Here is a 115343-nt window from a genome sequence, read left to right as displayed (position 1 = left end):
GCATAAGCTGACTTCGCCGCAACAATTTCGGCGAACCACTAAAAAGGGGCGGCGGGCAGGATCACGTAGCGTGATAGCGCATTGCTATCAACACCAGGGATCAGAGACACTCGTTGTTTCTGGTCCCCGTTTTGGTCTTATCGTCTCGAAAAGCGTCGGTAATGCCGTCGTCCGCCACCGCACCGCCCGCCAATTGCGGCATATTTGTCGGGAGTTGTGTGCAGAACTCGATCCCAGCGTCGACGTCGTGCTGCGTGCCTTGCCCGCGCTTGTCGACGCCGAGCCGGAGCAGCTGCGTAAAGACGTGCGCAGTGCGGTTTTCCGTGCGCTACACAAGCTCGAGAAAAGATCCAAACGATCGGAAACGGCCCCACGGTGACGTATTACAACACTGATGGGCAAGCGATCCCGGATGCGCGCGGCCCCGCCCGCTGGTGCGTGGCGGCCGTGCGTTTTTATCAGAAGAAACTTTCCTCACAAAAACCAGTGTCGTCGTGCCGTTTTGAGCCCACGTGCAGCGCTTATGCCCTGGAAGTTTTCGCGCGTCATGGGGTTTTCAAAGGGCTTGTTTATGCTATCGTGAGAATTTCTAAATGCGGCCCTTGGCACCCAGGCGGCTACGATCCTGCAAGTCCGTCTGCACACCCGGCGGAAGCGCCGTCAGATTACGTTCAGACCAAGTCAGAATAAGGATTATTTGTGCTTAATTTCATTTATTATCCGATTTCGTGGATCCTCGGCTTTTGGCGTGACGTCTTAAGCCTGGTGATGGATCCGCACTCCGGATATACCTGGGTCTTGTCCATCATCTTGCTGACCATGACCATCAAGGCATTATTGGTCAAGCCAATGATTACGCAGTTGCGCTCTTCCCGGAAGATGCAAGAGCTGCAGCCGAAGATGAAAGAGATCCGGGATAAGTACAAAAACGATAAAACCAGGCAGAGCCAAGAGCTGCAGAAGTTTTATAAAGAATCCGGGATGAACCCCCTGGCTGGGTGCCTACCGATGTTGGCACAGATTCCAGTCTTCATTGGTCTGTTCCACGTGCTGCGCATGTTCAACCGCACCGAGGAGCGCTTCGGTTCACCAGGACTTACGGTCGAAGAAAACCGCAACATCCCGAACTACTCCTTCTCTGTGGAAGATGTCCAGTCATTCTTGGATGCGGACGTTTTCGGTGTTCCGCTTTCGGCATTTATCTCGATGTCCGAAGATGCCATGCAGACCTTCGGCGCTGACTTCACGCGTTTCAACATCATCGTGGTTGCCGTCCCGCTGGTGCTGACCATCGCGACGCTGACGCACCTGAACGCCCGGTTTACCGTCGGACGTCAGGAGGCTCGTCGTGCTGCGGGCAAGACCCCGCAGCCAACCGGCGACAACGCCGAGATGATGCAGATGCAGATGGGCATGATGAACAAGATGATGCTCTGGGTCATGCCAGCCATCACCTTGGCCACCGGCTTTATCTGGACCATTGGTCTGTTGTTCTACATGCTGACCAACACCATCTGGACATTCGTTCAGACTCGCATTATTTACGGCAAGATGGACCGGGAAGAAGAAGCCGAGGAAGAGGCAAAGCGGGAAGCCAAGCGCTCATCCGCACCGGCACCAGCAGCTCGGAAGCTGAACAAGCAAACCAAGAAGCAGCGCAAGAATCAGGCGCAAAACCAATCCCAGAACCCAGGCCAGAACAATTCTCAAAGCCAGGCCCAGAGCAAGCAACACAACAAGGGCAAGAAGAAGTAATGCTCGCTCGCATTTTTGGAGATCGGCAGGATCTCGCAGTTGCGTATCACGAATCCCTCGCCACCGACGCCACTACTCGTGGGTTTATTGGGCCGCGTGAGAAACCACGTTTGTGGGACCGACACATCTACAACTGTGCGGTGATCGGCGAAGCCATCCCAGAAGGCGCCCGCGTCATCGATATTGGATCCGGTGCAGGCCTGCCGGGCATCCCGCTGGCAATCGCACGACCAGACCTTCAGGTGACACTGCTGGAACCATTGCTGAAGCGGTCCAACTACCTTGCCGAGATCACCGAGAAACTCGGACTCGACAATGTCACCGTGATTCGCGACCGTGCCGAAAATCTCGGCAAAGATGCGAAATTTGATGTGGTGACTTCCCGCGCGGTGGCCCCACTAGCAAAGCTGGCGCGCTGGTCACTGCCGCTGTGTAAACCCGGCGGAATGATGCTGGCGATGAAGGGGGCGTCGGCAAGCGAAGAAATCGAGCGGGATAAATCCGCGATCAAGCGCGCACAAGGCGAACGCGCCGAAATCATCACTGTGGGTGCTGAGCTGGAAGAATCCACCACCCTGATACGTGTTCACCGCGTAAAGTAAGCTCATTGGCATGACACAGCAGCCCCGCTTGATCACGATCGCCAATCAGAAAGGCGGCGTTGGCAAAACCACCAGCGCCGTGAACCTAGCCGCTGCCCTGGCCCACCAAGGCCACACCGTTCTGGTCATCGACCTCGACCCACAGGGCAACGCCTCAACAGCGCTGGGTGTGGAGCACCGCACGGGAACAAACTCGAGTTACGAGGTGCTGCTCGGGAACGCCACCGCGAAACAAGCCGTGCAGCAATCCCCCAACCGTGACAACCTGTGGTGCATCCCAGCCACCATTGACCTGGCGGGCGCGGAGATCGAATTGGTGAGCTTGGTGCGGCGCGAATACCGGCTTTCCGACGCTCTCAAGAATGGATTTTTAGACGAATACGGGTTCGATTACGTGTTTATCGATTGCCCGCCTTCGCTCGGGCTGTTGACGATCAACGCGATGACTGCGGTGCAAGAAGTCATCATCCCGATCCAGTGCGAGTACTACGCGCTGGAAGGTGTGGGCCAGCTGCTGAACAACATCACCATGATCCGCGAGCACCTCAACGCGGACCTGCATATCTCTGGTGTGCTGCTGACGATGTACGACGGGCGCACCAAGCTTGCAGAGCAAGTCGTTGACGAAGTTCGCGGGCAGTTTGGTGCCGTGGTTCTGGGCAACGTCATTCCACGCTCTGTGCGCGTTTCAGAGGCACCAGGCTACGGGCAGACGGTCATTGATTATTCGCCAAGCTCACACGGTGCCTACGCTTATGGGGCGGCGGCCAAAGAATTGGATGAGCGCGGCGACTACGTACCCCACAGCTCTACCGGGCCGATTGGGGTGAGCCCGGAAATCTACGAGCAACTCTCGCAGCAAGCTGGCGATGATGCAGCTGACAACGTTGCGGCAGTCGATAATGCCGCAGATAACGATGCCGTAGCAAGCAACTCAGCAGACAATCCAGCGGATGAAGCATAAGGAGTAGGAGTTTTCATGGCGGAGAAAAAACCGAACCACAAACAAGGTGGCTTGGGCCGGGGCCTAGCTGCACTGATTCCTTCTGCTCAGGATGAAGACCAATCTGCACGTCCGCGCCTGGGTAATTCAGCAGCGGATGTGATCTTAGGTTCTGCGCTTGGTGACCGCGGCGCTGCTGCCGGGAAGAATGGCAAGAACGGCTCCCGCAAAGCCGTCCAGGGCGCGGAAACCGACACCGAAGATCGCGCTGATAACGGTGCCGACAAAGGCGCAAGTAAAGGAACCGACAAAGGCGCAGGCAAAGGCGCAGAGGGCAAAAAAACATCCGGAAAATCGACGGTTCCCGGTGCCCCTACGATCGCTTCGTCGTCGTCCAGCGCTGCTCGTTCGCGTGGAGGAAGCCTGGGCCCGCAATTCGGCGCTACCTACCGCGAAGTGCCCGTCGGCCAGATCAGCCCGAACCCGAAACAGCCCCGCACGGTATTCGATGCCGACGACCTGGCTGAGCTGGTGCATTCGATCAAAGAATTCGGGCTGCTGCAGCCCATCGTGGTGCGCCCGTCGGAAGATGGCTTCGAACTCATCATGGGTGAACGCCGCTGGCGCGCTGCATCCCAGGCGGGCTTGTCGACGATCCCCGCGATTGTCCGCCAAACCACTGACGATGCCCTGCTACGCGATGCGCTGCTGGAAAATATCCACCGCGTGCAGCTCAACCCGCTGGAAGAAGCACATGCCTACCAGCAGTTGCTGGAAGAATTCGGAGTGACGCAAGAACAGCTGGCTGACCGCCTAGGACGTTCGCGTCCGGTAATCACCAATACGCTGCGCCTGCTGCGCCTGCCAGTTGATGTGCAACGCCGAGTGGATGCCGGAGTGCTCTCGTCCGGGCATGCCCGCGCGTTGTTGGGCTTGCAGGAAAAAGAACACATGTCGCAGCTTGCCGAACGCATTGTTGCGGAAGGCTTGTCCGTGCGTGGCACGGAAGAAGCCGTCGTATTGCTGAATAAGGGACAAAAGCCTGCGGCGAAGAAGAAAAATGCACCGGCGCCACAGCCGGAATTCTTCACGAACACCGCCGAGCGCCTCGCCGACAAGTGGGACACCAAAGTGACAGTGTCCATGGGTAAGCGCAAAGGCAAAATGGTGGTGGAATTCGGCGACCAAGAAGATTTCCAGCGCATCATGGAACTGATCGAAGGTGCGCACGGAACGCACGGCACCGAAGAATCTTAAGGTTCTCCTGTGCCTAGGGTCGTGGGCCTAGTGGCCTGCGTAGGTGTTGGGTGTTGCCGATGTGCGGTGCTTGGTTAAAGACCAGAGCACTAGGACTGTTCTGCGCGCAGTAACTCCGCGAAATCATACGTGCCTGTCTGCATATCATCCTGATCCAACAGGTACAGGCGCTTGACCCCAACCACGATGGCTTCGGCGATGGCGTCGCGGTGTTGTGGCTGGGTCAAGATGTTGACGTCCTGCGGGTTCGTCAAATACCCCAACACCACGTCAATAGTTGGCATCTGCGGCAAACGCAGTACTTCCCAGGTACGTGCGTGATTGCGACAATCCTGCAGATCAGTACGAGCAACGATTTCCCGCTGCACAAAACCAGAAAGCTTCTCGCCGATCAACGACGACGAACCATAATTTGAACCGAAATAAAACGTCGCAGCGCCATGCGCCTTCTCGTTCTGGTAGTGATCGCAGTGCAGACTAATCACGAGGTCCGCACCAAAAGCATTCGCGATATCGGCACGTTCCCGCTCGCTGGGATCATCCATGCGCGGACGCGAAATAATCGTTTCCACACCAGCAGCAATCATGCGCCCTTCGATGCGGGAGGAAAGATCCCACAGGATTTCTTCCTCAGTGATTTCACCAAAACGCCCACGCACCGTAGCACCCTTGTGTGCCCCGCCCAGGGCAGGGTTAATGACCACCCGCTTATCCGCGAGTTTCGGTCCCGCACGGCGGACCCATTCGCGTTCCCGGATAGCTTGGGTGGAACCGCCCGTCGAAATGCGGCGCCCCAACAGCGACAATGAATGGACCGTGTTGGGCCCGCAGATGCCGTCGTCCTGCAAGCCAGAGTTGAGCTGGTAATTACTCAACGCTTCGTGGGTATTGGGCCCAAAGTGACCGTCGAGGTTGTGGCTGTAAAAACCTAGTTCCTGCAACTGGCGTTGCAGCTGGGCGACGTCGTCGCCAAACAATTCCTGTCCGGGTTGGAAGGACAACACGCGTGCACCCAAGGTGTACGAGGCATGGCGCAACTCCCGGAGAGTGATCTCGTCGATCGTGCCCGAGGGGATGATCCCACGTGACTGCTGAAATGCCTTCAGCGCGTGGGCTAATTCGGCAGTGAAGTACTTGTCTTCCTCGCTGAATTTCTGGGTTTTCCAGTCGGCCACGTCACCATCGAAATGGGCAAGCATGCCCAGCCTGGCTAGGGTGGCGCGTGCTTCGGCTACGCGAGCGGACGAATCGCCGACCTTCAATACTTCCGTCACAACGCTCCCTCGTGCAGCGTGATCGCCATGGATGTGATGTTCATAGTTCGTTGCTGAAATCGCATCAGATACAGACTGTGTTACCTACGGTGCTGCCGGGTTTACAGAACTGCATCGATCTTGCTGACGATCTGCTTTTTCGGCAGATTGCCAGTGAACTCATCCACCTTGGAACCGCCCGAATAGATCATCACCGAAGGAATCGACATCACCTGGAACATTGCAGCCAGGGTGCGTTCTGCATCAACATCGACTTTGGCTACCTTGATCTTGCCGTCGTACTCCTCGGCGAGTTCTTCCAGAACTGGGCCCAATTTCTTGCACGGCCCACACCATTGCGCCCAGAAATCAACGATGACTGGGACGTCAGATTCCACAACTTCAGACTTAAACGTCTGGGACGTGATATCAATTGTGTTGCTCATGTGGTTTGTCACCTCGTGACTTTCTATAAAGAATTACTGCGCACTCTAGTGTAGTCACAACTGAGTACTGCCACAGCGCGCGAAAACGCGCGCCGCGGCGATTAGCCCAACATTGCGAAAAATCTTATTGAGCAGCCAGGTATTCGCCAGCATCGATGGCTGCGCGGCAACCAGAACCAGCGGCGGTAATTGCCTGCTGATAGTGATCATCGACCAAGTCACCGCACGCAAACACGCCTGCAATATTGGTGTGCGTGTGAGGGTGATTAACCTTGACGTAGCCGGATTCTTCAAGATCAACCTGGCCTTTTACCAGGTCTGTGCGTGGATCGGAACCAATGGCGACAAACAATGCCGTGACATCCAGCTGGCTGGTTTCGCCGGTCTGAGTATCGCGCAAAGTTAAACCAGAGACCTTGCCAGCAGATTCGTGAATAGCGTCCACGGTCTTGTTGAGCTCCCAAGAAATCTTCTCATTGTCCTTGGCGCGCTCCAGCATGATCGGCGAGGCAGAAAAGCCTTCGCGACGGTGAATGATCGTCACCGAACGGGCGAATTTGGTGAGGAAAGTAGCTTCCTCCATTGCGGAATCGCCACCACCGACGACCGCGATATCGTGATCCCGGAAGAAAAAGCCATCGCAGGTAGCGCAGGTGGACACTCCACGACCGGTTAGTGCCTTCTCGCCTTCGACGCCGAGGTGGCGCGGTGCCGATCCCGTCGCCAAGATCACACTGCGGGCGGCAAATTCTTCATCACCCACGATGATCTTTTTGATCTCACCGTCGAGTTCAACGCGGTCTACTAACTCCATGCGCAGATCCGCGCCGAACCGTTGCGCCTGGGCACGCATTTCTTCCATCAGCTCAGGGCCCATGATGCCCTTCTGGAAACCAGGGAAGTTTTCCACCTCGGTGGTGTTCATCAACTCGCCGCCGTACTCATAACCTTCAAAAACAATGGGTTTGAGTTCAGCGCGGGCGGCATAAAGCGCAGCTGTGTAACCTGCGGGGCCAGAACCAATGATGGCGACATCGTGAACGATCATTATTTTCCTCCGTTGCTGTGCATGTGTGTCCGATATTCTACGCGCATTCACGGGCACAGCTTGGTGTTGAACCGGGTGCACACGCTTGTCGACGGTGTGTCCTTGGCCTCATTGGTTGTCGTGGCAACTAACCGGAGGAATTATGAGCTAGCTTGCGCGTTTTCCACGGCTTCGCGAACCGCCTGACGCGCCCGCCAACGCCGCGACTTCACAGTCCCCGGCGCTACCCCTTGGTGCTTGGCCACCTCGAAGATGCTGTAACCGGCAATATCTGTCAGTGTTAATGCCTCGCGTTGCTCCGGACTGAGCTGCTCGAGGGCGTCGTTGAGATAGATCCGCGCATCCACGCTCCCGGCTGGATCATACGCCAGCGCCGGATTGCGGTCATGCGGCACGACGTCCGCGTCGATCGTGGGGGTTTCCCTGCGGTGTTTGTGATTCAGATGGTCATAGCCGGCATTCATCACCAGCCGGTGCAGCCAGGTTGTCAGCGCGGATTCTGCGCGGTAGGTATCCAATTTTGTGCTGGCCTTCAGCATCGCATCCTGCACGATGTCATCAATATCGTGATCATTACCCGCATAGCGACGCGCCACTCCACGCAGCCGTCGCCGGTGCTTGGTGAAAATCGCGCTAAATGCACTGGCGTCGCCGCTACAGAAATCGTCGACAAGCTGCTGATCCGAAATCTCGTGGACTGCTGTGTCGTCGGTATGGACGCTGTGGTCTGTGTGGTGTTTGTTGTCGCTCTGCTTTCCGTTGCTGGCGTGCGTGGTCTCCGCCATGATCCCCCGATCGTTGTGGCCTTGCAGGTTTGTCCCCCTTGTGTTCCCCATTACACCGCAGACACGACAACAGCGCCGCCCGGAATTGCACAGAATACTGTGCAACAAAGACCGGACGGCGCTGAAGTTTTCTGCTACAGAGGCTTTTATCGGTGGAGCTTTGATCGGTGAGGCTGTGGAGTGTGGGCTATGGCCTAAGCACTAGGGGCGCACCTGCACATCGTCAACACTATTGAGGCCGGTCACCAGAACATCGCGCACCCGCAGCTCGCCTTCCACGCCGCTGAATTGGATGAGCACACCGCCAGAAAAGTCGTTGCGGCCATTCAGCGAAACATTATTGCGCCCCTCCATCAACGTGCCGGTGGCAATGCGCGGCAGAGAATCGCGGTCGACGCTGGCAGGATCCACCGGCGTCACGCTGGTAGTGCCGTCGTCGCCAGTGATGTCATTGACGGCGAAAACCGAGAACTTGCCGCCTGCGGTTTCGGAACGGATCACCAGATCTTTCAAGATCACCGGATCCTGGGTGGTAACCAACAACGCTGGATCAGGTTGGTGCGATTCCCACACCGTCTGCGGATCACCGTCAATGACCTCTGGAGCCTGCGGCCCATCTGGGAACGAGCGTGCGTCGTGCAGAATCTGGACCACCGGTAGTTCAATCACCGGGGCCGACGGGGTGTTGGTGGCATGAATCGCATCCGATGAGACCGGGCTGGTGTCCTCATTCGTATTAAACAGCGAGAAGACATAGGCAGCCAGGGCGGCTACGGCGATGATCAGCAAGAAGGCGAACGTGGCAATCACGATTGCACCACCACTGGAATAGCCACGGGCACCGAAACCAGCGCGCTCTTCCACATCGGGGGTGGCTTCGTCTTTGACCGGCAAAGCCTCGACGGCACCTGGATCTTCTTCCTCCTCATTGCGGATGAATCGCTGCAATCGATCAGCGATTTCGCGAGGGGTTGGGTCCAGTGGCTCTGCGGCCTGGGCTGCTGCTTGCGCGGCTGCGGTGCCACTGGTGACACTCGGCGTGTGAACCTGCGCCGGCTGATTCGACTCTGCAGATTGATTCGATTGTGCAGATTGTCCGGATTGCTCTGCCCGGGCACCCCGTTCAGCTTGGGAATCCTGCTCAGCTTGCGTATCGCGTTCAGTTTGGGAATCCTGCTGTTCCGGGTGTGCGGTTTTGCGCGGCTCGGTAATCGTCGACAATTCTTCCGGTGTCGGCGAGGTCGATTCCACCAATTGGGAAATCGCAGAATTCAGCGAGGAACGATCCCGCTCGATCGTGTTGTCGTCGAGAACCGCTGGGAACGCCAACATCGCGGTGCCCTGGGTGGAAATGCGCACCCGGTTGCGGTTGTCCAAACCGACGGTCTGGCCATTTTCGTGTGCAGTGGCGATGGTATCGGCAAACGGGGCCAACGCTTCGGCAACGGCAGCCGGGTCCAATCCATCGGATTCGGCTACCGTCTTCAGATCACTACCCGGGATCCAGTCCGCTACCACCAAACAACCGGAGCGGTAGGACAACACCCGGATATTCGGTGCGATGCCCGGCAGGTTCAACTGCGCTAGACGACGCGTGCGACGCGAGACTTCTGCTGCTGCGCGAGCGGATTCCGCCGGGGACATCGCCGCCATCGGTGCGTTACCGGTGGTGGTAACAAACGTCAGCGCGACTTCTTTTCCGGTGGCATTTTCTTTTGCCTGCCAGAACTGTGCGCCGGCGACGCTGCCGTGATCGCGCAGCAATCGGAAACGCCCATCGGAAACCGGTGCACCCGGGGTGAGGCGAGCGCCCCGGACGACACCGGCCGACATCGGTGGTGGCACAGGGCTGGAGTTGAAAGTGTCCTGTGCCAAAAAGCGGGAGGAAATGTCTTGCAGGTCGATCTCGCCGCCCGTGACATCGTCGTCGGAATCGCTGACCTTGATGAACTTCGACAGGCCCGGCAAACGACGAACCACCCGGCCCAACGACTGGATTTCCGGGATTCCGGAAAAGGACAGCACGATACCGGTGATGGTTAAAAACACCACTCCGGCGATCATGGTCGAGATCAGTGTGGCCGCAGACCGTAGTGCCGACTGCAGCACATCCGGAGCCAGATCGACAATCGCCAGACCCCAAGAATCCGGCAGGAAACGCAGCAGGAACAACACCGCGTAGGCACCCGCTAGGCCCGCCACACCAGCACCCAGCGACCAGCCGGAGGCACCAAGCACCTCGCGAGCACGCAGGGAACCGAGCTTCCGGCGCAACAGGAAGACACCGATGATGGCACCGGTGATGAAGCCGAAACCATTGGCTGCACCCAAGAGGATGACCACGGTTTCTGGGCGGGCGGCAATAACGGGAGCCAACAAGGACAGGGCAATTTTCGTCGCCGTAATACCGGCGATGATAAACGTCGGCGTCCAGGCTTCTTCTCGCGCATAAAACACGCGTAGGTGCAGCAGTACCAATGCGTAGGGGATCAGCGTGAAAGCAGAAAAACTCAGCGTCCACCCCAGCAACACCGCGCTTTCTTCCCCGAACAGGCCGTATTGGAACAAACCTTGCGCGATCGGGGTACCAAAGGCAGTAAAGAATACGACGATGGGAATCAGCGCGATAAACGTCAGCTTGGTAGCCACCGTCAGGTCACGCACTACGCCTTTATCGTCGCCGTCAGCAGCGTTGCGCGACAAGCGCGGCATAATTGCCGTCAGCAGGGTGACACCGATGACGCCATACGGCACCTGAATCAACAGCCACGCCTGCTGGTAAATGATCGGTGCTTGGGCGTCGGCAAGCGCACCGATGCGGGTAGTAATGACATAGCCCAACTGGGAAATTGCCACATAAACGATAATCGCGGCGGCCATGCCACCGAATTGCTTCAAGCGTGCATCTACGCCCCACAGCGGCTTCAGGTTTACCTTCGCCCGCCGCAAATACGGCACCAAGATCAGGCACTGGATGACGACACCGGCGGTGGTACCCAGGCCCAACAACACGACGTGGATATCGGTGATTGGTGACGGTGCAGCCGGGTTCAGTGAGCCCGGAACCGTCCAGTACAACAACAGCACGCCGATGGAGATGATGTTGTTCGCCACCGGCGCCCACGCCCCGGGCGCGAAAATGCCCTTGGTGTTCAACACCGCTTGGAACAGGGCAAAGAGCCCATAAAACACGATCTGCGGGAGCAGCAAGAATGCGAACGACGTCGCCTGGACCTCATTGACCTGCCCAGATTCGGGCAGCATCAGCCTGGTAATCCACGGGGCTGTCAGCAGTGATAACAGCGTGATCGCGCCGAGGACGGTGATTGCCAGGGTGAATAATCGCCGGACGAAGGCCTCTCCCCTATCGGGATCTTCCTTCTCCGCGCGCACCAGCACCGGCACCACCAGCGAAGTCAGCACCGCACCGAGGACGATCTCGGTAATCAGGTTGGGCAGCGTGTTCGCCGTATTGAACGCCGAAGCCACCGCGGCACCCAGGGTGGCGGTGATTAAGACGTTGCGCAGAAAGCCCGTGATGCGGGAAATCAGCGTGGCGATCGCCATTGAGCTTGTTGCGCGCACGACATCGGCATCGCTGGCCTTCTCGTCGGTGCGGCCGCCACGCAGATCGGATTTATCTTCTGTTTCTGCTACCGCGACGGGTTGCGGGCGTTTTTTCGGAACTGGTGCCGGCGGGGTTGGTTCGACGATGCGCCCGCGAGTAGATCGAACCGAACCAGTTTCAGTTTCTGTCAACGACACACCAATCTGTTTATGCTAATTCCTTCTGCGACGCCGTACCCGCAACGCCACTGCGGTGGCCAACACTAGGGTTAGCCCCGCTGCGACGCTGTATAAGATCACCGAATCGCTCCTGGTATTCACCGTGATTTCTACTGGTTGTGAAATTCCGGAGCCGGTTGGCGTGGCAAGCCATAGCCGGATATCAGTTCTTCCGTGATCTGCGGGAATATCAGCCGTCATTGATACGGTAATCGAGCCGCGAGCGGGAATGCTAACCTGCTCCGGCGTGTTGAGGCGTGTTCCTTCTGGAGAATCGAATGCCATCTGTGTAGTTACTGGCAACGGGAGCTGATTCTTGGCGACGACGAGCAGCGGTGAAGAATCCGAGACGCGGGTGTACACGTTGCCCGGTGGTGCTAGCGACACGGACTCGCGGAGTTCTTTTAATACCGCGCGGTTGGCGTTGATGCGCGTGGCGGTGGCTGCGACGGCGGCATCGTAGCCGTCTAGGGTATTGCGCTGGTGGTGTGAGAGAGCTACCAGCATATCCCGGCGCAGTGCCAGGGTGTATTCGTAGCGCGTCAATGCGATGTCGGAGTCGTTTCTCATGATCGACATCAACTCGTTGATATAGCGCACCTGCTGGCGTACCTGGGTGATCTCGAGGTCGGTAAACACGCTGGGGTCCGGGTACGGGCTTCCCGACGCTGTGCCGGAGGTTTCCGCGACTGTTGCAGCTGCTTCGTGCGCGCGCGCCTGCTCGACGTAGTTGTCACCGACGGCGGCATCTAAGGGTCGTGGGATTACGCCGGGTTCGGCGAGTACGTCGGCTGCCGCGGACAATAGAGTTTCGGCCACGGGCGCTTCTACCAGTGCGGGCAGCAGCGCGATGGTGGTGGCTGCATCAGGGGCAGGTTGTGCGGCAGTGCGCAGCATGCTGGCTGCCGTGATGTCCCGGGCATGCTCGGAAGCTTGAGCTGTGCCGGTGCGGTATTCCACCGGCGTGTAGGGCGCGGTGACTGGGCTGGCGCCGGTGTCGCTGAGTATTGCGGCGAGCGCGCCGTCGTAGGTGGAGGCGCGGAGGTTGGTTTCCGTGTCGGCGATGGCAGCGGCGGCGCTCGGCACGGCGTCGTCGGCAAGCAAAGCATGCGCACCCTCGGGAAGGTTTCCTAGGGCATAGGATGTTTCCCGTGAAACATAGCCATTTCCCGGTAGCAGCACAGGCCGAGACTCCAGTCCCAGCACTCGCTGCAGTAATTCGGGCCCGCGGTCGGTGGCTTCATGCAACATCCACCCGTCGTGGGTTCCCTGCACCGCGTTGAGGTCCGTGTTCGCCCACGGCATAGCCAGGACGCAATCGACGTCGCGGATCATATCCAGCCACTCGCGGGCGGCGTCTGCTCCCCTGCCCTCGTCGCCAAGATCCGGCTCACGGTCCGCACCCCACGAATCCCGCAGGCGCACCGGCTCATTATTAATCTCCGGGCGCTGTTCATTGACGTAATAACCCTCGGTCATCCGTGCGGCCATGTTCACCACCGCAGGGTCGAGTGCCATGCACGCTGCGCCATCGAGATCATGGTTGCGGTATGCCTCGACGAGTTCATATAAACGCCCACCGGCGGAAATCTGTGTGGTGAAATCCTCCGAGCGCACGATCAGCGGATCATCACCCGTGGCGCCCGGCACCGGGTCGATCTGGGCGGAGACCGGGACGATGACAGAAAACCCGCGCTCGGAGTTTTCTGCGGTATTTTCAGCGCTGTTGTTAGCCACGGTGTCTTCCACCGTGAAGTCGTCTGCCGTGAAATCGTCCGCCGTGAAATCGTTCGCTGCGAACCCCTCGTCAGCCGGCCCTTCCACACGCAACACCAGTCTCTCGCTGGCTAAATGCACCGGGTCCCCATCCTGAAAGCCGGTGAGCGTGAACAATACCGGATACGCGCCCGGTTGCGTGATGCTTAACGACGGCGAATCCGCCAACGCCGTAGAAATATCCATCGACGCGCTAGTGGAACTATTCGGCGCCACCGAAGCCAGATTCACAGCATTGCCCCAATACGGGAAATCACTGTGCGCCAGGGCAGCCTGCGCCTCGTCTGCAGAATTCACAGCATCAGCCCGGCGCACTGTCACCTGGACGTCGCTGAGCTCCGATGCCGAGCGATTATCAATCCGGAATTGAGCCTGCAGCTGCTCGCCCACACCCACCGGCGTGGTAGCGGAAGCACCAGAGGCGATTTCTTCCAGGGAGGACAAAGACAAACTGACGTCGTCGTCGGCAAGCGGGTCATGCGGCAAGCCCCACAACTCGGATTTCTCCGGTGAGACCGGCACTGGCTCGGGTGCGGCGATCGCGGCCGGGGCAGCAATGACACCAGGCAGAGCAGCTACCAGCAACAACGCCGAGAAAGCAGCAGGCCGGCTCATCGCGGGGTGATCCTTCCCGCCTCTTTTTCTGCTCGCGCCAACTCCGGCAGCAAATCGTGTGCCCTGCGGGCTAATTTCCGCTCGTCGGCATACGCGAGACGCTCCATCAGCTCGGAAGCCGGAATCCACGCCACCTCCGTGACCTCCGGGTCTTCGTCGTTCAGCCAACCGTCGACGAAGCGCAACAGGTGATGGTGCACCGTTTTGTGGATGCGCACGCCGTCGGAGACGAACCAGTAATCAATCACACCTAAGTTCTCGAATACCTCGCCGTGGATTCCTGTTTCCTCCCACACTTCCCGCTCGGCGGTCAGCGTATGCTCCTCATCCGGTTCGACGTGGCCCTTCGGCATGGACCACAACAGACGGCCCCGCCGGTCCAGACGGCCAATCAAGGCCACATAAATGCTGGAGAGATCAACCGTGCCGTTCTCCGCGACCGCCTCTGCAAGCCCGGATAGCACCAAACCACCCGCGGACGTTTCCGTGCGGGTTTCCATGACAGAACGCTGGGAACTGTGGCCCCTGCGCGGATGGGCGTTCTTGTTGGCGTGTTTGGGGTGTTGTTGTGACGCTTGCTTGGATGTTCGCTGCTTCGACGAGTGTTGCTTCGACGACTGCTGCTTGGAACTTTGCTGCTTGGACGAGTGTTGCTTGCCCTGTTTGCGTGCGTGGTGTTTCTGCGCAGGTTGTGCGCGTTTTTTCCCGGAGTTCTCGTCCGTGTTTTGTGCAGCATCAGTATTGCCGCCGGCGGGATTGTGACCTCCCTTCTGTGCGGCCGGGCGACGCCGGCGTCGGCGTCGACTTTTGTGGCTTTTTTCCTCGTTAGTCATTACAGATGATCGTAGTAGACTAACGGGGGTGAATTCTTCAGACACCCAGCAGATTGCTTTGTTAGCACGTGCCACCGAAGCCGTCCGCGAGCTTTCCCCGCTCTTAGCAGGATTGGTGCAGCGTTTTGATGCTGCCGGTTATCAGCTGTTTTTGGTTGGCGGTTCGGTCCGCGATGCCATGCTGTCACGTCTGGGCCATGATCTCGATTTCACTACCGATGCCCGCCCGGAGGTTGTGAAGCCAATCTTGGATGAGTGGGCTGAGACCGTCTGGGACACCGGCATCGCGTTTGGCACGGTTTCTGCTGTGAAAAAGGGCGAACAGATTGAGCTGACGACGTTTCGTTCCGATGCCTACGATGGTGATTCCCGTAATCCCGTCGTGGAGTTTGGTGACACCCTCGATGGTGATCTGATCCGCCGCGATTTCAAGGTCAATGCCATGGCCGTGGAATTAACTCTTGCCGACGACGACCCGAACGTGATCACTGGCCGGTTCCATGACCCGGTGGGTGGTTTCGCCGACATGGTCGCTGGGGTGTTGGACACGCCGGATTCCCCGGAGATTTCTTTCCGCGATGATCCGCTGCGCATGTTGCGTGCTGCGCGGTTTGTGTCCCAGTTGGAACTGCGCATTGCCGACCGGGTGCGCGCGGCGATGCGGGACATGGCCGGTGAGATTAAGCGTATTACTGCCGAGCGCGTGCAGGTGGAACTAGACAAGCTGATGGCGGGGGCCAACCCGGTGGCTGGCATCGAAGTGCTGGTGGAGACAGGATTGGCCGAGCACATTCTGCCGGAGATCCCCGCGCTGGCGATGGAACCAGACGAGCACCTGCAACACAAAGATGTGTACAAGCACTCGTTGACCGTGTTGCAGCAGGCAATTGATCTCGAGGATGACGAGCATTCGCCGGATCTGGTGCTGCGTTGGGCGGCGTTGCTCCATGACATCGGCAAGCCAGCCACGCGCGCGAAAAAGCCGGGCGGTGGGGTGAGTTTCCATCACCACGAGGTGGTCGGCGCGAAAATGACGCGGAAGCGGTTGCGGAAGCTGAAGTATCCGAAGGCCGTGATTGAAGACATCGCGAATTTGGTGTTTTTGCATATGCGTTTCCACGGCTTCAGCGAGGGTGAGTGGACTGATTCCGCGGTGCGTCGTTACGTGACTGATGCTGGTGCACTACTGCCCCGCTTGCATAAGTTGGTGCGGGCGGATTGCACCACGCGGAACCAGAAGAAGGCTCGTCGGTTGGGCCGCGCCTATGACAATTTGCTGGAGCGTATCGACGAGATTCAGGAAAAAGAAGACCTAGCTCGCGTGCGCCCGGATCTAGACGGCAACGAAATCATGGAAATCTTGGGGCTGGAACCAGGCCCAGAGGTCGGTAAGGCGTGGGCGTACCTGAAGGAATTGCGCTTGGAGCACGGCCCGTTGGGCAAAGAAGAAGCCATCGCGAAGCTGCGGGAAAAGTGGGGCGTTGCCTAAATGCCTCACTCACCTAGCAGCAAGGGGAATCCTGCGTCACACACTCGGCGGGAATCCGTGCGGGCTGGGTTGCAGGAGGCCGCCCCGGTTTTTCTTGGTTTGGTGCCGCTCGGTTTGGCTTTCGGCGTGTTTATCACGCAGTTGGGGTTCGCCTGGTGGTGGGCCCCGATTTTCTCGGTCGTCATTTATGCCGGGTCCATGGAGTTTCTCGCCCCTGGGCTGATCGGGGCGGGCGTCGGACCGTTTTCTGCTGCACTCACCGGTTTTATGGTGAATTTCCGCCATATTTTCTATGGCTTGAGTTTTCCGCGCGAGAAAATTGCGTCGGTTCCAGGAAAAATATATTCCACGTATGCGCTCACGGATGAGGCTTATGCGATTTCAGCAGCGCGGCCACACGATTCACGTGCCGACGGCACGCAGGTGCTGACCACACAAATTGCCTTGCAAGCCTCGTGGGTGGGTTCTGGCACGCTGGCTGCGCTGACCAGCGCCATGGTGCCGGAAAATATTGCGGGTATGGAGTTCGCCCTGACGTCGTTGTTTATTGTGCTCGGTTGGGAGGCTTTTGCCCAGCATCCGGATTTCTCGTTGGTGTTTGCTGCCGGGCTGTGTGCGGTGGTTGCCGGGGTCTTGGTTAACGCGCAGATGCTGGTGGTGTCCCTGTGCGCTTATTTTTGTTTCGTGTTGCTGCGGCATTTTTCGCCAGCGTTTGATTCTTGGGTGGAATTGCGGGTGCGTCGCTGATGGATAATTACGGATTGCCGGAGGGCATCAGCCTTTCTCAGGTGCTTGCTGTGCTGATTCCCGTGGGTATCGTGACCGTGGTGCTGCGCCAATTGCCGTTTTCGTTTATCAAGGTGATGCGTGGCAGCCCGCTGGTGGCTACGTTGGCTACGTTGATGCCGGTGGGTGTGATGGTCGCGCTGGTGATTTATACGATTTTCCAGCGCCCATTCAGTACTGCGGTGGTGGCCTCTACTGCCGTCGGAATTGCCGCGACCGTCGGTCTGCATATTTGGCACCGCTCACCGGCACTGTCGATTATCGGTGGAACTGCCGCCTACGTTGGCTGTATCAACGTAGTGTTTTAATTTTCCCGCTCGTGAATTTGTTAGGCCAGTTCTGGGAACCGCTGCTGTACTTCGACCCACCAAGCCGCAAAGGCGTCGTGAGAGAGATGCTGGGTGGTGATGTCCGGATAATCGCCGTAGGTATCTGGATGCGGGACGGTGGTTTTGGGTACGTCGATCTGTCCTGCGCGGTGCATCTCTTCTGCGCTGGTTCCCGGCTTGTCGACGCGCGCTGCCCCAGCGATGACTTCATCTGGTGTCAGCGCGATCATGCGGTGCACTAGGCAACCGGATCCGTTTTCTTCCAAATCCGCGAGGTGAATCGCTTTTCCCGCACCAGGGATGGTCATCGTCAGTCGCGTATATAGATGTTTCACGTGAAACACTCCCCTATTTTTGTGTATTTAACTGTGGACGTTGAGCGCGTTGCCCGCGTCATCGATGGACGCTGGTTCCAAAGGGTCACGGGCCGGGCCTGAGACCACGGAGCCGTCGGCGATCTTGAATACCGAGTTATGCGCCGTGCAGCGTACTTCATCGCCTTCGACTTTGGTGATTAGATTCCGCTGGTGTGGGCATTGTTGGGAGTATGCGACATACTTCCCCTCTTCCGGCTGCGCGATGATGTAGCCGTCGGCAATAATGGCCGATCCCACTGGTACTTCTGCCTTGGCGACTTCCAGCGGGGGTTCTTCACCGCATGCGGCCAGGAATGCACCTGCGACGGTGGTGGCGGTTCCGAGAAGGAATAGGCGGCGGGAACAATTCTGTGCCATGGTGCTCGCTCCTTGCAGTGCGTGTCAGCGGCGTATTGGGTGGGAATTAGGTGCAGCGTTTAATCGTCACAGTGTCGTTAATGCTGAAGGTTATTGCATTCGTGGTTTCGTCACTGTGATTGTGGGTGATTATTGGTTATCGGCCTGTCGAGCGGCTTGGCGGAGCGCATTCACATCGACGCTCGGCGCCTCGGCGATGTCGTGGGTTTCGGCCCCGCCACCGGAAGAACAACACCCACCGGTGGTATCGGCATTTTTCTTCGCGCTGACGTTTTGGTCATAGAGCACTGCGGTACGCGCACCGAGGTTAGCTCCGTAGGATAGTGCGATGATGCCGACGACCGTCGTCACGGCAGGAATCACCCACATGAAACCGCTGGCCTGCAGCGAGACCAATGCACCGAAGGTGAGGCTCGCCCCGGCAACCAGCCAGACTGGGCCAGCGACCGCGTGCGCGGTGATCCATGCTTCTGGTGATTTCCGTGCTTCATGTACCCGTAAACCAAAAACGCTGTTGCCAGGTAACTTCTTTAACGTGGCCAGCCCTCCCACAACGATGACGACGGCGGCCAGGGCGAACAGCAAAATGGGAACGACGATCATGCCCCCAGTCTAGCCCTGCCTGCGAGAATGACGAAAATACTTCGCTATGCTTAATGAGTCCTGAACACCACCATCCATAGTTAAGAGTTTCCTATGAGCGTTCGTAAAGTCGGCTCCTCGCTGCTGTTTCGCGTCGTGGTGGCGATCATCCTCGGTGTTATTACCGGATTATTCTTCCCGGAATGGCTAGCCCGAGTTTTCGTCACCTTTAACGGCTTGTTTAGCCAATTCCTCGGTTTCTTTGTGCCAGTGCTGATTTTCGCATTGATTACTCCGGCGATCGCCGGACTGGGTAAGGGTGCCGGAAAGTGGTTGGGTATCACCACCGGTATTGCTTATCTTTCCACCATCGGCGCCGGGTTGCTGGCCTACGCCGTGGCGGTTTTCGGTTACCCGACTTTGTTGGGCGAGCAATCGCTGGATCTCGATGTCAGCGATGTTGAGGAAGGCGCATTGACGCCGTACTTCGAAGTCGAGATGGCTCCCCCATTCGAAATCATGACCGCGTTGCTGCTCGCGTTCGCCGTGGGGCTGGCAATGACGGCGGTTTCCGCACCCGCGCTGTACAAGGGGGTGCGCGAATTCGAGAAGCTCATCATGAAGGTGATTACCGCCTTCGTCATTCCCCTATTGCCACTGTTCATCTACGGTATTTTCCTGAACCTGATGATGAACGACAACCTGGGTGATGTCATCAATTCCTTTGCCCGCGTGCTGGTGCTCTCCGTCGTCATGACCTGGGTGGTCGTCATCCTGCAGTACCTACTCGCCGGTGCACTGTCGGCAAAGAACCCACTGACCGCGCTGAAGAATATGCTTCCTGCCTACTTCACCGCATTGGGTACTTCTTCTTCTGCCGCCACGATTCCGGTGACCTACAAGTCCGTGCTGAAAAACGGTGTGGCACCAAATATCGCGGGATTCGTGGTTCCACTCGGAGCCACCATGCACCTGTCGGGTTCGATGACCAAGCTGATTCTGTATACCTTCGGCATCGTCTACTTGTCTGGCATGGATGTCAGTTTCGGGCTGGCGCTTGGCTTCATGCTGTTGTTGGGCATCATGATGGTGGCCGCTCCTGGCGTTCCGGGTGGTGCGGTGTACGCGGCACTTGGCTTGTTGGGAAGCATGCTGGGCTTTGACGAAGACATGCTTGCGCTGATGATTGCGGCGTATATTGTTGTTGACTCGTTCGGTACCGCAGCCAATATTACTGGCGACGGTGCGATTGCCTTGTTGATCAACAAGTGGACGAAGAACGGCACGGCAGCAGAAGGTGTTGGATTGCCGGACGACTATGATGTTCCTGCCGCGGGTAAAGCACTGGGCCAGGATTCATCTGGTGCCGCAAAACTGGATGAGCAAAATCTGACTTAGGCAACCGCTGCCAGAAACAGAGACTGTCAGAAACGCACTCACACTGTCAGAAACACACACTGAGAACTGCCAGTGAAAATGATTTAAGCGCCAGGGCTGGTTTAGTCCTGGCGCTTAATGCGTTGCAGCTACCGAATTGCACTACCGCGCTGTTGCTACGGCGCTGTTGCTAACGAGTTGCAGCTTTCATGCGCGCGACGTAGCCGGATACCTCGTCGGCAAGTTCTGCGAGAGTGAACTCGTTACCCTGTTCCGTGGAATTCACCCGGCCAGCAATAATACGGGTAATCGCAGAACCGGTGATCGCACCGTCCGCGCCAGCGGCCAATGCTGCGCGCACGTGCTCAGGCTCCGAAATGCCGAAACCTAAGAGCACCGGTGCACCGTCGAAACGCTTAATCGCATCGACGACAGTATCCAATCCCCCGGTCTCGGCTTCCTTATCGGCGCCAGTGACACCATGCCGGGACAGCGCGTAAATATAACCCGAGGAATTGTCACTGACTGCGCGCAAGGTTTCCTCGCTCGCGCGCGCCGGAGCGATAAAAATTTGCGAGATCCCAGCCTGCTTTGCGGCAGCCACGAATGGCGCTCCTTCGCGGGTGGGAACATCCGGGATCAAAATAGAATCTGCTCCAGCCTCGGCGCACGCGTGATAGAACTGCGCGGTTCCCTTGCTTACCGCCAAATTGCAATAAACCAGCAATCCGATTGGAGTGTTCGGGAATTCCTCGCGGATCTGACGCAATTGCTGAAACGACTTTTCCAGGCTGGCACCCGCGCGTAGCGCACGTTGGTGAGATTTCTCGATCTCCGGACCGTCGGCCACCGGGTCGCTAAAAGGAATGCCGATCTCCAATGCGTCTGCCCCAGCATTCACCGCCGCCCGGATGAGCTCTAGTGAAGCCTCATAGCTGGGATCGCCGAGCATAAAAAACGGCACAAACGCACCCTCGCGTTTTTCGCGAAGTTCAGCAAACAGTGTTTCGTAACGTCCCATGATTATGCTTGGCCCTTCTCGTCATTTTCTGCAGCGGAGTTTGTTTGAGCGGCGTTATCATCTGCATAGCGTTCCCACGCGCCGGACTCATCTTCGAGGTCGCCTAAGACGTGGCGCACGTGGTCGATGTCTTTATCGCCGCGGCCGGACAGCGAGACGACGATGGAGATGTCTTCGTCTTTACGCTTCAGGGCATAGGCCAGCGCATGCGAGGACTCTAGCGCCGGAATGATGCCTTCTTTCTGTGCGAGCAACTGGAACGCTTCCAGTGCTTCGGCGTCGGTAATGCCAACGTAGATCGCACGGCCACTGGCATGCAGGTGTGCGTGCTGCGGGCCGACGCCGGGGTAATCCAGCCCGGCTGAAATGGAATAGGACTCATCAACCTGCCCCTCGGCGTTGCGCATCAGGTACGAGCGCGTGCCGTGCAAAATGCCGACGGTCCCCTGCGTGATGGTTGCGCCGTGGCGACCGGAATCCACGCCTTTGCCGCCCGGTTCTGCTCCGATGAGTTCGACGTCTGGCTCGTCGATGAAGTCCGCGAACATACCGATGGCATTTGAACCGCCGCCGACACAGGCCACGACGACGTCGGGAAGCCCGCCAGTGCGTTCAATCATTTGAGCTTTCGCCTCGGTGGAAATCACGCGGTGGAACTCCCGCACGATCGTTGGGAACGGATGCGGGCCCGCCGCGGTGCCGAGCAAATAGTGCGAGTCTTCAAAGGTGGCGGTCCAATCGCGCAAGGCCTCGTTCACGGCATCCTTCAGCGTGCCGGAACCGGTTTCCACGGAGACCACCTTCGCGCCCATGAGTTCCATGCGGAACACATTGGGTGCTTGCCGACGCACATCCTCGGCGCCCATATACACCACGCATTCGAGATCCAGTAGCGCGCATGCCAGGGCTGTCGCGGTGCCGTGCTGGCCCGCGCCGGTTTCGGCAATCACACGCTTTTTGCCCATCCGCTTGGCCAACAGCGCCTGGCCCAGCACCTGGTTAGTTTTGTGCGCGCCGCCGTGGACGAGATCCTCGCGCTTTAAGAAAATGCGCGCTTTACCGCCCAGGCGGGTGGCTTCGGTTAACGGGGTTGGTCGGCCCAGGTAGTCCTTGAGCAGGCGTGCTAATTCATCCTTGAAGGACTGGTCCTCCATCGCGTCGACGAAGGCGCGCTCTAATTGATCCAGTGCGGGAATCAGGGATTCCGGGACGAATTGCCCGCCGAATTCGCCGAAATATGCCGGCAGAATGGTTGCACGGTCATTGCTCATTGGTGTGTCCTAGTCTGCTATTTCTGGTGCGTCTGTTGCGCTAGCTGCGTTGAGTTAGCTGCTTAATGTGTTGTTCGGATTGCCTTGTGAAGTTACAGTCCCAGTTTATCCCTTGGGCCGGGTGCGTTCGCGCGGTTCCGTGTAATCGCGGATCGTGTGAAAGATGCTGCGGATGAGCGCGGCATCTTTGCGGGGTGCAGCCGCAGCTCCCGCAGTATCGGTGTCCGTGGCCGATGAGGGGGCAACCTCTACCCCGGAGTTGAGATCCATACCGAAGCAGCCGAGTTCCAGTGCGCCCCGGATATTTTCTGGGTTGATTCCACCGGCCAGCAGTGCATGGGGCTTGATCTCGTCGGGAATTCTTCGCCAATCGAAGGAGGTGCCGGTTCCTCCTTGGCCCGCATCGAGGACGAGTTTATCGGCTGCGCCCGGGGCGAGGATCTCGCTGAGTGTTCCCGGTTCTACTTCCGGGGTGGTCATGGAGATGGCGCGCCAGATTTCCACGCCGCGCTCTGCCGGATCGATGCCAGCGTCGCGAAGTTCCGCGCGCACGTCTGCAAGCAATTCCTTCTCCCCAGCGAGGGAACCCTGGTATGGGCTGTGGATCTGCAGGGCGTGAATACCTGGTTGTACTAATTCTGCCCAACCGGTGGTCCGCCGTGAGACAGCGACGTAGCGGAGTCCGGGTTCATCGGCGATGATTTTTTTCGATGTTTCACGTGAAACATTGCGTGGCGATGCCTCTTCGAAGATCAATCCGCCATAGACGGCACCAGCGGCGCGGGCGGCTTGGGCGGTGCTCGGCGTCGTCAAGCCGCATACTTTGTTGTGTCCATAGACCAAAGCGCGGGCAGCCCAATCGGTATCCGGCTGCGACGATAACTGCGAGCCAACCAAAAAACCCGATGCGTGCGCACCTAAGGCCTGCACTGCCCTATTGTTACGGATGCCGGACTCAGAGATCGCCAGCGTCCCCTCCGGCAACAACTTCGCCAGCCGGGCAGTGCGCGATAAATCAATGGAAAGATCGTGCAAGTTCCGGTTATTGATACCCACGATCCGCGCACCCAATTGCAGCGCGCGGGCAACCTCGTCCTCATCGATGACTTCCGTAAGCACGTCCAGCCCCAACTCGTCGGCAAGCGCAGAAAGTTGTGCGTACTCGTCGTCGCCCAGCACCGAGAGCATCAACAAGATCGCATCGGCGCCGTAATAGCGCGCGGCATAAAGCTGGACCGGATCGACGATGAAATCCTTGCACAACACCGGAAGGTGCGTCGACATCGACACCGTGGCCAGATGATCATAATCGCCACCGAAATGCTCCGGCTCGCACAACACGGAAATCCCGGAAGCATAACGCGAATACACCCGCGCAAACTCGCCGGGCTGATAATCCGCCCGGATCACACCCAGCGATGGCGAAGAGGATTTACACTCCATGATGAACGCCTGCGGACGCGCCCGCAGTGAGTCATACAAGCTGCGCTGTGAACGCGGAAGTTGTGCGCGGTCCACATGCGCGATGCGTTCAGCGATAGCCGGGAGATGCGTACGCCGCTGGGCGACGATATTTTCCAACACCGTCGGTAATTTAGTGCTCACCGTAATTGGCCTCCTCGTGGGTTGCTAACCACTGCCTTGCGGTACCGTCGTTGATGATCTGGCTAGCCAGCTCTGTGCCGTCCGCGATGGACTCTGCTTTGCCAATGACATACAGCATCGCGCCGGCATTCACCGCGACGGCGTCATGATGCGCTTGCGGGGCGGTGCCATCGAAAATCGCGCGGATCGCAGCGGCATTCGCGGCGCCATCACCGCCTTCCAAGTCTGCTAATTCGTGGCGGGTGATGCCGAAATCTTCCGGAGTGAGCTCATACTGCGCAATCTCGCCGTCGTTGAGTTCCCAGATCGTGGTCGGACCATGCACCGCGAGCTCATCTGTTCCGGAACCGTGCACGACGAGCGCCCGCTTGCGGCCGAGCTCGCGGAAGACCCGCGCAATGGTTTCGCCGATTTCTGGCCGGGCAACACCCATCAATTGAAATTCTGGGCGTGCCGGTGACAGCAGCGGGCCCAAGGTATTAAACAAGGTGGGAACCTTCAGTGCCTTGCGCACGGGCATGACATGTGCGACGGCTGGGTGATACGCCGGTGCGAACAGAAAGGTGAAGCCAGAATTCTCGAATTGCGTCACTGCGCGGTTCACGTCGAGATCCAGGGGGATATTCAGTGCCTCAAGAACATCCGCGGAACCGGAACGCGACGATACCGAACGGTTGCCGCCTTTGACTACTTTCGCTCCCCCAGCGGCGGCCACCAGCGACGCCGCGGTGGAAATGTTGATGGTGTTGGTGCCGTCGCCGCCGGTACCTGCGGTGTCCAACAAACCAGCACCGGTAACCGGGAACGGGCGCGCGGCATCGATGAATGCCTGGGCGGCGCCGGCGATGTCCGCGAAGGTCTCACCGCGGGTGCGGATCGTCGCCAAGAGCGCGGCGATGTGCACGTTTTCGTACTCACCGACGGTCAGCGGTTGGAACACCGCGCGGGCCTGCTCGACTGTGGGGTCATGATTGTCCAGATACGCCAGCAGTAGGTCCAGCGGTGTGGGGTTCGCGCCAGCGTTGTCGGAGCGGTGGCTCACGGTGCTGTGGTCAGTCATCAGCACTCCCCTTTCGTCAAGAAGTTGATGCAGCGATTCAACAAGACTGGCCCCTTCGGGCTCAAGATCGATTCCGGGTGGAACTGCAAGCCCATGCACGAGCCGTCGGGCGCGTATGCCGCCATGGCGACATCACCCAAGTCAGTCTGTGTCGTTGCTAGTACCTGTAGCTGTTCCGGCGGGTTCGCGCATGCCAACGAGTGATAGCGCGCCACCGGCACCAAACGGCCCACATGATCAGGTTTGTCTGGTTCCTCGTCGATCGTGAGCCCGGCAAACAGTGGGTGCTGTGCCCCGGCATCCGTCAGCGTCATCGGCACCGAGCGGCCATGCACCGGCCCGCAGGGTTCCACGCTGCCACCGTAGTGTTCCAGTAGGGCTTGGAATCCCAGGCAAATACCCAATACCGGAATTTCGCCATGGATGGCGTCGAGAAGCTCCATCATGTTCCCGGTTTCCCGTGGGTGCCCCGGCCCGGGCGAGAACAACAGCAAATCCGGCTTGGCGGCCAGGACCGTCTCGACGGATACCGTGTTACGGAAGACCGTGCAGTGGTGCCCGGCGAGCGCGTCGACCAGGTTGTAAATGAACGAATCGCGGTTGTCGATCACCACGACGTGCGGCTGTGCTGTCATGTGCGGTTGTGCAGCCATTATCGTGCCACCTCCACTGGCGCCCCCAGCGCGACGGCATCGAGCACCGCATACGCCTTGTGTACTGTCTCGTCGGCCTCGGCCTGCGGCGTGGAATCGCGGACGACGCCGGCACCGGCCTGAATGATCGCTTCCCCATGACGCACGAAGGCACTGCGAATGACGATGCAGTTATCCATGCGCCCGTCGCCACCGAGATACCCGACTGCGCCGCCGTAGGATCCGCGGCGTTTGCCTTCCACCTCACGCAGCAGGTCCACCGCGCGCAGTTTCGGTGCACCAGTCAGCGTGCCCATGTTCATGCATGCGCGGTAGGCATCGAGGGCGTCGAAATCCTCGTGCAGCGTGGCGGTGACACGGGACACCAGGTGCATCACGCGCGAATAACGGTCCACTTGCAACAGCTCTGCTACCTTGCGCGTGCCAGGGACTGCGACGCGGGCGAGGTCATTGCGCGCCAGATCCACCAACATGGTGTGCTCGGCCAGTTCCTTGTGGTCGGTGCGCATTTCCAGCTCGTTGCGGATATCGAGTTCATGATTGACGCTGCCATCCGGGTTCAGGCCGCGCGGGCGCGTTCCCGCAATCGGATACAGCTGCACTTCCCGAGTATCCGGCGAGAACTTCAGGTTGGATTCCGGCGAGGCGCCAAACAGCTCGTAGTCTTCGCCGCGGAAGTAGAACATATACGGCGACGGGTTCGTCTGGAGTAGGCGTCGGTAAGAAGAAAACGCATCTGCACATGGGGCGCGGAAGGTGCGCGCAGGCACTACCTGATAAATATCGCCCTGATAAATATTGCCTTTGAGCTGTTCGACGTGGCTGCGGAATTGTTGGTCGTCGAAATCTGTGCGCACGTGCAGCGGCTGGTTATTGTCGACGCCCTGCTCCGGCGGAGCCAGTGGTGTGATCTCAGCTTCGGCTTTTGTGGCATAGGCGGCAAGCCGCTTGTCGACGTCGTCCTGGCTGGTGCCGACGCCACACACATACGCAGTCTGGGACAGGTGGTCTACTTTGAGTAGTGTTTCTGCTACGACGAATTCGTAATCTGGGTACGTGTTGTCGCCCTCGCTGACCGCGGGTAGGGTTTCGAAGGTTTCTAAAAAGTCGTAGGCGAAGCCGCCGGCCAATAAGGGCAGGTCCGGTACTTCTGTGGCGGGGTCCTGGGTGATCGGGCCCTGGGTTGCGGAGTTCCGGGTTGCGGAGCCCTGTTGAGCGGAACTGTGTTGGTTGGCGTTGCTGCCATACTGCTTGCTCAATTGCAGCCGACGCAGCACCTCTGCCGGGGAGATCGCCAGCAGGCGTTCGCGTTCGTCGGCGGCCTGGGATACCGGGAATTCGAAGACTGCCACTCCCCGACCGCCGCTATTGCCCGCTACTTCATATTCGGAAAGTTCGGTGCGTAATTTCGCTACAATTTCTTCGCCGGTAGCCGTGAGCGCTTGAGCGGTCACGCGGCTTCCCTGGCAGCGAATGCGCACTGCGGAGTCAAGAACCGCCAAGCAGAGAAGATTTTTCTTCGACTCGATATCCGCTGATTCCAGCAGTACTGTGTCTGTGCGCTCGAGCCCGCCGAGGTGGGCGAAAAGCTGCGCCGCATCCGCGTGGTAGCGCAGATCGCGGCGCGCTGTGGGGAGATGTGCAGCAAAATTCATAGCCCCAACAATACTGTGTGGCAGCCGACATGGGCGGCGTGGCCTAGCCTTAAATTCGCGGCGCGGGTCGGCGCCGTCGGGAATGGCAATGTTTCACGTGAAACATTGCTTATTCCACACCGAAAACGAGCTCGCCGTTTTTATAAGTCCGGTAGGTCGCAGGCATGCCTGGGCGGTAGGCCAGCTCGATTGCGTTGGCGAAGTTGAGCACGTGCAAATCCGCTGCCGCACCCGGGACCAAGCTGCCGCGGCCAGGACGGCCCTGTGCGTCTTCCCCACCTTTGACCGGTTGGCGGCGCAGTGCTTTCGCACCGCCCAAGGTTGCGGCTTCGATAGCCTCATCCAAGCTGAGGTCTTGCTGCAGCACCGCGGTGGTAACGCAGAAATTCATCGACGACGTATACGAGGTGCCTGGGTTCAGGTTCGACGCAATCGCGACGGTGGCACCGGCATCCAACAGCTGGCGTGCCGGAGCGAGATCTTGCTTCGTCGACAAGTCACAGGCAGGCAACACCGTAGCGACGGTGTCGCTGCTCGCGAGCGCCTGGATATCGTCGTCGGAAAGGTAATTGACGTGATCCACCGACGCCGCACCAATTTCCACTGCCAAGCGCACGCCGGGGCCCTGTTGTAGCTGGTTACCGTGCACGCGCGGCAATAAACCGCGCTTCTTGCCCGCCTCGAGAACCTTGCGCGATTGTTCCTCGTTAAACGCGCCGGTCTCGCAGAAAACGTCGATCCAGCCAGCGTGCGGCTCCACGGCATCCAGCATCGTGCCGACGACCTCCTCCAGGTATTCGTCGGCATCTGCCCCCGGCGGCACCAGGTGCGCGCCCAAGAAGGTGACATCGTCGACGCCCGTGCTGGCAACCTCAGCGGCCAGAGCCTCGGATTCTGTGTTCAAGCCGTAACCAGTTTTGGTCTCGATCGTCGTCGTTCCGCCCGCGTGGCAGCCCGCGATGCGCTCTTCTAGCAGCTGTTCCAAGCGCTCACGTCCGGCATTGCGGGTAGCTTCCATGGTGGTGGCGATACCACCGGCGGAATACGACTCGCCTGCCATGCGCGCTTCGAATTCCTCGGCGCGGTTGCCATCGAAAATCATGTGCGTGTGTGAATCCACCCAACCTGGCAGTACTGCACGGCCGCCCAGGTCGATCTTTTTCTCGACGCCCTCGGAAAGGTCCTGTGGCAGGTCATTCAAAGCACCGACCCAGGTGATGATGCCATTACCGTCGACGAGCAGCGCGCCGTCTTTAATGGTGCCCGCGTCCGAGACCGTGCGTAGTTCGCTGATGTTGTGGAAAAGTGTGCTCATGGTGCCTTTCGAATGGTGATATTTCGTGTGTGTGGAGATGTCTGCCGGTGCGCAGGGCTTATGCTCCCCTGCTATCTCCCTAATCCAGCGTGCCGACGACGCCCTCGACGCTGGCTACCAGTGCCCCGCTGGCTACCAGCTGGTGGGCGTAAGCGATTTCCGGTGCCAGGTAACGGTCGGTGGTTGGGCCCTCTACCCCTTCGCGCAACAAGGCGATGGCGGCCTTTGTTCCTGGCGCAGATTCTGCCGCGGCGTCACGGCAGCGCATGGTAATCGCGCGGGCGGCGGTGAGGTACTCGATAGCCAACACGCGCTGCAGGCCGTCGACGGCGGTCCGCAGCTTGCGGCCAGCAGACCATCCCATGGACACGTGATCTTCTTGCATCGCGGACGACGGAATGGAATCTGCCGAAGCTGGGTTGGCGGCCCGTTTGAGTTCCGAGACGATACCGGCCTGGGTGTATTGCGCGATCATGTGGCCGGAGTCGACGCCCGGGTCGTCGGCAAGAAACGCTGGCAAGCCGCGGTTGCGGGCGGTGTCTAAGAAGCGGTCGGTGCGGCGCTCGGAAATCGACGCTAGGTCTGCCGCCACGATGGCCAAAAAGTCCAGTACATAGGCCACAGGAGCGCCGTGGAAATTGCCGTTGGAGCGGACTTCCCCATCAATGACCACCGGGTTATCTACGGCGGCGGCAAGCTCGCGTTCTGCGACAGTGATGGCGTGTGTGATGGTATCGCGGAAACCGCCTGTGACCTGCGGCGAGCAGCGTACGGAATAGGCGTCCTGCACCTGGGTTTGCTTGAAGTCTTCTTGTGCGGCCTCCAGCAACGGTGAGTTTGCTGCAACGGTGCGAATATTGCGTGCCGACGACGCCTGGCCCGGGTGCGGACGCAGTTTTTGCAGTTTATCGTCGAACACGCTCAAGGTGCCGTGCAGGCCTTCGACGGTCATCGCGGTGGAGATATCGGCGACCTTTGCCAGATCCTGCAAGTCGGCGATGGCCAGGCACAGCATGCCGAGCATGCCGTCGGTGCCGTTGATCAGCGCCAGGCCTTCTTTTTCCTCCAGCTCGAGCGGGGTGATGCCGGCGTCGGCAAGCGCAGTTGCGGCCGGTTGTGGCTGGTCCGCACCGTTCACGCGGACTTCGCCCTCCCCCAGCAGCGCCAGCGCGCAGTGTGACAGCGGTGCCAGATCGCCCGAACAACCCAGCGATCCGTACTCGTAAACGACCGGGGTAATGCCCGCATTCAGCACGGCCGCGTAGGTTTCGGCGACGACCGGGCGCACGCCGGTGTGTCCAGTGCACAACGTTGACAGACGCAGCAGCATCAACGCGCGGATGACTTCCCGTTCAACCTCTGGCCCGGAACCTGCCGCATGCGAGCGCACCAGCGAGCGTTGCAATTGTGCGCGCATCTCGGACGGAATATGACGGCGGGCCAAGGCGCCGAAGCCGGTAGACACGCCGTAAACCGGGGTTGGTTCGTTGGCGAGGTCATCAATACGTTTGCGGGTGGTCGCGATTCGGTCCAACGCTTCCTGGCTGATTTCTACCGCTGCCCCACCGCGGGCAACCTTGACGACGTCATCGATGCGCAAAGCGCCGAGACCGACGGTGATGGTCTCTTTCTCGTGTGCCGCTAACTGTTGTGCCTGTGACTGTTGTGCTGCTGTGTGCTGTGTCATTGTTTTGGACCGTTCCTTTCGCCTGTCGCGGATGGTGGATAAGGATGGTTGCTAGCAAGTGTTCTTGTGCCAAGTACTCTTTCGCCCAAGCTTAATAAGACTCAGGTGTTCCTGCCCGAGATCCTGTCTTGGATCCCAGACTTAACATTTGCTGTGGATTGTGGCGAGTGCTGCCCCCGTTGCGGCTTCTGGTTCTCCGGTAATTTTTCCCCGTTGAAGCGCTTTGGCCTGCAGAGGGTACGTAATCTTTCCGTCGTGGCAATTTCATCACAGTGACTAAATGAGCAAGAGTCTTAAGGCTCCCGTGACTGACTTTGCAGAAAAACGTTGCGTCACTTCCCCAGCCCTTCTGAGCGCTAAAAATATCCTGATTACACTCGTGTGCATGAGTGATTTTGAGTGGACTGGACGCGTCGATGGACCCGGATCCGAACATGCCCGTTGGCATTCGGTAATACAGACTGATCTCGCTGTTTCTACTGCGGCCGCACAGGGCGACCGGCCATCGCGGCCTGGTGTGGCGCTGATTGGCTTCGCCTCCGATGAGGGTGTGCGTCGCAATGGCGGCCGACAAGGCGCTGCCGGCGGGCCGGATGCACTGCGCACAGCGCTTGGTGGTCTGGCTATTCATGACGACGTCCCGCGTTACGATACCGGGACCGTCACTTATGAAGGCCGGGATTTGGAAGCCGGACAAGAAGAACTTTCACAACGCGTAGCTGCTACCGTGCGCGCTGGACACCTGCCGGTAATTTTGGGCGGAGGCCATGAAACCGCTTTTGCCTCGCACCGCGGTTTGGTTCGCGGATTAAAAAATGAAAATCCGGATGGGTTGCGAGATTTAGGGATTTTCAATTTGGATGCGCATTTTGATCTTCGTGACGCAGATGAGCCAACCTCTGGTACCCCATTCCGACAAATTTCCGAGATCGACGGTGAAAATTTCAGTTATACCGTCTGGGGAATCTCCAAAGCCAATAACACCCGGGTACTTTTTGAAACCGCAGACCGCCTGGGTGTGAACTATCTTCTCGATGAAGATTTGGCTCGTGCCACGGTCAATGAAGTAACTGAAATTGCACATAAAGCCGTTCAAGATTTTAAAAACATACATCTTAGTATTGACTTAGATGTACTTCCGGCGTCGGTGGCGCCCGGAGTGTCAGCTCCAGCCGCGTTGGGTGTGGAAGCTTTGAAGGTTTACGCGATGGCGTTGGCTTTGGCGCAAACCGGAAAGTTGCGCCTCGTCGACGTGGTTGAGCTGAATCCAAAATATGATGTAGATTCACGCACCGCTAAACTGGCAGCACGCATGATTCACGACATTGTTGCCGCGCACGGCGGAACGCAGAAATGAGTCGAAGCAGGGAACGAGGGGAAATAATGAAAAGCCGTAGTCGTCGAAATAGTATGATAGTCAATGAGTTCCGGTTTGTGTAGAGCACTAAACCGGCGGACGTAATGACAAATCTGGTTAATGGCACGCCCGAAAGTCTTTAAGCAAAACTTTCTGACCTGCAGGCTAAGGAGGTGATAGTGCCCGTCTCATGCTGACGTTCTGATAGAAATTTGTTGTCTACAAATGCTCATCACATTAAAGAATCAAACCATTCGGCGATGCTCGAAATCCACTCTCCGAACTAAGAGAACAAATCAGGAATCTTCGGAGCTTTCACGATGAGCTCGGAGCCATCGTTTGTCTTAAATTGCACAGCTTTATCTCCACCCAGCAATAAAGCTTTTCCTCTCGGGAGGATTCTGTAACCAATACCGCCCCAAGCAGTATATGAGCCGTCTATAAGTTCTACACTGGCAACGTCGCGTAGGTTGACGTAAAAAACTCGCTTGCGGAAAATGGTTGAATGTATTTCTAAGCTGCTGTTGGATTTCTCGACCGTTACAAAAGACAAGAATAAGGTCGCAAGAAAAGAGAATAATAAAGGCCCGACTGATAAAAGTGCAGTGGTAGAAAATGGATCCAATAAAACCAACAGTCCTAAGATTGACAATCCTAGAACTACAGTTAAGCATATAAGGATATTAGAATGGGTGACGAATTTGGTTCGATTCATTTTGGTTAGAAACTCCTTCTCTTTTGAAATTACGTCAGCCTGGTGAGGTGTATGTTGAGAATTATATCTAAGCTAAGCATATGCACTGTTAACAATAGCTCAAAGGATTCGACGATAGGCCCGAGCTCCAGAAAATGGATGCATTACGGTTGGTACGCAGACCGTGTGCGTGGGCGAAAGCATCGATAACGAGTAAGGCACGTATGTGGTCCGCGAGTGCATAACCCCCCATATTTTGTTGAGTGGATATTAATGACCATGTAGGATAAATGTTGTTACCGCAGATGCAGGACAGGTAGATAATTTCGTCGATTTAGGCGCGGTTCGGTCTGTCAGCCGTATGGTTTTTGATGATTTGTGCGACCGCATTATGATTTTCGGGCCGACAACAGTTAGAGAAAATATCCTTATCCTGTGGGATACGCGGGTTCTGATCTATTTCTAAAAAGAAGAATGGGCAAGCTGTTAAACGTGGCACATCCGTGTAAGGCGAATACTCGGTTCGGTAGTTTTAGACAAACTGGAACCAGACCACCAGCGTGTATTGGTGCCAAAATGTTTTGTAACCTTGCCCAGAATGTCTCGTTGTTCACGCAGTTTGGTGTTTTCTTTTTCAGCTGCAGGATGCGTTCGGAATCATTTGCCGGCTGGGCCAATGGGTGAGACTTACTGTGTTGGGGATCAGCGGGTTGCCAAATACGGCACAACCCCAAAATAAACCGTACAACCAGCGATGGCTATTACTATCGAGGGCCAACGTGTTAAACATGACACTATGAATGCAGTCATTATCGCTGTGGTGGTCATGTTGGGCCTGGCCGTCGCACGTGTACACGTTGTCTTAGCGCTCCTCATCGGCGCAATCGTTGGTGGTCTTGTCGGTGGACTTGGCATCGACGGGTCCTTTATCGCCTTCCAAGAAGGAATTGGTAACGGCGCGTCGATCGCACTGAACTACGCCTTGCTGGGTGCTTTTGCGTTAGCGATCGCCAACGCGGGTCTCCCCCGCCTGCTGGCCGAATCCATCATCAACCGGATTGATGCCGACGACGAAGACACCAAAGAAAAAGCCGTGGCCGTCGCCAAGTGGCTCACCGTCGCGGGCTTGTTGTTGATGGCGATTATGTCGCAAAACCTGGTTCCGGTTCATATCGCGTTTATTCCGCTGATTGTGCCGCCGCTACTATCGGTGTTGAACAAGATGCAGCTGGACCGCCGCCTGATTACCTGTGTGCTGACCTTCGGCCTGGTCACCACCTATTTCTTCGTTCCGGTTGGCTTCGGCAATATCTACATGAATGACATCCTGCGCAACAATATCGTGGAAGCAGGAATGCCGGAGGCAAACACTGTCTCGGTCATGCAGGCCATGGCCATTCCCGCACTAGGAATGCTGGTTGGCGTATTGTTCGCGATCTTCGTCAGCTACCGCAAAAAGCGCGTGTACAAAGACATCCCGATCTCCGAGGACGCCGCCAAAGCCGTCGAGATTTCGCGTTACCGCATCACTATCTCGATCATCGCGCTCGTTGCCACCTTTGGTGTGCAGATCGTGCTGCAATACCTGGATTCGGATGCCGACAGCCTACTGGCCGGCGCCCTGGTTGGTCTGGCGATCATGCTGGCCTTCCGCGGTGTGGAATGGAAGCAATCCGACGATATCTACACCGAAGGTATGCGCATGATGGCGTTGATCGGTTTCATCATGATCACCGCGCAGGGTTTTGCGAACGTCATGGCCGAAACCGGCGACGTGGAAACGCTCGTCGAATCTACCGCCGCCGCTTTCGACGGTAACCAGGCATTGGCCTCGCTGGCTATGCTGCTGGTCGGCCTCGTCGTCACGATGGGTATCGGATCATCCTTTTCGACGCTGCCGATCATCTCCACCATCTATGTCCCGCTGTGCATCTCTCTGGGCTTTTCCCCGCTGGCCACCGTTGCGCTGGTCGGTACCGCCGGTGCGCTGGGTGATGCGGGCTCCCCAGCCTCCGACTCCACGCTGGGCCCAACCTCTGGTCTGAATGTCGACGGCCAGCATGATCACATCCGCGATTCCGTCATCCCGACGTTCCTGCACTTCAACATCCCACTGATCGCTTTCGGCTGGGCTGCCACGATGCTGCTGTAGGCCCTATTCATGTCCGTGTTGCGCTGCTACGCTCGATAGTGCATCTATCGCCAATAGAAGAAAGCGTAGCCTAACAATGAGCGATCCAGCCGTGCCCACCGGTCCTGCTTCCGGTGGGCATTTTTCTGTGTCAAACGAATCATCTGCTTCTCACCAGCCGTCCGGATCTGGGCCTAACCCGAACTCCGCACCGCACCCGAATGCCGCGCTACAGCTGCAGGGTTTGAGCAAGTCCTACGGCGGCAAGGTCGTCGTTCGGGATATTCACCTCACGGTTCCGCGCGGAAGTTTTTATGGCCTCGTCGGGCCCAATGGTTCGGGTAAAACCACCACTGTGCTTATGGCTACGGGCCTGCTGCGCCCCGATGCCGGTACCGCGCTGGTGTGTGGACACAACGTGTGGGGTAGTACGGCCGAGGCCAATGCCGCGAAAGGCGCTTACGGGCTGCTTGCCGACGGGCTGCCCGTTTTTGATCGCCTTTCCGGACAGGAGTACTTGCATTACCTGGGCTTGCTGCGCGGCATTGACGAGCCCACGGTGTCGCAGCGCTCCCGCGAGTTGCTGGATGCACTGGACCTGGTTGATTCTTCCAGCAAGTTGATCGTCGATTATTCCGCGGGCATGACCAAAAAGATCCTGCTGGCCGGGGCGTTGCTGCACCGCCCGGACATTCTGATTCTCGACGAGCCTTTTGAGGCCGTCGATCCGGTTTCTGCGACAACTATCCGCGAGATCCTACAAGCTTATGTTGCCAGCTCCGGCACGGTGATTATGTCTTCGCACGTGATGGAAACCGTGGAGGCGCTGTGTGATCACGTCGCGGTGATTGGCAAGAACCAGCTGCTTGCCGACGGCACGTTAGACGAGGTGCGCGCTGGTTCTAGCTTGAGCGAGCGCTTTGTGGAATTGGTCGGTGGGCGCCATCTGGCGGAAGGTTCGCTGGGGTGGCTGGCCGGCGCGAAATCGGAGAATGCCACTACCGATAAGGGGGAGCAGCAGTGACGCACACAGCAGCACAACCCTCGCTACGGGTTTTTACTAGTTTGCACTGGAAGTTGTGGAAGCGGCATTTCAGTACCAATACCGCGCAAATTTTCATCGCCATACTGGTCGCGTTTTATTCCTTCCTCGGGCTGGCTGGCCTCGGCGCATTCACGCTGCTGGGAGCTGCTGAGGGCGATTTCATGCCCATGATTTATAGCCTCGCGGCGGGCACAGTTGGCTACTGGATAGCAGCGCTGCTGATGCCGGCGGGTGAGAACCAAGTTGATCCCGCTCGGATGGCGGTATTGCCGCTGACAGAATCAGTGCAGTTACGGGGCTCGGCAGTGACCTCGCTGTTGACCGTGCGGGGAGTTCTGGCAATCTTTAACTCGCTGGTGATGATCGTACTTGGTGCCGTTGGCTTGGTGCATAATGGCAGTGGGTGGGGCATTGCGGTGTGGATCCCGGCTGTGCTGGGCTCATTCGTGATCACAGTTGCTGGTGGGGAAGCCTTGGCGACGCTGCTGGGCAGTGTCGGAAACCGCAAAAGCAGTGAAAAAGTCGCGATGGCCAGCGCTTTGGGCTTCGTTGTACTAATTTTCGGTTTCAATGTCGTCGCCAACAGTCGGCTAGATTTTTCGCTGCCGTGGGAAGCTCTGTTTGCACTGGTGGCATGGACTCCGTTTGGTGCAGCACCGGGTGCGGCCGTCGCTGTGCTGCAGGCCCACTGGGCAATTGCCCTGGTGCAGGCAGCAATAGCGGCAGTGACGGTAGCGGTGGCGTGGCGCGTGTGGCGCTGGGCGCTGCGGCGTAATGCGCAGACGGCAACCGGCGATTCCGGGGCGGCAGCCACCGGGTCTGAGGCCGGAAGTGTGTTGTTGCCGGGGGTGCGGGCGTCGGCAAGCGGGGCAGTGTTCTCCCTGACCTTGCGGTATTGGCGCCGTGATATTCGGTTTACCTACAGCTTGGTAGTTATGCCGCTGTTTTTGTTGATGATGCTGGCACTGGCCGCGATTAATGATCAGTCCTTTATGGCCTATCTGGCGGTGCTGTTCTTCGTGTTGTTTGCTGCCGGTATGACCTCGAATGCACTCGGGTACGACGGACCGTCGAACTGGGTGCACATGAGCGCTGGGTTGGCGCCGCGCACGTTATTGTGGGCACGCACGCAGGCGGTCTTGCTGCTTACTTTGCCGACCCTGGTGATTTACCTGGTGGTTTTGGTGATGTTGGGGACTGAGCCGACGATCGTGGTGGCGCTCGCGGTAATCGCGGGCTCGGCGGTGTTGCTGAATGCGGGGTTGGCGGCGCTGTTGGCAGTGTGGAATCCGTTTCAGGTTTCCGCGCCGGGCACCAACCCGATGAAGGATAAGTCGGGTTTTTCCGTCGGTGCTGTGATCATGATGCTGGTATCTGTGCTGATGGTGTGGTTACCGCTCGCGCCGGGGATCATCATGATGATTGCTGGCATGAACCTCGGTGATGGTGGTGTCACACAGTTGTCTGGCTTGCCGACGTTGTTCTGGGCTGGGGTTGTTCTGAGTCTGTGTGTTGCGCTGGTTGGGCTTTGGCTGGGGCATGCTGCAGCTGCGAAGCGTTTGGAGAAGCGGTGGCCGGAAGTGCTTGCGAAGGTGCGGAATTTTTATTAAATCTGTGCGGGGATAGCAGTTTTCTACAGCATGATTTTTTCGGGTGACCGGGCTGATCACGGACGTGATGGGCCCGGTTTTGTTTTGCCATAGTGTGCGTCACGGCGGTGCATGGGTGCATGGGTGGTAGTTGAGCTGTGGGTTTTGCAGTTTTAAGCAGGTAGTTTCCAGTCTTGTTGCAACCTGTTTTCAGGTAGGCTATTTTTAACTAAACTCTTGGGAATGAGTTTCAATAAGAAAGGCTTTATTAGTGAAAACTTCAGATTTCTCGCGTGCCGACGTGCGTGCTCAGCGGCGACGTTTTACGGTGCCTGGATCGCGTCGTTCGCGGATTCGTCTAGCGGTGGCAGTAACCGCGGCGTTGAGCACCGCGTTTGCTGGTCTCCCGGCAGCTTCGGCGGGCCCTGATGATGGCAAACTTATTTTGACGGAACGCCACATTGATTCGCCTTATGTGGTTAGTAAAGATGGGCACTATGACGTGCGTTCAAAGTATTCTGCGCGTGTTGATGGCGATTTTAAGGAAACAACCGCGGCTTTTGCGGAATCAGCATTGTGGATCGGTAAAGGCTGGCATAAGCCACAAACAAAGGAGGGTTCGAAGTATCAGATAACGCTGCCAGCCAACGACGATTTTAATTTTATCGGTAAGCCGGGGGAGACATACTTACAAGCCCCGAGCGTATCGTCTGGTAGCAATCATTCGCCCATCTGGTACGGCTACGGTGCTGAAGAAAAGTTACCGGTTGCGGATATTCCGAGCGAACGTGTGTCCCTGGATTTGCTCAGCGTTGATGGCCCCGGTGACATGGAGCAGTACAAATATGACCCAACCGATGACTTTGGTGTGAGGCGACTCATTGGAACAACGGATACGTCGCCGCATTCCATTTCTATTAAGCCTCATGAGCACACCCACATTAACACGCTTTTCACGAAACCAGGGCGTTATGAGCTGACCTATCGTGTGAGCTCACTGGACAAAGACGGCAATTTTAAGGCCTCGGATCCGCGTACGCAGGTGATCCAGGTTGGTGGGCAACAGCCACTGGATACGAAGACGGAGTCGTTGGAGGATCGATTCAATAAGGCTCCGGATGGGGATGCCGCTGCTGCAAACTACCGTTTGAGCATTGCTCCAAAAACTGATCGGCAGGCCGATGGCGACGACAAACTTTCGACGATCGTTTTCGATGCCAACAATCCAAATGTCACGGGTACCGTGACGTTGTTCGTTGACGGTTACTTCCTGACCGATTTGCCAGTCAAAGATGGCAAAGCCACCTGGGATGAACAGTTGAGTCCGAAGCAGTCGGATATCCAGGCTGTCTTTACTCCGGATGCTGGCACTGCTCATTCTGAGAATGCCGATGCAGAGGCCCCCGAAGAGTCGGTTGTTGCAACCGTGCCACGCTGGATTTCAGCGCCGTTGGCATACTCGGCGGGTGAGACCAAAGAGATCACCAGTGCAGAAAAATCGGATTCTCTGCCACAGGGAAATAACAAGCGGAACCTGAATATGCCACAGCTTGGAAGCGAGCTGGCTAGCAAAGACATTGATGTGCGCTATGTTCCCGGTGATAAAAAAACTGACACATATTACTTTGAGGCCAAGGATCCGAATTTCCAAGGCTCATTCACCGGTGGCGTGTATAGCAAGCTGGAAGACGCTGAGAATAAGAGCTACCCGGTGTTGGGTATTGAAGGACCCATCGTTGATGGTAAAGGGCATTTCACGATTCCGAAAGATTATCAGCCTGGCCCAGGAGGCGTGCTGTATATCAACGTGATCCCGCATCCTGCCTATGGCTTGGCGAATGCTAGGGGAGTCATCACGGAGAATTATGCTCCCGACCAAAAATATGAAGGTACTGTGCAACTAGGGGATCGTCCTGCTGGGCAAGGACCGCAAGGTGACGCTCCCGGAGAAAATGGTGCTGGTTCGCAGCCGCCTGCGGATAACGAAACTGAATCGCAGGAGGTTCCAGAGACTGCTCCGGAAACCACACCAGAAAATGCACCAGGTGTCCCGGAAACCACGCCAGGCGATAACGCAGCTGCGCACCAGGGTCGCGGGATGTGTGTCGGTAAGCATCTGTTGCATAGCGGACACGTGGATATCTTGGCGAAGCACAAAGGTGACGGTTTGGGTATCAGCCTGAAAGATGACACTCAAATTGTGGAAAAGAAAAATGTTGAGCGTCGGCTTGATGAAGTAGCGCTTGAAGTTCGAGATAACACGAAACGTAAGCGCGGAACGTATTTCCAGGATGCGAAATTTGATTTCATGGGCAAGGGGGACGATGGCTTTTATCTCTTGCCACAAAGCCAGCGTCAGAGTGTTATTTGGCCAGGTTATAACACCGAGCACATCGATTACGACAAAATTGATGGCGCAGTGTCATTGAATTTGCAGCCACGTGATGTTCCCGAAGGAGCAACCTGGGGCACCTATATCAACCATGATCTAGGGGAAGTGGATATTCTGTCTGATTCGACTAAGAATGATCACTCGATCGAAGCATCATTTTCCTCGCATACACACATAAATTGGGTGTTTTCCGAGCCTGGTGTTTACACCTTTGACGCGAGCTATAGCGCGAAGCATAAAGACGGCCATGAGATGAAGTCCGAAAGCCAGGAGTTTGTCATTACGGTGGGCAAGGATGCGAAGGAGACCTGCACCATACCGAACCTAGAGGTGGGGCAGGAGCCAAACCAGCCGGAAGGATCGAAGCCAGGGGCAGGGCAGGAAAACAAGCCAGAAAATGGTTCGGATGAACCCGCACCTGGAAAACCTGAGGGTGAGCCAAAGCCGCAGGCGCCAAAGCCCGGTGAGCCGGAAGTTCCGGGCAATCCAGATGCTCCGAAACAACCAGAAGAGTCCATTAAGCCGGAGACTCCGAAAGATCCACAGCCGGGCAAACCTGCACCTGGAAAGCCCGGAAACCAAGACAAGCCAGGCAATGGGAAACAGCCGGAAGCCCCGAAGAAACCGGAGAATCCTGCAAAGCCACAGCCGCCGAAGCAGCCAGAAAAACAGCCGGACAATCAATCCAAGCCAGGCGGTTGGTCACTGCAAAACTTCTTCTCCAACTTCAACCCGGTGCACGTGCTAGCACCAGTGCTGGGCATCGTGTTCATCGCTCGGATGGTCGCGCTGTTTATGGAGTTGCAGCCGCAGGTTGCAAACTTCTTTGCGCAGGGCATCCCAGGGCTTCCGGAGTGGGGAAAGTAGGGAAGAGCTGAAACGCTTTCTCTACGTATGGGGTCATTTCTCCACAATTCCTGTGTGACACACCGGGAACCTTAAGCCTTGTTGCAAACCACTTTCAGCTAGGGTATTTTGACACCATTGTTGAAAACGGAACCCATTAATAATAACGGAAGGCTTATGAGTTATGACCCCACAACTTCGTCGCTCACGTGCGGCAGGGCGGCGTAGTCGCAATACTCGGTTGGTCATCGCTGTTACCGCGGCTCTCGGCACCACGTTCGCAGGGCTCCCAGCGGCAATCGCTGGGCCAGACGATGGGAAAAAGATTCTCACCAGAGAGCATATTGACGCTCCATACACTGTGCGAGACGACGCCGGGGTGTTCGACCTCTACGCGAAAAATGGCGAAGGCCCGCACAAGCTCTCGGAGTCGGCGGTGTGGGTCGGTAAGGGCTATAACAGTGACGGCGCTGATAAGAAGCAGCAGTATCAGTTCACTGTCGATGACAATGAACGTCTGCGATACCTTGGCAATCCAGGTAATACCTACGTGTATTCGCCAGAAACGCCATTGGGAGGCCGACAAGACCCAGCATGGCTTGGTTATGGTGCAGAAAAAGACTTAAACGTCGACGATATGCTGAACGGCCGGGTCTCGTTAGACCTGTTGTCAGTGGACGGACCGGGTGAGGTAGAACAGCTGCAGTACAGGCCCGGACACTCAATCGATGTCTTGCGCCTTTTGGGCACCAGTGACTCCTCGCCACGGTCTATTTCGATTGAGCCCGGTGAACACAACCACATCGGAACTGTTTTTACCAAGCCTGGCCGCTATGAATTGACTTTTCAAACCAGTGGCTTGCGCAAAGATGGTACTTATGTGGCGTCTGAACCACGCACAATGGTAATTCAGGCGGGCGGCCAGCAGCCGAAGGCAGAGGCAACAGCGCCATTGCAGGAACGCTATCAACCGGCGCGCACAAAAAATCTTGCAGAAGCTAATTACAGCTTAAGCATTGCCAAAAAAACAGATCCGGCTGTCGATGGTGATGACAAACTTTCTACTATTTCCTTCGACGCCGGAAACCCAGAGCTTTCTGGCACCGTGACGTTATTCGTCGACGGTTATTTTCTGACGGACCTGCAGGTAGAAAACGGCAAAGCCTCCTGGGATGAATTGCTGAGCGCACAAGCATCCGATATTCAAGCAGTATTTACCCCGGATGATGAAACTTCTGCGCACTGGATTTCTGCACCATTGGCATATTCTGCAGGCCAGGCCGGGGTCACAACCACCTCGGACAATCACGCGGAGCAGCTGCCCCAGGGCAATAACCGGCGGAGCTTCGACTTCCCAGCACCGAATACTGCGGTCGCCAATGATGAGGTCACCGTGAAATACGTCCCCGGTGCCAATGGGGTCGGAGAAATCGTCGTCGAGGCGAAAGATCCACAGCTGCAGGGGCTGATTACGGGTGGCATCTATGAAAATGAAAAATGGTTAGAAAAGGACACCCCAGACCGAGAATTGGCGGGTACCTTTAAGGACGGCAAAGGCACGCTTCGGTTTGAAGACGGGCACTTGCCGGAAAACGCGATTCTGAAAGTTGATGTCATTCCGCATGCTGGATTTGGCCGTAAGGCTGCGTCCGGAATTGTCACAGACAAATTCAATGCCGGAACCAGCACCGAAGCGACCTTCCGTTTGGGTGAGATCGATGGCTCGCTAGAGCCTGAGCTGCAAAGACCAGGCCAAGGCGATAGCGGTACCGATAACTCGGGTACACAAAACCCAGGCGCAGAACAGCAGGAACCGCCAAAGAACAACGAGCAGCAGGGTAGTGGTGAGCACGCTGGGCACGCAGTGTGTGAAAACAAGATCATGCTCAATCGCGGCCATGTCGATATCTTGGGCAAACGCACCAAAGATGGCCTTGATATTGCGTTGAAAGACGATACCCGGATTGCCGCGGATAAATCCGTGGAGCGTTCCTTGAACGATGTTGCTTTTGCGATCCGGGATAACGCGAAACGGAAGCGTTCCGAACATTTGAGCGATGAGAAGTATAACTTCATTGGCGAGAAAGGCAGTGAGTTTTACTACCTGCCGCAAGCTCAGGACAGAGCCGTTTTGTGGCCGGGGTACAACACCGAAGCTATTCCGGTACAAAAAGAATTCGACGGCCCCGTATCGCTCAACCTGGTTCCACGTGAAACACCCGAAAATTCTAGCTGGGGTGCGTTTATTGATGCGGGATCCTTCGGCAGAGAACACACGATTCTGGCGGATTCCACGAAGCAGGATTACGCAATCGAATCCTCAAATTCGACGCACACTCACGTGCACTGGGCGTTTTCGGATCCCGGAATTTATACCTTCGACGTCAGCTACAGCGGTACGACAAAAGATGGCCAGGAACTGAAATCCGAGAGCCAAGAACTCGTCGTCGCAGTTGGTGACGAGGTTCTGGAGACCTGTAAGACCAGCCCTGCGCCAAACCCGAAGAAGCCACACGAACCGGGTAACCCGAGCCAGCCACACGAACCAGGCCAGCAAAGCCCTGGCGATGGACAATCCGGCAACCACAACGAGCAGAACGAGCAGAAAGAGCCAAAGCCCGAAGACCCCAAGGACCCAGGTAACCAATCCAAGCCGGGCAACTCGTCGCCGCAAGGCTTCTTCTCCAAGTTCAACCCCGTCTACCTGTTGGCACCACTGCTGGGTGGTGTGTTCATCGCCCGCATGATTGCACTGTTCATGGAACTACAACCGCAGATAGCCAACTACGTTGTTGACCGTTTCCCGCAGCTAAAAAACTAAACCCACCACCCCCCCCAGATTCCACCTCCCCGGAAAGTAACCGCACATGACCGCATTGCACACTGTGCCGCCACGGCCAGCACGCACATACTCCGCGCTGCTGACAGCCTTGGTGCTGTGCTGGGTAGCCGCATTCGCCCCCACCGCGCTAGCCCAAACCTTCGACCGTGGACACGTCGACGTTTTCTACGTCACCTCACACGGCGGAGAACTGTCGCTGTCGATGAAAGAAGACATCACCGGCGGCGGAGTACAACGACCTGGCGACGACGTCGTCCTGCACGTCAGTGACGCCGCCTGGTCAGAAGCTACAGCAGGCGTCGATGGCATTGGCCAAGCGACGTACTTCCTGCCCCAATCACAAAACCACGACGTCATCTGGCCGGGCTGGGACACCCAGCCGGTTGCTGCCGACGGATACCAAGCCGTGGACTTCAATTTCCAAGACGTCTCCGGCCCGGGCGAGGTCTACATCTTCGAAACCGAAGGCTTCGGGGGCATCAAATCCGTCACCAACGATGGTTCCTACAACCTGCGCACCGGCTCGGTCATCAACCAGCCATACCCCGCACACAAGCACATCAACTGGGCATTTACCCACCCGGGCACCTACCAGATGACGGTGTATGCCAGCGCCAACGGACAATCCAGTAACGCGGTCACCTACACCTGGCAGGTCGGTGGCGAAGCCGGGGATGCACCAGCACCTGCAGCACCAGGCGGCCACGGTGGAGGACAAGCCGGTGGACACGCTGGACAAGGCGGCCACGCAGGCAACCAACCTGGCGCCCCAGCACCACAGGGTGGCGGGGGAGCAGCCCCAGGGCCACGCGCCGGTGGCGCGCATGTGGGCCCAGCACCGAAATCCGCTCCACCAGCCGGAGCCGCCGGCGGCTCGTCGTCGGCAAGCACTTCCGGCGGCGGCAACGCACAATGCACCCCAGGTCTGCAGCCACAAATCAAAGACGACACCACCAGCCCGCCGCAATGGCGCCCAGCACAAGGGGCGACGTTCTACCTATCGTCGAATGCCGAGGTGAACCTGCCGAGCACCGTTGGCACCGTGCCGGAAGGAAAAGCCTGGATGATCGGCGCCACGCAGGTCGCAGGCGTGCCGTGGTTAGGCGCTAATACGCAGCACCAATCAATGCACGAGCACCTGGCATCTGCCGTGCGCTGGGACATCACCGGCTTTAGCGGACCAGGCCCAATGACCGTGTACTCGCAAGGCCAACTGGGCCAGATCGTGGGTGAAGAATGGTTCCGCGCTGCAGGTGGCGGATACCAGGGCAGCAAAGCCATCCCACGCAACACCCACGTGCACCCAAACTGGGTCTTCGGCGCGCCGGGCCGCTATCAGGTAAACATCACCCAGTCCGCGCAGCTCAACAACGGCAAGAAAGTTTCCGGCAACGCCACGCTGAACTTCGTCGTCGGTGGCAGCAACCCGGGTGGCGCCTTTAGCGACGGCCACTTCGACTTGGGTGCGGTAGTCAACCCCGATGGTGGCGAATGCGCTGGTGCCGGCATCGCCGGTGGTGGGGCAGCAGGTAGCGCTGGTGGTGGTGCCGACGCGAACCTAACCGCCACCGAGGGCTTAAGCGAAGAACAACTCGCGGCCCAAGGACTGGCTGCCGACGGCACCCCGCTGGGCAATGGTTTTTCTTCCGCGTTGGCCGGGCAAGACTCCAAGCTGTTCAATATCGCGGCCATCGTGCTGGGTCTTGGCCTGCTGTTCCTGGGCGTGGCAGCTGCGCACTTCGCAATAAAGAAATCGAAAGCTGCTGAGGGTGACGACGCAAGCCCAGAAAGCGCAGAAGGCGCAGACGGCGATCCGAAAGCGCAAACGGCGACGACCGGCACGCAACCACCCCAGCCGCCACAACCGCCGCAGACCGCAATGATCCCGCAGGTATAAAACCACAGACGAACGTGCAGAAAGATTGAGTATGAAACACCGCCGCGAAACCACATTCGCGCAGCGCACAGGCATTGCGCAGTGGTCTGGCGCCCGAAAACTGGGTTACGGCCTGGTAGCCGCGTTGGTGCTGACAGCGACGGCCGGGGGAGCATATGCGTTCAGTGGTGCGTCGGCAAGCGCCCAAGGACAGGGAAGCCAGGCGCACGGAAGCCACACCCAGGCAGCTGGCAATGCCGAACCGAGGCTGCGGGTCGTGGCCACCACGCCGATCCTGGCGGATCTAGTCTCCCAGGTTGCTGGGGACGACGCGCAGGTCACCACGCTCATCCCACCCGGCAAGGACCCGCACGATTTCGAACCCAGCCTGCGCACGGTTCGCGAAGTCGCCTATGCCGACCTGGCCTTCGCCAACGGGTTGCTGCTGGAACCACCAGCGCTGGCCGAAACTTTGCGCGAATCCACCGCGGGGGAAGTCGTCGACGTCGCAGATCTTGCGCCATCGTATGGGGCAGAGCTGATCCCGTTGGTGGAAAATATCGCTCTCGATGCCGTGTGGCTGGGCTTGCGCGTGCAAGGGGCGCAGGAAGCGAACTCGGTGAAGTTCACCATGACTGATGCCCAAGGCCCGGGTGATGTTTCGGCGTATATCGTTTCCACCTTCGGCACCCCGGAACCCATTTTCCCGTCTGATTCCGGCATTGATTTGCCTGCCAACGCCCACACGCACGTGTCCTGGGCGTTTAGCGAACCTGGCATCTATAAGCTCACCTTCGCCGCCGCCGGACAGCCGGGCGAGGAGGCCACCGAGGAACAAACCATCACCGTCGCCGTCGGCGTGAACCCAGAGGAAGGCGCGCACGTCATCGACTCCGGCCACGTGGATATCACCGCAGATCTTGCCGACGGCACCATCGCGCTGCGCGACCACGACGCGAGCTTCGACCCAAATACCACCGTGCTCGCGATCCCGTCGTCGACCCTGCAGCCCATCCCACCGGACCCGGCCTACCGCTTTTTGGGGCGCCCCGGCCAGGAGACCTATCTGTTGCCGCAAGCGGTGTTGGGCAAGCACTTGCACGGGGAGATCGACCCGCACCTGTGGCACAACACCCGCAATGCGCGGGCGTACGTGGAGGTCATTGCTGAGCAGATGGCCAAAGCCGACCCGTCCAATGGCCACCGCTACCAGCAGCGCGCCGCCGAATATAACCAGCAGGTACAGCTTGTCGACGACGAACTGCACGCTGCGTACGACGCGATTCCGGAACACCGCCGACACTTGGTCACCACCCACCACGGCTACACCTATTTGGAGCAGGGATACGGGATTAATATCGCCGGTTTTGTTACCCCGAATGCCTCGATCGAGCCATCCCCGCGCGATGTGATCGCACTGCAGCGCACCTTGGAAAACCTGGATATCCCGGCGGTGTTCGTCGAACCGAATGCTGCTGCTTCCACCTCCACGTTGGAAGAAACCGCGCGCCGGGCCGGGGCAGAGGTGTGCACGATTTACGGCGACAGCCTGGACGAACACGTGCCGACGTACCTGGATCTGATGCGGTTTAATGCGAATGAGATCAACCGATGTTTAAGCCCCTAAGTCTGCAGATCCGGTGCGGCCGCGCCGGGGCAACACTGCGATGACTGCAGAAATAACCACAGAAATAACGAAAAGGAACTCCCATGAATACTCACAACGCACCTCGCACAACCACACCTCGCACAACCACCCTGCGCACCCGCGCCGCAGGCCTGGCACTAGCGGCTGCAACTGGGTTGAGCGCAGGATTTTTCCCGTTAGCACAGCCAGCTGCGACCGCGCAGGGAAGCGACCTATCCCAGGTGGTTACCGGCGATGAAGCGATCGCCCCGGAAGGCGAGAAGGTGGTCGTCGAAGCCGGACACATTGATATTGGTGCGATGGTAATCGACGGGGAACTCCAGATCTTGGCCCGCGATGACCGCAGCCAGCCGCCAGTGTGGCGCCATCTGGACGATATGGTGTTCCAGCTGCGGGAAAACTCGGTGCAAACACTACCGGACAACGATGACTTCTCTTTCGTGGGCGCTGGCGCGAATGAGCCGGCCTACGTGGTGCCGCAGACGGAAATCGTCGACGTTCCGTGGCTGGGTTGGAACACCCAAGCACCAGCGTTGACAGAGAACGTACAAAACGGTGTGAACATGGACTTTGTCGGCCATAGCGGCCCAGGTGAGTTCGCGCTGTTCCTACAAAACGGCGGCTTCGAAGCCCCGGACGTGCTGTGGTCGACGGCAGAAGGCAAGGATGATGACTTCTTCGTCGAGCTGCACACCCACACCCACGCGAACTGGACGTTTACGGATCCGGGCGTGCACCAGGTGGGCTTGCAGATTTCTGCCACCACCCATGACGGGCAGGAACTTTCCGCGCGGGAGGCAGTAACTTTCGCGGTAGGCGAGGGCACTGACCCCGCCGAAGCCCATAACGCCGTTTTTGACTGGGACAATGCCTCGACGGGCTCGTCTGGGTTCCAGGTGTCTTGGTTGCTGGTCGGCGGAATAGTGCTTGTCGTCGTGTTGGTCGGCGTCGGCGTGGCTAGCCGCGGAAAGAAGAAATAAGCATGCAACCGCTGATTACCGTCGATAAGCTGCAGGTTTTCCTGGGCGGGCGGAAGGTGATCACCGATGCCTGCATAGAGATCGGCCACGGTGAGTTCATTGGACTGCTTGGCCCCAATGGTGCGGGCAAGACGACGTTTATGCGTTCGATCCTCGGGTTGGTGCCGGTGAAAAGTGGCGCGATCACCGTGGATGCCTCGATTGGTTATGTGCCGCAACGCCACGACGTCGCCTGGGAGTTTCCCTGGAGCGTGCGCAAGACGGTGCTGTCTGGCCGGACTGGAATCATCGGGTGGTTCCGGCGCCCGCGTCGGCACGATCACCAGGCCGTCGATGCCGCGCTGCAATTGACGAATCTTGCGGATCTCGCCGACCGGCCCATCGCGGAGCTTTCGGGTGGGCAGCGTCAGCGTGTGTTGTTGGCGCGCGCTTTGGCTACCCAGCCGGAGGTGTTGTTTTTGGATGAGCCGTTTACCGGACTGGATGCGCCGAATACGGAGGGCCTGTTGGAGTTGTTTGAGCAGTTGAGTGCGCAGGGCACGAGCATCGTCATGTCCAGCCATAACTTGGCTGAAGCGGTGCATACCTGTCATCGCGTGGTGTTGTTTAACAAGGGGATTGTGGCCGACGGGCCTGCCGACGAGATCCGCGCGAATCCGCAGATCTGGTCGCAGACCTTCTCCGTCGCACCGAGCTCGCCGCTGCTCTCTGCGATTGGGGTGGGTGTCTAATGCCTAATTCTGTGATTTCCTTTCCGGAGTTCCTGATGGATCTCGCGAACCCGCAGCTGGATTTCTTGGCGCGTGCGGTCGCGATTTCCGTGATCGCCGCGATCACCTGCGCCGTCGTCGGCTGTTATGTGGTGTTGCGCGGCATGGCCTTCATTGGCGATGCGGTTTCGCACGCGGTATTTCCGGGCCTGACCATTGCATTCGCCCTGCAGGTTTCCGTTCTGTTGGGCGGCGCTGTGGCCGGGGCGGTGGTTGCGATCCTGATCGCGTTGTTCTCGCAGCGGCAAAACGTCCGGGAAGATTCCGTGATCGGCATTTTCTTCGCTGCTTCTTTTGCGGTAGGCATGGTGATCATCTCCCGCACCGAGGGGTATACCGCTTCGTTGAGCAGCTTTCTCTTCGGATCGCTCACCGGCGTCTCCAGCACCGATGTGTGGTTGGCCTTGGCCGTGTCTGTGTTGGTCTTGGCGACGATCGTCGTCATCGGCCCCCAGCTCAATGTCACGTGCCTGGACCGCGAAACCGCCCGCGCGATGAACATCCCGGTGTTGCTGATGGACATCGTGCTTTACCTGGCTGTCACCGCAGCCGTGGTGATCTCGGTGGGCACCGTCGGCAATATCTTGGTGCTCGCCTTGCTGATTGCGCCACCGGCCACCGCGCGCCTGATCACCTCAAACTTGACGACGATGATGGTGCTTTCCGCGACCTTCGGCGCGTTGGGGAGCTTCTTCGGGTTGTATATCGCCTGGGCATTCGATCTTCCGGCGGGCGCCAGCATCGTGTTGTTGCTCTCGGTCTGGTTCCTGGTGGTCTGGGCGCTGATGCCGTCGATCAGAACTCTGCAGACCACCAGGGCCGCGCGGGCGAGCAGACAGCCAGCCGCCGAAACCACATAAAGCCCGATCAATCTCAGACAAACTTCATACCGCACAATTCATTGCCACGAAAAACCAGCAACTACCTGGTGAATTACACCAGCAACTTCCTGGTGACGTTTCTTTTGGGAGGAACCATGAAATCCACGAACCACTCGCACCGCCATGGTCGTGTGCGCAGCTCACTTAGCCCATTCAGCCGACTCAGCCCACGCCGTTTCTCGAAAACCGCTGTGAGCCTAGGGTTATCGTTGGGCTTGGCGACAGCTGGCCTGGGGGCAGGCGTGCTCGCGCCGTCGGCAAGCGCCCAAATCCACGAAATCTGCACTGCCTCGGAGGGGTGGACCCCAGATCATAAGATTACGCACGGCCACCAGGACATGACGGTTCTTTCGGAGAACGGATTAGAACCCGCACTGATCGATGATTCTTCTGGTGAGTCCCTGTCTTATGGGTCTGGGCGCAGCGTAGTTGAGGTCTCCAATGACCAGCACGTGAAGCTTGGGAAGTTGGGAATAGAGGGGCTGCCCGACGAAGGATGGTATCTGCCGCAAACGCAATTGCCCAACGTTCCGTGGCTTGGTTTTTCCACGATGTATCTGGGCGACCACCTGGTGGAAGGGGAGTCAGTGTCGATGAACCTGAACCTGAAGCAGGGCCCTGGCCGGATGATTGGTTGGCTTCCGGAAGATTTCGGCAACAACAAAATTGTGCTGGATTCAGAAGATTCCAATGATGCGTGGCCGATTCCGTATAACACGCACGTGCACACCGGATTCGTGTTTGAAAAAGCCGGTGTCTACGAGGTGGGCTTCGAATTCGGGCTGCCACGCGGCGGAACCCAGACCTTGGACATCATGTTCTTGGTTGACGACTACGACTGTGCTGATCGCGGATCAACGAGCACCGGCACTAATTCTGGTTCGAAGAGCAAGGCCAACAACAATAAACCGAAGACCTTCGGTGACCACTTGACCGCGATGGAAAAGGAAATCACGCAGACGGAAAAGGCGATCTCCGGTATTGAAAATTCCGTACGCAAATTGGTATCTCCTTTCACCAAGAAGGACGATAAGAACGCGCCTAAGCCAAATGCTGCAGGAAAACCAGGCGCGCCGGGTGCACCGGGTGCGTCTAATTCCGGTAATAAGCCAGCGCCTGCGAAACCGGGCCAGCCTGGTGGAGGAAACTCGGATACCAACAAGCCTGCTCCGGCTGGTGGAGGCCCGAAGCCCGCTCCTGTCGCACCGAAAAGCGGCGGGGCAGCCCCAGCACCAGCACCAGCACCAAGTGGCGGTGGAGCCAGCGGATCGCTAGTGCCCGCTAAAGCACCTGCGCCAGCACCTGCTCCAGCTCCTGCACCAGGCGGTGGTTCGGGCACAGGTTCGGCCCCGGGATTGGAAGCAGCTCCGCTGGAAGGCGCTGACGGAGAAAACCTGGAAGCCGTCGATGGTCAGGGCAATGCATTCGCCAGCGCAGATGGTGCCGCACAGCGTGGTGCCACGAGCGCGAACTACAAGCCGACCTCGTCGTCGATGAGTTTCTTCTCCGGCTTGATCCTCGGCTTGGGCGTATTCGCCTTCGCATTGGGCATCGGTATTTATGTTGTGATGTGGCAGCGTTCCCGCAACAAATAAGTTATTAGGAGGCGATTAGCTTGCTGGACTCGGAAGTAACCGGTGGGAGCGCAAACACTCCGGCCTAAACCAGGGATCTACATCAGAGGTGTAAATTAGACCCACACTGCGGCGCGCTATTTTACAAAAACCGCGATTTTTGTAAAATAGCGCGTTATTATTGTCTGCATTCTTACAACGCTGATCTAAAACAGCGACACCGATCTAAAGCAGCAACACCGACCCGAAGAAGGCGCGACTCATGGCAAGCACATCTGGTTATAAGCCATTAAAGACGGTCTTTCACGCGAGTCGGCACGGTCATTCGGCGCTGGAGAAGGAATACGCGCGCAGACTCGACTCACCAGCCACTCTACAATGGGAGTTCGATGTCGCGGGGTATCCGCTATTTCTGGTGATGACCGTCGAGATTGCCGCGCAATTGGAAAAAATCTGGCATACTGAACTGCGAATTTCCGATAAATGGGCAGCACTTCCGGGCATTGGGCGGCAGCACTATTTGCTGGGAATCTTAATCTCTGAAATTCGGGCGACGAATGCCATCGAAGGGATTTTTTCTACGCGGAAAGAAATCGTGTCTGCTTTGGAGCCGCCCTCTACTACCGCCCACAAACGGTTTCGGGAAATGGCTGGGCTGTACCGATCATTGCTCGTGCCAGATTCCGACCGCATGGAATTCCCGGCAACTGTGCAGCAGTTGCGGGGGCTTTATGATGATCTGCTTGCTCATGAAATTGCTGCCGACGACGCACCAGACGGGAAGCATTTTCGTCGGCACGAAGTGACGATTTTCGATGGAACGACAACACTTCATCGGGCGCCGGGTACGGAAGAAGATATCGAGCATAGGATGGATACTTTTTTGCGCACCCAACTAAGCACTGAAAATTCTCTGGTCCACGCTTTAGTGGGGCATTTTATGTTCGAATACACCCATCCGTTTTATGACGGCAACGGCAGGTTGGGGCGGTTCTTGTTGGCGTTCCGGTTATTGGATGTACTGTCGGCGCCGACTGCAATGTCGTTGTCGCACCAATTTTCTGTACAACGAGCGAAATACTATTCCGCTTTCCAACAGGCCGAGCATTCACTGAACCGTGGGGAAGTGACCTTCTTTGTCAAGGCGATCGCCGACCTCATTGGCGACGCTCAGGTAGAGCTCGAAGAGTCCCTCGATGAGAAGCGCGTGCAACTTCTTAACTTGGAAGATCGGCTCGAAGATGCTGAACTCTCGGATTATCAGAAAGCGTTTTTGTCGATTCTTGGGCAGGCCTTCCTCTTTGGTCCCCATGAACCGGTGTCCCTGCACGAAATTACGCAATACATGGCGAAACATTGGAATACTGTGCGCCCAGTTGCAGATGAACTTGTTACTCAGGGTTACATCCGGGAAGTGTCCAAGAAACCCTTGTCTTTTGAGTTAACAGACAAGGCGATCGCGATCCTTGGATTAGATGCAGCCTAATGTGACGGTGATATGTGACGGTGATGTTTCACGTGAAACATCACCGTGCTGCGCGCCAAGCATCGCTAGCTAAAAATAGTTCAGGCGACGTTAACCAGTGTGGTGCACTGGTGCTAGTCGATAAACCGGGGTATCCAGGCCTTCATAACGCGCTTTCAGCTGTAGCGCGAGGTAGCGCGAATAATGCCGCGACTGGTGCAAATTGCCACCGTGGAACCAAAGGTTATCTTGCTGGGTTGGCTTCCACATATTGCGCAGCTCGCCTTCCCACGGCCCCGGATCCTTCGTCGTGTCAGAACCCAAGCCCCAACATTTACCAACTTTGTCAGCGACTTCCTTAGAAATGAGCATTTCCGCCCAACCGTTCATCGAGCCATAGCCGGTGGCCAACACGATGACGTCTGCTGGCAGCACGGTGCCGTTGGCAAGCGTAACCGTATCCGTGCCGACCTCCGCGATGGTAGTTCCCGAATGCACGGGAATTGAACCAGCAGCCACCAGCTCCGAGGCGCCCACGTTGATGTAATAGCCTGACCCGCGGCGCAGGTATTTCAGGAAGAGCCCGGAGCCGTCGTCGCCGAAATCGAGCAGGAAACCCTTCTCGCGCAGGTGCTCATAAAACTCGGCGTCGTCCCTTTTGATTTTGTCGAAGATTGGGCGCTGCACATCCGGCAATACTTTGTATGGCCAGGACGCAAACAGCAGGTCGGCCGAATCGGTATCCAGGCCGGCATCAACGGCATCCTCCGAATACAGCGGGCCGAAGACCTCGCGCATCAAAGAATCGGACTGCACGATATGGGTCGACGAGCGCTGGATCATTACCGGGTGCGCACCATTGTGGTGCAGATCGGCAGCAATATCGTGCGCGGAATTATTCGCGCCCAGGATGATCACGTTCTTCCCGGCATCGCCCGCCCCGCCCGGGTGTTCGCTGGAATGGCGGATCTCTCCGACAAAATTCTCCTGCCCCTTCAGCTTCGGCTTATTCGGCACACCCGACATGCCTGTTGCCAAAACCAACTGGGTGGGATGCACGACGACGTTATCGATCTCGCCAGTGTCCGGATTGCTGCGTTTCACATGCACCGACCAGGTTTCGGTCTTGTCGTCGTATTCGGCGCTGGTGGTTTCGGCATTCGTCCAATAATCCAGGTCCATGATGCCGACGTAGTGCTCCAGCCAATCGCCCATCTTGTCTTTCGGCGTAAACACTGGCCAGTCCTCCGGGAAGGGAAGGTAGGGCAGGTGGTCGTACCACACGGGATCGTGGAGCGAAAGCGAGTGATAGCGCCCGCGCCACTGGTCACCGGGGCGATTAGCCTTGTCGACGACCAACGTCGGCACGCCTTGCCGTTTCAGGCGGGCTGCCAGCGCGATACCGCCTTGGCCGCCACCGATGATCAGCACATAGGGCTGGGTGGAATAGCCGAGTTCTGCGCGGCGCTTTTGGCGTTTGTCGGCCCAGTTTTCGGGGTCCAACTTTGGTCCGTGTTGGGCGCCGAGGGCGCGGCGGCGGCGCGTGGGTTCGGGGAAATCTTTGAGTTCGCGAGCGGATGTCAGCACAGTCCACGCCAGGCCGTTGCGTAGCCGCGCGATACCTTTCCCGTGCATTGCGGCGCTGTCGAAGGTGAAGTGCACGCGAATGACGTTATCCGTGACCTCATCAGGGCCTTCGTCTTCGACGTCAGTAATTTCACAATTGTGCAAGGCAGATGCCGGGTGAGTCGAGGCAATCATGTCTGCGATGGCGTCGGTGCCTTCTGCGGTGTGCAGGTTCCAGGTGAAACTAGTCAGATCGCGCCAGAACCCATCGGCCTCGAAAAGCGTGGCGACGGCGCGCCCAGCGTCCGGGGCGGTGGTGGCGTTGGTGGCCTGTTCTAGGTCAGCCAACCATTTCAGCGCTGTCGCGCGTAGGTCGGTTGTGCGGGTGTGCATATCGGTAACCGTCATGAGAATGCCTTTCTGCTCAGAACTAGCACGCGGCTTTGTGATGCTATTCACAGCGATGCCGTTCACATAAGAATAGTGTGAGCGGGGTCGCAAAACAATGGTTTTGGAAAACTATTGAAATCGTGAGCTTCGGTCTTCTGGTTTCGGACGGTACAGCTGCGCCTGAGGCTCGCCTGAGGCTGCAGCTGGCACTAACCCTTAAAGGCTCTCACAATCCCGGAAAATGTCCGGCAGGAGCGGGAAGATCACGGATAGGGCGTCTTTGACGGCCCCGGACGACGACGCGCAGTTAATAATCAGACTCCCGCCGCCGTGCTCGGTCATGCCGATGATCCCGCGGGACAAACCTGCTTTGGGTGAGGATTCCAAACCGCGCAACAGTACTTGCGTCTCTAGTCCGTGAAGCCGGGCACTAAGGTATTTTTCGGTAACTTCTGGCGTGAAGTTGGTAGCGCCAATGCCGGTGCCGCCGATGACGATGATGATCTTGCAGTCGGCGGCGAGCGCCGTTTTTATAGCATCGTCGACGGGGGTGTAACCTTCTGCCACCACCGTGGAATCGTGCAATTGCAATCCGTAATTTTTAATAAAATCCTGGGCAATTTCACCGGATTTATTTGTTTTACCTTTCGTTAAAATCCGGTCGGAACTGACGATAATGGTAGCTAGTTTTGTACCCATATTTCGCCTCCAATTTCTTGAAAATGGGCGGTGATAAAAGTCATAGCGGGCGATTGTTTCCCCAGCTTAGGGCTACCTTAAGTAGCTTACCTGCGGGATTGTTCGCTGTGTGAATTACGCAAGATTTACGTGTCGTAATTTAATAAAAATTTAGCCGTTTTGGGTTTCCTGGATCGATTCAAATGCCACTAAATTGGGGAACATAAGCCCTACGACTAATGAGGATACAATGACTACTCTCGATACCTCAGGCAAAGTCATCCAGGGATGGGATCCAGAAAAATCTGATCACTGGGACTCCAAAATTGCCTGGCGGACACTGTGGATTTCCACTTTCGTTCTCATCATTGGCTTCGCCACGTGGTACCTGGTCTCCGCAATTGCTCCACAGCTTAATGCAATCGGATTCGACCTGACCACTGCTCAGCTTTACTGGCTGACCTCCATTCCAGGCCTGGCCTGCGGTTTGTTCCGCCTGTTCTTTATGTTCATGCCGCCCATCATGGGTACCCGCAAGCTGGTTTGGGTTTCTTCCCTGCTGTTCATCATCCCGATGCTCGGCTGGTTCTTCGCCGTGCAAGATACCTCCACTTCGTACTGGTGGCTGTTGGTTCTGGCCTTCATGTCCGGTGTGGGTGGCGGCGTGTTCTCCGGATTCATGCCCTCGACCGGCTACTTCTTCCCGAAGCGCCTGTCCGGCACCGCACTCGGCCTACAAGCAGGCATCGGTAACTTCGGTATCTCATTCATCCAGCTAGTTGCCCCATGGTTGATGGGATTCACCCTGTTGGGCGTCGGTTTCGTTGCACCGCAGCGCACCGACGACGGCCACATCTTCGTGCACAACCCAGCGATCTTCCTGGTCCCCTGGGCCATCGTCGGCGCGATCCTGGCGTTTACCTTGTTGAAAGACGTGCCGATCGAGGCGAACTTCCGCCAGCAGATCGACATCTTCGGCAACAAAAACACGTGGATTCTCACCATCGTCTACATGATGACCTTCGGCGGTTTCGCTGGCTTCGCCGCTCAGCTGCCGCTGCTGATCAACCAGACCTTCGGTGCTGGCTCGGAATTCGCCGGCCAATTCGAAGAACTGCCGAACGGTGCCACCTTCGCCTTCCTCGGCCCACTCATCGGCGCCCTAGTCCGCGCAATGTGGGGACCACTCTGCGATAAATTCGGCGGCGCCATCTGGACGTTCATTGGCTGTCTCGGAATGACGATTTTCACCGTCGTCGCGACGTTCTTCCTGACGCCTACCCACCCCGACCAAATGTGGTGGTTCTTAGGTTCGATGCTGGTAGTGTTCTTCTTCACCGGCCTAGCGAACGCCGGAACCTTCAAACAAATGCCGATGATCCTGCCGAAACGCCAGGCAGGTGGCGTGATTGGCTGGACTGGTGCTACGGCGGCCTTCGGCCCATTCATCGTTGGTGTTTTGCTCTCGATGTTGGCACCAACCGTCTTCTTTATCGGTTGCGTCGTGTACTTCACGATCACCACGGTGCTGGTCTGGATCTTCTACGCCCGCCCGAACGCACCGTACCCAGGATAAACAGGAGCATATTAACCCCATGACTACGACTACTTCTGATTCCCACGCATCCGGTTCTTCGGATTCCCCAAAACTGAATCCACTGTTTAAACTCGGTGCTTACCTGCGCAAAGGTGAGGCCACCGAGTCTGGCCAGCAGTTGTTTTTGAAAGGCGGCCGCCAAGCGGACGTTTTCTACCGCAACCGCTGGGCCTTCGACAAGATGGTGCGTTCCACCCACGGCGTGAACTGTACTGGTTCCTGCTCGTGGAAGGTCTACGTGAAAGACGGCGTGATCACCTGGGAATCCCAGGCAGTGGATTACCCGACCACCGGCAACGACATGCCGGAATATGAGCCGCGCGGCTGCCCACGTGGCGCGTCGTTTTCCTGGTACACCTACTCGCCAACCCGTGTGCGTTACCCATACGCGCGTGGCGTGCTCGTCGACATGTTCCGCGAGGAAAAGAAAAAGCACGGTGATTCCGTGCTGGCGTGGCGCGCGATCCAGGAAGACCCAGAAAAGCGCCGTGCGTACGTTTCCCAGCGTGGCAAGGGCGGTTTGATCCGCATTTCTTACGAGGAGGCCATCGATATCGCCTCGGCGGCACACGTTTACACCATCCGTAAATACGGCCCAGACCGCATCAACGGCTTTACCGTTATTCCGGCTATGTCGCAGGTTTCCTACGGTGCCGGCATGCGCTTCTTGCAGTCCATTGGTGGCGTCGCCCTGTCTTTCTACGACTGGTATGCCGACCTGCCACCGGCATCGCCACAGACTTTCGGCGACCAAACGGACGTCCCAGAATCCGGCGACTGGTACAACTCGTCCTACCTGATGATGTGGGGCTCCAATATCCCAGTCACCCGTACCCCGGATGCCCACTTCATGGTCGAAGCCCGCTACAAGGGAACCAAGGTTGTCGTGGTCTCGCCAGACTTTGCGGACAACACGAAGTTTGCCGACGAATGGGCACGCATCCAACCGGGCACCGACGCCGCGCTGGCGTTCGCCATGGGGCATGTCATCCTCAAGACCTTCCACGTGGACCGTCAGGAGCCGTACTTCCTGAACTACATGCGGAAATACACTGACTCGCCATTCTTGGTGGCTTTGGACAAGCGTGACGACGGCACCTACACCCCAGGCAAGTTCTTGACCGCCTCGCAGGTTACCGACGAGACCCTGAAAGAATCGCCAAACGCGACCCACCGCGGCCTGGTCATGGAAGAAGACGGCCGCGTCGTCGATCCCGGCGGCACGGTTGCTGACCGCTGGGATATGGAATCGTCGAAATGGAACCTGGGGTTGGATCACGCCGACCCTGTCATGTCCATCGCCGAAACCGACAAGTTCGGTACCGCAGAGGTGCTGTTCCCGCGCTTTGACCTGGATGCCAACCCAGAAGACGTCGGAACCGGCAAACCAATCGGCGCTGGTGTGGTTCACCGCGGCGTCCCAGTACGCGAGGTTGACGGCAAATTGGTGACCACCGTCTTCGATATCATGCTCGCGCACTATGGCGTAAACCGTGAGGAACTCAACCTGCCAGGTTCGTGGCCTACCGATTTCCACGACGCCACCGAAGTAGGCACCCCAGCATGGCAAGAAGGCCTGACTGGTGTCGCCGCAGAAACCGCGATCCGCATTGGCCGCGAATTCGCACAAAACGCTGCTGATTCGCAGGGACGTTCGCAGATCATCATGGGTGCGGGCGTGAACCACTACTTCCACGCCGATAACATCTACCGCACCTTCTTGGCGCTGACCTCCATGTGCGGCACCCAGGGCGTCAACGGCGGTGGCTGGGCGCACTACGTCGGCCAGGAAAAACTGCGTCCGATGAACGGCTGGACCCAGTGGGCCATGTCTGCCGACTGGCAGCGCCCACCGCGCCACATGATCACCACCGGTTTCTACTACTTCGCCACCGAGCAATACCGCTACGACAACTCGCGGGCTTCGCACTTGGGCTCGCCACTGGCCAATAACGACGCCATCGGTGACAAAATGGTCTCCGACACCATGGCAGAGGCCATGCGTCGTGGCTGGATGCCGGCGTACCCGCAGTTCAACCGCAACTCGCTGTTCCTGGCCGACGAAGCCGACGAAGCGGGCATGGAAGTCAACGACTACGTGGTTCAGCAGCTGGAGAAGGGCGACCTGGAGTTTTCCTACGACAACCCGTCGGCGGAAGAAAACTGGCCACGCATTCTCATCAACTGGCGCACCAACCTGCTGGGATCTTCCGCGAAAGGCACCGAGTTCTTCCTGCGCCACCTGCTGGGCATCGATTCCGACGCCACCGCGCCGGAACTGCCGGAAGAAGATCGCCCACGCAGTATCAAGTGGACCGATGAGGCACCCGTCGGCAAGCTCGACCTGATGATGACCGCCGACTTCCGCAACACCTCCACCACCCTGGTTTCGGACCTGGTGTTCCCGGCGGCAACCTGGTACGAAAAACACGACATGTCCTCGACGGATATGCACCCGTACCTGCACTCGTTCAACGCTGCCATCAACCCGCCATGGGAGGCACGTTCGGACTTCGAGATCTTCCGCGATCTCGCCGCCGACCTGTCGGATAAAGCCACCAAGTGGCTGGGCACGCAGCGCGACGTCGTCACGCAGCCAAGCCACCACGACAGCCCGGACGAACTGGGCATGCCCAACGGCGTGGTGCCAAACGTGGAAGAACAAGGCCTGATCCCAGGCGTGACTATGCCCAAGCTGCACGTCGTGGAACGCGATTACACCAAGATCTACGAGAAGTGGACGCACCTGGGCCCACTGCCTGCCAAGGCCGGAACGGGCGTGCACGGCACCAAGTTCAACGTGGAAAAGCAGGTGAAGGAACTCGAGCTGATCTGCGGTACTTCGGAGACCTCCATGGGCGAGCTGGTGGACCTGTCCAAGGACACCAAGGTCATCGACGCCATCTTGCACCTGTCTGGTGTGTCCAACGGCGAGCTGGCCAAGCAGGGATTCGAGTTCCTGTCCTCGCGCACCGGTAAAGACCTCACCCCACTGGGTGCGGCCGACGAAGACGTGCGCATCACCTGGGACGACATCAAGGAACGCCCGAAAGAGGTCATCACCTCGCCGGAGTGGACCGCCGACAAGCGCAATAAGCGTCGCTACACCGCGTTTTCCATCAACGTGGAATTCGACAAACCATGGCACACCGTCACGGGCCGCATGCAGTACTACATCGACCACGACTGGTACATCGACTACGGCGAAACCCTGCCGATTTTCCGCCCACCGCTGGACCACGTGCACATGCACGGCGAATTCGCGCCGGGCACGGAACTGACCAACGACCGTGGCGAAGCCGAAGTCACGCTGCGTTACTTGACGACGCACAACAAGTGGTCGATCCACTCGCAGTACTTCGATAACCTGCACGTTTTGTCCATCTCGCGTGGTGGACAGGTCGTGTGGATGTCCAACAAGGACGCCGAGAAGATCGGCGTGACGGACAACGACTGGGTCGAGGTCTACAACCGCAACGGTGTGGTGTCTGCGCGTGCCATCGTTTCCCACCGCATCCCGGAGGGCACGATGATCTGTAACCACGCCCAGGAACGCACCGTCGGCACGCCGATCAATGAGCACACCGGCCGCCGCGGCGGCACGCACAACTCGCTGACCCGCATCTCTATCAAACCGGTACACATCGCTGGCGGTTACGGCCAGCTGACCTACCACTTCAACTACATCGGCCCGACTGGCAACAACCGCGATGAGGTTACTCGCGTCCGTCGCCGTTCACAGGAGGTTTCCTACTAATGAAAGTCATGGCCCAAATTTCCATGATCATGAACCTGGACAAGTGCATTGGCTGCCACACTTGTTCGGTGACCTGTAAGCAGGCATGGACCAACCGTGAAGGCACCGAGTACATCTGGTTCAACAACGTCGAGACTCGCCCGGGTCTCGGTTACCCACGCACGTGGGAGGACCAGGAGAAGTGGAAGGGCGGCTGGGAACGCACCAGCTCTGGCAAGCTGAAGCCGAAAGCCGGTGGGCGCATCAAGAAATTGGCGACGCTGTTCCACAATCCGAACTTGCCGGAGCTCAAGGACTACTACGAGCCGTGGACTTACCAGTACGAAGATCTGATGGGCGCGAAGGCTGGGCAGAAAACGCAGCCTACCGCGAAGCCGGTATCGCAGATCGACGGCCGCGACATCAGCAAGATTGAATGGTCGTCCAACTGGGACGATAACCTGGGTGGTTCCACCGCAACCATGGACGATGATCCGATCTTGCACAACATGAACCTCGAGGTGAAAAAGGAAATCGAGGATTCGTTCATGTTCTACCTGCCGCGTATCTGCGAGCACTGCATGAACCCGACCTGTGTTTCCTCGTGCCCATCTGGTGCGATGTATAAGCGCACCGAAGACGGCATCGTTCTGGTGGACCAGGACCGTTGCCGTGGTTGGCGCATGTGCGTTTCCGGCTGCCCGTACAAGAAGGTGTATTTCAACCACAAGACCGGTAAAGCCGAGAAATGTACCTTGTGCTACCCGCGCTTGGAGGTGGGCCAGCCGACGGTGTGCTCTGAGACCTGCGTGGGCCGTCTGCGCTATTTGGGCGTGATTCTTTACGACGCCGACCGCGTCGCCGAAGCCGCTGCCACCGAAAACGAGCAGGATCTGTTCGAAGCGCAGAAGTCCATCATGCTGGACCCGCATGACCCAGAGGTGGTGCGCGCCGCACAAGCAGAGGGCATCCCGCACTCGTGGATTGATGCTGCCCAGCAGTCGCCGATCTATGATCTGATTTTCAAATACGGTGTTGCTTTGCCGCTGCACCCGGAGTACCGCACCTTGCCTATGGTCTGGTATATCCCGCCGCTGTCCCCAATCGTCGACAGCGTGACTGCTTCCGGTAACGACGGCGAGGACCACAAGATCTTGTTCTCGGCTTTGTCGAATATGCGCATCCCGCTGGACTATCTGGCTGGGTTGTTCACCGCGGGTGATACCGTGCCGGTGGAGAAATCCCTGCGTCGCCTGGTGGCTATGCGTTCCTATATGCGCGATATCAACCTGGGCAATGAGCCGCAGGAAGAAATTGCCCAGGCCGTGGGCATGACCGGCAAGCAGATCGAAGAAATGTACCGTCTGCTGTCGATCGCGAAGTACGACGACCGCTACGTCATTCCGACTGCATCTCCGGAAACCCCACGTGGCATTTCCAACCTGGACCCATTCGGCAATGTGGACCCAGCAAAGGCCTCCGAGGACGTATTCCACGACCTGGGCATGGGTGCGCCTGAGGCATGTACCAGCAGTGCTGCCCAAGGCGGCAAGGTCTCGCTGCTGTCCTGGAGTGGCGACCGCCCCGATTCGATGTTCCCGCCGAAAAAATAGGGCAAAAGGCCAATAGGGAAGAAGTAGGAGCACACCGTGAGTATCTTCGACAAACTGCGCAAACGCCCGGCAACACCGTCGACGAAGCCGAAGTTCGCCGCAGCGCCTGCCGACGACGCCGTCGCAGGCTACGGCACCCCGGCTGGTATCGGCAGCATGGGTGGTGCCAAGGATGTTGAGCGCACCTTGCGCGCCCACACCGGCAAGGTACCCACCGAGTTCATTGCCCCGGTGGAGGTCACCGAAGAGCAGCGACGCATCACCGCGATGGCGGTCTCGGTGCTGCTGAGCTACCCGGGTGAAGACATCATCGACAAGCTCGCCGCTGTCGAAGAGCAGGTAGATCAGCTGCCGTTGGCGATTGCCACGGACTTCGTGAACTTCGCGGAATGGGCGCGCAGCGTGGGCCCGCGAGCGTTGGAAGAGCACTACGTGGAGACCTTCGATCAACGTCGCCGTTGCGCGTTGTTCCTTTCCTACTACGCCGTGGGCGATACCCGCCAGCGGGGCATGGCGATTCTGTCATTCCGCGAGCAGCTGGAGGCACTTGGTTTCCAGATTTCGGACGACGAGTTGCCAGATCACCTGTGCGTGGTGCTGGAAGCCATGGCGATGACCGAAGGCGCAGAGCACGACAGCGCGGTGCAGCTGGTGGCTAGCCACCGCGAGGGCATCGAGGTGCTGCGGGCGGCGTTGAACCAGGTGAATTCGCCGTACGTGGCGCTGATCGTCGCATTGTGTAAGGCGCTGCCGCAGGTGGACGCGGAAACCGCGCAGAAATACGTCGATTTGATCCGCACCGGCCCACCGGCAGAAATGGTGGGTATCGCGGACCTGCCGTTCCCCACCAGCCAGCCGGGCGTGGTGTAGCGGAATTGAACCTAATACATTAAATAATTAAGGACCACACCATGTTTGATAACTTCCTCTGGGGCGCGTTCCCGTGGTTAGCGATTGTGGCGTTTGTCGTCGGTATCTTCTGGCGTTGGCGCTCGGACCAATTCGGCTGGACCACCCATTCTTCGCAGATTTATGAATCCAAGCTGTTGCGTCTATCGTCGCCGCTGTTCCACTGGGGCATGGTCTTCGTGATCATCGGCCACCTGATGGGCCTGGCTTTCCCGAAGTCCTGGACTCGCGCCGTCGGCATCGACGATCACACTTACCACCTGATCGCGACCATTCCCGGCTCGATTGCCGCGTTGGCCGTGTTGCTCGGTTTTGCTGGCCTGCTCTACCGTCGTTTGAAGCACCGTTCGGTGTTCTTGTCGACGTCTACCTCCGACAAGGTGATGTACATTTTCTTGGGTGCGGCGCTGATTTCCGGTTCTTTTGCGACGTTTACGCTGCAGTTGTTCGACCTGGCCGGTACCGGCGGATACGACTACCGCGAAACCATCTCGCCGTGGTTGCGTCAGCTATTGATTTTCAATATTGAGCCGGAGCTCATGGCTAACGCTCCGTGGCAGTTCAAAGTGCACGTCATTGCTGGTTTCACGCTGATTGCCGTGTGGCCGTTTACCCGCCTGGTGCACGCATTCTCCGCGCCGGTGGGGTACACCACCCGCCCGTACGTTCTGTACCGTTCCCGCGACGAGCGCACCACCCCGATGCGTTCCAATACCGCGTGGGAGCCGATCCGTTCGCACCGCGAGCAGTTGGAAGGTGAAACCCCAAGCTACGGTGCTTAGGTTTCCCGCGGGTCTAGCCATCTGACGCAATACGCTGCTACGGCAGCGACTGCCGCCAGTCCGGTGCTCAATTGTGAGCATTAGGGCTGGCGGTTTTGCGTTGGCGGATAAAAGTGCTTTCTCTAGAGACGCACTTCTTTCCTCTATATAAACTCGAAGAGTGACAATTTCTCAATATCACCCCGTATTTAGAAATCCCGGTAAAGCGCTAGGTCTATTGGTAGACAAACGATAATATGAGTTAGCTCAAAGCATTTGGAGATCAGGAATATTTGGGGGTCAGATGAGAAAGACCAAGGCGAAAATCGCGATCGGGATTATCTCCGTTAATCTACTGCTGGCTGTAATCGGTGGCTTTCTTGTGCAAGATACTGATTTATACCATTGGCCGGTGTGTTTTGTTCTCGGACTCAGTGCAGGAGCCCTAGGTATTGCAGAGCGTAAACCATGGATAGCGGGAATTGGGCTGTTCAGTGCGGTATTTCCAGCGATTCTCATGTTTGGGTCCTGGTTTGTGTATACCGTAATGAATATATCCTGAATGAATATATTGAAGTGTACTAGGTTTTGTTCCTAGGCATTTACCTTATTTTCTATTATTTCCCGAGACCCATCTTGTACCCAAAACGAGGCTTCAACCTCGACCGGGGTGCGGTATCCCAAGCTTTGATGCAGCCTTCAGCAGCTCATTAGTATCTCGCAGCTCTTGGTTTTCACGACGTAGTCTGGCGTTTTCAGCAATCACGTCTTCTTCGGCAGGAGTAACATCGCCATCCCGGCGAGCAGGCTTAAGTCCATAGACGAGCCGTGTGCCATGAAACCCCCAACTTTGGGGCTACTGCCTGACACGCGGGGTGCATCGACATATTTTTCGCCACGATGCGGTCTTCCACGAGACGGACCACGCGGTCCTTGGCATCCTGGTCAAATTTTTGGGCGTGTTCGAAGATTTTCCCATCTACTCAAACGGAACAGAACCTGGGACACTTCACTGTTGTTTCCCTCGCGCTCACAATCGCTTGGTTGAGAGCTTGCAGCGGCAAAGCTTCGGTCCGCATCGAATCTGACAGCGCCCACCCGACGATCCGCCGGGAGTAGACGTCGGTGACAAATGCAGTGTAGACGAATCCTTTTCGTGTCCGTACATAGGTAATGTCGGCCACCCACAGCTTATTCGGGCCCCGGGCTTTGAATTCACGCTCAACCAAGTCCGGGCGCAAATCAGGCACATTAGCTTTTCGGGTTGTGATTGGTGATCCGCCTTTGCCTTTGCCAGAAACGCCAGCCAGGCGCATCAGTCGGGCGGTTTGTTCACGACCGATATCGATTCCTTCACGGCGAAGCGCATGCCACATTTTCCGCACACCGTAGACACCATAATTATCTCTATGAACAGCACTAATACGTTCAACCAGCACGCCGTCACGAAGTCGACGGGCACTTAACCCACGGGCTTTGGACTGGCGATAACCACGCGAGGTGATAAACCCACCAGCCCGGTTATTCTTCAACGTCTTACAAATGAACTCGACAGAGAAACGATTCCGGTATTTATCGATGAACCGGATCATTTCCGACGTTTTGGGTCGAGATCCGACGCGAAAAAAGCTGACGCGGCCTTCAGCAGCTCATTAGTGTCGCGTAGCTCTTGATTTTCACGGCGTAGCCTCGCGTTTTCGGCGGCCAAATCTTCAGGTACAGGTTCTGGGATGGTTCCCGAACGGCGAGCAGGCTTAAGTCCATTGTCTTGCCGTGTGCCATGAAACTCCCAGCTTTGGGGCTACTGCCTGACTCGCGGCCTGCATCGACATATTTTCCGCCAAGATGCGATCTTCCACGAGGCGGACTACGCGGTCCTTTGCATCCTGGTCAAATTTTTTGGGCATGTTCCAGATTTTCCCATCTACTTAAACGGAACAAAACCTGGGACACTTCAATATCCTGATTTTCAGGTCTATCTTGTCAGACTGCCATGCCCAGTAACCATCCCAGCCAGACTGCGCCCAGCCCGCCGAGCACCGTGAACACGGTATAGAGGCTCAAGCGGATCCACGCCCGTTCGTAGGTCAGATTCCCAAGTTCGCGGGCCAGGGTTGCCAGGGTTGAAAGCGCACCGCAAAAACCTGTACCAAAAGCGATTTCCCAATACGGCAGGTGCACGAGTGCGCCCAGATCGACGCGCGCCAGCATAATCCCGAGTGCGAAACACGCCAGCATATTAGAACACGCGGTTCCGGTGTAGCGGCCGCGCAGCTTGCTTAACAAGCCGCGCACTAGTCCTCCGGCAAAGGCACCGGCGGCGACAGAAGCCGTCGACAAGAGTGCTTCGGTGAGGCTGATATCGAGGTTCATTTGCTCTCACCGTCCTTGCCGCCTGCAGCGCCTTCATAGTCTGCAGCGCCTTCAGCGGCACGGAAATCCGGGTGTACGCGCGGGTTCGTCTCCGGGTGCGCCCAGGGCCCATGGGTGAGCATAAAGTGCGTCATTTTCTCGCGCAGATCCAACACGTTGCGCAGCTGATCGCCACCGAGCCAGCAGATTGTGCAGGCAATGATAATCCCAGCGACGTAAAATACCTGGTGGCTGCCCAATTCTGTGAAGGCGAGCCCGACGAAGGCGGAATACGTCGAAAAGCCACCCAGCATGCCAGCACCGCCAAACGGGCCGGGTGCGAGATAGCCCATCAAAAAGCAGGCGATCATGTCCAGTACGGCGACGGGAAACAGCTCTTCACCGAAAATCGCGAGGGTGACGAACCGGACGAGCGCACCAATGGCGGCACCGATCCCGATCATCAAGGCCTCGCGAAACACACCGCCGATCCTACCGATGACGCCGCGCCGGGCGGAAATGCTGCCAGCAGATCGCCCTAGAATGGGTTTATGAACGATTCCCAATCGCAGATGCGGGATGCGCACAGTAACAATTCCCCTGCTGGAAAGACGCACGGCGGCGTGCAACACACGAGTTTTTCCGCGCCGGGTAAGAACCCGGTTGGTGAGGTAGTGCTGGTTGCTACTGCCGACGGGCTAGTCGGGGTGTATTTCAGCGGCGGCAAGCATGTGCCCGATATTGCGGAGTGCGGGCCACGGTGTGAACTGGAAAGCACAGCGGACGGTGGCGACAACAGCGATGAAAGCATCCGCTGGATACTGTGCCAGGCACGGGCAGAATTAAGCGAGTATTTCGTCGGCAAGCGTCAGGATTTCACGGTGCCTTTGGATTGGGCGCATGTGGCAGCTGAGTCCAGCGAATTTTCGGTGCAGGTGTGGCGGCTGCTGCAGGGGATTGCGTATGGTGCGACCACGACGTATGGTGCGTTGGCGCGTGAGATGGGCAATGTGGGGTTATCGCAGCGGGTTGGGCAGGTAGTGGGGCGGAATCCGTGGAGTGTGATTGTGCCGTGTCACCGGGTGCTCGGTGCTGATGGCAGCTTGACCGGTTATGCCGGTGGCTTGGACCGAAAGCGCTGGTTGTTGCAGCATGAAGAGCCGAGCGCGGCGGAGGCCGGCCGGTTGTTTTAAGGCTGCCACCCCGCATCATGGCATGGCTGGTACTGGAATCGGGGTGGGGCTGGGGTGAACGCCTCAGCAAAATTTATCATCAATTACCGGTTGGTGTAGGAGAAAGCTTGCGCAGCTGGGAGGAAGTAAACAGCCAGGAAACGGAAGCACCTATTCCAATAATACTGATCATGAGCACGCTGTGAATAGGAAGATAGAGCACTGCTAGCGTGGCAAGGGCTGCACCAATTGGGTCGACTCCCCAGGTAAGTAGTCGAATCGCAGCTGAGACACGGCCGAGGATAGCTTCAGGGACTAGTTGCTGCTTGAGTGTTTCGCTTGCTGCAATATTAACCAGGACAGCGCAGGCCCAGAGCCCGAGGGAAGCGCTCAGTACCAACATAGAAGCGAATTGATTAAGAAGGGGCAGGATAAGGATACCTGCCCCGGATAGTACTGGTAGCGCTAATGTCACAGACAGCAATACAACTGGGCGGATTTTCTTGATTGACCAGTCAGAGATAAAGACACCACATAAGCCAACAACCCCAGCGATACTTGCTGCTACGCCAATCTCGGCTGCAGACAGGTTTGCGTATCGTAGAGCAAATACAACATATAGGGCTTGTATAGCACTGGTGAATAGGTTGAAATGGGCTATGGCTAGGGTGATTGGTCTTTGTATGGGATCAGCGAGCAGGAAACGAATCCCTTCTCGAGCTCCCATGATTTGTGAGAAAACATGTTGATTCGATGAGTTGAGTTTAGGTTTTCTTTTAAATATGGGGCGCAGACTAAAAGGTCCGATGCTGGCTATTGCGTAGAAAACCATGAGTAAACAAAATAAAGTCGCTGATCCTGTATAGGACAGTAGTATTCCTGCTAATGAACCTGCGCCAATATCTGCTGCAGAGCGTAAGGCGGCAATCCAACTATTTGCTTTGCCTAAATGATGAGTATGGACAACTTGTGGGACGACAGCTGAAAATGCACTATCGTATAAGGCGGTCATTCCGCTGATTGCAAACCCTATGATGAGTAAATGCCATAACGCGAGTGCATCGGTGGCTGCGGCAAAAGCAGCGAAGCCACATATCATGGCACGTGTTAGGGATAAAGCGCCAAGGAGTTTGTCTTGGCGTCGTAGATCAGTAAGACTTGCCCCGAGGATTAAAAAGGTAAGTAAACCCAAACCGACGAAGGTATTGATTAGCCCAATTTGTGCATCAGTAGCTTGGAATGTAGAGACTGCTACTATGGGAAGTGCAAAAATAAGCATTTGAGCTGATAGCACTGATACACCTTCGCAAGCCCACAACCTCGAAAATGTTCTCGACCAAAGTTTATTTTCTGCCATATTGATTCCTTAGAGTCGAAGATTTTACTCAGTAATATTTGATAGTGGGAAGCGTCCACTAGGGCTTATTGGCATCATATACTTCGAGCGAAACCTGAGTTCCAAACGGCCGAGAACAATTTTACGTTCCTCTTCATCTATCTGGGTTTCAAGCTCTACTACATGTGCCAAATCTGCCTTTGGTTGCGCAATCAGGCTTGTTGCTAAGGCGTGTGTTCTAGACGGTGCCATTTGTTTACTAAGATAGCGTATTGAATTTGGAATCCTCCCCCATATCCCTGGAAACATTGGATACTCTAAACATAGTGTGTATCCATCAGATGTATCCACTTGCCCTTGGACCAAATCTAAATACCTAATCAATTTTTTAGACAACTTGAGGTCGCAAGCGTCAATAATCGTATCTGCCATTTCATTGTTTGGCGAATAGTTTGTATAGTACAAGGGCCTTTTCACATTACCTGTGTCCGCAAGATCACTAATACGGGAATTTTGATTGGTGAAATTTTCTTGTATTACACGAGAGTGAACGGAAGAAACTCCTGGTAAGCTTGTATCAGCATTCTTAATTATATTAAATATGTGCTTGTATTCATTTGGTGGAACGTTCACCCCAGCCTGTAATGTGTAAACAAACGGTGACTGGTTATGGTTAGGAGAAAAAGGCCCGGAATCGTCTTTACGAAAAAATTCCGTTGGAACCCCTATTCCCCAACCAATATCTAGGTGTCCTTTGTCGTATAAGCACCTACCTTCAGCTCTGTTTTTTGTATGTATAAGCTCAAAAGCACACGCATCTACATTTACAGGTTTCAATAATGCAGTGTGCTTATCAAGTCTCTCAAGTTGATATGGTCCAATGTGTTGTTTACATAGGCTATCTATCGCAAAACCTTGCCAGCACATAAATGTGTCTAAGTCTGCTATCGGAAGCCTTGTTTTAAGCACTAACTGCTGGTTAACTATTGCGATTTCATCTAATAATAAACTTACCCAGTTGCTTCTGGTTGCATTGCATATTTTAGCAATGTGTTTTGCAATGCAGCACAACCCGGTGTCGATGTCAATGTTGTTGGGCCAGTCCGGACCGGTAGAATAACACCAACGGTATCTGTCAATCCGCTTTCCATAAGTTAGCAGCGTTGGCACTAGATTTCCATCCAAATCCTCCATAATCAAAGGTAACTCTAACTGGGTGCTTAGGAAATAATCGTGGAATTCCACTAAGGGTAGTTTGAGATGGCTGGTTGCATCAACCTCTAATCGTAATCGGTTCTTCATAAGTAAATCTGTTCCGTTAGTGCAAAAGATGGGTAGCCTTGTCGCCGAGTGGAAACTAGCACCTTATCGTATTCAACCTCTTCGTATAGTCCGGTCAAGTGAAATAGCATTTGCTCTGCTAGAAGTGCTGACACATAAGCATTATTGGTCGATGAAGAGGCTTGAATGGGACTACGACCGGATATATCATTACGCACATCAAACGACTCTTTAGGTGACCAGGACGAAAATTGTCGGCTGTAGATAGGTGAAGCATATGTTTTATCGAATCCAGTAAAGGCGAAAGCGCAGTCTATTTTTGATTCCCAAAGCTCGTCTAATAGCATAAGAGGGGTGGTCAGTGTTGGCCCGTCGAAAGCCACAAGTACAAAATCAGTTTCGGTATTGAAAATAGAGTTTGGTTTTTGGCCTAAATAATCTGTTACATTTGTTTCTATATTTAGCTCAGGGAATGTGCTAATAAGGTTTCTCCGGGCACTGTCAACCTTAGAGGCTCCTATATCTTTATTATTGAATAATATTTGACGATTTAAGTTGCTTTCCTCAACAGAATCTCCATCGATAAAAGTAAACCGCTTTATCCCTCCACCAGCTAAAAGCCTGGCCACTACAGTGCCTATACCACCTAATCCGATTATAGTCACGTGCATATCACTAAGATTATGTAATTTCTCCTGCCTGCAGTCCAGAGTGGAAAAAGCAGACCAGTAGATGAACTGGCGTTCTGTTGCTGGACAACTATGTGTGAGCTTCCGTACAATAACTGAGTGTGACACTAGTAATTCAATTAAATTCTTGTCAAATTCGTTTAAATTCAGGCTTTTCTTAGTGAGTAATTCTCTAATTGGTTCAGCGCTTTCAGTTAACTCCAGTTTGAGTTGTTTACTCTCAGACTGTAGTTTCAGTTGCTTTCCGCTTGCCGATACTGTCCATCGTGGCGACAGTATATATTGAACTTCGGCCATTACATCCTTTCTAAAAGGGTGTCGACCGCCTGTAGTAGCCGACACCCAGCCTTAAGTATTGTTTACTGCTTTAGCAGCGGTGAACAAGAGCTTCAACTAGCTCAACATCCTTTTCTTCAATGTTGATAATCATGGACTACACCTCCTTGTTTAGCTTGACTGATGACCAGCATACATGATTTGTCTCACACTAGGTGGTGATTTGGTTTTAAGTCTCAGATTGAGTTGATTATTTCTTCTTATGTTCCTCTGGTCGGAGAGGATAAAACATGAATTGAGCTGTGTGCTTTGTCAAGTTGAGGTGATCCAAACGGGCTTGGATTTTTGGTCTATTTGGGCGGGGGTTGGGTCCAGATACGCGTGTGGGAGAGTTATTTTATGGGTGCGTAGCCTGGTCGGCAGCTGGTGAAGTGCCCCGGGTTTTGTTCCTAGGCATCTACCTTGTTTTCCATTATTTCCCGGGACCCATCTTGTTCCCAAAACGCGTCCTCAACCTCAACCGGGGTTCGGTACCCCAAGCTTTGATGGAGCCTAGTCTCGTTCCACCATGACACCCACTCGAATGTCGCGATTTCTACCTCGACAACATCATCCCACCTGCGGGTATGAATCAGCTCGTTCTTGTAGGAGCCGTTCACGTTTTCAGCTAGAGCATTGTCATACCAGTCACCAAAAGTCCCGGTGGAAGCGGCAATCCCGTGCTGGGCAAGTTGCTCGTTGTAGACCACGCTGACATACTGCGACCCGTGATCTTCAATGGTGCACCAAACCTGTCGTTTCTTCAGCACACACTATCGCCTGGTTGAGAGCTTGCAGCGGCAGTGCTTGAAGTGCGCATCGAGTCTGATAACGCCCAACCGACAATCCTTCGGGAGAACACATCGGTGACAAACGCGGTGTACACAAAACCTTTCTTCGTGCGCACGTAAGTAATATCGGCCACCCACAACTTATTTTAGGCCCTGACCTTTAAATTCACGCTCGACCAAATCCGGGCGCGTATCCACCGTCTTTGACCTACGAGTGGTCACCGGTGACCGGCCTTTGCCTTTGCCAGAAACACCAACCAAACGCATCAGCCGGGCGGTGTGCTCACGGCCGATATCAATTCCTTCACGGCGAAGAGCATGCCACATTTTTCGCACACCGTAGACACCGTAATTAGCTTGATGAACAGCACTAATGCGTTCAACCAGCACGCCATCGCGAAGGCGACGAGCACTAAGCCCACGAGCTTTGGATTGGCGATCACCACGCGAGGTAATGAAGCCACCTTCGCGATTGTTCTTCAACGTCGTGCAGATGAACTCGACTGTGAAACGATTCCGGTATTCATCGATGAACCGGATCATTTCCGACGTTTTGGGTCTGGTTCCGATGCGAAAAAGCTGAAGCAGCCGTCAACAGTTCGTTGGTATCTCGTAGCTTGTGGTTTTTACGTCGCAGCCTGGAGATTTCGGCTTGCATATCCTCTGGCATGCGTTCGACAACACGTCCTTCGCGTCGAACGGCTTGCGTCCATTGTTTTGCTGTGTGCCATGAAACCCCCAGCTTTGGGGCTACTGCCTGGCACGCGGATTGCATCGACATATTTTCCGCCAAGATGCGGTCTTCCACGAGACGGACCACTCGGTCCTTTGCATCCTGGTCAAATTTTCCTTGGCATGTTCCAGATTTTCCCATCTACTTAAACGGAACAAAACCCGGGGACGCTTCAGAGGAGGCCGGGTGGTTGTTTTAGTTGCCACCCGGCATCATGGCATGGCTGGTACTGGAATCGGGGTGGGGCTGGGAAGGATCTACCCCAATTCTAATGACAACCCGAAAGCTTCTGCGCTGAGTTAGAGCAGCCTGTAGCCGCCGTCGTTAAGGAATTGCGCAATCGGTTGAGCAACCTGATGGATAGCATCTTCTTTCAGGCCACCCGAGACGATACCCACCGGGAAGACGTTGCCGTTGTGGGTGGCAAAAACCGGTCCGCCGGAGTCGCCGGGCAGAGAAATCGCGTTGTAAATCAACTGCCCGTCAGCGCCGAGACCATAGTATGGCCCGCACGAAAGACCAGTTCGCGCGCCCATTCGGCACAGCCGTGGCTTGTGCTCTTCCGTCCAGTTGGTGTTCTGCACCGTAGCGGTGGTCATCTGCTGGTTTTTCCAAAACAGCTGCACCCGGGCATCAACCATCGCGGGATTCTCGATTTTGATCAGCCCTTTGTCGTAGCGCCCGATGTCGCCGTGGTTTTGAAACTCTGAATACGTCATCGTTCCCACCACGTGCTGCCTGCCCTCAGGATCTTCCATGCTGAAGACATCGCCTTCCCGGCCACAATGCCCGGCGGTCAGGATGAACTGTTCGCCATTCTTTTCGACGATCCATCCCACCGAACAATACGATCCCAGCCGGGTATTCGTGATGCGCGCACCTGGGGTGATCTTTCCGGGATTCTCGAGGAATTGAAAAGCTTCACCTTCGGCGTAGATCTTTTGCCCGCCGACCTCATGCCAATCGATGTTTTGCTCACGGCTGAAGATCGGAACCTTAGTGATCTTTTCGACAACCTTCGGTTGCTGTTCGGGCTGGGCAGGGTCTTGCACCGGCGGCATCTGCGGCAGTTTTGGCAGTGGCTGTGGAGCCGGATTTTTCGGCGCAGGTGCCGGCTGTGGTTGTGGTGCAGGCTTCGGCGCGGGAGCAGGACGGAAAGATTGCCACGGGGCATTGCTGGATCCAAAGCTAGATTGTGCAGCAGCGATACTCTCACCACCGAGGTGGAAAGTTCCGCTGAGCACCCCGGCGGCCAGGCAGGCCGTGAGTAGCAGGCGTCCGGCCCGCTTCTGACTGCGAGCAGGTGCCGCAGTTGGTGTGTGCATGTGCATTAGCGGCGCCCTCCGAAGAGGTTCTGGAAGAAGCGTTCCGCGTTGGTCAGGAATTCATTGACAACCGGGACGTTATGACGCAATCCCTGCAGCGCGGCACCGATGCCTGCGAATACCAAACCGATTCCGCCGATAGCAGCGATTGCGGTGAACCAATTGTTGGTCGACTTTTGGGTTGACGGGATGCTTGGTGTCGGCTCTGGTGTGGTTTCTGGTTTCGTCTCTGGCTGTGTTTCCGGGGTGTTGCTTGGTGGAGTCATCTCCGGAGCCAGGCCAGGGGTTTCGCCTGGTGCGCCTGGGTTGGTTGGTGCTTCTGGAACACCTGGAGCACCTGGAGCACCTGGAGTTCCCGGAGCCGCTGGAGCTACCGGCCCGTTGGTGACGACGAGATCCTGGGCTGTATCGAGATCACGGTTGGTTTGCGACAACGCATGCGCGGCCAGCGTGCCGATCACATACTGCTCATTCGGATCCAAAGCGTTGCCCGGAATGTTGATTGTCTTCACGAAGCTGCCGTTGTTCAGCTCGCGCATCTGCACCCATTCGGCGGCAACTGGACGGCCCACCGGCGCGGACTTGCCGACGTCCCACTGCGATTTCTTATACACCGCAACGTAGACACCCTGCGAGGCGCCTTCGCCGACGAACCCCGCACCGCGGACAGTAATGTCACCACCCGTGGCAGCATTTACCGTCGTTGTAGAAACATCCAGAGTCGGAGTGGCAACTGCCCCGTCTTTGACCTTGAGCAAAACGCCGTAGTCATATTCGTGGTTGCCGTGCTTGTCGACGCTTACCACGAAGTATTTTTTCTTCGGGTTCAGCGTATTAGCTGGAATTTCCAGGTTCTGCGAGAACTTACCATTGGCGACCTTAGCCGTCGTAGAAGCCAGAGCTTTCTTCGCGGTGTCGGAGTTGAAGATTCCGTTTTCAGGAATGTCGGCGTCTTCCAGGACATAGAGATTCATCTCTTTGCCGTTCAAGTAGCCGGTGCCGTTGACGGTGATCGTGTTTGCTTTCCGGCTATCCAGCGGCGTTTCTGGGAACAGGGTCAGGTCAGGGTCGATGCCTTGTTCTGGTGTTTCCGACAGGAAGATTCCGGAATATGCAGACCACTCGGTTTCGCCGTTTTCCGTGATGAACTTGATCTGACCGCGGTAGCGCTGACCTTTCTTCAGTCCGGTGAACTCAGCGTACCCATTAGCCATTTCGCTTGGGGCGATGTACGCGTCGCTTTCCTGGTTGCCTTTGTCGTCGACAGGAACCAGGCGAGCTTCAACTTTCTTGATGTCCTCGTAGCCAGCTAGCGAGTAGAACAAACCGGCCTTGGAATAGTCCTTCGCCGATGCCGGGCTGATGCGCGGAGCATCAGGGGTTTTCAGTGTGGAATTTGCCGGCTTTTCTGGCTTCGATGGTTTGGACGGCTTGGATGGTTTTGCAGGCTTGGAAGGAGCAGGATCGGCTGGTTTTGGTGCTGGTACCACTGGTTTCGCAGCTGGTGGCTGCGGAGCGTCAGGGTCGACGACGGTGACGGAATCGCTGAATTTTTCTTCAGTCCACTCTGGTGTACCGAATTCATCGCGGTTCAGGTTGGCTTTCACACCTACGCGGTACGTACCCGGTTGTACATTTGGGAATTCCGCCGAAGAAGCTTGGGGGCCACGTTCCAGGTGGTTGACATACGTGTTTTGGTCGTTCTCCTCTCGGTACAGCGTGATGCGGATACTAGAACCGCGTTTGTCATTTTCTGCCAGCTTCCACTTAGCGTGAACCATTTGATCTTTAACGCTTGCTTCAACTGCCGCCAAGGATTGTGAAGCTAACTTGATTGGCTTTGCGAGGTCCAAACGGCGATCAATCGGTAGCTGGTTGCCACCAGCTAGGGTTCCAACCTGGTAGGAATCACCGTGCGCAAGAGTGATTTCACCTGGATTAATCTGAATCTTCTTGGTGAAGGTGCCATTGACAATCTCTTCGGGCTTGATGTGTACCGAGACGCCCTTTTTCTCGATGTCGCGCGGTAATTCTCCTGGTGTCCACTTAGAAGCAGCCCAAAATACGAGGTAGACACCTTCTTGTGCAGCCGGACCGGTGTAACCTTTACCGGATACCGTGAATTCGCCACCTTTGGCAAGATCAATTGTGTCGGTATCAATCGTGAACTCAGGGGTGGGATCGTCCGAGACAGCAAGGGGCTCGCTTGTCTCAGATGGACGTGAGTTTCCAGTTGCGCTTTGCGCTTCTACGGTGGCGGTGTATTGAACACCTGGTTTCAGATTTGGGAATTCAGCGAAGTTGTCGGGATACGTGCTCGTGCCCGTAACTTTTTGTTCGAGAGGGCCAGAACCATCATTAGGCTGCAATTTCACAACGTAGGTGTGAATCCGGGTGCTGCCTGTAGAGCGGCGGTCCCATTCGACGCGTGCCGTCTTGCCTTTCTTGAGCTGTAGGTATGGCTTGTGTGGTGCTTCAGGAACCTGTGGCTTGTCAGTGGTTGTCAGGATCCGTGATTGACTGAACTGGGAATTTTCGACACCCCGCACCGCAAACACGCGGACCACATAATCACCAGGTGCTACATTTGCGAACTGATAATGTGTTGCGTTGCCAGCAACGAATTGATCCACAACGGGCTTGCTAGTGACAGGTTTTCCGTTCTGCACTTTCAAAAGTTGCACTTGGTGATAGCTCGTCTGAAATTCTGCGGCGCAAGTTCCCATTGTGCTGTGATGAGCTGCCCTTCGGCGAGCACGCCGGTCAGCTTCGGACCTTCTGCGCGAGAAGTATCTTGATCTTCGGTCGAGGCTTGTGGCGCCTGAGCAGTCGGTGGAGCAGTGAAATCTTGTGCATGGGCAGGAGCCAAAGCACCTGCGCCGATAGAGAGCGTGGTCAAACCTGCCACCGTTACCTGCATCCAGAGGCGCCGATTATTTTTCACAGTAAGAGCAATCCTTTCAAGGAAGTGGAAATAGAGTGAAACTCTATTGAAAATCAGTTAAAGGTTAGCCTTGGTTTGTAAACTTAAGCCAGGCCAACCTTGGTGATATTCAGCACTGCGTTTGAAAGGTTGATGTGTACTATGCGAAAAATCGGCGCCAAGAACTAACGGTTCGCCGGCTCCCAGCCCAAAGCAGGGGCCACATGCTCGGCGAAATTCTGCAGAAGCCGCAAGTTCAGATCCACACCCAGCTGGTTCGGGATCGTCAGCATCAAAGTATCCGCCTCCATCACGGCGGCGTCGTCTTTGAGCTGTTCGATCAATTGCTCCGGCTCGCCGGCATAAGTGCGGCCAAACGTGGACTCATAACCATCAATAATGCCGATTTGATCATTCCCGCCACTCATGCCAAATAACGCACGATCCCGGTCGCTGACAATCGGGAACACGCTGCGGCTCACCGACGTCCGCGGCGCCCAATCATGCCCAGCCTGCCGCCACGCCTCGTGAAAAGCCTGCAACTGCGCCGCCTGCAAATCACCAAAAGCTTCACCAGTGGCCTCCGTCAGCAACGTGGAACTCATCAGGTTCACACCCTGCTCAGCGGCCCACTCGGCAGTTTTCTTCGTTCCAGCACCCCACCAGATATTGCGCTGTAAACCAGGCGAATGCGGCATCACTGGTAGCGGAGTACCTGGCTGGTAAATCGGTGGATACGGATCCTGTGCAGACTTGACGACGGCCTCACCACGCACACCCTGCATAAACTTCGCGAATTTCTCCCGGGCAAGATCTGCCCCGCGCGGATCGTCGGAGCCGGTGTAGCCGAAAGCCTCCCAACCGCGGTGCGCAGGCTCCGGTGATCCCCGTGAAACTCCCAACGCGACCCGGCCGTCGGCAAGCAAATCCAGTGCGGCGGCCTCTTCTGCCAAGTACAACGGGTTTTCGTAGCGCATATCGATCACGCCGGTGCCGACCTCAATGTGCTTTGTGCGCGCGGCAATCGCAGAAAGCAACGGCATCGGCGCCGCCCCCTGTGGGGCAAAATGGTGCACGCGGAAATACGCGCCATTCACGCCAATCTTGTCTGCCTCCACGGCAAGCTCTAGCCCCTGCTTGAGGGTCTGCTGGGCGTTAGGCCCACGCTGGCCGGGGAACTTGTAATGGCCGAAGCTGAGGAATCCGAATTTTTTCATGTCACCCAGTGTAGTTGATGTGTCAACAAGGTTCGAGACGGGACGATGGCGGATGCATCAGTTTGCAGTTCAGCGTGCGGATTTCTCCGTGGTTTCGTTGGCGGATTCGCTCCGTTTTGCCAGCAATTGCTGCGCCAGACCAATCACGAGAATGCCTACGCCCACTGCGTCGGAAAGCAACCCTGGCAACAACAGCGCCAAACCACCGATGCCGACTAACACGCGCACTACCAGCGGCAAACGCGTGCGCGCGTAGCCTTCGACCGCAGCAGAGAGCATGCACACACCAACGATGGCAGTGCCGACGACCAACGCGCCGCTGGCCCAGGTGACATCCTGCAGCAACAAACCTGGGTTGTAGACGAACATGAACGGAATGAAATAACCAGCAATCGCCAGGCGCATCGCCTGCACGCTGGTTTTCATCGGATCATCGCCCGCCAAACCAGCTGCGGCAAATCCCGCCAACGCCACCGGCGGGGTAATATTCGCAAACAAACCAAAATAAAACACAAACAGGTGCGCCACCAGCGCCTCGACGCCGAGCTCCGCTAATGCCGGTGCCGCCATCGTGGAGGTGATGATATATGCCGGGATCGAGGGCAAACCCATGCCCAAAATGATGCAGGCGATCATCGTCAGGACCAGTGACAACAACAAGCTGCCCTCACCGAGGATCACGATCGCATTCGCTAACTTCACGCCGAACCCGGTCAGCGTGACGACGCCGACGATAATGCCAACACAGGCACACGCGATCGACACCGCAACGGAGGTCTTGGCGCCGTCGGCAAGCGCATAAATAATGTCTTTGCCGGACATGCGCGTGTTTCCACGCACCTGCGCGATGGCGATGGTTGCCAGGATCGTCAGCAGGGCGGAAAACAGAATGGTCTGCCCGGAAAAGAACAGCATGTAAACCAAAAACACCAGCGGAACCAACAAGTGCCCGCGTTCTTTGAGCACCTCTTTCACTGCCGGCAGGTTCTCACTAGAAATACCGCTCAGACCGTCTTTGACCGCGCGGAAATGCACCTGCATGATCACACCGATGTAGTACAACACCGCAGGTATCAGCGCCGCGATGGCGACCTCCGTGTATTGCATGCCCAACGTTTCTGCCATGATGAATGCCGACGCACCCATGATCGGCGGCAAAATCTGCCCACCGACCGAAGCGGAAGCCTCCACGCCGCCGGCGAAGTATGGTTTAAAACCAACTTTCTTCATCAGCGGAATGGTAAAAGCACCGGTCGTCACCACGTTTGCGATTGCCGAACCATTGATCGAGCCCAAGAAACCAGACGAAATAACCGCGACCTTGGCCGGGCCACCGCGTGAGCGTCCGGCCAAGGCTAGCGCGATGTCATTGAAAAACTGCCCCAAACCAGATTTCTGCAACACCGCACCGAAAAGCACGAACAAGAAAATATAGGATGCCGCGACGGCAACGGCAGTGGAGAAAATGCCTTCGTTGGTCAGGTACAGAAAATCCAGGATGTCGTTGACTTCGTAACCACGGTGGCGAAAACGCAGTGGACCGTGCTGGCCAAACAGTGCAAAAGCCAGAAACACCAGGGACAAAATGGGCAGGGCCCAGCCGGTGACGCGCCGGGAGGCTTCGATGACCAGCACCACCAACAGTGCACCAAAGACAACATCCGTGGTGTTCGGGCTGACAATCCGGTCCAGGATATCCCGGTAATTCAGCCAGATATAACCAAAGGTCGACGCCGAGGCGACGATTAACACCAGGTCATACGGTGCGATTCGCTGGCGCGATGCCTTCTTGTGCGCCGGGTACATCGCGAAGCACAGCATCAAAATCGCGCCAACATGCAGCGAACGGTGCAACAACGCTGGCGGGGCACCGAAATAGGCGATGTACATGTGATACAGCGAAACCAGCACCGCGAAGGCGATGAAAACCCAGTGTGTGACCGGCGAGCTGAATTCGCGGGTGCGGGATTCGCGGTCGAATTGCTCGAGCTTTTCGCCGACATCAGGGGTGCTTACCGACGGCTGGTTCTGCTGTGTTGCGTGGGCCGGGGAGTCTGATGTGGCCTGTGACGTGGGAGTTGTTGCAGCATTCATTACAGCGCACCTACTTCCTCAAAGTAGCGTCGCGCGCCGGAGTGCAGGTCTAGCACTAGGCCATCCTCGACGCTGTCTAGCGTGATCTTTTGGGCAGCTTTCGCGGATGAGTGCAGCTCATCCAAGTTTTCAAATAGGGCTTTGGTTGCCAAGTAAACGTCGTGCTCTGCCGCGTCTTTGCGCACTACGAGTTGATTCATCATCGCGATGACCGGCACGTCTTCGGTGTTGTCGTAGGTGTTCGCCGGAATCACGCCGGTGTTGATGATGGGATAGTTCTCGAGCAAAGCGTCCAAACCCTTGCCTTCAATGGGCACGATGCGCACATCTTGTTGGGCTGAGAGATCCATGATCGCAGAATTGGGAATGCCCGAAGAGGTAAAAGCGGCATCGATCTGTCCGTTTTGCAGTTGGTCGGCAGAATCAGAATAGGATAAGAAGTCGACGTCGAAATCGTCGTAAGTCAAGCCAAAAGCTTCTAACAGAATCTTCGCATTCGCTTCCACACCAGAATTCGGTGAACCTACGCCGACGCGTTTGCCCCGCAGGTCGTCGACGCTTTTAATACCCGAGCCTTCCAAGGTGACCAGGTGTAGCCAGTTGGGATACATCGCGGTGATGGCTGCCAGTTCCGGAGTATCGGTTTTACCCTCGTACGGGCCGATTCCTTCTTGTGCCTGGTAGACGGCATCGCCCATCACGAAGGCGATTTCTGCGCGGTGCTGGCGTAAAAGCTCAATGTTTTCAATGGACCCGGTGCTGGGCTGTACAGAGGTGCCGACTTCGAGCTCATCGCCAAGAATGGTTTCCATGGTGGAGCCGATTTGATAGTAATTTCCGGACGTACCGCCAGAAGCGACGGTAATGAAATCCCAGTCTTGCAGGGTGGCTTTGTCGCTGCTGTCGTCATTGCTGCTGGAATTACTGTTGGTGCCGCTGCAGGCTGCCACGATTCCAGCGAGCAGGATGATCCAGACCTTGCTGATGATCTTGGTAGATCTGCGCATCCCGTGTTCTCCTTGGAGCTAGCTGTCATAAACCTATTGTGATGCGTAACACTATCACCGGGATTACACATTGTATATGCTGGCACTCAGATCACAATAGAAACTTCTCTTACACATCGATGGAGTGCACCGTGCCAGCAGCATCAACCCTGACCACTTACGACGCCATCCTGGACGTCATCACCACCAACAGCGACAGCGACGGCACCGCCGAAATCCACAACCCTGCTACCGGCGAGCTGGTCGGCAGCTACCAGATCCAAGACGAAAACGATCTCAACGATGCTGTGGCTGCCGCACGTGCCGCGCAACCAAACTGGGAAGCCCACGGCGATCATGCTCGCTGTCAACTGCTGAACAAGTTCGCCGATGCCATCGAAGCTGCCGCCGAGCCACTAGCTAGACTGCTATCGCAAGAACAAGGAAAACCACTCAACGGACCCAACGCCCGTTTCGAGGTCGACGCATGTGCGGCTTGGTTGCGTGCAACCGCATCGTTTGACTCCCCGGATTACACCGCCGTTGATGATGACATCACCGCTACCGTGCACTACCGCGCGCTTGGGGTTGTTGGTGCCATTGGTCCATGGAACTGGCCGATGATGATCACCATCTGGCAAATCGCACCAGCACTACGCATGGGCAATACCGTCGTGGTGAAACCATCTGGGTATACCCCACTATCGGTTTCTGCATTGGTCGCTATTGCCAATACTGTACTGCCGAAAGATGTGTTGCATATTGTTACCGGTGATGGTGGGGTTGGTGCAGCACTGACCACCCACCCAGGAATCGACAAGATCATGTTTACTGGTTCAACTGAAACCGGAAAGAAAATCATTGAGGCTTCTGCCGGTAATATCACCCGCCTAACCCTGGAACTTGGTGGTAACGATGCTGCCGTGGTGCTGGATGATGTCGACCCACAAGCAATTGCTGAAGATTTGTTCTGGGGTGCGTTTATTAACACCGGGCAAACCTGTGCTGCAGCCAAGCGTATCTACGTTCCGGATGCGATCTATGATGAACTAGCCCAGGCGCTGGTAGCTGTTGCCAAACGCATGCCGATGGGGCAAGGCCTTGATGAAAACAACGTGCTGGGGCCGCTGCAGAACAAAGCGCAGTTCGACATTGTTGATGGTTTGGTCAAAGCCGCTAAAGATGGTGGCGGGCGTGTGCTTGTTGGTGGTGACCCGGATTATGATGCACCAGGATTTTTCTACCCGGTAACGATTGTGGCTGATATTGATCCGGATAACCCATTGGTGGTGGAAGAGCAGTTCGGCCCTGCTGTGCCGCTGATTCGCTATTCTGAGTTGGATCAGGCGATTGCGTGGGCGAATAGTTTGGATGTGGGGTTGGGTGCTTCGGTGTGGTCGGCGGATGCGCAGAAAGCTCGTGAGGTGGCTGGTCGTTTGCAGGCCGGTACTGTCTGGATTAATAAGCATGGTGCGGTGGATCCACGGGTGCCATTCGGTGGTATCAAATCTTCGGGTTATGGCGTGGAGTTTGGTACTGAAGGCTTGAAGGGTTTGGCCTACCCACAGGCGATCAACACCTAAACCCACTGGGCATTGCGGATTCGCCTGGGAGCGGGTTGGTCTGGGCAGAGTTCTAGTGTTGTGCTACCCAGCGGGTTCCCGAGCCCCGCTGTGGTCCGGCTGGATCGACCTGTGCGCGTCCCAACGCGCGCAGGTGTCGTAGCACGTTGGTTATTTCTCCACGAGAAACACCGAATTGCTCTGCTAATTCGGCTGCTGCGACCGTTTTCCCATCCTGCAATTGGGCTTCGATTCTTTCTTGAATGCTGACGAGCGGTGTTTTGGAAGACTTCTGGCCGAAGAATTTGGCCGCGGTTGCCGATATGACCCACTCATCGGAACCGTTAATCTGCTGTAGTACCCCGAATCCTTCGAGCGCGTTCAGCAGTTCTCGGGCCTCGAGCGCAGAGGTTTGGGTGCTGTGTGCGGTTTGTTTGAGTGTGATAAGTGGTGCGTGCCAGAGCTTCCACAGCACAAGCATAGTGTTCAAATTATTGATTACTTCGTCACTGAATCGTTCTTGGAGCCCGTGGATTGCTTTAATAAAAGCAACATCAGGGTTTCCGGCCGCAAAAATGACTTCGACAAATTCGTCAGTAGCTATTACTTCTGGGACTTCACGTCCAGTGCTCAGCATCGCCAACCACATACGATCAAAACCGCGAGATGATTCTTCGGCTAGCCCAATTGAACGCATGGTTGCCATTAGCCGTCCGTTTCGGGGGACCGATTGCGTTGTCAGTAGCCTATTTTCATCGACACCAGGAACCAACGGGCCTGGTGACCATACCTTCATGATGCGCGGTGATTGGTCAATGACAATTGGCATTTCCGTACGCCAGTCACGATGGATGATGGCATTGGTGATGGCCTCGTCGATAGCTTGTGCAGGAAATCGTGGAATTGCAGACTCTTGCCCAGTGTTGAATTGCACCCGCACCATTTCTTGATTTGCTCGTTCCAGGATGAGGCGCCGGAGCGCAGGTAGTGCTTCTAATAACGGTGAGCAAAATTCGGTGACTTGCGGATCTGAACTGGGCATTACGCGCCAGAGGTGCCGAATCGTTACTTTGGTGGGTGCTGCTGGACTAAGCAGAATTTCTCCAGCACGTTTGAGGATTCCGTGATCGCTGAGTAAACCAACTTCACGTAAAAGCGCGTGAGTACCGGAAGGGGTGGCCGCATCAATGCCGCGCCGTTGACGATAGGAACGTAATAGTCGACGTAGTTCAGTAATGACGTCTAGGGGAAGGTCTTCTACTGGCAGTGACGAGGTGCGATTGGAGTAGTCCTCATCTTCGCGGATACGACGGATCAGTCTGCGTTCTTCTTCCGACATCGCACGGCAATTAGTGCCATCACGTTTTGTGGGCGTGACATCCATAGCGTCGAATATAGACAAAACCCCAGGAAGTTGTTTTCTGTGCGGCTGTTCTTCTTCTAAAACAACTAGCAAACAACTTGGAAACAACTTGTGCGGTTTTAGGGCAGCGAAATTGGTTATTTTCCCAGCTTAGAATAGTTGTTGCTAGTTGTTTTGAGTTGTTGTTAGTTGTTTCAATAAATAACAACAACTGCAATTCCGGACCTCTTAGTTCCTAGGCCCACGCGGACCATAATCGAATTCCGCGGTCATCGGGCCGAAGGCCTGCAGGCCAGCAGGGGCATCTTCTGGGTCCAGGTGGATCTCCAGGAACGCACCCTTGTCGCTGTCATTGATCGCGGTGAAGGCGTCGGCAAGCTCGTCTTCCGTGCGTGCGGTATAGGAAACCATCTCGGTTCCGGGGACAAAAACCTCCGGTAACTTGTGATAAGCCCAATCGGCGATGTCGTTGTACTCGCGGTCCATGCCCAGGATGTAGCGCTCGATGGTGTAGCCGCGGTTGTTCAACAACACGATGATCGGCTTCTGCTTCTCCCGCAGAATGGTCGACAACTCCTGGGCAGTCAGCTGGAAAGAACCATCACCGATGAACAACAGGTGACGAGTATCCGCATCCGCCATTTGGCTGCCCAGCAGAGCGGGCAGGGTATAACCAATCGAACCCCAAATGGCGCTGTTGATGTAGTGCACATTTTCCGGCATGCGCTGTGGGCCCAAACCAATATTCGAGGTTCCGGCCTCCGCGATAACCGTGTCACCAGGGCGGATGAACTCCCGTACCTGCGGCCACAAGCGCGCCTGCGTCAGCTCGGCACCGGCCTGCACCTCGAATGGCTCCGGCAACACCGCCTCCGGGTTCACGCTGCTGGGCTGAGTGGCTGAGTTCGCCGCGCCAGCCCCGTCGGCAGCAGGCAGCCGCTCCAGCAATTTGGCCAACACTTCTGTGGTGTCCAAGCCCACGATGTGCTCGCCGTAAATATTGACGTGCTGGTCACCGAAATCCACGATATTTTCTTCGTACAACTCATGCGAGAAGCTACCCGAATTCACCTCGATGAACCGTGGGGTGCAGGTGAGCAAGAAATCCGAGCCTTCTACGCGCTCGCGCACACCCGGCCACGAGGCCTTGCCGTTATAGGTGCCCAAAAACAGTGGGTGCTGCTCACTCAGTAAAGCTTTGCCGGAAGCCATCTGGGCATAAGGCAGCTGAATCTTGTCGACGATCTGGGCAAACAAATCCAAAAACCCGTGGCGCTGCGCATCCTGGTCGACGAGCAATACCGGGTTTTCCGCCGCCGCGAATTCCTGCACCAGCCGGTCCAACACTGCCTCGAGTTGCACCGGATCCGACGGTTCGAGCGAGGTATCCAGTGGTTCGTCCGGCACGGTGATGCTCAAGTGGGAAATATCGGAGGGCAGCTGCAGGTGCACTGGTCGCTTTTCCCGCAGGCACGTCTGCAACGCGCGATCAATTTCGGTAACCGCATTCATGGGGCTGATGCGTTCGGCCAGCGCGGTGAATGGGCGCAGCGAATCGAGCATGTTGCCGAAGTTGCCGTCGGCAAGCGTATGGTGCAGCAACCAGCGCTTTTCCGTAGCAAACAATGGGGGAGCACCGGCAATCGAGACCATCGGGATGTGCTCGCAGGCGGCGCCGGCCAGGCCGTTGAGTGCGGAGAGTTCGCCAACACCGTAGGTGGTCAAAAGGCACGAGACCCCGCGGGCGCGCGAGTAGCCGTCGGCAGCATACGCGGCGTTGAGCTCATTGGTGCTGCCTACAAAGCGGATGCCGTCGGCGGCTTCAATTTGCTCCAGCCAGTTCAAATTGAAATCACCCGGCACACCAATAACTTCAGTGATGCCGATTTCTTGCAAGCGGCGGATGAGAAAATCGCCAATCGTCATGCGCATGTTGTACTAGCCCTTCTGTGAAAACGGGACGGATCCCGTAAAGCTATTAGACTATAAAACCATGACCGAAGCGCGCGAAAACACAGAAAATCTTAGTGCTGAAAATGTCAGCAACACTGGCCCGGAACACCGTTATACCCCGCAGCTTGCCAACCAGATTGAGTCGCGTTGGCAGCAGTACTGGGACGACAACGGCACGTTTCATGCGCCAAACCCGACCGGTGATTTAGCTCTTGCCGACGGCACCCTGCCCGAAGACAAGCTCTTCGTCCAAGATATGTTCCCGTACCCGTCTGGCGCGGGCCTGCACGTGGGGCACCCGCTGGGCTATATCGCCACGGATGTGTTCGCCCGGTTCAACCGCTTATTGGGCAAAAACGTGCTGCACACCTTGGGTTATGACGCTTTTGGTTTGCCGGCTGAGCAGTATGCGATCCAAACCGGAACCCACCCGCGCACGACGACGGTGGCGAATATCGCGAATATGCGTCGCCAGTTGGGATCGTTGGGGCTGGGTCATGACAAGCGCCGTTCGGTGGCCACCATTGATCCGGAATTTTATCGGTGGACGCAGTGGATTTTCTTGCAGATCTACCAGTCGTGGTTCGATGAGCAGCAACAAAAGGCGCGCCCGATTGACGAGTTGTACCCGCTGCTGGAATCTGGCGAGCTGGCCACCAAGGACGGCCGCGAGTATGCGTCGTTAAGTGAAGAAGAAAAAGACCGGGCCGTGGATGAATTCCGCCTGGTGTATCTGAGCGATTCCACAGTGAATTGGTGCCCGGGCTTGGGCACGGTGTTGGCGAATGAAGAGGTCACCGCCGATGGCCGGTCTGAGCGCGGCAACTTCCCGGTTTTCCGCAAGAACTTAAAGCAGTGGATGATGCGCATTACCGCGTATTCTGACCGCCTGTTGGATGATCTGGAACTGCTGGATTGGCCGGAAAAAGTGAAATCCATGCAGCGCAACTGGATCGGTCGCTCGCGTGGTGCCGAGGTGGATTTCCGCTGCGAGGGTCACGACATCACGGTGTTTACCACGCGCCCGGACACGCTCTTTGGCGCGGAATACGTCGTGTTGGCCCCGGAGCACCCGCTTGTCGACGCTTTGCTCTCGCCGGTTCCGTACGACGATGACGTCGACGCACGCTGGACCTATGGCCATGAGGACCCGAAGGAAGCGATCGAGGCCTACCGTAGTGACATCGCCGCGAAGTCGGATTTGGAGCGCCAAGAGAATAAGGAAAAGACTGGCGTTTTCTTAGGCAGCTACGCCACCAACCCGGTCAACGGGAAGAAGCTGCCGGTCTTTACCGCGGACTATGTATTGACTGGCTACGGTACGGGCGCGATCATGGCTGTTCCCGCGCACGACGAGCGCGACTACGAATATGCGCAGGTCTTTGGCTTGCCCATCACCGAGGTTGTCGCTGGCGGGGATGTTTCTTCTGCCGCGCACACCGGTGAAGGCACTTACGTGAATTCCGCCAATGACGACGGGCTGGACCTGACTGGCAAATCCAAGGCAGAGGCGATTGCGACGACGATCGACTGGTTGGCTGCGCGTGAGCTGGGCGTCGAGAAGATCCAGTACAAGCTGCGCGACTGGCTGTTTGCCCGCCAGCGTTATTGGGGCGAGCCATTCCCGATCGTCTACGACGAGGCCGGTCGGCCACACGCGATCCCGGAAGATCAGCTGCCGGTGGAGTTGCCGGAGGTTGATGACTACCAGCCGGTGTCCTTCGATCCGGATGACCACGACACCGAGCCACAGCCGCCGTTGGCGAAGGCACGCGAGTGGATTGAAGTGGAGATGGACTTGGGCGAAGGCACCAAGACCTACTACCGCGATGCCAACGTCATGCCGCAGTGGGCAGGTTCGTCCTGGTACCAGATGCGCTATATCGATCCGACGAACAGCGACGCTTTCTGCGATATCGACAACGAGCGCTATTGGACCGGGCCACGCCCAGAGGTTCATGGCCCGAACGATCCGGGCGGGGTGGACTTGTACGTCGGCGGCGTGGAGCATGCCGTGCTGCACCTGTTGTATGCGCGTTTCTGGCACAAAGTGCTGTATGACCTCGGACATGTGAGCTCGAAAGAGCCGTACCGTCGCTTGTACAACCAGGGCTATATCCAGGCCTATGCCTACACCGATTCCCGTGGCGTCTATGTGCCCGCCGAAGAAGTCGAAGAGCGCGACGGCGAGTTTTTCTACCACGGCGACAAGGTGAACCGGGAATACGGCAAGATGGGTAAATCGCTGAAAAATGCGGTCGCGCCCGACGATATTGCCGAAAACTTCGGCGCCGATACCCTGCGTGTTTATGAGATGTCGATGGGGCCGCTGGCGGATTCACGTCCGTGGGCCACTAAGGACGTCGTCGGTGCGCAGCGTTTCTTGCAGCGCCTGTGGCGCCTGGTGGTCAACGAGAACACCGGTGAGGTGGCCGTCGTGGATGCGGAGCTGGGCAAGAAGGATCTGCAGCAGCTGCACCGCACCATCGCTGGGGTACGCGATGACTATGAGAACCTGCGGGTGAACACCGTCGTCGCCAAGCTCATCGAGTACGTGAATTACTTGACGAAGAACTACCCGGACGGTGCGCCGCGTGCTGCCGTGGAGCCGATCGCTGTGATGGTCGCTCCGGTGGCGCCGCACATCGCCGAGGAGTTGTGGACGCGCCTGGGCCACGAGGGCACGATCACCTTCGTGTCATTCCCGAGCTTCGACGAGAAGTACCTGGTCGACGACGAAATTGAGCTGCCCGTGCAGGTCAACGGCAAGGTGAAATCGCGGGTGCAGGTCGCTGCCGATGTCTCCCAGGATGATGCCGTGGCCGCCGCGCTTGCCGACGACAAGGTGCTCGCGGCGATCGGCGAGAAGTCCGTGGTGAAGAAGATCGTGGTGCCTGGCCGCATGATCAACCTGGTGGTGAAGTAGCCGGTATTGTGACCCGGCAAACAGGCTAGACTAGGTGCATGAAACCTCATGCACGGAAACTTGCCCGCACGCTTGGCATCAGCGCCGTCATTGCTTTAAGCGTCGCGGGTTGTTCGAACCCAGAAAATCGTCCCGATCCGCAGCCTGCCGACAGCGCTGCCGACAGCGCTGCGGATAGCACTGCCGATGCCGCTGCCACGGAGGCGGATTCTGCAGCGTCGGCTACGTCCAGCGATTCGGCGTCGGCAAGCGAATCCGAGTCTGGCTCGGCGTCGGCAAGCGAATCGACCGGAAAATCGAGCGAGAAATCTTCAGGAAAATCCACCGAAAAAAGCTCCGGCAAGTCCACAGACAAGTCCAGCGAGAAATCCGGTTCCCAGAAATCCAGCTCGGAGAAAACCAGCAAGTCGAGCGGTAAATCCAGCTCCAGCAAGTCGAGTTCTAGCAAGGAACCAACCCCGGCGGCTGACCTCGGCTACGGTGAGACCATCGAACCGACCATCACGGACGGCTTCTACCGCATTGCACTGCCGGATGGTTCTTTGTGTGAACTCCCGGAAACGGTCGCGCCGGGCGAGGACGGGCTGCGGTGTTTGCTGAATATCGATAAGCCGCTCAAGGATGTCAATGGGGACATGACGCGCGGCATCGTGTTCCGTAACGGAATGTTTACTCCAGATGAACAACTCTCCACCACCGAGGCGGCTGAGGCGTTCATGGAGCGGAATGATTCTGCCGAAGAATTGAAGGGTGCGCAGGCAACCGCGTTCGCTGGCTATTCCGTAGTGGCAGAATCTGCCGATGAGATCGCGTTTGTGGGTGCTACTGACGACGGCTTCGGCACCTTCTTTATCGCAGGTCAGGCTGTGTCTCCGTTTTGGAACCCGACGCCAGCGTGGATCGAGGCACCGACAATAGCGGAGTACTTGCAGCGCATCATTGCTGCCGACGAAAAGGCCGGGCGTCGCTAGCCCCGTTAGGTTGCTCACAATCCAAAAAGTTTGCTTGTTTGTAACCTTGTGTGAACCTCGTATTTCCGCACGCCCTATACATTGCTTGTTGTAAGGCCCCGAGTGGGTCTGAAACAAACCAATCAGTGGCAGTACGCACCTCTAGTTTTCTTAAGTTTTCTGGGGGTGCGGGCTGCAAGTGCGAAGCAAGGTGTCAGGAAACAGATGATGTCACACACTTCCTCAGGGCAAACGCTCCCGGATCAGACCGCATCCGATGACCGCACCCTTGGCGACGCTCAACTACGGCTGGAACAGGGTGTGCAGGAAAAGCAAAAGGCTCCGCGTAATCCACTGAAGCGCCTCGGCATTGACACTGATAAGCAGTGGGTGAACTGGGTTGCTGTCGCCGTCAGCGTGTGGTTGCTTATCACCGCCGTCGGTGTGATCGGTGACGGCTTTAAGGCTGCCACCGGCGATCATGCAGAAGAGCTGTTCGCTTTCGCGCAGAACCCACTGATCGCCCTGATGGTCGGCATCCTGGCCACTGCGTTGATTCAGTCTTCGTCGACGACCACCTCGATTGTTGTCGGCATGATGGCCGGTGGTTTACCAGTTCAAATCGCCATCCCAATGTTGATGGGCGCGAACGTCGGCACCACGCTGACCTCCACGTTGGTCTCGTTGGGCATGGTGCGCGACAAAGAATCCTTCCGTCGTGGCTTCGCCGCAGCGTCCGTGCATGACATGTTTAACCTGCTGGCGGTGTTGATCTTCCTGCCGCTGGAGCTGATGTTCGGCCTGTTGGAAAAGGTCACAGGCTTCTTAGTTTCCGGTGTGAACGCCGAATCCGAACAGGCTGGTTTCTTGGCCACCGGCATGGAAGGCCTGGGCACGTTCATTGGCTTCATTACCGAGCCGGGCAAAGACCTGCTGGTTGCATCGACGAGCTGGTTGCCAGAGACCATCGCTGGTGTTGCGCAAATTCTGATTGGTATTGCGCTGATCCTCGGCGTCGTCAACTTTATCGGTGCGCTGCTGAAGGTCGTGATGGTTGGTAAGGCCAAAGACATTCTGCATAAGTCCTTGGGCCGTGGTCCGATCTCCGGCATTGGTGCTGGCATGGTTATCACCATGTTGGTGCAGTCTTCTTCGACGACCACCGCCCTGGTGGTTCCCCTGGCTGGTTCTAACACCTTGTCCATCCGCCAGGTCTACCCATTCACCATTGGCGCAAATATCGGTACTACGATCACCGCACTGATTGCCGCATTCGCATTCACTGGCTTGGAAGGCCAGGCTGCTTTGCAGGGCGCGTTGATTCACCTGATGTTCAACGTTTTCGCTGCTCTGGTGATCTACGGCATCCCAGGTGTGCGTGAGGTGCCGCTGTTTTTGGCGCAGGGCATCGCGAATATCGGCGCACGTAACAAGCTGTATATCGCAGCGTGGGTGCTGGGCATGTTCCTGGTGCTGCCGGGCGTTTTGATCCTGCTGACCACTGTATTCTAGGAATCACCACTCATCCCGGTGCAGAACATGCTCGCCGGTGATATGAGATAAGGAAGTAATAACGATGATGGATCCGCACCACGACACAGGGGCTGACAATCTGCGCGGTAAGTCCGTAGAAGAGCAGCTGGAAAAGATTCTGCGTGAGGCCGAGGCATCGTTAAGTGAGCTGCGCAGTGAGCTGGCGGAGCAGCGCCGTCGCAAAGAGCTAAGCCTAGAGATTGAACGTTTGCCGGAGCATTTGGAAAACACGACCGTGCAGTGGTCTGTTGTGCGGGATTTCTTTTCTGAGTTGATTGGGGAACTGCGCGAGACCCGCGAAGATGAGCTTGGGACTAGCGAAGCTGGGGAGACTGATAGTGGCGCTGCTTCTGGGCAACACCAGAATGGCGGCCGCGAAAATAACAGTACCGACCTGCACAGCGACGATCTGCAAAGCACCGATCAACACGGCTTTGAGCACTGCGACCACGACGACCACGATGACGCAGAGAACAATAGCCACGAGAACCCACGCGAAGCGCACGGTTCACAGCGCTAGCGCTCAAACCCTGAAGCGTTAGCGCTAAAACCCTGATGAGCCACCCGCGCCAGAAAACCCAGAACTAAACGACGTATTCGTGCTCCCGCTGTTCGAACTACTGGATTGCGTCTCGACGGTGGAAGCATGCCAGCTGCTCAGCGCCCAATAAGGCACGAAGTTATTCCATCCATAACCCGGCCGGTAATCGGGCGAAGTCAATCCCGGGGCTTGCGGTGCATCCGCCTTCGATTCGTCAATATCGCTAAATTCTTGCTTACGCAGCTCTGTTAATGCCGCCTGATAATCACGCAGCACGATAATAAAATTGTCCAAGAAATCCTCAGCACTAGGTTCCTGGGCTAGAGCTTCGGTTCGCTGCTGGATCGCAGCCAATTCCTGGTAAAGACCGGAATCATCATTTCGCACCTTCATTTTCGCCTCGACGACGTCGTCACGCAATGACTGCGCCTCGGTGCGCCGGGTGAGCTCATCACCATTTTCCAAAGCAAAGATCGTGTCGATGTTGTCTTCGGCATGGTGCATTTTCTTCGCGGTCGAGGCCGCGTCACTGAGCTGGCCCGCGTACTGCAGGAAAGTCTTGTCGTCGCTTCGCGGGCTGAGTTCGCTGAATTTGGAGACGTCGTCATGCGTGCGCAGAAAGCGGTCCCGCACCTTGCGCCACTGGTTGCGCAACTGCTGATCCGCAAAAGCGGAGGTCAGTGAATGTGCGCGGATATCGATGGCGTCCAAACGCTGGGCGAGTGTGCCGAATTCAACGGAAATATAGTCGAAGTCTTCCCGCGCCTGGGCGATTTTCTTTGCCCGGCTACGCCGATACCCGCCGGTTGTTGCTGCAACACCACCACCGAGGGCTGCGGCACCGAGACCTCCCATAACGATGGCGGAGGTGCGGTTGGATTCTGCGCTATCGAAGCGCGCTTGCTCGAGGGCAGCGAGGTCGGTTGCTACGGATGCGCCGTGGAACAGGCCGCCGGGGATATTGCCGTCTTTGACACCGGGTTTGATCGCATCCAGTGATTCGCTCAGGTGGCTGCTGTCGCGCAATTCGAGTAACTCTGCGACGTCATCACCAGCGAAGATGAAAGCTTGCCGGGGATTTAGCCCCACGCCAACAAACAGTGTGCCGTCGGCAAAACTATCCTCGTCGATGAGCTCCGGGTGGTGATCACGCAGGTAGTTTTCCACGGTGTCGTTGATGTTGTCGTCGTTATCTGCGAAAACAATATAGTGCAGTTGCTTGACGACGTCCGGTACTTCGAGGCGTGCAGCATCACGTTCGAGGATTCGCTCGTCGTCGGCTGTGAGCACGCCGTCGGGGTTATGAATGCGCAGGGCGATACTGCTGTGCGTCGGCGCGTCGATCTGGTAGTGCGCCCGTTCCGGAGAGTCATAGGTGGTGGCGATGCCTAGTGCTGCACCACCGCCAAGCACCCCGGCGCTAAGAATCGAAGCTGCGATAATCTTTCCGACGGTTGGCTTCATGTGCTTGATGCTACACCGTGGGGTGCGGGGCTTGGAGCGTTCGCAGGCAGATGCCTAGCGATGCTGCTTGCGGTTTTGCACCAGCACTGTCGTGCTGAGTGCTGTCATTCCTAAACAGTTGAGCCAGAATTCCTTGCCTAAAAACTTTGCCTTCACATGCGCGAAGATTGCACACGCGAAATAAGCCACGACGCCGGTGGATGTGGCAGTTGTCATTTGTGGACTGTTTTTCGCAGTGCCGCGGACAAGCCCTAAAGCGGCCAACGATTTGATGACGATCAGTGACCACCACCAATTTTGCGGAAAATTCACCCCATTCAGGCAATCCCGAATGAATTTGGGAGGTTTGATTGACATAGCTGCATCCCCAGCGAGAACCGCAGCCAGAAGATAATTTCCGCGCTTTACCTTTGCGTCCATACTAGGCATCTTATAGAGCCTTAATTGTTGTAGCTATTCAATGACCCAAACCCTGTGATTGCGGTGCAAGCCCTACCTCCGCAACACGGATGCGCGGTGCGAATAGAAACCAGCTTCAACGGCGGAGAGAGCAGATTGATCTTAAAATGATGTTCCGCGCCCCGATGGATGATATCCGCGGCATTTCAGAGATAGAATTCTTCGTCTAAATCCACCCTGATTTTCGTGCGCGTAAATATGCTTCGAATCGGTTTTGCGCACCGAGCTTTGCCATTGCCGAGGAAAGATAGTTCCTAGTTGTTCCGGTAGCCAGGAAGACTTCTTTGGCAATTTGTTCTATCGAACCTCCTCTACCAGCGGCTTCGATAACGTCAGCTTCGCGTTCAGTCAGTGGGCTGGAAGTTGCGGTGATGGTCATAGCAGCGAGCTCTTGGTCGATGAAGCTTCTGCCTTCCTGTACCGTGCGGATCGCGGTGGCAAATTCTTCCGCGGTCGCAGTCTTGGGCAGAAATCCTTGTACCCCGGATGTCAGAGCTCGTTTGAGTTGGTGTGGCCGCGAATGACTCGTGACGATCACAATGGCAGTTTGAGGCGACAGGCGCGAAATTTCTTGTGCTAGTTCGACGCCATCAATACCTCCGAGCTGCAGGTCGGTCACCAGCACATCAGGTAGTAGGGATTCGAGGGCGCTGGCCTTTTCCCACCGAGATATCACCTCCTCACCAGAGGCGAAAGTCTCGGTCACCGTAAGATCGGCTTCCAGTTCTAACAAGGTGGCTAGTGATGAAGCGATCAGCTGTTCATCGTCGACGATTGCTACGGTGATCATCGGTTGGTGCCTTTCCAAGAAAGTGTCGCAGTGCACTGATTGTTTTGGTGAATAAGCGAGATTGTTCCACCGATTTGCTTAGCCCGTTCCTGTAGCGCTTGTATGCCACCGAGCGGCCCGATATTGCGTTCCACCCCATCATTGGTGATGGATACCGCGTGTTCAGAGATCTTGACGTTCACCATGCTTGCGCTCGAGTGTTTCATCACATTGGTGGCCGCTTCGCGGATGAACCAGGCGGCGGTCTGTTGGCAGGAGTTTGGGATGTCTTGTGGATGTCCTGTCACGGTGACTGCGACGTTTGCTTTTCTCAGTAGATTACTGGCCTCTTCAAGCTCAGAGTTTGGGTGCAACGTGCGATAGCCTGTTACCACTTGATGTAAATCCGTACGCATGAGACGTACGAGCTTTTCAATGTCGCGAAGTTCATCATCTGTCCGGTCGGTATCTTTCCTGTGCAGTGAGATGGCGAGCTGAGTCTTCAGGGACATCGCCGCTAGGCGTTGTCCCAAGCTGTCGTGCAGCTCTTGAGCAAAGCGTAGGCGCTCCTCCTGTATTTTCAGTTGTGACTGCAACTCTCGCGTGCGGTAGAGCGCTTTCACGATCCCCACCGACCACACAGTTACCTTGTTCAACAAAACCAACACTAATGCAAAAGCAACGATATAGACGGGATGATCTAGCTCAGGGTGCTCAACCACGAATGCAGTGATTACGCTTAATGCCACAACGAGAAGATAAGCGTGTTTAATGTGGATTGATAGCACGAACGCGAAGCTGAATAATAAAAATAGCGACAGCCCGCCAATGGTACCTGTGAGATGGGGAGCGCGTTGCGTGACAAGGAGACCGATGGAGATAGTCCAGCACAAAAGATTTACGGCAATAGCTCCCGGATAAAGTTTTCCGAGCGGTCGAGGTGTTGTTGAAAAGGCTGGTGTTCGTTCGATTGTCAGTGCAGTGAGTCCACCGTTGATTAAAACCACCAGAAGAACCAGGGAATCCTGAAATTCGCCGGGCGATGCCAAAACCTGTCGGAAGCTTAAGATAGCAATTGCTAGCAGCGCTGCATGCATCGAGAGTCGAACGTAGGTGGAGAATTTTTCGGTCTCTGGCATCTCCATGAACCCTCGTAGCATGGTCACTCTGTCAGGGTACATTGAGTTTGATTAACAATCAGCGGTTAGTTTCCCATTTCATGTAGCGGAATGCTGCCCACATTAGGGCAATACTCCAGACCAACATGAGTGCAAGCGGGTTCATTGCGGTGGCCAGAGTGGTCGTTAGCTCGCCATCTGTAGGTGCGGCATCCGAAGTAAGTGGTTGACCAGTCCATTCGATGAAGGTGAGATCGCCAAGCAGCGCAAACGGCGTGCGTGCTAACGGATCTTGGATTTGGTCGGGCAGGGTAGAGCGCAGCGGAGATTGTGAGAGCATTGCCAAAACCATGACGGGAAGAGACGTCATCTGTGCGGCTTCGGCATTGGCAGTGATTGAGCTGGTAAGCAGCGCCAAACCTGTAGAGATGACAATTCCTAACACAATGGCCAGAAGCAGCAGAATTCCTGTACGCGGTATGTCGCCTGTGTAGATGATGAGTATGCCAGACATTAACGCGGTAAGCAGGAGTGACATGATCGCTCCAGGCGTGGCCAGCGCAGCTATAATCTCTGCGCTGCGAGCTTCACCAGTACGTAATCGCTTGAGCACGCGTTCATCACGACGCGCAGTGGTCATGGATAGCACGGAGTAGAACTGGACGAACATCAGAGTAATAAGGAAAAACACTTCCATTGAGATTGCGGCCTGCACTTGTGCGTTTGCAGGCTGTTCGTCTCCACCCATGAACTGCATCAATAGGCCCACCCCAATGGGGAATACGATAGCCATGAATAGCAGTGTCTTGTTGCGCAGGTACTGTCGGATTTCGGCCATAGCTAAGGATCGGTAGCGCTTCCAGCCGGAACTCCGGCGATTGGCGGATTCTGAAGCCGATCCGGTGGCGGTAGTGGCACGGTGAGAGGTTGTAGAGGTCATTGTTTGCGCTCCTTCGTGGCTAGTTTGATGGTCTTTTGTCGCCAGCGATGCTCATGAACACCTTTTCCAGGGAGGCAGGGCGAGCGGAAAAATGTTCCAACTCAAGTTGGTTTTTACGTGCCCACTCCAAAACTGCGAGAGTGTCCTGGGGTAGCTGTTTTGTATAGATTGTGTGGCGTTTTTGTTCGGTGGTGATGGTGGTACCCGGAAGCCGGGGCGGGGTATGGATGCTGGATACCGTGATCTCTGCGGAAACCGAATTCACCAGCTCGGAAAGCGTGCCCTCACGTGCAACGGTTCCTTCATTCATAATGGCGATACGATCACAAAGCGTTTCGGCTTCTTCCAAATAGTGGGTGGTTAGGACCATCGTCACGCCCTGGTTTTTGAGTCGCAGGAGCAGATCCCAGACATTTCTACGAGATTCCGGATCGAGTCCCGTGGTGGGCTCATCGAGGAACAGAAGTTCCGGATTTCCGAGCAAGGCACAACCGAGGTCAAGCCGACGTTGCTCGCCGCCAGAGAGGGCCCCTACCCGAACATCAAGTCGGTGTAATAGCTCGACGTCGGCAAGTATTTCTTCTGGATCTCGGGGATTAGAGCATGTGCCCTGCCACATCTTGATAGTTTCCTCTACCGTTAGCTGCGAGGGAAGCCCACCCGACTGGAGCATGATGCCCATTCTTGGACGAATGAGAGCCCTATCATCGAAGGGGTCGCGCCCGAAGACCTTGACTTTGCCAGAAGTTGCAGGGGCTAGCCCTTCGAGAATCTCCAACGTAGATGTTTTTCCAGCGCCGTTGGTGCCAAGAAGGCCGAAGACATCGCCGCGGAAGACATGGAAGTTCAGTCCTTTGACGGCCCAGAACGCTTTCGTTCCCTGGCCATAACTACGGGTAAGGTCGCTGACTTGGAGCACTGTTTCATGTTTTGTTGATTCGTTCATGCTTCTATGCTGGCAAAAATTCGATCGTTTGCACGCGAAGATTGATCATTATTTTCTCTGTTAAAGATCATTAGGGTGGGATGACTTTTGTCATTACTTGCAGTGTGGTGTGGGTCAGGTTTCCGCTGGTTGCGCATGATAAAGCTCATATCGTCTGCCTACATTTGGCACTACGCTTCAGGCGAGAGAATTGGCACAGTGGAAATACAAGAAATAAATGAAACTCGAGGGGAAAGGGATTCTCATGAAAGTTTTTCAAGACCTGATTCGGTTGACTCCAGCACCGACGATTGGCCGTGAGGCAGCTGTATTCTTCCTGACAATGGCAGTCCTGGTAATTTGCGTATATTTAGCGATAGATTCTGCTAACCGCACTCTGGTTTTAATACTGGTGGGTGTCCTGGCTGTGTATGCGGCTGGCCGATTGGTTTACCGACTGTTTAATCCCAATGGCGGCGTTAGTCATAGGTGAGTGCGCCATTTTCGGTTTGTATTCTTCGCCTTAGTCAGTGAGGTGCCCTGGGGTTTGTTCCTAGGAATTTGCCTTAATTTCCATTATTTCGTGTCACAGGTTGCCGCCCCAAGACTCTTTTTCAACCTTGACGAGGTCTTTACACGTCTGGGTATGGATCGTCAGCATGTTCGAAGATTTTCCCAGCTGCTTAAACGAAATAAAACCTGAGCATTTCATGATGATCTTTAAGTGTCTTCGACTCTGATGTCGTGGCAGCTCTACCCAGTTCGATTCGTACCTATGAATTGGTCGGCCACATAAACAGCCTGACGAGCTAGTAAAACAATAAGATAGATTAAGAAGTGCGCTATATCATAACCACATCCATTGTATTGTTGGGATTACTATAGAAGATAGTAGGCACCGTTTAATTAAAACTGCCTCCGAAACCTAAGGAGAAAGCATGTCCCTGAAAACTCGCAGCAAGAAGTCTCGCCAAAACATTGCGCTCTACGCGGGCTGGGCGGTTATGGGATTTTACGTGCTCTCATGGTTGTTGGTTATTGAGGAGCCTTCCCGGGACCTCGCGTATTGGCTCGTTACTGCTCTCGCAGCGGTAATTGTTTTCGGGTGTGGGCTTTATGCCCGAAGTCGCGCACTTTTATTGTTGGCTCCGGCCTTATTCTTCATAGAGATAATCGCGATTGTCCTCGGATTCGCGCTTGGCGTCGTGCTGATGATCTTGGGAAGCATAGTTAATGCCGTTGTTATGCTTTTTGGCGGTGACCCGGTGTGGACAGATCTTTCCCCAATCTAAAACGGTGTTGGACTCATGCGCATCTAACGAAAGCCAAAAACCAGACGCGCAACCAAATCCAACGTGGAATAGCGCGCGGCCCGGCGTGACCGTCAATAAATAATAAAACCCAGATCTGACAATCCAGATCTGGGTTTGTACAGCCTTTTACGGGCAGCCGTGAAACCGTGCAGAAAGTGGAACTTGTTAGCGCTCGCCGTTAGCTCTGCGGGTTACGGGAGGCTTCAAGCATTTCTTCAAACTCTACGAGCTTTTTGCGCTCGCGGCCTTCGGCCTCACCCAAAGCTACTTCGCGGGCATCCAGCAACTGGAAGCCCTCCCAGTTGGTCACTTCGATGCCGCGGGATTCCAACAACTCCACCAAGTCGGTGTTGTCGGCAGCAGACAGCTTACCGGCCGCAATATCCTCCAACAGCATGCCGATGGTCTCGGCGGCATCGGATTTCGTGTTACCAATCAGGCCAACCGGGCCGCGCTTAATCCAGCCGGTGGTATACAGGCTTGGCACAATTTCGCCATTCGGTTCTGTGAGTACGTGGCCGCCGTCGTTGGGGATGACGTGCTTCTGATCATCAAACGGCACACCCTCGATGCCCACCGAACGGTAACCAACCGCGCGGTAGACAGCTTGTACCGGCCATTCGGTGAATTCGCCGGTGCCTTGCACATTTCCGTCACCAGTCAGTTCGGTGCGCTCGGTCTTCAGCGCTGCAACCTTGCCATCCTTGCCGATGATCTCGACCGGGTTTTCAAAGAAATGAATCTGCAGCGTGTGTGGTGCTTCCTTCGGGTCGCGCACCGCGTACTGTTCCAGAATTTGGCACACCTGATCTTGCGACTTCGATGCGCGACGTGCCGCCTCGCCGGATTCGTCGTAATCAATATCTTCCGGGTCGACGACGACGTTGATGGTGTCCGAGTGGTCGAGTTCTTTCAGTTCCTGCGGGGTGAACTTTGCTTCGGCAGGGCCGCGGCGCCCGAACACGCGCACGGTGTGGGCCTGGTTTTGCGCCAGTGATTCGTAGACATTGTCTGGAATTTCGGTGACCTTCAACTCGTCACCCGTCTTCGCCAAAATGCGGGACACGTCCAGGCCCACATTGCCGACGCCGATGACCGCGACTTGCTCGGCGGATAAATCCCAATTGCGCTCAAAGTGAGGGTTGCCGTCGTAGAAGCCGACGAACTCGCCGGCACCCCAGACACCCTCTAGGTCGGCGCCCGGGATGTTCAGGTCCCGGTCGTCGACGGCACCGGTGGAGAAGATAACGGCGTCGTAATGATCCTTCAGTTCTTCGACGCTGATGGTGCGGCCCACTTCGACGTTGCCGATAAAGCGGATCTTCTCGTTGCTGAGCACGCGGTGCAGCGACTTGATGATGCCCTTAATACGTGGGTGATCCGGTGCCACGCCGTAGCGGATCAAGCCGAACGGGGTGGGCATGCGGTCGAGCAAATCAATATCGACGTTGCCGCCGGTCTTTTTGATCAGAATATCTGAGGCGTAAATACCCGCTGGGCCTGCACCGACGACGGCGATCTTCAGTGGTTTATCGCCTTCGGTGTTGGGGTTGGTGGTCACTGCGTCGGTCTGGTTGGACGCTGCTGCATTAGAAGTAGCCATTCGTGTGTATAGCGCCTTTCTTTGTTGGTTTCTCGTGCGAGTGCGTTCTTCTGCGCGTGCGTGATCACGCGCTTATTCGGTTCGCGTTAAGCAAGCAAGATCTATTTGAACCTATTTGTCTCTATTTTGCTAGCTAGCGATTTAAATTCAAATGATGTGGGCCACATTACTCCAGGTCGCATGCAGCATTTTTACATGAGTCAAATAGACCGACCTGTTCACATGGAGTGAACGAATTGGTTCGACCGGGCTTGTGACTTTCCGGTTGAACAGCAAAATCTACAACTAGCCCCGACTAAAACACCTGCACATCGCCGAAACCGTTTAGTGAGGCATTTTATGACTACAAACGCATCCGCGCGCCCAAAGCGGAGACCCAAAGCAGAAGGGTAGCGGAATATTGATGGCACCAGCCCTCTGAACAAAGAAGAGGAGGTGAAGCAAGAACAAGAAGCCTTCGAGGTGAAGCAGCGTGTGATCGATACCTACTCCAAGTAGGGTTTTGATTCGATCTCTGCTGATGGCATCAGCAAGTGCTTCAAATAGCTCGGCATTTATACCCAGCGCAAGCAAAAACTGGGTGGCGAATACGCCGGTCAATTAGAAAACCACGAGCTGCTAAATAAATATTTCATGATGCGCGTTCGTTTCGACGGCAGCCAAGCCGCCCCGGAAAGCTTGCGCGTCGTCGGTGAGGTCTCCCGGGATTTCGCACGGTCTACCGCGGATTTCACTGACCGACAGAATATCCAGCTGCACTCGATACGCATCGAGGATGTCCCAGAGATTTGGCGCAGGCTGGATACCGTTGGTCTGACCACGATGATGGGCTGCGGTGACGTGCCGCGCGTGATCTTGGGTTCGCCCACAGCTTGGGTGGCGGGCGACGAGTTAGAAGAGCACATTGGCGATATTGATTCCAGCCTGACGATTTCCCTGAACGACTACCCGAATGCGAGTGCACGTCGGCGAGAACTACAGGCAGCAACGCGAGAAGGGCGAGTTTTTTGCGCAGTGGACTGTCTGTGCGGATGAGGAGGCCCTGTCATGAGGTTTCGCTGGAAACCAAACCCGAGCCGGCGGTGTCCATTAACGAGGCGCTGCGAAACTCCCTGCACAGGTCGCTGAATTTTCTCAATGTTTCACGTGGAACATCGCACACAGAGCAGAATTATCGTGACCCGGAACAGTCCCCAGCGGGTGCTTCCACCACGACGGAGCCGCTTGCCGACGACATTGTGGCACACAACCGGCAGCTCGTCACCAACTACGCCGACGCGCTATACGACGCCAGAGCCGAAGACATCCTGGCTTGGGCGGACGAACACGTGCCTGGCGATATCGCGGTTACCATGTCCATGGAAAATACCGTGTTGGCAGAACTCGCCAGCCGCTATGTCCCACGCGCCGGGGCCGCCACCAATCAACTTGCCTGGGTGTAAAATCTAGGCAGGGCCAGCGGCAGAATCTGGGCCAGAATCTGGAGTAGTCATGCCGCTAGTTTAAAACACTTGGTCATGCAGATCGTAGGCTCCACTAGGAACGTATTTTTCGATCGTGCTGCAATTCTGCTTCTCAGTTCCCGGGCCGAATTTTGGGACGTACTGCTCGGCATCTTGCTCAGCGATGGGGATGCTGGTTTTATGGTTTCCGTATACGTATCCGACGATGCCGTGATCCGATTCAGTTTTTGACACTTGGCATTTTACGGTAAACATTCCGTGGTCATTGTTAACTGGTGCAGTGGGGTTGCCGTTGTGCTCGGCGTCAGGGGAGTCAGGTGCTTCTTGGTGCTGTGTTGCCATGGCCGGTGAAGTTGGGGAGGCGGTGACTGGAACGTGCGTTTGAAGCGTCGGAGGTTCGCTCTCGGCTGCGGAGCACGCCGATAACACAGAAAATGCTACCGCTGTCGGGATAAATGCTGCTTGTAACCTCATAGACACAAGGTTACTGTGATTCCCGTTATAAGGACGCTAATTCGTCCAATTCCTCTCGTCGCCTGTGGATGAAAAAGTGCTGGCTTCGGTAAGTCCGAGAACTTCTTTGAGAACCGAGTGTTGCATTTCTGCAGTTTCTTCTCAGGCGGCGAAATAGACCGGAAATCGACATATTCCGCTAGCAACTAGGGCCCCGAGAATGTGAAATAGTTGACAAATCATCTTTTTTCTTGAGGGTGCAGCACTCGGGCTTCATGTACATCGTATTTTCCCTCGATATCGTCTTGAGCAGCAGTTATGTTGCTGTGAGTGAGAATTTCCGGCCCGAAATAGCGGCGTTTTTCTGCCTCTGCTGCAAGACTCATGAAGAAAAATCTCGCCAACGAAGATCCAGCGAAGCGTATTCTTGGTGTCGTTGTCCTTCCGGGTGCAACGCACTAGCGGGTACAACACATCTGAAGAACATTAGATAGCTCACCTATATACAAGGAGGAAGTTATGCCTTCCGCACTATTCGTAGTTACCGCCGCCGATAAATGGACGCTGGCCGACGGCAGCACCCGCCCTACCGGTTACTGGGCCGAAGAGTTGATTGCTCCACACCGCGTATTCAAAAACGCTGGATGGAACATTGACTTCGCGACGCCAAATGCCAAGGCCCCAGTAGTAGACCAGTACAGCCTCGATGTTCTGTCCGACAGCGAGCGCGCGGAATACGAGAATTACCTGGGAGAAATCGGCTCGGAGCTGAACAACCCGCTTAATCTGGCTGATATTAACGAGGCTGATTATGACCTCGTCTTTTACCCTGGTGGCCACGGCCCAATGGAAGACCTGGCTTATGACCAGGATTCCGCCAAACTGCTGCAGGACCGTATTGAATCCGGTCGTGCGCTTTCCCTGGTATGCCACGCTCCAGCTGCTTTGCTCGCCATGGACAATGACAACTGGCCGCTTAAGGGCTACACCATGACTGGCTTTACCAACGCCGAAGAAGGCGAGGAGACCATCGCAGCCGCCAAGTGGGTAGTTGAGACTCGTCTGCGTGAACTCGGTGCTGACTTTAAGCAGACCGATCCGATGCAACCGTACGTCGAAGTAGATCGCAACCTTTACACCGGCCAGAACCCAGCATCGTCTGAGCCTCTGGCACAGCGCATCCTGCGCGACTTTTAATACGAGCGTTAAATAACCAGCGCTTCAACAGGGCTCTGACAAGCCCGCGCTAACCTGCTCCAAGGGCACCGTTTTGCCCCGGGGGCAGGTTATTTGTCTCTAGCGAGCACGATCTTCTCGCCCAGAGATTTCCGGGCCGTGCGACACGCTCGCGGTCCAGCAGACCGTTGTCGGCAAGCGGGTGTCGGTAGCATCCAGCCACAGAGCCGAAGGCCCGGGAATAATGCGGATGCCATGGTGCGGCCAGCTGGCGCGTACTTTTGCTAGATTGCCTCCGATGCCGCCGGTGACTCGGCCGGACGCGTCTTACGCTGCCCTGAGAAACTGATTTCTCTTACTCGTTGGTCCTGCGATTATCGCGCTTTTTCCACCTGTACCTACGCACAAGGAAAAACGGCAGGACAAGAAAGTAATAGAAGGCAAGGAATTGCGCTGAATAGCCCAATAGTCCTTCCGAGCTCACCTCGCTCCATGAGACTCCTTCTTCGTTGGGTGAAGCTACGCCGCGCCAGCCGGTTACTTGACTGATGTAGAAACTTGCTACGACCATGGCCGGTAGAGCAATAAACGAAAACCATGCCGGTGGTACCCACGGCCTACCGTCTTTGCTTGTTCGTTGCAGAGCACCGCCGAATCCCATCGAAGAAACCTTTCTACTTACATCTGTTCACTTGGGAAAGAGGTGTTTCCATGAACCCCGCTAGTGCATCGGCCTCTTGGGCAGATAATCTGTGTTTAGCAGCGTTGTCTTAAATTGGTTCCAACGCATTGCTATGAGTTCGATTGGTCGGAGCAGCCAATAGTCTACATAAGGATCCCGCAATTTCCAGTGGAGGAAAGTCGACTGAGACCCTGGGGCCGGTACCAACGCAAGAAGCAGTGACGGTTTTGAGCTGCTGTGGGTGTTGCTGGGTCTGAGCGTGTCAAGCTCCTTTTAGATCAAGGCCTTTACACACAAACTCCCTGATACTCTCGGCCCCAGCTGAATGCGCCCCTCCGAGCGCAATGCTCAGAGCGCGCACAATTCCTGTCACCTTCTTTTTCAGTGGATTGACCTCACCCTTCGAATAGAATTAAAGAGAGGTTTCTTATCAAACCCTGTTTTGGAATGGTTTTCTGATGAGTCGTTTGATTGGCTTTGCTGGGATTGCCGTGCTTGTGGTTTCAGTAGTCTTTGCTTTACTCGGTTACACAAAAATCTCGTATATTTTTCTAGCCGTTGCCGCCGTTGATCTCATAGTTGCCCGGATCTATCAGCCTGACGAATCCAATGACAGAAGAGCTAAACAGCTAAAGGGGATGCGGACATTTTTAGGAATATTCAGACTAGCAGCTTGCGACGGTGTTGATTAATGCTTATTCCACCGAACTCAAGCTTGATTCTTCGTTCGTATAGAACTCGACATAGTCATGAATCGCTTTGTCTAATTCCTCACGACGGCGCCATTTACGCCCATAAAACATCTCATTTTTCATTCGACCAAACAATCCCTCGCACGCTGAATTATCAGGTGAGCACCCTTTCTTCGACATTGAACGAACAAAACCGATGTCGCGGGAGGCTTGGATCCAACTATTACCTCGATAATGACAACCCCGATCGGAATGAATCACTAATCTAGTCGGATCAGCAGGCGCATCATTGTCAATCGCCTGCGCTAAACACTCGTTTGCAAGCTGCTGACTGGGATGGCAACTCGTTGTTGCTCCCACGATCTTTCCGTCGAAACAATCCACCAACGCTGAAAAGTAGATTTTCCCGTCATCAGCAGGAAACTCTGAAATATCCGTCAGCCACAACAACCCAGGCTTATCGGCATGAAAATTCCGTTTCACCAAGTTTGGTGGGGCATCTGAAATCTCCCCACGATACGACGAATAACGACGCTTTTTCTTCACATAGCGCACCGCTAGCCCTTCGGCCGAAATGATTCGACGCACAACTTTCTCGCTGACCGTAATTCCCAATTGCTTCAATTGCATCCACACGCGACGATAGCCATAGCTGAATCCGGAGTCTTTGACGATTTCGGTAATTTTTTTGGTCAGCTGCGCATATTTTGAAGGACTCTTCGAAGCTTTGAGCTGATAATAGAAGCTCGACGACGATAGCCCGACGATGTCAAGCAGCAGTGAAATCGGAAAAGCAGACCGTAGTGCATCGACCACAATAGTTTTGACTCTGTTACTGAGATTGGCTGGGTCGATGCTGTCGTCTTTTTTTATTTCTTCCAGCTCTTTTTCTAACACGGCCTTTTCTGCTGATAGCCTTGCTGCCAGTTTCTTCAGCTCTACCGCATCGTCTGGAAGTGAGCTTTCCAAGGCTTTATGCGTGACGATGCCAGCTGACTGTTTGTGTTCAGTTGCGCTCATCAAGCCCCACTTTCCTTCCTCACGGAATTGTTGGGCCCAAGCATGAGAGGCTCATTTTTGAGTTCAGTGCCAACTCGGCTGCAACGGCCTCAGGAGACATCCCGGAGTGGAAAAGCTCGACGGCTTTAAGCTTTGCCGTCAACGGGTAGCGTTTTAGCGTTGTCCGCCGTATAGGAGGAGAGGGCGGTTCACGCCGCTGTCTAATCCAGCGATGTAGTGTCCAACGGCCTGGGTAACCCAATTCGCGGACGGTTTTTGTGGCAGATTGAGTCCTGTCGAATACTTCTAATGCCTTGAGTCGTTGCGCATTGGTGTATCGAATATTGGTCATGCGGAAAACCTCTCCAAGATTTCGTCCGCATCCCCTAAAGGCAGTTAGCTGCTTCTTCATACTCCTCGGCACACTTTTCATCTATATAACGGGGGCTTGGATAGGTATCATCGCAATATTCTCAGGAATAATAGATCTCATGTCTGGAGAATATTCAATACTTAAAAACAGCCGCAGAAACGATAGATTTGTCGGCTCTAATGCAAAATGCTGTCTGGAGCGTTCTGGGTTTAGTTCCGCTTTATAGAGACCGTTGACTGCCCCGATCACTGTGGTGCACCAGCTGGCCCGCCACGGATTCGACCGGCGGCGGTGAGAGCAAGTTCCAAAGCCTCCATAGGCAATGTATCAATACGCATTGTCGAACGTGTGGCAACACCGATAATCTTGCGGCTGTAGACGTCGGTGACAAACGCGGTGTACGCACGCCCGACAAGGTGCGAACATAAGTAATCTCGGCAACCCACAGCCGCCTGAGGGCCTGGTCACGAAAGTTTCGCTGAACCAGATCTGGGCGATGATCTGGTATGTTCGCAATGACCGTTATTACCGGATAACTGAAGTGTCCCAGGTTTTGTTCCGTTTGAGTAGATGAGAAAATCTGGAATATGCCGAGAAAGTTTGACCAGGATGCGAAGGACCGTGTGGTCCGTTTCGTGGAAGATCGCATCTTGTCGGAAAATATGTCGATGCAGGAAGCGTGCAAGATCGTGGCACCGAAACTAGGTGTCTCGTGGCATACTGCCCGGCAATGGGCGCAGGCGGCTCGTCGCGAAAGACGCGTCACTAATCCTTTGTCTGAAGATCTTGTTGCAGAGGTGACCAAGCTGCGTCGTGAAAACCACAAGCTACTAGATACCAACGAGTTGCTGAAGGCTGCGTCAGCTTTTTCGCGTCGGAACCAGACCCGAAATGTTAAGAAATGATCCGGTTCATCGATGAATACCGGGATCGTTTCACTGCCCGAGTTCATCTTCTACGACGTTGAAGAATAACCGGGTTGGTGGGTTTATCACCTCGCGTGGTTATCGCCAGTCCAAAGCTCGTGGGCTTGAGTGCTCGTCGCCTTCGTGATGGCCTGCTGGTTGAACGTATAAGTGGCTATTCATAGAGATAATTATGGTGTCTACGGTGTGCGGAAAATGTGGCATGCTCTACGCCGTGAAGGAATCGATATCGGCCGTGAACACACCGCCCGGCTGATGCGCCTGGCTGGTGTTTCTGGCAAAGGCAAAGGCCGGTCACCTATCACAACCCGAAAAGCTCACGTGTCTGACCTGCGCCCGGACTTGGTCGAGCGTGAATTCAAAGTCCAGAGCCCGAACAAGCTGTGGGTGGCCGATATTACTTACGTGCGCACGAGGAAAGGCTTTGTGTACACCACGTTTGTCACCGATGTTTTCTCCAGGCGGATCGTTGGGTGGGCGTTATCAGATTCCATGCGCACTTCAGGTGTTGCCGCTGCACACTCTCAACCAGGTGACCCAAGTGCGCTGAAGAAACAACAGGTCTTATTCACCATTCGGATCACGGGTCGCAGTATGTCAGCGTTGTCTACAACGAGCGAGGTGCCCAGCACGGGATCACTGCTTCCACCGGGACTGTTGGTGACTGATATGACAATGCTTTGGCTGAAAACGTTAACGGCCCCTCACAAGAGGTGAGCTGATCCATACTCGCAGGTGGAATGATGTTGTCGATGTGGAGATCGCGACGTTCGAGTGGGTGAATTGGTGGAATGAGGAAAGGCTTCATCAAAGCTTGGGATACCGCACCCCGGTCGAGGTAGAAATCGCGTTGTGGGAACAAGATGAGTCTCGGGAAATAATAGAAAATAGGGTAAATGCCTAGGAACAAAACCCAGTACACTTCACCCCATAAATTCAAACGTTACATCACCCCCTCGTGGGGGTGCTTGTGGTTGTCAGGGGGTATGGGGCCGTGTATGTTAAAACACATGCCTTTGTGATGGGAAATACTTTCTATCTGGCATAAATAACATTGTTAGGTCACCGTCTAACCGTGTAACCGTTCAGCGGATTTAGTTTAAGCAGTGATGAGAGTCTGGCTTACTTTTCCATTGGACACTTCATTTTGTTCCAAACAACCTTCCAAGGAGTGAACTTGTCCACACTTTCCCAACTCGTAAATGATGCTCCGGCATTCCGGGGACGCCTAGACGGTATGGCTGAAACCGCTCTTCCACCGGTGACCGCAACCCCTGCCATTGCAGTCACCGCCGCAAAGGCGGCTGGCGCAGTTATTGGCGGTGGAGCAGTCAGCGGCGCTGGTTACGCCGCGTACCGCGCAGTTATCAAGTAGTTCTGACTGTCAGCGTACTCTTTGTATCAAATCATTACAGTTTTCAACGTCTCGGAGAGTAATTCTATGTCTCGTTTGTCCACTCTTGTCAATAATGACCAAATAACCTTTGAGCAGGTGTACAGCCCTGTGATGGCAACCCCAGCCATCATTGCTACCGCTAAGGTTGGCACTGCCCTAGTGGCTGTAGCTGCTGCTTACACTAGCGATTGCTACGCAAAGTAGTTCTGACTGTCAGCGTACTCTTTGTATCAAATCATTACAGTTTTCAACGTCTCGGAGAGTAATTCTATGTCTCGTTTGTCCACTCTTGTCAATAATGACCAAATAACCTTTGAGCAGGTGCACAGCCCTGTGATGGCAACCCCAGCCGCCTTCGGCGCAGGTGTCGTTGCTGGCGCTAAGGCCTGCGGTGCGCTAGTGGGTGCAGCTGGCGTTGGCGCCGCCATTGCAAAGGCTATTAAAGATTAGTTCTCGGTTTCAGAGAGCTGGGAGCTGAGAGGAGAAAAGTAGTGGGTTTGGAAAAACGATTGTCGCACGATCCGCTCGCCACTGTTGAGCGCGCTTGTGCAATTACCGAGCTTATCGCCTCGGCGGAATATCTCGTTCACCGAAAAAATCGCCAATATGGTGGTCTAAACGACTGGACATACTTGAGATCACAGTTCCCAGGTGGCACCGCTAAGTTGTGGAATAAGCTGAATGAAACGCAGGCTGAGGTTGCCTATATGGCACTTCACTTGTTGAAAATCACTCATAATGTAGCTCTCCTTTCACCTCTTTCAAATAACGGAATTCGTGCGTATTGCAATCTAGTGCAAAGTGTTTGTTACCTTACTCTCCAGCCTCGCCAGTTTTTCGGTACAGACGGTGCTGATCAACTTAGTTTCCTGGGCAATGCAGCGTCTGCGCTAGGGAGAATGGGTGGCAGCTCAGAAAGCCGTAAGGCGGCGGCCGACTTCCTCGCCTTACAAGTCACTATTAGTTACTTCATATCAGGCGTAGTTAAATCTCCAGGTAAACGGTGGGCTCGTGGTAACGCACTCGAAGGTGTTATGGCTACCGAGACCTACGGTGACAGGAAATTTTACAGATTCTTACAAAAGCACCCGCGCATTGGTCGGGTGACGACTCGAGGTACCGTTATTCTCGAGTCCTTGATGCCACTCGCAATGATCAATGAAACCGTGCTAAAAGCAACACTTGCACTGTTCGGCACCTTCCACTTAGCCAATGCCCGAACAATGGGGCTAGGCCGTTTCGTTTTACCGTTTATATCGACATATCCCGCGATCTTAAATTTTCGTTCAAGTATCTTCAGACCAGGTGAGGCCACCAAAAAATGACTCTACAGTTACACCCAACCAGCGCTTCACCAGTTCTCAATGCGAGCATCCTGATGGGCACATCACTCGTACTCGGAGGAAGTATTTGGGCTGGGATTAAAGAAAGAAAGCATCGTGCAGACTACCCTGGCTTCGAGACACGGCACTTTCAAAGCTCAACTGGTAACCGCCTTCAAGTGGCAGTCGCACCTGCGAAAACCCCCTCGGCACAAAGCTTTGTTTTAGTACCTGGTCTCTCATCTAGCATTTCGACCGTGGCCGGGCTCGGCACAAAGCTGTCAGCATTAGGCCATCAGGTTGTCATGTTTAATCGTGCAGGCTACGGAGGATCAGTTCGGTTGTCCGAAGAACCGTTTCATATCGACGAGTTCATCATCGACCTTTACCATACTCTGACCGAACTTGCTGCAGATAACTCGGGGACCAAATTTCATCTCGTCGGACACTCTTTAGGGGGATATCTTCTACATGAGTTTGCACGGAAAAACCTTGCTCTGGTTTCAGCAGTAAGCTACTTAGATCCGATGCATCCGAAAGAATTGCAGATATCGAAAGCTCAACGGATGGGGAGTAAAACGGTTGAGCTATCCGTAAATACCGTCGCCCCATTCATCAAATTTGGGGCTGCTCTGCTCTATGGACAGGGAGTGACCACCTACTCGGACGAGTATCAGTTTCACGACCGAATCCTTGCCGATTTAGCTAGCTCCTCAGTGTGGAAAACCGCAAAGGAAGAATGGAAGCTTATTTATCCATACATGCTTGATGGTCATGATATTTCTGCTCTCCCGAGCTCAGTTGACACCCAAGTCATTGCTGCAGGGGAGACCGTTCGCAATGAGCCCGCTCAAGAATCTCTCTACAAAGAATACAGCGATTCCATTCGTATTCTTATGGGGGCGGGGCACCAGTCAATGCTGACGAAAGAAAAAGCGCAAAACAAAATTGCACATTGGCTCACCGTGGGCGCTAAAAATACTGACTTCGGAGACGAAAAATAGTGGGTAATATTCGCAAAATCATAGACGGATCGGTTGCTTCAATTTTTGGCGGATGGTTGGTAGCAACACTGCTTAGTCAGCACCCAGAATCGAATTTAGATCGAATTCGTCGGCTAGATGATCGTTTTGGAAATACAATCATCCCCAACTGGAAGTTTTTTGCACCTAATCCAGCAGTGGAGGACGTGCACGTTCTTTATCGCCTTGTTTCAGAGGACTTATCCGAATACAGCCCGTGGGAAGAATGCCACACCATCTCGCCACGTAAAATGTCACAAGCGTTTTGGTTCCCTCGCCGTCGCTTCGAAAAAGGAATCTTTGATACGCACCAGGCTCTTGTGGTCGGATTAGCTAGCTTGGGAAAAGGCGACGAGAATGACGCCGTATTGCGAAGGTCAATCAGCGATACTGCCGAGATGTTGAACAACTACATTCGCCATAATTACACTCGATCAATCTCGAAAACAGAAAAGAACTGGTACTGGCAACAGTTGATGTTGGTACGGTTCGCAGGGCACGATGGGGCAGCAAAACCAATTTATGACCTCATTTTGAATTATCAAGCAATCAACACAGAACAAGATTCGAATATTTCACCAGCGTTCTATTGTGATGATTATTTCAATGAGTACTACGACGAAGTCATGAAGACAGTCGATCCCAACGTTGATCATGCTGAGTGGATCTCTGCGGCAGTAAGCGGACAACTGCCGCAGCGAATTCTAGATATCGGTGCAGGTACTGGGCGGGTACTTGCCCAAGTTGCTAGTAGATTCCCGAATGCGAAACTGTTTGCCATCGAACCGGACGAAAAATTCTCCCAGTCATTTGCTGATATCGATGCCAATTTTTTCTCGGGCACTGTTGAAGAAGCTTTTACAGCAGAAGCCACCATGGATATAGATTTGGCTTTCGTAACCTACGGATCATTGCAGTACATATCAAGCTTGAGCGAGCTCACCGAGTCGCTAAAGACAGTCCGCAGAATGATGACCCGTGGAGGAATTATTGCGGTGGAGCTATTCGCCTCCGAGATATATCACGCCCCTGTGCAGCCCAGCCCTATGAGTTTAAAGCTGGGCGAAAAACCACACACGATTAGTATGTCTTCCCTCCAATATCCACATGGAATAGTGGCAGTAACAACGCAAATTAAGCGCCAATCTGACGGGAAAACTGGTGTAATGAAAGAATGCGTGTTTCCTGTAACTCGACAAGAAGCAGTCGAAGCCCTTCATGCAGCAGGATTTTCATCTGTCCAGGTTAATCTCAAAGGCGCATATCTCCGATGCACAGCAAAAAATATGTAGCCTTAATTCATAAAATCTATTTTTAACTCTCTGAAAGGACTATTATGACGCGTTATTTCACAGCTTTGATAGCCTTTATGGTTGTATTGTCGATTGCTGGGATTATGTTTGATGGAATTGACTCGAAGCAAGGTATTGCTATTACTATCATCGTTTCTTTAGCTTCTGCTGCCGTAATTTATTGGCTATATCCGTTCTTCACCAATCCAGAAAAATAGTCAAATAATTTGTACTTTTAGAGGGTAATAGTGAAGACAGTATGGAATATTGCAATGAGGGGCCAATACGGCTCATACTCAACCCTGCTAGTTCTTGCGTTCACCGCCGGCATCATAACAGCCACACAGCCAGTCTTAACAGGACAAATCCTACAGATTCTGTCAGGTAACGAATGGGAGGCAGCGCGCGCATCCATTTTATTGCTAACTTGCGTCTTTCTCTGTGAACTTGTTCTCCAGGTTTTAATATCTTTGCTGCAGGCGCATATCGGAGGACGATGCGGGAAAAAACTGCGAGACCATTCAATGAACCTTACGGTTAACTCGCAGCAAGGGATTGAGGATATCCTACCGACCGGTGAAATTCAGAACCGTGTGCTCACGGATTCTGCGACTGCCCCCTACACATTCGTCAACGCGGCCCCCGCTGTACTTAGAGCCACAACACTGTTGTTGGCTTGCATCGTTGGTATGGCATTTGTTTCGCTCATGCTTTTTGGCATTGTGATCGGACTTGTTCTCTTAACGACCCTAGTAGTCCTGCAGCTTTCACGTTGGATTAGGAAATCTACACACTTGTCCCGTACAGACGCTGCGAACTACGGCGTTGCAGTATGGAACCTGTTGGGTTCTTTAAAGGTATACAAATCACGCAACGCTGAACCTGAGGCGTTGCGTCACATAAGCGATAAGTCAGAGACCCTGCGAAAATCCGGCATTCGCACCGATATTTCGAGCAGCCTTGTCATGCCAAGTCTGAACCTGGGCACACAGATTGCCTTGGTGCTATCTATTGGTGGAGCTATGTGGGCGATGACGAGTGGCCGACTATCCACCGGCGAGGGCGTGTCTTTTGTAATGTTCATGCTTTATTCATTATCCCCAGCAGTGGAATTGGGCACGTTAATCAGCGGAGCCGCCCAAGCTAACGTAGCTGCAGCTCGTTTGATAGAAATCTGGAACCAGCCTCAAGAAAAGCAGGGAAGCGCTCTGGTTCCTTCGTCACCGAAACCTTCTTTAGTGTCTAGTAATCTGACGTACTCTTACCCAGGCACTGAACTGCAGGTCTTGAACTCTATTAACATGCACATCGAAGGTCCAGGCCTCTATTTGATGCACGGATCCAACGGAGCAGGAAAGTCCACTTTCTTGGCACTTGCCAATGGGGTTCTGCCGGCACAAGGGAAAATCTTTGTCAACGGAGTAGACTCCTCAACCCTGTCTCGAAAGTCTTGGCGCGAAAATGTTCTGCTCGTTGATCAACAACGTGAGCCCTTTCACGGAACTCTACGCGACAATATCGGCGCAGGACTTGATATCGGTGACAATGACCGCATCCAAGCTATGAAGCGCACTGGTTTCATCAAACACTATCAAGACTTAAATCTGAAGCTCGGCGACGATGGAGTCGAACTTTCCGGAGGGCAGCGCTCCCTGCTTGCTATAACGGATGCCCTCATTCGTAAACCTCAGATTTTACTCTTAGACGAAATTTCTGCAGGTGTGGACAAAGAGACGATTCCAACTTTAGTTACAGTTATTGAGCAGTGTGCGCAGCAGAGCTTGGTCGTGGTTGCGACTCACGACAACATTCTCGACAAGATTCCACACCAAGTCATTGAGCTAAACGACCTTGCTGCTGGCGCAGAATTACGATCTCGGCCCCTCTAAGCTGATTTGTTTTAGGAATTATAAATGCTTGAGTTTAAAAGTGTACGCAAAAGGTTCGAGAAGAACGAGGTTTTAAAGGAACTCACTTTCCGGTTAGATGCAGGCGAGATCTTGGGCCTTTTGGCACCAAACGGTGGCGGCAAGACTACTGCTATGAGGATTGCTATGGGGCTCATCCCCTTTGATGACGGTGCCGTCACCGTTTTTGATAAGCCAGTGAAGCCTGGTGCAGTACGCGGCGTGGGGTATATGCCAGAAGAACGCGGTTTATACCCAAATGAACGAGTTGAAGACCAGCTTCGGTATTTTGCAAGACTCAGCAAGATGTCCCAGATCGCAATTGATAGGCGATTGGTCGAGCTGTTGGACGAATTAAATGTCTTACAATATAAACATAAGAAAGTCAAAGAGCTATCGCTTGGAAATAAGCAACGCGTCCAAATCGCTGCAGCATTAATTGGCAAACCTCAACTACTCATTCTGGACGAACCCTTTTCTGGGCTTGACCCGATCGCAGTCCAATTTTTCAGTAATCTTCTCCGTAAATACGCATCCCAAGATGCAGGAATCCTCTTCAGCTCTCACCAGCTGGACGTCGTTGAGCAGGTGGCTACACGAATTGGGATTATGAAGGAAGGGCAACTGGCTTTCAATGGTGACTTGGAAGAGTTGAAAAAGAATAACCAGAAGAGTATTGCCATTTTGCGTTTTCAACGAGACGAAGCATCTGCAAAAAAGGAAATTTCTTTTGAAAACTGTCCCAATATTATCAGTTCTACGGTGAGTGCTGGGAAAGCGGAGCTGGAGCTTTCAGTCGAAAGGATCTCTGTAGAAGAAATCGTACTTTCTGGTTTAAGAGCAGAGGAAATAGTGGAAGTTTCGTACAAACGCAACACATTTGCTGAAGCACTTTCTGAACTATATATAGACGAAGAACAGACAGAATCGGTGAAAAAATGAAGTTAGATAAGGATACTATTTGGGAAATCGCAAAGAAGGAAGCGAAACTTGGTGTATCAAGC

At 55.6% G+C, this 115343-nt stretch carries 99 protein-coding genes and 4 pseudogenes (2 of these 103 cut by a window edge); 51 read left to right on the top strand and 52 right to left on the bottom strand.

Features of this window, described 5'->3' with window-relative positions:
- The 6 genes in view from rnpA to ACP8MI_RS11240 are tightly spaced (at most 15 nt apart) and all read left to right on the top strand, a layout consistent with a single transcriptional unit that may run on beyond the window.
- On the top strand, window positions 1-379 hold the 3' portion of the coding sequence (gene rnpA / locus ACP8MI_RS11265; RefSeq protein WP_039733882.1) for a ribonuclease P protein component. The gene continues 14 nt to the left of window position 1, outside the view; only the last 379 of its 393 coding nucleotides appear in the window; the start codon falls outside the window, past its left edge; the stop codon is at window positions 377-379.
- On the top strand, window positions 376-690 hold the full coding sequence (gene yidD / locus ACP8MI_RS11260) for a membrane protein insertion efficiency factor YidD (RefSeq protein WP_018120669.1): 315 nt from the start codon (window positions 376-378) through the stop codon (window positions 688-690). The genes rnpA and yidD overlap by 4 nt, the downstream gene beginning before the upstream one ends.
- A 9-nt stretch (window positions 691-699) precedes the next feature.
- Window positions 700-1755, top strand: a complete 1056-nt coding sequence (gene yidC / locus ACP8MI_RS11255) for a membrane protein insertase YidC (protein WP_018120668.1) — start codon at window positions 700-702, stop codon at window positions 1753-1755.
- Complete coding sequence (gene rsmG, locus ACP8MI_RS11250) at window positions 1755-2357, top strand: 16S rRNA (guanine(527)-N(7))-methyltransferase RsmG (protein ID WP_018120667.1); 603 nt, start codon at window positions 1755-1757, stop codon at window positions 2355-2357. Before yidC ends, rsmG begins: the two co-directional genes overlap by 1 nt.
- Before the next feature lie 10 nt (window positions 2358-2367).
- Window positions 2368-3321: a ParA family protein gene (locus tag ACP8MI_RS11245; RefSeq protein ID WP_018120666.1), complete on the top strand. Its 954-nt coding sequence runs from the start codon at window positions 2368-2370 to the stop codon at window positions 3319-3321.
- Window positions 3322-3336: 15 nt separating this feature from the next.
- Entirely contained in the window at window positions 3337-4557 is a 1221-nt protein-coding gene (locus tag ACP8MI_RS11240) for a ParB/RepB/Spo0J family partition protein (protein WP_018120665.1), read from the top strand.
- An 89-nt stretch (window positions 4558-4646) separates the two neighbouring features.
- Here the strand turns inward: ACP8MI_RS11240 and ACP8MI_RS11235 are convergent, their stop codons facing one another.
- From ACP8MI_RS11235 to ACP8MI_RS11205, 7 genes are all read right to left on the bottom strand, one after another.
- Entirely contained in the window at window positions 4647-5831 is a 1185-nt protein-coding gene (locus ACP8MI_RS11235) for an N-acetylmuramoyl-L-alanine amidase (protein ID WP_026167893.1), read from the bottom strand.
- A 101-nt stretch (window positions 5832-5932) separates the two neighbouring features.
- On the bottom strand, window positions 5933-6256 hold the full coding sequence (trxA, locus tag ACP8MI_RS11230) for a thioredoxin (RefSeq protein ID WP_018120663.1): 324 nt from the start codon (window positions 6254-6256) through the stop codon (window positions 5933-5935).
- Between the two features lie 124 nt (window positions 6257-6380).
- Window positions 6381-7304: a thioredoxin-disulfide reductase gene (trxB, locus tag ACP8MI_RS11225; protein ID WP_018120662.1), complete on the bottom strand. Its 924-nt coding sequence runs from the start codon at window positions 7302-7304 to the stop codon at window positions 6381-6383.
- Between the two features lie 140 nt (window positions 7305-7444).
- On the bottom strand, window positions 7445-8140 hold the full coding sequence (locus ACP8MI_RS11220; RefSeq protein WP_236658146.1) for an RNA polymerase sigma factor: 696 nt from the start codon (window positions 8138-8140) through the stop codon (window positions 7445-7447).
- 150 nt (window positions 8141-8290) lie between these two features.
- Window positions 8291-11854 (bottom strand): murein biosynthesis integral membrane protein MurJ, encoded by a 3564-nt coding sequence (locus tag ACP8MI_RS11215; RefSeq protein ID WP_018120660.1) that lies wholly within the window; start codon window positions 11852-11854, stop codon window positions 8291-8293.
- Between the two features lie 15 nt (window positions 11855-11869).
- Window positions 11870-14266: a hypothetical protein gene (locus ACP8MI_RS11210; protein WP_018120659.1), complete on the bottom strand. Its 2397-nt coding sequence runs from the start codon at window positions 14264-14266 to the stop codon at window positions 11870-11872.
- A complete protein-coding gene (locus ACP8MI_RS11205; RefSeq protein ID WP_018120658.1) occupies window positions 14263-15099 on the bottom strand; it encodes an NUDIX hydrolase in 837 nt (278 codons plus the stop codon). The genes ACP8MI_RS11210 and ACP8MI_RS11205 overlap by 4 nt, the downstream gene beginning before the upstream one ends.
- On the opposite strand from ACP8MI_RS11205, the gene ACP8MI_RS11200 reads away from it, so the two are divergent.
- The 3 genes from ACP8MI_RS11200 to ACP8MI_RS11190 are packed head-to-tail and all read left to right on the top strand — an operon-like array spanning window position 15098 to window position 17682.
- Window positions 15098-16588, top strand: a complete 1491-nt coding sequence (locus ACP8MI_RS11200; RefSeq protein ID WP_375544308.1) for a CCA tRNA nucleotidyltransferase — start codon at window positions 15098-15100, stop codon at window positions 16586-16588. The genes ACP8MI_RS11205 and ACP8MI_RS11200 overlap by 2 nt on opposite strands.
- On the top strand, window positions 16589-17335 hold the full coding sequence (locus ACP8MI_RS11195; RefSeq protein WP_039733878.1) for an AzlC family ABC transporter permease: 747 nt from the start codon (window positions 16589-16591) through the stop codon (window positions 17333-17335). It abuts the gene before it with no gap.
- Entirely contained in the window at window positions 17335-17682 is a 348-nt protein-coding gene (locus ACP8MI_RS11190) for a branched-chain amino acid transporter permease (protein WP_018120655.1), read from the top strand. Before ACP8MI_RS11195 ends, ACP8MI_RS11190 begins: the two co-directional genes overlap by 1 nt.
- A gap of 20 nt (window positions 17683-17702) precedes the next feature.
- Here ACP8MI_RS11190 and ACP8MI_RS11185 read toward each other — a convergent pair whose 3' ends face one another.
- The 3 genes from ACP8MI_RS11185 to ACP8MI_RS11175 all read right to left on the bottom strand — a co-directional run bounded on the left by ACP8MI_RS11185 (window position 17703) and on the right by ACP8MI_RS11175 (window position 19040).
- Entirely contained in the window at window positions 17703-18038 is a 336-nt protein-coding gene (locus ACP8MI_RS11185) for a hypothetical protein (RefSeq protein WP_236658145.1), read from the bottom strand.
- A gap of 27 nt (window positions 18039-18065) precedes the next feature.
- The gene (locus tag ACP8MI_RS11180) at window positions 18066-18437 is read right to left on the bottom strand and encodes a Rieske (2Fe-2S) protein (protein WP_018120653.1); all 372 of its coding nucleotides are present in this window, start codon (window positions 18435-18437) and stop codon (window positions 18066-18068) included.
- Between the two features lie 129 nt (window positions 18438-18566).
- A complete protein-coding gene (locus ACP8MI_RS11175; RefSeq protein WP_018120652.1) occupies window positions 18567-19040 on the bottom strand; it encodes an SdpI family protein in 474 nt (157 codons plus the stop codon).
- A 93-nt stretch (window positions 19041-19133) separates the two neighbouring features.
- Between ACP8MI_RS11175 and ACP8MI_RS11170 the strand changes: the two genes are divergently transcribed.
- Complete coding sequence (locus ACP8MI_RS11170) at window positions 19134-20417, top strand: dicarboxylate/amino acid:cation symporter (RefSeq protein ID WP_018120651.1); 1284 nt, start codon at window positions 19134-19136, stop codon at window positions 20415-20417.
- A 169-nt stretch (window positions 20418-20586) separates the two neighbouring features.
- Here the strand turns inward: ACP8MI_RS11170 and trpA are convergent, their stop codons facing one another.
- From trpA to hutH, 8 genes are all read right to left on the bottom strand, one after another.
- Window positions 20587-21417: a tryptophan synthase subunit alpha gene (gene trpA, locus ACP8MI_RS11165; RefSeq protein WP_018120650.1), complete on the bottom strand. Its 831-nt coding sequence runs from the start codon at window positions 21415-21417 to the stop codon at window positions 20587-20589.
- 2 nt (window positions 21418-21419) lie between these two features.
- Window positions 21420-22688, bottom strand: coding sequence for a tryptophan synthase subunit beta (trpB, locus tag ACP8MI_RS11160; protein ID WP_018120649.1), 1269 nt, complete (start codon window positions 22686-22688; stop codon window positions 21420-21422).
- A 105-nt stretch (window positions 22689-22793) separates the two neighbouring features.
- Window positions 22794-24293 (bottom strand): bifunctional indole-3-glycerol-phosphate synthase TrpC/phosphoribosylanthranilate isomerase TrpF, encoded by a 1500-nt coding sequence (gene trpCF, locus ACP8MI_RS11155; protein ID WP_018120648.1) that lies wholly within the window; start codon window positions 24291-24293, stop codon window positions 22794-22796.
- Window positions 24283-25353, bottom strand: a complete 1071-nt coding sequence (gene trpD / locus ACP8MI_RS11150; RefSeq protein ID WP_018120647.1) for an anthranilate phosphoribosyltransferase — start codon at window positions 25351-25353, stop codon at window positions 24283-24285. The genes trpCF and trpD overlap by 11 nt, the downstream gene beginning before the upstream one ends.
- Window positions 25353-26006 carry an anthranilate synthase component II gene (locus ACP8MI_RS11145; RefSeq protein ID WP_249606208.1) on the bottom strand — a complete coding sequence of 218 codons (654 nt, stop codon included), beginning with the start codon at window positions 26004-26006 and terminating at the stop codon, window positions 25353-25355. The genes trpD and ACP8MI_RS11145 overlap by 1 nt, the downstream gene beginning before the upstream one ends.
- Window positions 26006-27661 carry an anthranilate synthase component 1 gene (locus ACP8MI_RS11140; RefSeq protein ID WP_284589746.1) on the bottom strand — a complete coding sequence of 552 codons (1656 nt, stop codon included), beginning with the start codon at window positions 27659-27661 and terminating at the stop codon, window positions 26006-26008. The genes ACP8MI_RS11145 and ACP8MI_RS11140 overlap by 1 nt, the downstream gene beginning before the upstream one ends.
- Window positions 27662-27770: 109 nt before the next feature.
- Window positions 27771-28976, bottom strand: coding sequence for an imidazolonepropionase (hutI, locus tag ACP8MI_RS11135; RefSeq protein WP_018120644.1), 1206 nt, complete (start codon window positions 28974-28976; stop codon window positions 27771-27773).
- Window positions 28977-29055: 79 nt separating this feature from the next.
- On the bottom strand, window positions 29056-30663 hold the full coding sequence (gene hutH, locus ACP8MI_RS11130) for a histidine ammonia-lyase (protein WP_238635832.1): 1608 nt from the start codon (window positions 30661-30663) through the stop codon (window positions 29056-29058).
- A 385-nt stretch (window positions 30664-31048) separates the two neighbouring features.
- Between hutH and hutG the strand changes: the two genes are divergently transcribed.
- Window positions 31049-32020: a formimidoylglutamase gene (gene hutG, locus ACP8MI_RS11125; protein ID WP_026167888.1), complete on the top strand. Its 972-nt coding sequence runs from the start codon at window positions 31049-31051 to the stop codon at window positions 32018-32020.
- 283 nt (window positions 32021-32303) lie between these two features.
- On the opposite strand, the gene ACP8MI_RS11120 is transcribed toward hutG, so the two are convergent.
- The gene (locus ACP8MI_RS11120) at window positions 32304-32735 is read right to left on the bottom strand and encodes a hypothetical protein (protein ID WP_187114741.1); all 432 of its coding nucleotides are present in this window, start codon (window positions 32733-32735) and stop codon (window positions 32304-32306) included.
- Window positions 32736-33510: 775 nt separating this feature from the next.
- Between ACP8MI_RS11120 and ACP8MI_RS11115 the strand changes: the two genes are divergently transcribed.
- The 12 genes from ACP8MI_RS11115 to ACP8MI_RS11060 all read left to right on the top strand — a co-directional run bounded on the left by ACP8MI_RS11115 (window position 33511) and on the right by ACP8MI_RS11060 (window position 52774).
- Window positions 33511-34866 (top strand): Na+/H+ antiporter family protein, encoded by a 1356-nt coding sequence (locus tag ACP8MI_RS11115; RefSeq protein ID WP_284589747.1) that lies wholly within the window; start codon window positions 33511-33513, stop codon window positions 34864-34866.
- Between the two features lie 76 nt (window positions 34867-34942).
- Window positions 34943-35869, top strand: coding sequence for an ABC transporter ATP-binding protein (locus ACP8MI_RS11110; RefSeq protein ID WP_201809843.1), 927 nt, complete (start codon window positions 34943-34945; stop codon window positions 35867-35869).
- Complete coding sequence (locus ACP8MI_RS11105) at window positions 35866-37500, top strand: hypothetical protein (RefSeq protein WP_284589748.1); 1635 nt, start codon at window positions 35866-35868, stop codon at window positions 37498-37500. Before ACP8MI_RS11110 ends, ACP8MI_RS11105 begins: the two co-directional genes overlap by 4 nt.
- Window positions 37501-37750: 250 nt before the next feature.
- Entirely contained in the window at window positions 37751-40738 is a 2988-nt protein-coding gene (locus tag ACP8MI_RS11100) for a choice-of-anchor M domain-containing protein (RefSeq protein WP_126844210.1), read from the top strand.
- Window positions 40739-40901: 163 nt separating this feature from the next.
- The gene (locus ACP8MI_RS11095) at window positions 40902-43538 is read left to right on the top strand and encodes a choice-of-anchor M domain-containing protein (RefSeq protein WP_126844209.1); all 2637 of its coding nucleotides are present in this window, start codon (window positions 40902-40904) and stop codon (window positions 43536-43538) included.
- Between the two features lie 46 nt (window positions 43539-43584).
- Window positions 43585-45456, top strand: coding sequence for a TIGR03773 family transporter-associated surface protein (locus tag ACP8MI_RS11090; protein WP_126844207.1), 1872 nt, complete (start codon window positions 43585-43587; stop codon window positions 45454-45456).
- Between the two features lie 31 nt (window positions 45457-45487).
- Entirely contained in the window at window positions 45488-47062 is a 1575-nt protein-coding gene (locus ACP8MI_RS11085) for an anchored repeat ABC transporter, substrate-binding protein (RefSeq protein WP_018120636.1), read from the top strand.
- 83 nt (window positions 47063-47145) lie between these two features.
- Window positions 47146-48063 carry a choice-of-anchor M domain-containing protein gene (locus tag ACP8MI_RS11080; RefSeq protein WP_049168053.1) on the top strand — a complete coding sequence of 306 codons (918 nt, stop codon included), beginning with the start codon at window positions 47146-47148 and terminating at the stop codon, window positions 48061-48063.
- A gap of 2 nt (window positions 48064-48065) precedes the next feature.
- A complete protein-coding gene (locus tag ACP8MI_RS11075; protein ID WP_049168052.1) occupies window positions 48066-48794 on the top strand; it encodes an anchored repeat-type ABC transporter ATP-binding subunit in 729 nt (242 codons plus the stop codon).
- Window positions 48794-49693 (top strand): anchored repeat-type ABC transporter permease subunit, encoded by a 900-nt coding sequence (locus ACP8MI_RS11070; protein WP_049168051.1) that lies wholly within the window; start codon window positions 48794-48796, stop codon window positions 49691-49693. The genes ACP8MI_RS11075 and ACP8MI_RS11070 overlap by 1 nt, the downstream gene beginning before the upstream one ends.
- A 116-nt stretch (window positions 49694-49809) precedes the next feature.
- A complete protein-coding gene (locus ACP8MI_RS11065) occupies window positions 49810-51309 on the top strand; it encodes a choice-of-anchor M domain-containing protein (RefSeq protein WP_284589751.1) in 1500 nt (499 codons plus the stop codon).
- Window positions 51310-51550: 241 nt separating this feature from the next.
- On the top strand, window positions 51551-52774 hold the full coding sequence (locus ACP8MI_RS11060) for a Fic family protein (RefSeq protein ID WP_455975306.1): 1224 nt from the start codon (window positions 51551-51553) through the stop codon (window positions 52772-52774).
- Between the two features lie 90 nt (window positions 52775-52864).
- Here the strand turns inward: ACP8MI_RS11060 and ACP8MI_RS11055 are convergent, their stop codons facing one another.
- Together ACP8MI_RS11055 and ACP8MI_RS11050 are read right to left on the bottom strand one after the other, a co-directional pair.
- Window positions 52865-54727: an NAD(P)-binding domain-containing protein gene (locus ACP8MI_RS11055; protein WP_490290669.1), complete on the bottom strand. Its 1863-nt coding sequence runs from the start codon at window positions 54725-54727 to the stop codon at window positions 52865-52867.
- Between the two features lie 198 nt (window positions 54728-54925).
- Window positions 54926-55408, bottom strand: coding sequence for a molybdopterin-binding protein (locus ACP8MI_RS11050; protein WP_049149954.1), 483 nt, complete (start codon window positions 55406-55408; stop codon window positions 54926-54928).
- Window positions 55409-55637: 229 nt separating this feature from the next.
- On the opposite strand from ACP8MI_RS11050, the gene ACP8MI_RS11045 reads away from it, so the two are divergent.
- The 5 genes from ACP8MI_RS11045 to narI are packed head-to-tail and all read left to right on the top strand — an operon-like array spanning window position 55638 to window position 64024.
- On the top strand, window positions 55638-56963 hold the full coding sequence (locus tag ACP8MI_RS11045) for an MFS transporter (protein WP_049149956.1): 1326 nt from the start codon (window positions 55638-55640) through the stop codon (window positions 56961-56963).
- A gap of 19 nt (window positions 56964-56982) precedes the next feature.
- The gene (locus ACP8MI_RS11040; protein WP_049149957.1) at window positions 56983-60741 is read left to right on the top strand and encodes a nitrate reductase subunit alpha; all 3759 of its coding nucleotides are present in this window, start codon (window positions 56983-56985) and stop codon (window positions 60739-60741) included.
- A complete protein-coding gene (gene narH, locus ACP8MI_RS11035) occupies window positions 60741-62333 on the top strand; it encodes a nitrate reductase subunit beta (protein ID WP_249624723.1) in 1593 nt (530 codons plus the stop codon). The genes ACP8MI_RS11040 and narH overlap by 1 nt, the downstream gene beginning before the upstream one ends.
- A gap of 36 nt (window positions 62334-62369) precedes the next feature.
- Window positions 62370-63203 (top strand): nitrate reductase molybdenum cofactor assembly chaperone, encoded by an 834-nt coding sequence (gene narJ / locus ACP8MI_RS11030; protein WP_284584533.1) that lies wholly within the window; start codon window positions 62370-62372, stop codon window positions 63201-63203.
- A 41-nt stretch (window positions 63204-63244) separates the two neighbouring features.
- On the top strand, window positions 63245-64024 hold the full coding sequence (narI, locus tag ACP8MI_RS11025) for a respiratory nitrate reductase subunit gamma (RefSeq protein ID WP_455975309.1): 780 nt from the start codon (window positions 63245-63247) through the stop codon (window positions 64022-64024).
- Window positions 64025-64812: 788 nt separating this feature from the next.
- Here narI and ACP8MI_RS11020 read toward each other — a convergent pair.
- From ACP8MI_RS11020 to ACP8MI_RS11000, 5 genes and pseudogenes are all read right to left on the bottom strand, one after another.
- A pseudogene (locus tag ACP8MI_RS11020) lies at window positions 64813-65011 on the bottom strand (hypothetical protein).
- Entirely contained in the window at window positions 64987-65595 is a 609-nt protein-coding gene (locus ACP8MI_RS11015) for an IS3 family transposase (RefSeq protein ID WP_126844197.1), read from the bottom strand. Before ACP8MI_RS11015 ends, ACP8MI_RS11020 begins: the two are co-directional and overlap by 25 nt.
- Before the next feature lie 162 nt (window positions 65596-65757).
- A pseudogene (locus ACP8MI_RS11010) lies at window positions 65758-65956 on the bottom strand (hypothetical protein).
- Window positions 65957-65986: 30 nt separating this feature from the next.
- Window positions 65987-66376, bottom strand: coding sequence for a fluoride efflux transporter FluC (locus ACP8MI_RS11005; RefSeq protein ID WP_126844195.1), 390 nt, complete (start codon window positions 66374-66376; stop codon window positions 65987-65989).
- Window positions 66373-66837, bottom strand: coding sequence for a CrcB family protein (locus ACP8MI_RS11000; protein WP_126844193.1), 465 nt, complete (start codon window positions 66835-66837; stop codon window positions 66373-66375). Before ACP8MI_RS11000 ends, ACP8MI_RS11005 begins: the two co-directional genes overlap by 4 nt.
- A 69-nt stretch (window positions 66838-66906) precedes the next feature.
- On the opposite strand from ACP8MI_RS11000, the gene ACP8MI_RS10995 reads away from it, so the two are divergent.
- Window positions 66907-67548, top strand: a complete 642-nt coding sequence (locus ACP8MI_RS10995) for a methylated-DNA--[protein]-cysteine S-methyltransferase (protein WP_455975311.1) — start codon at window positions 66907-66909, stop codon at window positions 67546-67548.
- 79 nt (window positions 67549-67627) lie between these two features.
- Here ACP8MI_RS10995 and ACP8MI_RS10990 read toward each other — a convergent pair whose 3' ends face one another.
- The 13 genes from ACP8MI_RS10990 to ACP8MI_RS10930 form a co-directional block, all read right to left on the bottom strand.
- Window positions 67628-68884, bottom strand: a complete 1257-nt coding sequence (locus ACP8MI_RS10990) for an MFS transporter (RefSeq protein ID WP_126844192.1) — start codon at window positions 68882-68884, stop codon at window positions 67628-67630.
- Between the two features lie 24 nt (window positions 68885-68908).
- A complete protein-coding gene (locus ACP8MI_RS10985; RefSeq protein WP_126844190.1) occupies window positions 68909-70108 on the bottom strand; it encodes a hypothetical protein in 1200 nt (399 codons plus the stop codon).
- 53 nt (window positions 70109-70161) lie between these two features.
- The gene (locus ACP8MI_RS10980; RefSeq protein ID WP_018120616.1) at window positions 70162-71130 is read right to left on the bottom strand and encodes a ThiF family adenylyltransferase; all 969 of its coding nucleotides are present in this window, start codon (window positions 71128-71130) and stop codon (window positions 70162-70164) included.
- A gap of 428 nt (window positions 71131-71558) precedes the next feature.
- Complete coding sequence (locus ACP8MI_RS10975) at window positions 71559-71918, bottom strand: integrase core domain-containing protein (RefSeq protein WP_081604940.1); 360 nt, start codon at window positions 71916-71918, stop codon at window positions 71559-71561.
- A complete protein-coding gene (locus tag ACP8MI_RS10970) occupies window positions 71912-72034 on the bottom strand; it encodes a hypothetical protein (protein WP_431604495.1) in 123 nt (40 codons plus the stop codon). The genes ACP8MI_RS10975 and ACP8MI_RS10970 overlap by 7 nt, the downstream gene beginning before the upstream one ends.
- Before the next feature lie 46 nt (window positions 72035-72080).
- Window positions 72081-72482 carry an IS3 family transposase gene (locus tag ACP8MI_RS10965; RefSeq protein ID WP_126844186.1) on the bottom strand — a complete coding sequence of 134 codons (402 nt, stop codon included), beginning with the start codon at window positions 72480-72482 and terminating at the stop codon, window positions 72081-72083.
- Window positions 72463-72813, bottom strand: coding sequence for a hypothetical protein (locus tag ACP8MI_RS10960; protein WP_026167880.1), 351 nt, complete (start codon window positions 72811-72813; stop codon window positions 72463-72465). The genes ACP8MI_RS10965 and ACP8MI_RS10960 overlap by 20 nt, the downstream gene beginning before the upstream one ends.
- A 158-nt stretch (window positions 72814-72971) precedes the next feature.
- The gene (locus ACP8MI_RS10955) at window positions 72972-73997 is read right to left on the bottom strand and encodes a S1 family peptidase (RefSeq protein ID WP_455975314.1); all 1026 of its coding nucleotides are present in this window, start codon (window positions 73995-73997) and stop codon (window positions 72972-72974) included.
- A 5-nt stretch (window positions 73998-74002) separates the two neighbouring features.
- Window positions 74003-76630 (bottom strand): fibronectin type III domain-containing protein, encoded by a 2628-nt coding sequence (locus tag ACP8MI_RS10950; RefSeq protein WP_455975316.1) that lies wholly within the window; start codon window positions 76628-76630, stop codon window positions 74003-74005.
- A gap of 38 nt (window positions 76631-76668) precedes the next feature.
- Window positions 76669-76941 (bottom strand): hypothetical protein, encoded by a 273-nt coding sequence (locus ACP8MI_RS10945; RefSeq protein ID WP_455975318.1) that lies wholly within the window; start codon window positions 76939-76941, stop codon window positions 76669-76671.
- Window positions 76942-77105: 164 nt separating this feature from the next.
- Entirely contained in the window at window positions 77106-78137 is a 1032-nt protein-coding gene (locus tag ACP8MI_RS10940) for an LLM class flavin-dependent oxidoreductase (protein ID WP_284595077.1), read from the bottom strand.
- A 69-nt stretch (window positions 78138-78206) separates the two neighbouring features.
- Window positions 78207-80231 carry a TRAP transporter permease gene (locus ACP8MI_RS10935; RefSeq protein ID WP_284595076.1) on the bottom strand — a complete coding sequence of 675 codons (2025 nt, stop codon included), beginning with the start codon at window positions 80229-80231 and terminating at the stop codon, window positions 78207-78209.
- Window positions 80231-81238: a TAXI family TRAP transporter solute-binding subunit gene (locus ACP8MI_RS10930; protein ID WP_284595074.1), complete on the bottom strand. Its 1008-nt coding sequence runs from the start codon at window positions 81236-81238 to the stop codon at window positions 80231-80233. Before ACP8MI_RS10930 ends, ACP8MI_RS10935 begins: the two co-directional genes overlap by 1 nt.
- Before the next feature lie 119 nt (window positions 81239-81357).
- On the opposite strand from ACP8MI_RS10930, the gene ACP8MI_RS10925 reads away from it, so the two are divergent.
- The gene (locus tag ACP8MI_RS10925) at window positions 81358-82800 is read left to right on the top strand and encodes an aldehyde dehydrogenase family protein (protein ID WP_490290668.1); all 1443 of its coding nucleotides are present in this window, start codon (window positions 81358-81360) and stop codon (window positions 82798-82800) included.
- Between the two features lie 52 nt (window positions 82801-82852).
- On the opposite strand, the gene ACP8MI_RS10920 is transcribed toward ACP8MI_RS10925, so the two are convergent.
- Together ACP8MI_RS10920 and ACP8MI_RS10915 are read right to left on the bottom strand one after the other, a co-directional pair.
- Window positions 82853-84163: an ATP-binding protein gene (locus tag ACP8MI_RS10920; protein ID WP_284595259.1), complete on the bottom strand. Its 1311-nt coding sequence runs from the start codon at window positions 84161-84163 to the stop codon at window positions 82853-82855.
- A gap of 207 nt (window positions 84164-84370) precedes the next feature.
- Window positions 84371-86074 carry an alpha-keto acid decarboxylase family protein gene (locus tag ACP8MI_RS10915; protein ID WP_455975322.1) on the bottom strand — a complete coding sequence of 568 codons (1704 nt, stop codon included), beginning with the start codon at window positions 86072-86074 and terminating at the stop codon, window positions 84371-84373.
- A 61-nt stretch (window positions 86075-86135) separates the two neighbouring features.
- Here ACP8MI_RS10915 and leuS point away from each other — a divergent pair, with 61 nt between their 5' ends.
- The 4 genes from leuS to ACP8MI_RS10895 all read left to right on the top strand — a co-directional run bounded on the left by leuS (window position 86136) and on the right by ACP8MI_RS10895 (window position 92024).
- The gene (gene leuS / locus ACP8MI_RS10910) at window positions 86136-89021 is read left to right on the top strand and encodes a leucine--tRNA ligase (protein WP_455975324.1); all 2886 of its coding nucleotides are present in this window, start codon (window positions 86136-86138) and stop codon (window positions 89019-89021) included.
- Window positions 89022-89059: 38 nt separating this feature from the next.
- Entirely contained in the window at window positions 89060-89992 is a 933-nt protein-coding gene (locus tag ACP8MI_RS10905) for a hypothetical protein (RefSeq protein ID WP_337891814.1), read from the top strand.
- A gap of 204 nt (window positions 89993-90196) precedes the next feature.
- Complete coding sequence (locus ACP8MI_RS10900; RefSeq protein WP_023018711.1) at window positions 90197-91483, top strand: Na/Pi symporter; 1287 nt, start codon at window positions 90197-90199, stop codon at window positions 91481-91483.
- A gap of 64 nt (window positions 91484-91547) precedes the next feature.
- Window positions 91548-92024 carry a hypothetical protein gene (locus ACP8MI_RS10895; protein ID WP_337891815.1) on the top strand — a complete coding sequence of 159 codons (477 nt, stop codon included), beginning with the start codon at window positions 91548-91550 and terminating at the stop codon, window positions 92022-92024.
- 24 nt (window positions 92025-92048) lie between these two features.
- On the opposite strand, the gene ACP8MI_RS10890 is transcribed toward ACP8MI_RS10895, so the two are convergent.
- The 6 genes from ACP8MI_RS10890 to ACP8MI_RS10865 all read right to left on the bottom strand — a co-directional run bounded on the left by ACP8MI_RS10890 (window position 92049) and on the right by ACP8MI_RS10865 (window position 97741).
- Window positions 92049-93509 (bottom strand): DUF5129 domain-containing protein, encoded by a 1461-nt coding sequence (locus ACP8MI_RS10890; protein ID WP_337891816.1) that lies wholly within the window; start codon window positions 93507-93509, stop codon window positions 92049-92051.
- Between the two features lie 54 nt (window positions 93510-93563).
- A complete protein-coding gene (locus ACP8MI_RS10885; RefSeq protein ID WP_337891817.1) occupies window positions 93564-93929 on the bottom strand; it encodes a DoxX family protein in 366 nt (121 codons plus the stop codon).
- Window positions 93930-94134: 205 nt separating this feature from the next.
- Window positions 94135-94758 (bottom strand): response regulator transcription factor, encoded by a 624-nt coding sequence (locus ACP8MI_RS10880; RefSeq protein WP_027018112.1) that lies wholly within the window; start codon window positions 94756-94758, stop codon window positions 94135-94137.
- Window positions 94755-95876, bottom strand: a complete 1122-nt coding sequence (locus ACP8MI_RS10875) for a sensor histidine kinase (protein ID WP_337891818.1) — start codon at window positions 95874-95876, stop codon at window positions 94755-94757. The genes ACP8MI_RS10880 and ACP8MI_RS10875 overlap by 4 nt, the downstream gene beginning before the upstream one ends.
- 58 nt (window positions 95877-95934) lie before the next feature.
- Window positions 95935-96795, bottom strand: coding sequence for an ABC transporter permease (locus ACP8MI_RS10870; RefSeq protein ID WP_023018717.1), 861 nt, complete (start codon window positions 96793-96795; stop codon window positions 95935-95937).
- Window positions 96796-96814: 19 nt separating this feature from the next.
- Window positions 96815-97741, bottom strand: a complete 927-nt coding sequence (locus ACP8MI_RS10865) for an ABC transporter ATP-binding protein (protein WP_284574406.1) — start codon at window positions 97739-97741, stop codon at window positions 96815-96817.
- Between the two features lie 917 nt (window positions 97742-98658).
- Between ACP8MI_RS10865 and ACP8MI_RS10860 the strand changes: the two genes are divergently transcribed.
- A complete protein-coding gene (locus tag ACP8MI_RS10860) occupies window positions 98659-99012 on the top strand; it encodes a hypothetical protein (protein ID WP_337891819.1) in 354 nt (117 codons plus the stop codon).
- Window positions 99013-99211: 199 nt separating this feature from the next.
- Here ACP8MI_RS10860 and ACP8MI_RS10855 read toward each other — a convergent pair whose 3' ends face one another.
- Window positions 99212-100636 (bottom strand): FAD-dependent oxidoreductase, encoded by a 1425-nt coding sequence (locus ACP8MI_RS10855; protein WP_238633761.1) that lies wholly within the window; start codon window positions 100634-100636, stop codon window positions 99212-99214.
- Window positions 100637-101035: 399 nt separating this feature from the next.
- Between ACP8MI_RS10855 and ACP8MI_RS10850 the strand changes: the two are divergent.
- A pseudogene (locus tag ACP8MI_RS10850) lies at window positions 101036-101557 on the top strand (nitrite/sulfite reductase); the annotation flags it as partial.
- A 110-nt stretch (window positions 101558-101667) separates the two neighbouring features.
- Entirely contained in the window at window positions 101668-102078 is a 411-nt protein-coding gene (locus ACP8MI_RS10845; RefSeq protein ID WP_337891820.1) for a hypothetical protein, read from the top strand.
- A gap of 60 nt (window positions 102079-102138) precedes the next feature.
- On the opposite strand, the gene ACP8MI_RS10840 is transcribed toward ACP8MI_RS10845, so the two are convergent.
- Window positions 102139-102441 (bottom strand): hypothetical protein, encoded by a 303-nt coding sequence (locus ACP8MI_RS10840; RefSeq protein ID WP_172641436.1) that lies wholly within the window; start codon window positions 102439-102441, stop codon window positions 102139-102141.
- A gap of 350 nt (window positions 102442-102791) precedes the next feature.
- Window positions 102792-102938: a hypothetical protein gene (locus ACP8MI_RS10835; protein ID WP_284587120.1), complete on the bottom strand. Its 147-nt coding sequence runs from the start codon at window positions 102936-102938 to the stop codon at window positions 102792-102794.
- Window positions 102939-103071: 133 nt separating this feature from the next.
- Here ACP8MI_RS10835 and ACP8MI_RS10830 point away from each other — a divergent pair, with 133 nt between their 5' ends.
- Both ACP8MI_RS10830 and ACP8MI_RS10825 read left to right on the top strand, forming a co-directional pair.
- A complete protein-coding gene (locus tag ACP8MI_RS10830) occupies window positions 103072-103749 on the top strand; it encodes a type 1 glutamine amidotransferase domain-containing protein (RefSeq protein ID WP_239265813.1) in 678 nt (225 codons plus the stop codon).
- Between the two features lie 1119 nt (window positions 103750-104868).
- Complete coding sequence (locus ACP8MI_RS10825; protein ID WP_284585828.1) at window positions 104869-105102, top strand: hypothetical protein; 234 nt, start codon at window positions 104869-104871, stop codon at window positions 105100-105102.
- Window positions 105103-105105: 3 nt separating this feature from the next.
- Here the strand turns inward: ACP8MI_RS10825 and ACP8MI_RS10820 are convergent, their stop codons facing one another.
- Window positions 105106-106122, bottom strand: coding sequence for an IS3 family transposase (locus tag ACP8MI_RS10820; RefSeq protein ID WP_284587121.1), 1017 nt, complete (start codon window positions 106120-106122; stop codon window positions 105106-105108).
- Window positions 106123-106706: 584 nt separating this feature from the next.
- Window positions 106707-106982, bottom strand: a pseudogene (locus tag ACP8MI_RS10815) (DDE-type integrase/transposase/recombinase); the annotation flags it as partial.
- Window positions 106983-107061: 79 nt separating this feature from the next.
- Here ACP8MI_RS10815 and ACP8MI_RS10810 point away from each other — a divergent pair.
- The 12 genes from ACP8MI_RS10810 to ACP8MI_RS10755 all read left to right on the top strand — a co-directional run.
- Window positions 107062-107379, top strand: coding sequence for a transposase (locus tag ACP8MI_RS10810; RefSeq protein WP_284587123.1), 318 nt, complete (start codon window positions 107062-107064; stop codon window positions 107377-107379).
- A gap of 171 nt (window positions 107380-107550) precedes the next feature.
- Window positions 107551-108117 carry a DDE-type integrase/transposase/recombinase gene (locus ACP8MI_RS10805; protein ID WP_284587124.1) on the top strand — a complete coding sequence of 189 codons (567 nt, stop codon included), beginning with the start codon at window positions 107551-107553 and terminating at the stop codon, window positions 108115-108117.
- Window position 108118: 1 nt separating this feature from the next.
- Entirely contained in the window at window positions 108119-108304 is a 186-nt protein-coding gene (locus ACP8MI_RS10800) for an integrase core domain-containing protein (protein ID WP_420361724.1), read from the top strand.
- A gap of 273 nt (window positions 108305-108577) precedes the next feature.
- Complete coding sequence (locus ACP8MI_RS10795; RefSeq protein ID WP_282006117.1) at window positions 108578-108775, top strand: hypothetical protein; 198 nt, start codon at window positions 108578-108580, stop codon at window positions 108773-108775.
- Window positions 108776-109066: 291 nt separating this feature from the next.
- Window positions 109067-109246, top strand: a complete 180-nt coding sequence (locus ACP8MI_RS10790; protein ID WP_282006119.1) for a hypothetical protein — start codon at window positions 109067-109069, stop codon at window positions 109244-109246.
- Between the two features lie 41 nt (window positions 109247-109287).
- Entirely contained in the window at window positions 109288-110121 is an 834-nt protein-coding gene (locus ACP8MI_RS10785) for an HTTM domain-containing protein (protein ID WP_284585946.1), read from the top strand.
- Window positions 110122-110297: 176 nt separating this feature from the next.
- The gene (locus ACP8MI_RS10780) at window positions 110298-111122 is read left to right on the top strand and encodes an alpha/beta fold hydrolase (RefSeq protein ID WP_490290667.1); all 825 of its coding nucleotides are present in this window, start codon (window positions 110298-110300) and stop codon (window positions 111120-111122) included.
- Window positions 111122-112432, top strand: a complete 1311-nt coding sequence (locus tag ACP8MI_RS10775) for a class I SAM-dependent methyltransferase (protein ID WP_284587126.1) — start codon at window positions 111122-111124, stop codon at window positions 112430-112432. The genes ACP8MI_RS10780 and ACP8MI_RS10775 overlap by 1 nt, the downstream gene beginning before the upstream one ends.
- 44 nt (window positions 112433-112476) lie before the next feature.
- On the top strand, window positions 112477-112650 hold the full coding sequence (locus tag ACP8MI_RS10770) for a hypothetical protein (protein WP_284585948.1): 174 nt from the start codon (window positions 112477-112479) through the stop codon (window positions 112648-112650).
- 54 nt (window positions 112651-112704) lie between these two features.
- Window positions 112705-114321 (top strand): ABC transporter ATP-binding protein, encoded by a 1617-nt coding sequence (locus ACP8MI_RS10765; protein ID WP_284587128.1) that lies wholly within the window; start codon window positions 112705-112707, stop codon window positions 114319-114321.
- A 24-nt stretch (window positions 114322-114345) separates the two neighbouring features.
- Window positions 114346-115281: an ABC transporter ATP-binding protein gene (locus ACP8MI_RS10760; RefSeq protein ID WP_284573063.1), complete on the top strand. Its 936-nt coding sequence runs from the start codon at window positions 114346-114348 to the stop codon at window positions 115279-115281.
- Window positions 115278-115343 carry the start of an ABC transporter permease gene (locus ACP8MI_RS10755; RefSeq protein WP_018121652.1) on the top strand. 744 nt of this gene lie beyond the right edge of the window, so 66 of the gene's 810 nt are visible here — the first part of the coding sequence; it begins with the start codon at window positions 115278-115280; its stop codon lies off the right edge, out of view. Before ACP8MI_RS10760 ends, ACP8MI_RS10755 begins: the two co-directional genes overlap by 4 nt.

The sequence above is a fragment of the Corynebacterium sp. LaCa_70 genome (assembly GCF_058182015.1).
The sequence above is the reverse complement of the archived record's forward strand: the minus strand, read 5'-3'. Positions and strand labels throughout refer to the sequence as shown.

Coding starts and splice junctions, on each gene's coding strand:
- ACP8MI_RS10870 (WP_023018717.1), bottom strand. CDS start 96,795: ATGACCTCTACAACCTCTCACCGTGCCACTACCGCCACCGGATCGGCT.
- ACP8MI_RS10920 (WP_284595259.1), bottom strand. CDS start 84,163: ATGGATGTCACGCCCACAAAACGTGATGGCACTAATTGCCGTGCGATG.
- hutI (WP_018120644.1), bottom strand. CDS start 28,976: ATGAGCACACTTTTCCACAACATCAGCGAACTACGCACGGTCTCGGAC.
- ACP8MI_RS11210 (WP_018120659.1), bottom strand. CDS start 14,266: ATGAGCCGGCCTGCTGCTTTCTCGGCGTTGTTGCTGGTAGCTGCTCTG.
- ACP8MI_RS10760 (WP_284573063.1), top strand. CDS start 114,346: ATGCTTGAGTTTAAAAGTGTACGCAAAAGGTTCGAGAAGAACGAGGTT.
- ACP8MI_RS10875 (WP_337891818.1), bottom strand. CDS start 95,876: ATGCCAGAGACCGAAAAATTCTCCACCTACGTTCGACTCTCGATGCAT.
- ACP8MI_RS11195 (WP_039733878.1), top strand. CDS start 16,589: ATGCCTCACTCACCTAGCAGCAAGGGGAATCCTGCGTCACACACTCGG.
- ACP8MI_RS11075 (WP_049168052.1), top strand. CDS start 48,066: ATGCAACCGCTGATTACCGTCGATAAGCTGCAGGTTTTCCTGGGCGGG.
- ACP8MI_RS10955 (WP_455975314.1), bottom strand. CDS start 73,997: ATGCACACACCAACTGCGGCACCTGCTCGCAGTCAGAAGCGGGCCGGA.
- ACP8MI_RS10820 (WP_284587121.1), bottom strand. CDS start 106,122: ATGAGCGCAACTGAACACAAACAGTCAGCTGGCATCGTCACGCATAAA.
- ACP8MI_RS10940 (WP_284595077.1), bottom strand. CDS start 78,137: ATGAAAAAATTCGGATTCCTCAGCTTCGGCCATTACAAGTTCCCCGGC.
- ACP8MI_RS11110 (WP_201809843.1), top strand. CDS start 34,943: ATGAGCGATCCAGCCGTGCCCACCGGTCCTGCTTCCGGTGGGCATTTT.
- ACP8MI_RS10885 (WP_337891817.1), bottom strand. CDS start 93,929: ATGGACGCAAAGGTAAAGCGCGGAAATTATCTTCTGGCTGCGGTTCTC.
- ACP8MI_RS11090 (WP_126844207.1), top strand. CDS start 43,585: ATGACCGCATTGCACACTGTGCCGCCACGGCCAGCACGCACATACTCC.
- ACP8MI_RS11240 (WP_018120665.1), top strand. CDS start 3,337: ATGGCGGAGAAAAAACCGAACCACAAACAAGGTGGCTTGGGCCGGGGC.
- ACP8MI_RS10930 (WP_284595074.1), bottom strand. CDS start 81,238: ATGCGCAGATCTACCAAGATCATCAGCAAGGTCTGGATCATCCTGCTC.
- ACP8MI_RS10880 (WP_027018112.1), bottom strand. CDS start 94,758: ATGATCACCGTAGCAATCGTCGACGATGAACAGCTGATCGCTTCATCA.
- trpD (WP_018120647.1), bottom strand. CDS start 25,353: ATGACTGACCACAGCACCGTGAGCCACCGCTCCGACAACGCTGGCGCG.
- leuS (WP_455975324.1), top strand. CDS start 86,136: ATGACCGAAGCGCGCGAAAACACAGAAAATCTTAGTGCTGAAAATGTC.
- ACP8MI_RS11205 (WP_018120658.1), bottom strand. CDS start 15,099: ATGACTAACGAGGAAAAAAGCCACAAAAGTCGACGCCGACGCCGGCGT.
- ACP8MI_RS11115 (WP_284589747.1), top strand. CDS start 33,511: ATGAATGCAGTCATTATCGCTGTGGTGGTCATGTTGGGCCTGGCCGTC.
- ACP8MI_RS10770 (WP_284585948.1), top strand. CDS start 112,477: ATGACGCGTTATTTCACAGCTTTGATAGCCTTTATGGTTGTATTGTCG.
- ACP8MI_RS11190 (WP_018120655.1), top strand. CDS start 17,335: ATGGATAATTACGGATTGCCGGAGGGCATCAGCCTTTCTCAGGTGCTT.
- ACP8MI_RS11070 (WP_049168051.1), top strand. CDS start 48,794: ATGCCTAATTCTGTGATTTCCTTTCCGGAGTTCCTGATGGATCTCGCG.
- ACP8MI_RS10765 (WP_284587128.1), top strand. CDS start 112,705: ATGAGGGGCCAATACGGCTCATACTCAACCCTGCTAGTTCTTGCGTTC.
- ACP8MI_RS11175 (WP_018120652.1), bottom strand. CDS start 19,040: ATGATCGTCGTTCCCATTTTGCTGTTCGCCCTGGCCGCCGTCGTCATC.
- rsmG (WP_018120667.1), top strand. CDS start 1,755: ATGCTCGCTCGCATTTTTGGAGATCGGCAGGATCTCGCAGTTGCGTAT.
- ACP8MI_RS11120 (WP_187114741.1), bottom strand. CDS start 32,735: ATGAATCGAACCAAATTCGTCACCCATTCTAATATCCTTATATGCTTA.
- ACP8MI_RS11245 (WP_018120666.1), top strand. CDS start 2,368: ATGACACAGCAGCCCCGCTTGATCACGATCGCCAATCAGAAAGGCGGC.
- ACP8MI_RS11080 (WP_049168053.1), top strand. CDS start 47,146: ATGAATACTCACAACGCACCTCGCACAACCACACCTCGCACAACCACC.
- trpB (WP_018120649.1), bottom strand. CDS start 22,688: ATGAGCAATGACCGTGCAACCATTCTGCCGGCATATTTCGGCGAATTC.
- hutH (WP_238635832.1), bottom strand. CDS start 30,663: ATGACACAGCACACAGCAGCACAACAGTCACAGGCACAACAGTTAGCG.
- ACP8MI_RS10960 (WP_026167880.1), bottom strand. CDS start 72,813: ATGGGAAAATCTGGAACATGCCAAGGAAAATTTGACCAGGATGCAAAG.
- ACP8MI_RS11180 (WP_018120653.1), bottom strand. CDS start 18,437: ATGGCACAGAATTGTTCCCGCCGCCTATTCCTTCTCGGAACCGCCACC.
- ACP8MI_RS11095 (WP_126844209.1), top strand. CDS start 40,902: ATGACCCCACAACTTCGTCGCTCACGTGCGGCAGGGCGGCGTAGTCGC.
- ACP8MI_RS11220 (WP_236658146.1), bottom strand. CDS start 8,140: ATGGGGAACACAAGGGGGACAAACCTGCAAGGCCACAACGATCGGGGG.
- narI (WP_455975309.1), top strand. CDS start 63,245: ATGTTTGATAACTTCCTCTGGGGCGCGTTCCCGTGGTTAGCGATTGTG.
- ACP8MI_RS10865 (WP_284574406.1), bottom strand. CDS start 97,741: ATGAACGAATCAACAAAACATGAAACAGTGCTCCAAGTCAGCGACCTT.
- trxB (WP_018120662.1), bottom strand. CDS start 7,304: ATGATCGTTCACGATGTCGCCATCATTGGTTCTGGCCCCGCAGGTTAC.
- ACP8MI_RS10905 (WP_337891814.1), top strand. CDS start 89,060: ATGAAACCTCATGCACGGAAACTTGCCCGCACGCTTGGCATCAGCGCC.
- ACP8MI_RS10895 (WP_337891815.1), top strand. CDS start 91,548: ATGATGGATCCGCACCACGACACAGGGGCTGACAATCTGCGCGGTAAG.
- ACP8MI_RS11060 (WP_455975306.1), top strand. CDS start 51,551: ATGGCAAGCACATCTGGTTATAAGCCATTAAAGACGGTCTTTCACGCG.
- narH (WP_249624723.1), top strand. CDS start 60,741: ATGAAAGTCATGGCCCAAATTTCCATGATCATGAACCTGGACAAGTGC.
- ACP8MI_RS11140 (WP_284589746.1), bottom strand. CDS start 27,661: ATGAATTTTGCTGCACATCTCCCCACAGCGCGCCGCGATCTGCGCTAC.
- ACP8MI_RS11045 (WP_049149956.1), top strand. CDS start 55,638: ATGACTACTCTCGATACCTCAGGCAAAGTCATCCAGGGATGGGATCCA.
- ACP8MI_RS10990 (WP_126844192.1), bottom strand. CDS start 68,884: ATGGCAGAAAATAAACTTTGGTCGAGAACATTTTCGAGGTTGTGGGCT.
- ACP8MI_RS11145 (WP_249606208.1), bottom strand. CDS start 26,006: ATGGCTGCACAACCGCACATGACAGCACAGCCGCACGTCGTGGTGATC.
- ACP8MI_RS10860 (WP_337891819.1), top strand. CDS start 98,659: ATGTCCCTGAAAACTCGCAGCAAGAAGTCTCGCCAAAACATTGCGCTC.
- ACP8MI_RS11065 (WP_284589751.1), top strand. CDS start 49,810: ATGAAATCCACGAACCACTCGCACCGCCATGGTCGTGTGCGCAGCTCA.
- trxA (WP_018120663.1), bottom strand. CDS start 6,256: ATGAGCAACACAATTGATATCACGTCCCAGACGTTTAAGTCTGAAGTT.
- ACP8MI_RS10845 (WP_337891820.1), top strand. CDS start 101,668: ATGAGGAGGCCCTGTCATGAGGTTTCGCTGGAAACCAAACCCGAGCCG.
- ACP8MI_RS10965 (WP_126844186.1), bottom strand. CDS start 72,482: ATGATCCGGTTCATCGATGAATACCGGAATCGTTTCACAGTCGAGTTC.
- ACP8MI_RS10830 (WP_239265813.1), top strand. CDS start 103,072: ATGCCTTCCGCACTATTCGTAGTTACCGCCGCCGATAAATGGACGCTG.
- ACP8MI_RS11170 (WP_018120651.1), top strand. CDS start 19,134: ATGAGCGTTCGTAAAGTCGGCTCCTCGCTGCTGTTTCGCGTCGTGGTG.
- ACP8MI_RS10980 (WP_018120616.1), bottom strand. CDS start 71,130: ATGGCCGAAGTTCAATATATACTGTCGCCACGATGGACAGTATCGGCA.
- ACP8MI_RS10935 (WP_284595076.1), bottom strand. CDS start 80,231: ATGAATGCTGCAACAACTCCCACGTCACAGGCCACATCAGACTCCCCG.
- ACP8MI_RS11085 (WP_018120636.1), top strand. CDS start 45,488: ATGAAACACCGCCGCGAAACCACATTCGCGCAGCGCACAGGCATTGCG.
- ACP8MI_RS11015 (WP_126844197.1), bottom strand. CDS start 65,595: ATGATCCGGTTCATCGATAAATACCGGAATCGTTTCTCTGTCGAGTTC.
- ACP8MI_RS10925 (WP_490290668.1), top strand. CDS start 81,358: ATGGAGTGCACCGTGCCAGCAGCATCAACCCTGACCACTTACGACGCC.
- ACP8MI_RS11040 (WP_049149957.1), top strand. CDS start 56,983: ATGACTACGACTACTTCTGATTCCCACGCATCCGGTTCTTCGGATTCC.
- ACP8MI_RS10840 (WP_172641436.1), bottom strand. CDS start 102,441: ATGGCAACACAGCACCAAGAAGCACCTGACTCCCCTGACGCCGAGCAC.
- ACP8MI_RS10790 (WP_282006119.1), top strand. CDS start 109,067: ATGTCTCGTTTGTCCACTCTTGTCAATAATGACCAAATAACCTTTGAG.
- ACP8MI_RS11050 (WP_049149954.1), bottom strand. CDS start 55,408: ATGGGTACAAAACTAGCTACCATTATCGTCAGTTCCGACCGGATTTTA.
- hutG (WP_026167888.1), top strand. CDS start 31,049: ATGAGTGATTTTGAGTGGACTGGACGCGTCGATGGACCCGGATCCGAA.
- ACP8MI_RS10890 (WP_337891816.1), bottom strand. CDS start 93,509: ATGAAGCCAACCGTCGGAAAGATTATCGCAGCTTCGATTCTTAGCGCC.
- ACP8MI_RS10855 (WP_238633761.1), bottom strand. CDS start 100,636: ATGGCTACTTCTAATGCAGCAGCGTCCAACCAGACCGACGCAGTGACC.
- ACP8MI_RS10835 (WP_284587120.1), bottom strand. CDS start 102,938: ATGAGTCTTGCAGCAGAGGCAGAAAAACGCCGCTATTTCGGGCCGGAA.
- ACP8MI_RS10825 (WP_284585828.1), top strand. CDS start 104,869: ATGAGTCGTTTGATTGGCTTTGCTGGGATTGCCGTGCTTGTGGTTTCA.
- ACP8MI_RS10995 (WP_455975311.1), top strand. CDS start 66,907: ATGAACGATTCCCAATCGCAGATGCGGGATGCGCACAGTAACAATTCC.
- ACP8MI_RS10810 (WP_284587123.1), top strand. CDS start 107,062: ATGCCGAGAAAGTTTGACCAGGATGCGAAGGACCGTGTGGTCCGTTTC.
- ACP8MI_RS11005 (WP_126844195.1), bottom strand. CDS start 66,376: ATGAACCTCGATATCAGCCTCACCGAAGCACTCTTGTCGACGGCTTCT.
- trpA (WP_018120650.1), bottom strand. CDS start 21,417: ATGGGACGTTACGAAACACTGTTTGCTGAACTTCGCGAAAAACGCGAG.
- ACP8MI_RS10915 (WP_455975322.1), bottom strand. CDS start 86,074: ATGCGCATGACGATTGGCGATTTTCTCATCCGCCGCTTGCAAGAAATC.
- ACP8MI_RS10900 (WP_023018711.1), top strand. CDS start 90,197: ATGATGTCACACACTTCCTCAGGGCAAACGCTCCCGGATCAGACCGCA.
- ACP8MI_RS11055 (WP_490290669.1), bottom strand. CDS start 54,727: ATGACGGTTACCGATATGCACACCCGCACAACCGACCTACGCGCGACA.